The organism is Schaalia turicensis, assembly GCF_019380255.1.
Lineage (GTDB): Bacteria > Actinomycetota > Actinomycetes > Actinomycetales > Actinomycetaceae > Pauljensenia > Pauljensenia turicensis_A.
In genome coordinates, this window is record NZ_CP048928.1 from 461,373 (window position 1) to 576,715 (window position 115,343).

Here is a 115,343-nt window from a genome sequence, read left to right on the forward strand (position 1 = left end):
TTTTCTTCGAAAGATGCACCGTCTTCTACCGGTTCGGGCGCATCAAAGTCACTCATCTTGGCAATGATCCCGGCCTCGTACCCTGCGTATGCGGGGGCCAGAATTGCTTCCAACTCCGCGATTTTGTGGGCGTTGCCGGTGGCGAAAACCAGTTTGGGGGTCGTCATCAGAGGGTGACCGTCTCAAGTTCGCCAGCGGTCAAACAACGACGTTGCAGATCGGCCAGCTGCGCGTTGCCGATCGCTGCCAGGTCAAGCAGGTCGCCCAGTTCATCACGGTTGAAGGGCGCGTGCTCGGCAGTGCCCTGAACCTCGATGAAGTTGCCGTTGCCGGTCTGAACGATGTTCATGTCAGTTTCTGCACGGACGTCTTCAACGTAGGGGAGGTCGAGCATCGGGGTGCCGTCGATAATGCCAACGGAGATCGCCGACACGGAGTCGGTCAGCACGGACGTGCCAGCCTTGGGTGTGATGAGACCTTTTTCGGTGCCCCAGCGGACAGCTTCAGCCAGCGCAACGTAGGCGCCGGTCACGGACGCGGTGCGAGTGCCACCGTCTGCACGCAGAACGTCGCAGTCGAGGACAATTGTGTTTTCGCCCAGAGCTGTCACGTCAATGATTGCGCGCAGGCTTCGACCAATGAGGCGTGAGATTTCTTGCGTGCGTCCACCGACCTTACCCTTGATGGACTCGCGCTGTGAGCGTTCAGCGGTTGCGCGTGGCAGCATCGAGTATTCGGCGGTGACCCAACCTTCTCCGCTCCCTTTACGCCAGCGCGGAACCCCCTCTGTCAGCGAGGCGACGCAGAGGACGCGAGTATTTCCGAACTCGACAAGGACGGAGCCTTCACCGACGCCCGCCCAGCCGCGGGTCATGGAAATGGGACGGAGCTGGTCGAATGAGCGCCCATCGGCGCGAGATACATCATGAGTCATGCCTCCAGCCTAGTTCACTTCGCGAAGCGAACCCCAGGAGGGTTAGCGTTGAGGTATGACACTTCACCTTCCCCTTGTCCGGCTCACTCCTCGCGCCCTCGTTTCCGTGCGTGAGAATGTCAGCCCACGCGCGCTCCTTGAACGCGGCGTAAAGGCTTTGGGTGCAGGGGTGAGTGAAGAGGATCGCGCAGGGCTGTCGTCCGTCCGCGCAGTTGTAGTAAAGCCAAATGGTGCGATCGGCGTTATTCCAGTTCGCGATGCCTGTGCAGAGATTGAGTTGGCAACGATTTCCACCCCGGTCGCCCTCTCTCTGATCGACGAGGCCGCCCCCGCCTATTTCGTCGGTGCCACTGATGATGGGGCGGGGCAGATTGTGCTCTGCCTTGACAATGACGCTGAGCTTCCGGGGGTGCAGTGGGTTCACCTGCGATGGGGTGGGCATATGTTGGGTGCTTCGGATTCGGGGGTTGCGATGGTGGGTGTGTCTCTTGCTACTTGGCATGCCTCCTACCGTTTCTGCGCTCGTTGTGGGAAGTCTGTTCGCTCGATTCTGAGTGGCTGGGCGACGGAGTGTTCCGGGTGTGGGCACGTGGAATATCCGCGACAGGACCCGGCAGTCATCGTGCGCATCCACGATGATGAGGATCGTGTGTTGCTTGCGCACAATACGGCGTGGCGCACCACAATGTGTTCTCTGATCGCCGGCTTCGTCGAGGCTGGAGAATCGCCTGAACATGCAGTTATTCGCGAAGTTAAAGAAGAAGTTGGTCTGGATGTGGCCAGCGTTGAATATCAGGCGACGCAACCGTGGCCGTTCCCTCGTTCGCAGATGATTGGGTACACCGCGCGAGTAGCTGTTGGAACACCGGTTGTGCCGATTCCCGATGGGGAAGAGATCGAATGGGCGCGGTTCTTTAGCCGGAGTGAATTGCGCGATGCTCTTCACAGCGGTGAAGTGAGTGCACCGGGCCCAACATCCATTGCGTATGCCCTGCTTGTGGATTGGTACGGAAGCGACTTGCCTGAGAGCCCAAGCTCGCTTGACCCGCTTCGGCGCCCATGATGCACATTGGTTTCTCCATGGTCAGTGGGACAATCGTTCTATGAATTTGCCAGACCCGAATGCTCTTCTTGACGCGCTTGACCCGGATCAGCGCGCTGTTGCCCTGCAAGTGAAAGGGCCATTGGCTGTTCGTGCTGGCGCAGGGACGGGGAAAACACGTGCGATCACCTATCGCATTGCGTACGGTGTGGCAACGGGTGCGTTCACGCCACATTCGGTTCTTGCAGTGACGTTCACGCGTCGCGCTGCTTTTGAAATGGGGCAAAGACTTACCCAGCTTGGCGTTCCCGGAGTTCCTGCTCGAACCTTCCATTCGGCTGCACTCAGTCAGCTGAAATTCTTCTGGCCAACAGCAATTGGTGGTCAGATTCCAGAGCTCATCCCCAGTAAATCATCGCTTGTTTATCCCGTGATGTCCCGCCTTGGAATAGCGCAGGGAAATGTTGAATTCCGCGATGTTGTTGCCGAAATTGAATGGGCGAAAGTGTCGATGGTTAACGCAGAGCGCTATGGCGAAGTAGTGCGCGACGGACACCCTGTTCCAGATGGCTTAAGCGCTGATGAGATGGCAACGATACTTCGCCTGTATGAGGACGCTAAGCGCGAACGTGGTGCGATCGATTTTGAAGACGTCCTTATTTTGATGGCCGCCATCATGCAGGATCGTCCTGACGTTGCTAGGCAAGTGCGTAACCAGTACCAGAACTTCGTGGTTGATGAATTCCAGGATGTGTCACGCCTGCAACAGTCGTTGTTGGATCTATGGGTCGGTGATCGTCACGACGTGTGTGTCGTTGGCGATGTTGCCCAGACAATTTATTCATTTGCAGGTGCTCAATCATCATTTCTTGTTGATTTCCCAAAGAAATTCAAGGGCGCGCACGTCCTTGAACTGACCAGAGATTATCGGTCGACCCCTCAAATTGTTGATGTCGCTAACTCGGTCATGCTGGGGGCAGGAAAAACCAGTGGCACTGTCACGCTCAGCTCTCAACGACCTTCGGGTGCGCATGTTGAATTCGCAAGCTATTCGTCAGATAGGGAAGAAGCTGAAGCCATCGCGTCGAAGATTCAAGAACTCATACATCGTGGAACACCTGCCCACGATATCGCTGTCCTCCTTCGTATCAACGCTCAATCCGAACTCTACGAAGAAGTGTTTTCAGCGCGTCAGATCCCGATTGCTCTTCAAGATGAGACTCCATTCTTTGATAGAGAATCAGTTCGCCGTGCAGTCAGCCATCTGATCGCGGTGTCGAAGTCTGGCCAGGATTCCCCTGGCTCTCTGCGCGACCAAATAGAAGAACACTTGGAAGCCATCGGCTGGACGCCTCAAGCTCCCAATGGAGCAAATGCGCTTGAACGCTGGAATAACCTCAATACGCTGATCGCATTGGCTACTGATTCATCTGCTCCGGATCTTGCTGGGTTCATTGAAGAGCTCACGCACAAGCGCAAGGTAGCAGAAGAGCCGAATAAAGAGGGCGTGGAAGTCATGACTCTTCACTCGGCGAAGGGGCTGGAATGGTCAGCCGTTTTTATGCCGGGGCTCAGCGAAGGTCTGCTCCCTATTTCCTACGCTAAGACCCCCGAAGCAATCGAAGAAGAACGTCGCCTTCTCTACGTTGGTATCACTCGTGCGAGGGACATTCTTGAGCTCTCGTGGGCGCGAAGCCGGCGTGACGGGGATCGTTCGAAGCGTAAACGTAGTCGCCTGCTGAACAGCGTGTGGCCACAGAGCCCCTCGATAAAGACGAAGAAGCCCGCTCACGCTCACGCATCATCATCGAAGCAAGCGACACGTGAGTTCCAAGCAACAGCGTCGAAAGAGACCCTCGATCTTTTCGAAGCCCTCCGCTCGTGGCGAAGTGATGTTGCAAAGCTCGCTGGTAAGCCTCCCTATACGGTTTTTTCGGATGTCACGCTTCGTGAGCTTGCGACAAGGCGTCCGAAGAACCATCGTGAGCTTCTTGGGATTTCCGGCATCGGCGAGATCAAAGCAGATGCGTTCGGATCATCCGTTTTAGCGATCCTGGACGGCGAAACAGTTGAAGTGACTAAGGACGATCTTCTTTAATACGTTCTCTTCGTACTATCGATCGGAAGTACGCTCGCTTAGACTGTTCTCCTTACACCCGCAGTTCGCTTCAGGTACAGCTTGTCGTATCGAGAAGCCACCGTGAGCATCAATATGGTGAATGCTTGATGTCATCAGGTGATCATTCCCCATAAAAGTCTGGATAAACCTGGCAATCGACCAGGCTGCGCCATGGGTGGCAAGAGGGGTGGGAGCAACCAATGGTGTCCGCATCGCTGTCTTACGGTGATCAAGAAAATCAGGATCTCTAGCGTTTTCTTGGGAGAGTAAACACGCTCCACACGCACTGAGTCCTGGGATGACAAGAGGCCCGACGTCATAGCCGTCTTCCAGTTCAGTGACCAGAAGGTGGGGGATATCTTCTTTCACGAGCATCCAGGAGTCTTCGAACGCGGGAAACCGCTGAGAGGACACAATCGTTAAAGCCTCATTTTGACCATGAGTATGAGGTGCATAGCGGGGGAGTAAATCATAGCGATTTGATAGTGACCGTTTCAGTGGCAACCCTAGAAAGCCTTCACCAATCACCCTGGCAATCCGGTCATCAACCCGACGTGGTTGCAGGGGAATGACCTCAAGATAGAAGTCATTTTTCACCAGATCCAAAACTCGCGCGGATACGTCATCGAAGACGGTGAACGTCAACGCGAGGTGTTGGGGCAGAGTGACATCTTCTAAGAATCCAGCGTGTTGCAGGCGCATCCGAAGACGAATCGGCAAAGTGCTTGGCAAAGGATCATCTTGATCGGCATCCAAAGACACAGAATGATGACTGCACGCGATCAAGGCGTTGATCTGACGATCATGCAGGCCACGAAGGACCATGTGGTGACCGTGATCTGTTCCAACCTGGACCGAATGATCCCCAACCCTCAACACCGTGACACCGGGCTTCAACTTCATCGCACACCTCTTCGTGAGAACTCGATGGTGATGAGTATGCCAGCCTTCAACCCGGCTCAGCGTTTATCCACAGGCCGAGCGTGCTCGCGCGAAAAAGTTATCCACAAGCATCAGCACGGAGGTGACGAGGGGCTTCATCGTTAGGCCTGAGTATCCCCCGAAGAAGGATCAGAATCCTTGTCTTCAGAACCGTCAGCAGAATCATTGAACTGATCCTCGGCCTGATCGTCTGGAGCAAATCCTGCCCGCGCCAACGTTTCACTCTCGGGATCACTCTCCGGAGAAAGCCCTTCAGCCCACCCCATCGTGCCGTCCAACAGGGCATTGAGAGCAGCATCGATATCCGCGTCTTGTTCACGAGCCGCCTGGCGGATCGTCAAGAAGGTGTCGGGAGAATCAAGCTCTGCCTGCGTCGGCACCATGTCAGGATGTGACCAGAGGGTGTCGCGAGCTTCCCTCCCACCGTCGGCTGCGACAAGACCGAAGATCGATGCGGCGCCTCGTGCACGACGCGGACGCATCTGCAATCCGATCAACTGACCCAGCACCTGCTCGGCTGGGCCGCCGGTAGCGCGACGACGACGGATCATTTCGCGCAACTGATCGGCGTGAGGAAGATACGGGGCGGTCGCTTGAGCCGTCACAACTTCAACCCAGCCTTCGATCAGCGCAAGCATCGTTTCAAGACGCTCCAAACTACGCTTCTGCTCGGGCGAAATATTCATCGCAAACACGCCACCCGACAGGGCTTCCTCGATCGACTGCTGATCCGTCGGATCCAACGTGCGGGCAACGTCAGAAAGAGCTTCCATGTCGATCTCGATATGAGTCGCGTAGTTTTCGACGGCTCGCATCAGATCGCCCTCAAGCCACGGAACTGAAGCAAAAAGACGACGATGAGCGCACTCACGAACAGCAACGAACTGTAGAACCTCTTCGAAAGGAATATCCAGCCCGTCTGCGAAATCCTCAACGTTCGACACCACCAAACCAGTTGTCGGCTTCGTCAAGAGGGGAATACCCACGTCATTCGTGCCGAACGTTTCGCGCGCAAGCGCGGTCAGTGCCATTCCAAGCTGGGAAGAAAACATCATTGTCGCCAACTTCGGAGTCAGGCTCTTCATTTGGCTTGCCATAGAGGCAAAGCCCTCAGGAAGAAGCGAAGGATCACCTGAGATCCCGCCCATCTGGTTTTCAATCACAGACGTGAGCGCACGAGAAACATTCAGCGCAATTGGTTCGCAGATTCGTTTCCACTGCTCAAGGGTGACCTCGGTCCACTCAATGCGACTCCACGCCGCGCGCTCGACCTGTCCGGGGGCAAAATCGGTGACAGTATCAAGCCACAAGTCAGCAACGCTCAACGCTTGACGTGCGCGCCCCGCCTGGGCTGCACTCACAGCTGGATCGCCCGCAGAGTAGATCTGTTGCCGTGCAGAATCATTCACGATTCGCCAATCAACGGGACCCGTGGACGTATTCATAAAGAACTGCATCTGCTTCAATGCGGCGTTCAAAGCGGTTGGATTCTGAACCTCCGGAGGCAACATTGAAGGATCGAACCCTTGTGCGTTCAGCGCCCGCATTGCTTCTTCCGCTGCGTTGGCGCCGAGCATATTGCGCAGAAAGTCTTCGAATGGATTGTCCTGGGGGAACGTTTCGTCCTCGTTCATACTGCGAGCCTACCCGCGCCACCTGTAGAATCGCGCGATGAACCATGGGCGTGCGCTGAAAGAGGAATTGGAAAACACTGAAATAGGCATCCCAGCGTGCCCTCGGGGCAAACCATGGGCGACAATGATCCGGTGAGTATTGATGAACAGCAGGATCACAGCCTCCTAACCGGCGAGCTTGAAGACGCCACGGTGCGGTCAGAAAACACGGACGACACCCCCAGCCAGCGGGTAAAGAAATGGGTGCCGAGTCGTCCCACCATCGCCGCGATCGCCGGTGGCGTGATTCTAGGAGTCGCACTATTCGCTCTACCAATGCCGTATGTGCTGGAATCGCCGGGACCGACGTTCAACGTCGTTGGGTCATATCGAGGCACCGACCTGATCGCAATCTCCGGCACCGACCCTGATTCGGGACAGTCCGTCGCTGTTGAACCTTCGACGGAAAGTGAGGACGGTGTCGGACAGCTTCGGATGGTGACAGTGTCTCAACGAGGTGGGCCGAGCGCCCGTTTGAATCTTGCTGAGCTGATCATGGGCTACTTCGATTCGAAGTCCGTCCTTGTTCCCTACGACGAGGCATATCCCTCAGATGTCAGCCAAGAAGAGGTTGACCAAGCCCAATCAGCGATGATGTCGAATTCGCAGTCGACCGCGGAAGTTGCGGCTCTGGAATCGCTTGGCTGGGACGTGCCCGCATCAGTGCGTGTCGTCCAAGCGGTCAAAGGAACAAACGCAGAGGGTAGCGTTCAATCGGGCGACTTGCTTGTGTCACTCACTGATGCCCAAGGAGTCGTCCATCCGATTGATCGAGCCTCAACTGTTTTTGCGCTGGTCAAGACTATCCCCGCTGGCACAACACTGACATTGACCGTTGAACGCAACGGGGAACAGGTCGATATTCCGATCACGACGGTGGCCGCTCCCGAAGGACAGCAAGGCTCCCGCCTAGGCGTTTACCTGTCTGTTGAAGCCACGTTTCCGCTTGATATTCAGTTCAATCTGAAAGACGTGGGCGGTCCCAGCGCAGGCATGATGTTTGCGCTTGGAATTATCGACCGCATGACCCCTGGTGCCCTCGCAGGAACTGAGAGCATTGCCGGAACAGGGACTGTGTCCTACGACGGTGAAGTGGGTGCGATCGGTGGCATCGTGCAGAAGATGTGGGGAGCCAAGCGCGACGGGGCTTCGTGGTTCCTTGCCCCCTCTTCGAACTGCGATGAAGTTGTCGGAAACGTCCCCGAAGGCCTCAGTGTCGTCTCTGTCTCGACCCTGTCAGAAGCCAGAAGTGCCGTAGAAACAATCGCGGCCGGCCAGGGGGATACCCTGCCGACCTGCGAGTGATGTTCGGAAATGGCCGTCAGCCGACGTCCGGTTCGAGTGATGCGAGAAGAGCATCGACGAGGTTCGGAATAAGGTTTGTTCCCTGACCAACCTTGTCGTCGGAGTCGAATGCTTTCGTGCGCAGAGCACACCAGGATTCGCCGGTGCGAAGCGCGCCAACAGCAAGACGAACATCCGCGCGTGACGGGTGGTTCGAAATGAACTGGATGGCTTCTTCGGGATCTTCGGGAGCCTGATCTTCAACCTCCGGGGGTACGACAAGACGCTCAACCGTAATCGCAGCACCAGCAACCTGCTCTGGCCAGCCAAGATGTCCGAGCACCTCTTCGAGGTCGTCTTCCCGAAGATCTTCCTGAATCACGGCAGACAGGTGTTCTTCGCTCCCATCCCACCCCTTGCGGATCTGCTGAGCAATATCCTCGGGCAAGTCCGGCTGGGCAAGAAGCTGGGACGTGTGGACAAGCGCATAGAGCGAGGGGGCATGATCCCAACCGATTCGTGCAGCGCTACGTTCAATGTCGACAACAACATTCGCAAGTGCAATCTGACGCGCGCTCGGCATCTGAGGTTCTTCGATAGTCATGGAATGTATGTTCTCACGTCGAGCACGCAAAGGTGTCACCGAATTGTGAGTTCTGATGAATGCCAGTCAAGGCTAGCGTTCCAACAGGAGCCTCGTCGCGCACTCTCACGCGCACCGCGGGTAGGATGAGGGCACGATAATCAACGTAGAGGAGTGACGCTGTGAGCGCCTTTCCCATGCCCGAACCTCAGTCAATGAAGCCACAGAGGGGAGGGAACAATACTGACCGTCCGCGTTTCAACCCAATGACTCTGACGCTGCTGATTCTGGTTGGAATTGGCGCGATCATCTATGCGGCCTCAGTCGTATGGACCGAGATCCTCTGGTTCCGCCAGATGCATTCAGTGCGTATCGTGCTGACCCAATGGATTGCTCACGCCGGCCTCTTCGCCATTGGTTTCCTTGTCGTGACCGGCCTGATTCTCTGGTCGCTCAACTATGCGTATAAGCATCGCGAAGCCTCCACGCGAGGTCAAGCGTCCGCAACTCTTCGCGAATACCAGAAGGCACTGGACCCGGTTCGTCGTATCGCGTTCTGGGCGGTCGCGCTGTTCCTCGGTTTCACGAACGGTGCCAATCTCGCGAATGATTGGCAGACGGTTCTGCAATTCGTGAATCAGACGCCCTTCGGGAAGACGGATCCTCAGTTTGGTTTCGATATCGCCTTCTTCGTCTTCACAATGCCGATGCTGAACCTAGTCGTCGGATTCCTGCTGAAAATCTCGATCCTCTGCTTGATTGCAGCATTCGTTGTCTCCTACGTGTACGGCACCGTTCGCCTGCTTCCGCGTCCTCACGCGTCAAAGCCCGCTCGTCTACAGACGGGAGTCTTCGCTGCACTGGTTTCTTTCTTCATTGGAGCGAACTATTGGCTCGGCCGCTATGACCTGCTTACTCAAGACGGCGCCAATATTGATGGCGCCCTCTACTCCGACATTCACGCAACGCTTCCAGCTCATTCGATCCTGGCCGTTATCTCGTTCCTGATAGCTCTGCTTTTCCTTGTCGCAGCGTTCAGGGGCTCCTGGCGTCTGCCCACGATCGGTGTCGCCGTGACCGTGATTTCTGGCGTCATCATTGGTGGCGCGTACCCCGCGCTCATCCAGCAGTTCCGCGTCACCCCGAACGAACGAGCCCTGGAATCTGAATACATTCAGCACAACATTGATGCCACCCTCGCAGCATACGGCCTCGATGATCTGGAATACACCAACTACGACGCCGCAACCAGCGCTCAGCCCGGACAGTTGCGCGAAGACTCTGAATCAACGTCGCAGATTCGTCTGCTTGACCCGCAGGTGATCACGAAGACCGTCCAGCAACTGCAACAGTCGCGTCCCTACTACGGTTTCGATTCGGGAATGTCCGTGGACCGTTACACGGTCGGTGATGAGCGTCGAGACACGGTCATCGCAGTGCGCGAAATGAACCTCGCCGGTTTGTCTGCGGAACAACAGACCTGGGTGAATACGCACACCGTGTATACGCACGGCTACGGTGTTGTCGCCGCCTACGGTAATTCGCTGAACTCTGATGGCCTGCCCTCATACTGGGAGCAGTCGGTGCCCTCGGTCGGCGAAATGGGGGAGTATGAAGAACGCGTTTACTTCTCCCCGAACGCCCCCTATTACTCGATCGTCGGTGCTCCGGAGGGTAGCGATCCGCAAGAACTCGACTACCCGGATGACAACGTCCAAGGCGGTCAGGTTGCCACAACCTTCACTGGCGACGGTGGCCCAAGCGTCGGCAACGTTTGGAACAAGCTCCTCTACTCGATCAAGTTTGGTTCCACCGACATCTTCTTCTCGTCTCAGACCAACTCTGCTTCGCAGATCCTCTACAACCGTGATCCGTTGGACCGCGTCGCTAAGGTTGCCCCGTTCCTGACTTTGGAACAGGAAGCCTACCCGGCTGTCGTCGACATGGATGGGGATCCGTCAACCGAGAAGCGCCTGGTTTGGATCGTTGATGCCTACACGACAACAGACTCCTACCCCTACTCGCAACACCAGTCCCTGTCCAGCTCAACCGTTGACTCCCGATCCTCGCAGGTTGGCGAATATGTGCGCGCAGAGACGATTAACTACATGCGCAACTCAGTGAAGGCTGTCGTTGACGCATACGACGGGTCCGTTCACCTCTACCAGTGGGATCAGGAAGACCCGATCCTCTCGACGTGGATGAAGATCTACCCGGGTCGTGTTGAACCCCTGAGTGGAATCAGCGGTGACTTGATGAGTCACATGCGCTACCCGGAGGACATGTTTAAGGTCCAGCGTGAGCTTCTTACCAGCTACCACGTCACCAATGCATCCGACTTTTACGCCGGTGGTGACCGTTGGCGCCTCGCCGAAGAAACATCAACCGCAGTGTCCGCATCCTCGAACGCATCGCAGTCGGGCGGAGTTTCTTCCGGAGTGACGGCTCAGCCTGCCTATTACCTGACAATGCAGATGCCGACCCAGGAAACCGCGGAGTTCTCACTGACCTCCGTGTTTGTTCCCGGTGGTGAATCCAAACGTGAAGCAATGGCAGGCTTCCTCGCCGTCGACTCAGAGACAGGGAACGAGGCCGGAAAGATCCGCGATGGGTATGGAAAGCTCCGGTTGCTAGCCTTGCCGTCATCGACTACCGTGCCCGGCCCAGGCCAGGTGCAGAACGCATACGACTCGAATGAGACTATCGCGCGCCAGCTCAACTTGTTGAATCAAGCGGATTCGCAGGTTATTCGAGGCAATCTCTTGACTCTGCCCGTTGGTGGCGGTCTGCTTTACGTCCAGCCTGTCTACGTCCAGGGCACCGGCTCAGCGTCCTACCCGGTTCTGCGTTCAGTCCTGACTGCCTTCGGTAATCAGGTCGGTTTCGCGCCGACTCTAGAAGAATCCTTGGATCAGACCTTCGGCGGTGACTCGGCCGCGACAGTCGCGAACAACGCAGGTGGAGAAACCGCAGAAGGTGACGATACTTCAAACACCGTCACCCAAACTGCTCAACAGCGCTTGAATCAAGCACTGACCGACGCCTCAGCGGCCATGCAAGCCGGCCAAACAGCCTTGAGTAGCGGAGATTGGAGTGCGTACGGCGAATCCCAGAAGAAGCTCAATGACGCATTGGCGCGAGCCCTTGCCGCACAAGAAGAACTTGGACAGTCCACTGGCGTCACATCCGGCTCCACCGATACGCCACAATCCGGTTCGACCCTCGGCTCTCCGGGCGCTGACGCAACGCAGTCAAACGGCTGATCTTCCCCCGCGCACTCAGCCCTATCCTTGACGAAACCCGGGCGGTGAGCTTCTACGAGACGAAGCTCACCGCCCTCCGTTTGAAGCTCTGTCGCGAGCACGCTAGGGTAGTAACTACCGACGCGGGGTGGAGCAGTTCGGTAGCTCGCCGGGCTCATAACCCGGAGGTCGCAGGTTCAAATCCTGTCCCCGCTACCAAGTAAGGTCGGGACCTCAATCGAGGTTCCGACCTTTTTATATTCGGCCTTCAGTTTGTACATGGTTCCCTCTATCGTTAATCGTGGAATGGTCAGAGAGAAAACAACCGTGAACATCACCGCATACTTCACCCGCTCAACAGGCGGATGGAGCATTATTGTTCCATCGCCGACGGATACACAACCAAGGTCCAACGCCTCGCAGAAGCCGAACCCGCAGTCAGTGGCGCATGCGCTAACCACGGAATCGTCATCGATAATCTGACACTCATCTACGCTTACCCAAGCAACACAGCAAAGGACTGCGACGCCTTATGACTCAAACACTACAACCAGCGAAAGACCAACCAGCAGGACACTTCTCTCGCACACTCCTTGTCATCCTCACCGGGCTACTTGCCGGCTTCCTCGCCGGCCTCTTCGGCGTCGGCGGTGGACTCGTTATCGTTCCAGCACTCATGTCCGTCCTCGGGATGGATCAACGTCGTGCCTCAGCAACCTCATTGCTTGCCCTCATATTCACCGCGCTCACGGGCACAACCTCATACGCCCTCAGTAGCAACGTCTCCTGGAGCGCAGCAATCATCCTCATCGTCGGCGCACTTGTCGGTGCCCAAATCGGCGTCTGGCTCCTACGCAAACTACCAGACCGAATCCTCCCCTGGATCATCGTCGTCTTCGCACTCTTTGTGATTGTTTCTCAGCAAATCAACATCCCCGTACGCGATGCCGGACTCACCCTCGATATACCACGCGGAATAGGACTCATCTTCGTCGGCGTCCTCTCCGGAATCCTCGCCGGACTCGTCGGCATCGGTGGTGGATCAGTCCTTGTCCCTGGCATGGAACTTGTCGTCGGCCTCGGCGACCTCCTTGCCCGCGGAACCTCACTACTCGTCATGATCCCCACTGCCATCTCTGGAACCTGGACAAACGCAAAACACGGTATCGTCGACCTCAAAGCCGGTATCATCGTCGGCATCTCCGCAGCATTCAGTGCACCCGCAGGCACATTCGTCGCAGGCTGGATTTCACCCGAAACTGGCAACATTCTCTTCACGATCTTCCTGATCGTGGTCATGCTCAATACTCTGCGTAAAGCCGGAATCTTTAAACGACGCCAGAAATAGCTATCTTGTGCTCTCGGGAAGGCTCGGCTGTCCACAGCCTCGGCTCATTCTTTGTCGATTCTGATGCCCAACTGAACCATCTGAACCTCCCCGCGATTGCCTTTACGCATTGGTTGGGGGACGCGTTTGACTACTCGGTGACCAGCTCGATGCCCAGATTCTTGGACGCATCTTGAAAGCCACCAGCATTCATGACGTTCGTGAAGCCGGCTTCTTGCATCAGCTTCAGTGCCTGACCCGCACGGTTGCCGGAATGGCAGTGCAGAGTGTAGGTGCCGTTCTTATCAAGCTTCGTAATGTCATTGGCGAAAGCGTCGGAGTTGAAATCGATATTGGTCGCACCCTTGATGTGGCCGTCAGCGTATTCATCGGGAGTACGCACATCGATCACCATGCCGACCTCAGTTGCTTGAGAGGCGCTGGCCGAAGACTGCGAAGTCGTTGAAGCTCCATCTGATTCGCTGGTCAAAGCTGAAGAACAACCAGCGAGTAGTGCACCAGTAAGTCCGACGCTCAAAACGGAAGCGAAACGGCGAGTGAACAACATGGAGCCTCTTCGATCACAACTCATCTTATGGCTGCGATATCGCCTCCTTGTGAGAGGAGAAAGTCCTGTTCACCTCCGCGCAGAGAATGGCAAAGGGCCGGTGGGAATCAAATCCCACCGACCCCTTCGCTACCACGGTCGTGGCCTCGTCAATCAGAAACGAGAACTACACCCACTGGCTGAACGTCGCTGGTGTCGACGTCTGGCCGAGCAGGTCAGAGGCCGCCAATGCCAGGCTCACTCGCCGGCAGCGCTCGGGTGCGTCATGTCAACCGGAACAACCCAGGCATCGAACTCAGCGTCGGTGACAAAGCCGAGCTCCAAGGCAGACTCGCGTAGCGACAGGCCCTTGTGGTGAGCATTCTTCGCAATCTTCGACGCCTTGTCGTAGCCGATGTGGCGGTTGAGGGCGGTCACCTGCATGAGGTTGATGTCCAAGTTGTGCTGGATCTTCTCGTCATTCGGTTCGATGCCGTATGCGCAGTTCGTGTCGAAGGAAACGCACGCATCGCCGAGCAGGCGGATGGACTCCAGAACGTTCCATGCCATAACCGGCTTAAAAACGTTCAGCTGGAAGTTGCCCTGCGAGCCAGCGAAACCGACGGTTGCGTCATTGCCGAAGACCTGAACGGCGACCATGGTCATGGCCTCACACTGGGTCGGGTTGACCTTGCCGGGCATGATGGACGAACCGGGCTCGTTCTCGGGAATGATCAGTTCACCGATGCCGTTACGCGGGCCAGAAGCGTACCAGCGGACATCGTTGGCGATCTTCATCAGGGCATCAGCCAGGACGCGCAGGGCACCGGAGACCAGGACCAGTGCGTCGTGTGCGCCAAGGGCTGCGAACAGGTTGTCTGCCTGCTTGAACTCAATGCCGGTTTCCTCGGAAATCTTCGTGGCGCAGAGCTTGCCGAATGCCGGGTGGGCATTCAGGCCGGTGCCGACCGCAGTGCCACCGATGGCGAGCTCGCGTGCACGTGAATCTGCGTAGCGGATGCCGTCGAGGGCGAAATCAATCTGAGCAACCCAACCGGAAATGACCTGACCAAGGGTGATCGGGGTGGCGTCCTGCAGATGGGTGCGACCGACCATGACGATGTCTGTGAAGTCTTCAGCCTTCTTGGCCAGGGTATCGCGCAGCTGCATGACGCGCGGGTACATGGCCTGCAATTCGCAGACGACTGCGATGTGCATGGCGGTGGGGAAGGTGTCGTTCGAGGACTGACCACGGTTCACGTGGTCATTCGGGTGAACGGGGGTCTTGGTGCCCATCTCGCCACCGGCGAGTTCGATGGCGCGGTTGGAGATGACCTCGTTGGAGTTCATGTTCGACTGCGTACCAGAACCGGTCTGGAAAACAACCAGTGGGAAGTGATCGTCGAGCTTGCCTTCGATGACTTCGTCGCCGGCCTTGGCGATCAGGTCAGCGATCTCCTGGGGGAGTTCGCCGAGCTCAGCATTGGCCAGTGCAGCAGACTTCTTCAGGACACCCAGAGCATGGATCATGGGACGGCCCCACACGAAAGTGTTACGGCCGATGTCGAAGTTGTGCAGGGAACGCTCGGTCTGGGCGCCCCAGTAGCGGTCGGTGGCGACCTCGACGGTGCCCATTGAGTCAGATTCAGTGCGCGTTGTTGTCATGTGGGTTGTTCTCCTTTGAAGAAACGTACCGCTTCAGGTTAGGCGAACCTAATGGGTTTGTGCTACCCGAAGACGCGAGTGGAACCATGCAAAACTGACAGAAAGTGCGACGAGAGCCAGGGCTAGGACGAAAGGAACAATCGGGTGCCATCCGTAGAGTGCAGTTGCACTCACCGGAGCAAAAATCCAGGTGACGGCGCCGGTCGCGTTGATGATGCCAGCAACGCCCCCCTGTTCTTCGTCGCTGACTGCCAGCGAGGCACCCGCGCTAAAGCCTGGGCTTGCCAGACCGCTGGACGCGCCGAGCACGAAGGTGGCGACTGTGATGATCGGTCCGTGGGACGCAAACGTCAGTGTCGCTAGCGCGATAAAGCCCAAGGTCATGCCGGTGCGTAGCAGAATAACCGGCGGAAGAGACAGCCGTGGGACGACGAGGAGCTGCATGAGCATCGCGCCGGCAGCATTCGCCAGTAGCATCAATGCCGTCATGGAGACCGCGTGCGCTGGGTCAAGATGCAGGCGATCCTGAACAATGAAGCCCATCGTGATCTGAACGACGCCACTGGCAAAGAAAATACCGAAGATGCCGGTAATCCACGGCAGGATGCGCGAGTCATTCCACTTCACGCGAGGGGGAAGCACCACGGGTTCCGGGGTCTCCTCGTCCGGGTCCTTGGTGGCAGGCGCATCCTTTGGCACTGCAACAAGCGCGATGATCAGCGCGATCGCGATGAACCACGGCGTGGCGTGCACGGGCGCGTAAATCCACCACGTGCCAAGCGCCGACGAAATCAGGGAGCCGATCATGATCGATAGGTTGATTGCTCCAGAGAACGCTGACATACCACGCACACGCGACGCTTCGTCAGGAGTGTTCTCAGCAATGAGAGCTTGTCCGGTCGGCGGAATCGCTGCGACTGCGGAGCCGAAGAAGGGGCCTCGTGCCAGCAGAATGATCGAGGCAGTCAAAACCGTGCCGGCGATACCGGCTGCGCGCAGAGCGACGACGCCGGAGAACAACGTGCCCGCAATGAATGCGAGGAAGAGGGCGGTCAGCAGAACTCGCCTGCGTCCCCACGCGATCGAGCGACGACCCCAGAACTGGCTGAGCATCGCAACCGCAACTGCTGCCAGCGATACCGCGGCGCCGACGATCCATTCCGGAATACTCATCGCCCTCGCCAGAGGCGCGATCGACACGTTGATCATGTTCTGCGCCGTGTACGTAAACAGGGCGATCGCAAGTAGCGCGCGCAGTGTCGGGTGGGCAAGCACCGACGAGGCTCTGGGTTTTTTAGTTGACGAGGCTACCACCACGTTTTCAATCTCTTCTTCTGGTTCTAGCGTCGAACGTAGGTCGTAACCTTCCAGCGGGCGTCGCCAGACTTGTCGTTCCATTCAGAATCGGAGCGCTGAGGGTCAACGGCCCACACGGTCGGGTCAATTGCTGGCGCATGAACCAGCGGAGTATCAGGATTCGAGGCCTCAATATCAAGGTCAAGGTCGGTGACAACCAGTTCATCTACCAGATCCATCGTCTGGGCATACAGATGTGCTCCACCGGTGATCCAAATGTAGGGAGCCTCGTCTGCTTCAGCCTTGTCCTGCGCGTGCTTTAAGGCAGCCTCGATGGAATACACCAAGTCGATGCCGTCGGCCTCGTACAGGTGTGAACGCGTAATCACAATGTTGGTTCGTCCCGGCAGGGGAGCGCCCAATGCCTCGAAGGAACGACGTCCCATGATGATCGGGCATCCCAACGTGGAAGCCTTGAAATGTGCGAAGTCTGCGGGCACGTGCCACACCATTGACGTTCCAGTTCCAAGAACGCCATTCTTGTCCTGCGCCCAGATCGAAGCAACGGTTGTCACACTGCCACCGGAGCCTTAATCGTCGGATGGTGTTCGTAGCCTTCAACGATCACGTCATCGAAGGTGTAGTCGAACATTGACGGAGCCTTATTCAGCTTCAAAGTCGGGAACTCGTAAGGGGTGCGCGACAGCTGTTCAGTCACCTGTTCCACGTGGTTGGAGTAGATATGACAGTCGCCGCCGGTCCAGATGAATTCGCCCACCTCAAGGCCTGCCTGCTGAGCAAACATGTGAGTGAGAAGCGAATAGGACGCGATATTAAACGGAACACCGAGGAACATGTCGGCGCTGCGCTGGTAGAGCTGCAGGGACAGGCGACCGTCGGCAACGTAGAGCTGGAAGAATGCGTGGCAGGGTTCCAGCGCCATCTTCTCTAGTTCGCCCACGTTCCATGCGGACACGATCATGCGCCTGGAATCGGGGTTTGTCTTCAACGTTTCAAGAACCGAAGAAATCTGATCGATCGTCTGGCCCTGAGCGGTGCCCCATTTGCGCCACTGCACTCCGTAGACCGGGCCGAGATCGCCGTTCTCATCCGCCCATTCGTTCCAAATACGGATGCCGTTTTCCTGAAGCCAGTGCACGTTCGAATCGCCGGAAAGGAACCAGAGAAGCTCGCCGACAACCGACTTCAGATGAACGCGCTTCGTCGTGATCAGCGGGAATCCCCTGGACAGGTCGTAGCGAAGCTGGCCACCAAACAGGGAACGCGTGCCTGTACCGGTGCGATCCCCTTTGAGAGTTCCCTCTTCCATAATCCGCGCAAGCAGATCCTCATACTGACGATCAATAGTCACAGTCAGTTGTCTCCTTAAAGGTCATCACCATATCTTGTTGCTTCCTATTGTCTGTCTTTTAACGTGCAACGGAAAGTGCGCAGGCCAGCTGCTTGTCCTTATTATCGCGTGCGTACTGTCGCACAGGCGACGACGCTATGGGGAGATCAGCCAAAAATGATGGTGAAGTCAGTCGAGGACGCTTGCCTTATCATCCATCGGCAGTGCCAGGTGAGCGAAAGCATCAGACTTTTGTGCATCGCCATTCAATGAAACATCAATAATGCGAGTGTGCGAGAAATCAGCGGGAGGCGTTCCCAGCGCAATCTCCAGCCCCTCGATCGTCTTATTCGCCAATGCTGCGCCGGCCTTCCATCCGACGACCGCGCCGATTCCGAAGGGGACTAAACGTCCGACAGAAGACAGTGCAGCGTGTTTTGCAAGCTTACGCTTCGCCCACTTGACCATCATCTGATTGAACTGGGTCGCTGCCTGAGAACGAATGTCAACAAAGGAAGATGCGAACCACGATGCTGCCTGAATACCGACGGTTGCCGTGATTGCTTCAGCCCCTTCTTGCCCCGTAATTGCAGCCAATACCAGCGCGTTACGCTTCGCGGGATCCTTCACGTCAATCCCGTACAGGTGCGCGACGACCATGCAGTGGTGTGCGGCTTCAGTCAGGAACGTGCCGAATTGCAGACCGGAGGCACCAAGGCTGAGCGCAGTGCCAATTCCGGGCCACGCTGAGAAAGCCCCGGCAGCCCCAGACTCACGTTTCACGCGCGCTTTGAAACGCTGGTTGGCAATCTCAACCAGTTCGCTGGGGGTCGCTCCCGGGTGAGTATCGCGCAGTTTTTGCGCACTACGGGCAGTCGACGCATAGGGCACATCAAGCGCGCGCTGCCACACATCGACTGCCCGGTGACGCACAGACATGTCAGTCCTCTGAAAGGGATTCGTTCGTGAAGGTCTTTTCATAGGTGGCACCCTTGGTCACGGTGTGACCGATGGTGCAGTTACGCTCGATGGCGCCCGATGCGCGACGAATCATCTTCTCGCGCTCTTCCTCATCCACGCTTGAGAGGTCCTGGATCAGTTCCACATCAAAGTGGGTGAAGCGATCTTCGCCTTCGAGGTACTGCGCGGAGACAGCCACGACCTGCTCAAAGTCTTCGCCAAGGCGATCGGTCAGACGCTTGTCGGACGACATTGCGTTACAGCCTGCGACCGCAATTTTCAGAAGTTCACCGGGAGAGAAACGGCCGGGGCCCTCACCAACCAGAACTTGGGCGCCACGAGGATTAGTCGCCGAGTACTGGCGGATGCCTTCACGCTGCAAGTAGAGGGCGGGGGACAAAACAGGGGTCTCTTGTGTTTCACTCATGCCATTATTCTCACCGATTATTCGCATCCGTGCGCGTTGAGAAGGCGATGAAGATATCACGAGAAAAAGTGGAATAAATCCGTTTTCGTCGCGTTTTTACCTTCCCAGTTGACGGGGCAGGTCAGACTTCGCTACTTCCGCGCTGAAGCCAGGCGGAAGCGAGCTTCAGCTCTTCATCGAGAATCTCATCGACGTGCTTCAACACTTCACTTTCAATGCGAGCGCCAAAGAAGGGAATTGCCACTTTCACTTCACCTTCAACCTGGCGAAGCGTTTCGCTCGACCCAGAAAAATGCGAGGTCATAGTGACTGCGACGGGCGCGCCCTCAAATGAGAGCTGCGTCGAGGCAGTGAGCGCGGCCTCGTGAACAAACTCTTCACTCAACGCAAGGCGCAACTCTCCGCGAATCATCTGACGCACTTGAGCTGGCAGAACACCAGGATCAACACTGCCGTGAGCTCGAACGCCCGAGGCGAAGTGTTCAACCTGAAGATCCTGACAAAAATGCGCGAAACGCCCACGGACAAAATCGGGGTCAACGCTCATTGCTTGAAAGTCGGCAAGGGGCACCGGATACGTCAACGACTTTGAAAACTCCATGGGCACTCATCTCTTCACGTTTTCCAACGGCTACTATCAATCCTATGAGAAGCCTGACACAACTGGCAGAGGTAGCCTCGAGCGATGCCCTGACCGAGAAGGACATTGAGTGGCTCCACCTGCTCCTCGCAGACTGGCAAGTCCTTGCAGACTTGAGCGCAGCAGACCTTGTTCTCTGGCTTCCCACCGACGATGAACGTTTCATCGCAGTTGCCCACTCTCGACCGGCAACATCAACAACCGTTCACATCGATGACATCATCGGCCTCCACCTACCCGTAGCGCGCGAAATCGAATTCCGTCGCGCGATCGCAACCGGACAAGTCGTTAAATCCCCGGCTGCACGCTGGGCAGGCACCTACTCGATGATGGAAACCTGCATCCCCGTCCTTCACGATGGGCGCGTCATCGCAGTTGTCACCCGCGAATCCAACCTTTCTTCACCGCGATTCTCCCTAGGCTTTGACTCGTGGGCAGCCCAGGTCTCAGACAACCTCTGCCAGATGATCTCGCGCGGTGAATATCCCTATGACACGACCCCCGCGGTGACTGCTCGTGGCGTCCCGCGTGTCCTCGATGGTGTCATCCTGATCGACCCCGACGGCAAGGTCCTCGAAACAACGCCGAACGCCACCTCGTGTTTGCGACGCCTCGGTATCCGCAACGCAGTGCGAGGCAAGATCCTCGCCCAAGAGATCACCAACGTGATCGCCGACGAATCCATGATCGAAGAATCCATGGCGGTTGTCGTCATGGGACGTGCCTCGTGGCGAACCGAAATCTCAAGCCATGCTTCCACCATTACGATGCGCGCTCTCCCCCTCACGGAAGGCCGTACGCGTCTTGGAGCCGTCATTCTGACGCGCGACATTTCTGAAGTTCGACGTCGTGAACAGGAACTCATGACGAAAGATGCGACGATCCGCGAGATCCACCACCGCGTGAAGAACAATCTGCAGACCGTTTCGGCTCTGCTTCGACTGCAATCGCGTCGCTCGGAACGCCAAGATGTCAAGGATGCGCTCGCGGAGGCAGAACGTCGAGTTCAGGCAATCGCAACGGTCCACGCGGCCCTATCTCAGAACGTCGATGAAACTGTTGACTTTGACGAGGTCGCGCGCTCGGTTCTGCGTCTTGCGGGTGCGGTCGCTGTTACTGATCGAAGCGTGGAAGTTATTACCGACGGTTCCTTCGGGGTTATTGCCGCTGATCAAGCTCAAGCTCTAGCAACTGTTTTGAACGAACTGGTCACAAACTCTGTTGAACACGGTCTGGCAGAACGTGATGGAACGATTGTCGTGTCCGTTCAACGCGAGGGTGAAACGATGACGGTCAAGGTCGCTGATGACGGCGTCGGTTTTGAACCGGGAACCCCGATGAGTGGTCTGGGAACTCAAATTGTAAAGCAGATGGTGCGTGGTGACCTGAATGGTTCGATTGACTGGTCGTTGCGCCCCGAAGGTGGAACGGTTGTCACCTTGAAGATTCACTTGGATGAGGTCTGATTCCGAACGGATGTGTGCCTAGTAGGTAAGGGGCGTTAAAAGCGTGTGGGGGTCGGCTCTCAAGAGCGACCCCCACACGCTGAACGTTTAAAATCAGGATGCGCGTCGTGCACGTGCTGCACGACGCTTGAGCGAACGACGTTCCTCTTCGCTCAAGCCACCCCACACACCAGAATCCTGGTTGTTTTCGATTGCCCACTGCAGACAGGTCGCTTCGACTGAGCAGCTGTGGCACACGGCTTTGGCTTCCGCGGCCTGAGCAATTGCCGGACCTGTATTTCCGATCGGGAAAAACAGTTCGGGGTCAACACTCAAGCAGGCAGCCTTACTCCGCCAGTCCATTTCACAGCTCCTTGGATTCGTTCACGCATTTTCGACTGCGCACATTGGCGCGCCGAATTCCATTGATAAGTGTCGGTGAATAAATGTGCGGGGGCAAGAGGGGCAGGGCACAACCCATCAAAATTTGGTGTGCAAGTTGTCACGTCGGTGCCCGGAGCAACTCAATGCAACTCGATCGAAGTGTCCAGCGACACGAATAATGCCTGTGTTTTCCTTCCACCGTCGGGCTAAAAGTGAGGTTTGGAGCCGATTTGTCGAGTGTTTGAAAGATCGTATGAAATCTGGTGGCGGATCAATGATAAGAAGGTTCGTTTGCTCTTGGATAGCCAGGCGAGGCCATTGAGTGGGAGTCAGAGTCTCAATGTGTGGATTGTTAATGCCGAGTGAAGTGAGGTTGTGTCTCAAAATTGTCTGAATTACCTGCGACTCGTTATGCATAATTATCCAATCCGAAAGCCTCTTGTCCTGTTCAGGCTGGGTGTGCGCAGTGAATAGGTGTGTGTAGACGTAGACGTCGAAGTCCTCCCACCCGGGGCCAATCAATAGCTGAGCACTATCTGGGTGGGTGAAACCTCCGTAGCAATCTTTGGTCGGTGCAACAAGCGATGCCTCCGCTCCCCGGTTTTTCTTCGCGAGGTCTGTTGAAGGAAAAAGAGCCAGGGTTCGCTGATGATCCGCTTCAACCCACCACTGGCCAGGTTCGCACGGCTCCTCGGTCGCGGACGAGGCGCGATAGTGAGGTTCGGACGTATCGGGTCGTTCAATGAGGAGCGAAGCCAGTGAACGATCGAAGCGAGTAAGAGGGTGAGTATCGAGGCTTCCCATGATGAAGACAACGCCACGTTGGGTACATTCTTCGATTCCGTTCGTCCAGATCTCTTCGGCAACAACAAGTCCGTAGATTCGTTCAAGTTCGTGGCGAGAGGCCGCGATGTCAGTGATTGCAATGATTCGAGGAGTATGGTGTTTCGCTTGCTCGAACAGGGTGGCAATATCTTGACCTTCCCGGATCGTTAGTCCACGGGTAGTGGGCGAGGGGGGTGCCTGAGCATCAATCAGGTCGATCTCCCACGATGAGTGGGTTGAAATCCGAGTTGCTATCTGGCGAACAAGTGAGCCAGTTTCGGTTGTGTGATGTGCTGGGGCACGGACGATGATGTTCCCGCTTTTCCATCTCACGGGTGTATGTGCTCCAGAATCGACACCATCGCCCAGCCCAAGCGGTATTCCTGCAACGTGTGGAGCTTCTTTCGAAAGGAGGTCGAGCTCTTCCCAAGTGATGGACGGAGGAAGGAATGGAGCCCACGCCAATGGTTCCCACTGTTCGTTCTGAGTCGTCGTGCGCGGTATTGATGTGTCGCAACTCTTCGGCGCACAGTGTGGATCTGCGCGTTGCACAGCGGTCGTGCTGTTGGGGCTCCATGCGCATTGAAAAAGCCCGCGATCAGCCCACATTGCTCTTCCGGGAATCCGTTCGAGGTGAGAGGCCCTCGCATCGCCAATCACATCGATTGAATCTGAATCCGACAGGCAACGAAGTGCAATGCGGATATCGATGTTTGCTCGCATGGCAGAGCTGACGGCTCCGCCGGGACGTTGTGTAGCGATAATCAAATGCACGCCCAGTGAGCGTCCTTGGGCTGTAAGTCGGTTGATGATATCGCTTCCATCTTTGTGTGCGTCGACGAGGACTCTGAATTCGTCGATGACGATGATAATTCTGGGCGGTGGACAGGTGGCGGTACCGTCACGATGAGCGCGGGCCCAGGTTGCATAGTCGGGGAAACCAAGGTGCGAGAACTCTTGTTCGCGTCGCAGAAGTAGCGATGTTAATCCTCTGAGAGCCCTTCGCGTCTGGGCGGGATCGAGGTCAGTGAACACTCGGTCTACGTGTGGAGCTGACTCGAAGCGGTGAAAAGTTGCTCCTCCCTTGTAATCAATCAAGATCATGCGTATTTCTGCTGGCGTGTATGTGCTGATTAAGGCTTGAATCCAGGTGATGAGGGCTTCTGACTTCCCCGATCCCGTTGTGCCTGCCAGCAACGCGTGCGGTCCATCATTGACGAGGTCAATGGTGAGGGTGCCGGCATCATTGACTCCGATGGGGATGCTTAAATGTGTTCCATCGTGGCTGGAATTGCCGGTGGTGTGTGCAAGCAATGAACACAAATCGACGCTGGTGGGCAAGGATGAGCCGGTGGATACGGGTTCAAACTGCTCCCACCAGCGTGGAGCACATGATATTCGTTTTTCAACGTTGAGGGTGCACCAGGGCGGAACATCTTCTAATCCCATGCCAATGGCAACGTGCCAAGGATTGTCATCGCGTTCCCGATCGCTCAGAGAGGCGGGTGCAGTATCCAAGGAGGTCATGCAGTGGGGACACTGGTGGCCACGCATGATGTGGATTGTTGGTCCGCCGTTGCCAAACGCGTATTCCTCTGAGGAGTCTGTGATGACGTATCCGCCACGAGATACTGCGATGATGTTGCCAGTAATCCACGATGCGGTGGCGCGTGCGTCGTCTCCGATACACGCGATTGCACAGGGAGAATCGAGCTGGAGCGTGAGTCGACGGAGGGAGCCGGGGAAAGAAACGCGCACTCTTTGATTGATTGGAGATGTATCTTGAGGTGTCCTGTTCGTTCTGCGTTGCCAGCGATCAGGATGCGAGCGTTGCCTAGCGGTGTGTCCGCCACGTGCAGATTGTCCTTGCGCTTGAAGAAAAGCCAGCATGATGGCAAGCCCAGCTGGGTCGAGTCGAACGCGCTGTTTCTTTCGTCGCAGACGAATTCCCAGCATCACCAGGACGAGTCCGGCGGCCAAAGCTCCTAGTCCGTATGTAACGTAACGGAAAGATCCCAGCCGGATGCCTAAGAATAGTGCCATTGTGATGAAGGGGAAGAAAGCAAGGAAAGCGCGCATGGACACTTTTCGGCTTTCCTGCCATGTGTATTTTCGAGGCCTGCCACGCAGGACGAATGTATCGCGTCCTAAATGCAGGACCATCCGTCGCCGGAACTTTCGAGGCTTCCCTTGTACCCGACGACGCAGTAGTCCCAAGGTCAACAGGGTTCCATTTGTTGAGCCCGTATCGTAAAGGCGAAACCCTTTCTTTGCCCGAATGATGTTCGCGTGATCGCGCGATATCTGCTGGTCGACGATGAAATGATCGCGGCCTCGTCCCACGGAAGACGGAAGAGGGAAAACGAGACCAGCGTCCACTCCGCGCACACAGGCTAAATGCATGGGAGATGCCATGGCTTGTAGCGCGATGTCACTCATCATTCCTCCTTCAGTGTCAGTGTGGCGAGGGAAGAAGCGGGGAAACAAACGCAAAAGAGACGAATTGTGGATAACTTGAAAAGTATCCACAGGCATGCCTGCAAAGACATTCCTCCATGGCTAATGGAACAATGAATCCATGAGTGAAACAGAGTCTCTAAAGAAACGTCACGACGGCCTTGTCCAGGTCATCCAACGGGCGAATGCCGCCTACTACGACTTTGACTCACCCGAAATGTCAGATGCTGACTACGACATTATTTTCCGCGAGCTCGAGGAACTCGAACGCGACCACCCCGAACTTGTCACCCCGGATTCTCCCGCCGCGAGTGTTGGCGGCACCGCCGACCAGACAACAACCACGATCCGTCACCTGGCTCAGATGACGTCCATTAACGACGTCTTTTCTTTCGAAGAACTCGGCGAATGGGAAGCTCGGATGCGGGCAGATTCTGGGCTCGATGAAGTTCAGATGACAACCGAGGTCAAGATTGACGGTCTTGCCATCAACCTGACATACGTAGACGGCAAACTCGTCAGCGCGGCCACCAGGGGCGACGGGTTCGTCGGTGAAGACGTGCGCTCAAACGCTGACAAGATCGCGACTATTCCGCAGTCATTGCAGGGGAAAAATATTCCGCACCGCATTGAAATCCGCGGAGAGGTCTACATCCCGATCGCTGATTTTGAAAAACTGAATGCTGATATCGAAGCCGAAAATGCCTGGCGTATTGCCGAGAACGGTCGCCGTGAGGTCGCCAACGCAACCCTGGATGCGGATAACGCGCAGATCGCCCGAAAGAACAGAGAGATTCGCGCGCAGAACAAGGATGCCCTTGGCGGGTTTCAGACTCCGCTACTTGAAAAGAAGAAGCGTCAGCGTCCCTTGCCGATGCTTTCCACGTTCGTGAATCCGCGTAACGCGGCGGCTGGCACCCTTCGTTTGAAAGAAACATCCGCCGACGAGGTCACACAGGGCCCCGACTACGAGATTCAGCTACGCGCACGCGCGTTGCAAGACCAACGTGTTTCATCGTTGTCCATGCTTGCGCACGGTATCGGATTCGTTGAAGAGGGGGATAGTTTCTCGGCGCCTACCACTCAGTGGGAACGATACCTTCAGCTCAAAGAATGGGGTTTCACGGTTCCAGATCAGACGCGTCTGCTGACGGGGCTCGATCAGATTGTTGCCCGTATCGGCGAGTTAGGGAAGCAACGCTCTCAGATGGACTACGGCATCGACGGTGTCGTCATGAAAGTGAACGATGTTGCCCTTCAAGAAAGCATGGGGTTCACGTCGCGCGCACCCAGGTGGGCGGTCGCGTACAAGTTCCCGCCCGAAGAGGTCCACACTAGGCTCCTCGATATCCGTGTCCAGGTTGGGCGCACCGGCAGGGTGACTCCGTTTGGCGTCATGGAAACAGTACTGGTTGACGGTTCCAATGTTTCGCGAGCAACGCTCCACAACGCCGAGGAAGTTCAACGTAAGGGCGTTCTGATCGGCGATATCGTTGTCCTGCGTAAAGCGGGGGATATCATTCCGGAAATCTTAGGCCCGGTGTTGGCTGCGCGAACAGGGGAAGAACGCGCTTTCGTCATGCCGACCGCGTGCCCTTCGTGCGGTAGCCCGCTCTTAGCTGAGAAGGACGGGGATGTGGACCTTCGATGTCTGAATAAGGCACACTGTCCTGCTCAGCTGACCGAACGAGTTGCCCACTTGGGTGCTCGTTCCGCGTTGGATATTGAAGGTTTGGGTGGGGAAGTTGCGATGGCTCTGACCCAACCTGAAAACCTCAGAGAAGATGTTGCTTCCGCACTTGTAGCGGGCCACGATGTGTTCTTAGAAGATGGAACGCGACTGCGTCTTGATAATGCTGACGATCTTTCTCCGGCGGATCAACTGGCCAGCGCGGAAGCTCTTCTGCCAGCCCCGCAGACTCCGGTGCTCCACGGCGAAGCGCAAATCTTTGACCTCAAGGCCGAAGACCTTCGTGACGTGTTCGTATGGAGGGCTGTTAAAGACGATGACTCCGATGTGTCACACTACAAGCAGGTTCGCTTTTTCTGGACAAAAGCATTCATTGCCAAAAAGGACAAGGACGGGGACACAACGTATGTACCTCGTGAAACGGAAGCCTCGAAGGGAACTCTTGCCCTTCTTGACGAGCTAGAAAAAGCAAAGTCCGCTCCGCTGATGCGAGTTCTTGTTGCCCTGTCGATTCGCCACGTCGGTCCGACGGCTGCCCGTGCAATTGCAGATCATTTCGGTTCGATGGATGCCGTTCGCAACGCCTCACTTGATGAACTATCAGGAATCGAGGGCGTCGGACCGGTCATCGGCGGGGCCCTGATTGATTGGTTTAGTGTCGATTGGCATCAGGAACTGGTTGAGCAATGGAGTCACGCTGGTGTGAAGATGGCTGATCAGCCACCGCAGCAGGTGTCGCAGGTTCTTGCCGGGCTCACGATTGTTGTCTCGGGAACGATGCCCGGTTATGACCGTGAAGGCGCGAAGGAGGCAATCGTGGCGCGCGGTGGTAAGGCAGCCGGTTCTGTTTCGAAGAAGACATCGTTGGTCGTCGCAGGTCCGGGCGCAGGGTCAAAGGCTACAAAGGCCGAGGCTCTGGGGGTGCCCGTGATCGATGAGACACGCTTTAATGACCTGCTGAACGGTGGGCTTGAAGCCTTGAATCTCGGATGAAAACGTGTCTGAGCGTTGCCGGCCGGTAGCTCAGATGGGTTTTAGACCATGAATTCAAAGGGATGCAGAAGATACTCGGTGATACGAGTGAGCATATTCCGGCCTTCCCATTCGCCGATCGTGTATTGACGAGCGGTGGTGAGGTCGTTGTCGAAGATTTCTTCCATGTGCTGGGCAAGCTCGCGCGAATGGAATTGCATATTGACTTCGTGGTTGCCTCGCATGGAGAGGCGGTCGATGTTGGCAGTACCGATCGTTGACCACATGCCGTCGATGCTCATCGTCTTGGAGTGAACCATGGCGTGCTGGTAGAGCCAGATCTCGATGCCTTCGCGAAGCAGGGAGCCGTAGTAGGGGCGTGCTACCCAGTCAGCCATGATGTGGTTGGAGTATTCGGGGATCAGAACCTTGACCTTCACTCCGCGTTTTGCTGCTGCGATCAGGGCTTGAAGAATCTCTTTATCGGGGATGAAGTAGGCGGTGGTAATCAGAATGTGGCTGGTCGCGCGCTCGATCGCGTCGATGTACATTCCACGAATCGGGTAGAGGATTCGCTGGGGTGCATTGAATGCGGCGGTGACTTCTGCATGCCACTTCTTCGCTCCGGCGTCGGGCAACTGGGGCGCACGATGGGGTTTGAAGTGATTCCAGAAATCGACGAACCCGTTTTCTAGCTCCCACACGGCATCGCCAGTCACGCGAACGTGGGTATCGCGCCATTCGTTGGCGAAGGGGTTGCCAATGTTGTAGCCACCGACGAATCCAACGGTGGAATCAACAACGAGGATCTTGCGATGGTCCTGGCCCGTGTTCCGCAGATTCAAAGTCAAGAGACCAGAACGAATCGCGGGGAAGCGACGAACCCATAGGTGTGGAATATCGGGGAAGAAATAGAAGCGTGGATCTTGATTGAGAACTCCAAAACCGTCGTACACGCAGTAGACGTTGACTCCACGTCGGGCTGCTGCGATGAGCGCGTCTTTAAAACGCTGGCCCCATTCGTCTGCGCGCCAAATGAATGATTCAAAGTAAATATGGTCTGTCGCGTTCTGGATTGCGTGGAGCATATCCGCGTATAGGGAATGCCCCTCCGTATAGGTTCGCACCATGCCACGTGGGATTTGTATGTCAGCTGGTTCGAGGGTCGGGAATCCGTGTCGGCCACCGGGGACACGTTGCTTACGCATATGGTCGACGGCGTGGACGGTGACGATGGCGGTTGCCTGTGCGATGGTGATGCCGATCGCCGTCTTCTTCATCAGTCCTAAGGTTTCGGCGCTGATGAGTCTTTTACGCGGGAATCTCATGAAGCTGATTCTACGGCCTCGTGTGGATTACGGCGTGGGCGCGAATCCCGCTTATTAGTGCTAGGCGCTAAGATTGCAACTATGTCACGAATCAGTACTGACGAGGTCGCCCGCGTCGCGGAGCTGGCCCGAATCGCATTGACTCCAGGCGAAATTGAACGTATTGCTGGGGAGCTCGACGTTATCGCTACTTCAGTTGCTAAGGTGTCCGAGGTCGCGACCCCGGATGTTCCCGCAACCTCTCACCCGATTCCGCTGACGAATGTCTGGCGTGAAGATGTGGTCACAGAAACTCTTGACCGTGATGAAGTTCTTTCGCAGGCGCCTGCAAGCGAAGATGGGATGTTCCTTGTTCCGCAGATCCTGGGGGAGGAATGATGAACGAACTGCTGAAGAAGTCCGCGCTTGAGCTGGCTGACATGCTGGCCGCAGGTCAGATCACGTCGGTTGAACTGACAACTGCGTGCTTGGACCGTATTGAGGCACTGAATCCTAAGATCAATGCTTTCCTTTTCATCGACCGCGAGGGCGCTCTGAAGACCGCGGCCGAGGTTGATGCGAAGCGCCAGGCCGGCGAGGAACTGCACCGCCTTGCGGGTATTCCGATTGCTTTGAAGGACAACATGGTGACCCGTGGAATCCCGACGACGTGTGCGTCGAAGATTCTGGGCGATTGGCGTCCTCCGTATGACGCAACGATCGTGAAGAAGATCCACGAAGCTGGTCTGCCGGTCGTTGGTAAGACGAATATGGATGAGTTCGCAATGGGCTCGTCGACCGAGCACTCCGCGTTCGGTCCGACCCTGAACCCGTGGGATATCGAGCGTATTCCCGGTGGTTCTGGTGGCGGTTCCGCTGCTGCGGTTGCTGCTTACATGGTTCCGCTGGCGCTGGGCTCTGACACCGGTGGTTCGATCCGCCAGCCGGGTGCAGTGACGGGCACGGTTGGTGCGAAGCCGACCTATGGTGCTGTTTCGCGTTACGGCCTGATTGCCATGGCCTCGTCGCTTGATCAGATTGGTCCGGTTACCCGCACCGTCGCTGACGCTGCAGTTCTGACCGAGCTTGTGGGTGGCTATGATCCGCTCGATTCCACGTCTCTCAACGAGCCTGTTGGGAACCTCGTCGACGGCGTTGAAACTGTCGCAGGCACCAAGTCCATGGCTGGCCTGAAGGTAGGCGTGGTGAAGGAACTGTCGGGCGAAGGCTACGAAGCCGACGTTCTTAAAGCCTTCAACGCGACCGTGAAGAAGCTTGAAGAATCTGGCGCAGAGGTGAAAGAGGTGTCGTGCCCGAGCTTCGACTATGCGCTCGCGGCCTACTACCTGATCATGCCGGCTGAGGTTTCTTCGAACCTTGCTCGCTTCGATGGTATGCGTTACGGCATTCGCGTTGAGCCCTCCGAGGGGCCCGTGACTGCTGAGCGCGTGATGGCTGCAACCCGTGAAGCTGGCTTCGGCGACGAGGTCAAGCGTCGTATCATCCTCGGCACGCACGTCCTGTCGGCCGGCTACTACGACGCCTACTACGGCAGCGCTCAGAAGGTTCGTACCCTGATCCAGCGCGACTTTGCGCGTGTTTTCGAAGAGGTCGACGTTCTTGTTTCGCCGACCGCTCCGACGACGGCGTTCAAGTTCGGCGACAAGATTGACGACCCGATGGCGATGTACCTCAATGACATTGCGACGATCCCGGCGAACCTCGCCGGTGTCCCCGCGATGAGTGTTCCGAATGCGCTTTCGTCCGAAGGACTGCCGATCGGCTTCCAGATTATTGCGCCTGCGCACCACGATCTGAAGATGTACCAAGCTGCTGCTTTGGTTGAAGCGCTCAGTGATGATGTGGCGGGCGCTTGCCCGGCGAGCTCTTGGGAGGAAAACTGATGAGTGAACTCATGGATTACGCGGATGTGACCGCGAACTTTGATCCGGTTCTTGGCATCGAGGTTCACGTTGAGCTCGGTACGAAGACGAAGATGTTCGATGCTGCGCCGAATGCCTTTGGTGGAGACCCGAACACCTACGTTACGCCGGTTTCGCTGGGTCTTCCCGGTTGTCTTCCGGTTGTGAACCACACTGCAGTTGAATACGCGATCAAGATCGGTCTTGCGCTGAACTGTGAAATCGCAGAGTACTGCCGTTTTGCGCGTAAGAACTACTTCTACCCGGACTTGACGAAGGCATTCCAGACGTCGCAGTTTGATGAGCCGATTGCTCACGATGGTTACGTGGATGTCGAGCTTGAAGACGGTAGTCTGTTCCGCGTTCAGATTGAGCGCGCACACATGGAAGAAGACGCAGGTAAGAACACGCACGTCGGTGGCGCTGAGGGTCGTATTCACGGAGCCGATCACTCGCTGGTTGACTACAACCGTGCGGGCGTTCCGCTGGTGGAGATCGTGACCCGCCCGATCGAAGGTGCGGGGGAGCGTGCTCCTGAGGTGGCTGCTGCCTACGTTCAGACTCTGCGTGATATTTTCCGTGCACTCGGTGTGTCCGAGGCTCGTATGGAGCGCGGTAATGTTCGAGCAGATATCAACGTTTCTCTTCGCGATACTCCGGAATCTCCTCTGGGTGTTCGTACGGAAACGAAGAATGTGAACTCGTTCCGCGGTATCGCTAGCGCTGTTCGCTACGAGATGCAGCGTCAGGGTGCGATCCTTTCTGCCGGTGGGTCGGTGAACCAGGAAACCCGTCACTTCCACGAGGAAGACGGTTCCACCTCGCAGGGCCGCGATAAGTCGGATGCTGAAGACTACCGTTACTTCCCCGAGCCGGACCTGGTTCCTGTTGCTCCTTCGCGCCAGTGGGTTGAGGAACTGCGTGCCTCGCTTCCTGAGCTTCCTGTTGCGAAGCGTCGTCGCTTGCGCGAAGAGTGGGGCTATGCCGATATGGAGATGCGCGATGTCATCAACGCTGGTGCGTTGGAGATTATCGAGGCCACCGTTGAGGCTGGTGTCGATCCTGCGTCCGCTCGTAAGTGGTGGATGGGCGAACTCAGCCGTCGCGCGAAGGAACGCGAACTGTCGCTCGAAGATATGCCTGTCACGCCCGCTCAGATTGCTGAGTTGCAGGGCTTGATCGATTCTGGTCGCATCAATGACAAGCTTGCTCGTCAGGTGCTGGAAGGCGTTTTGGCTGGTGAAGGCTCACCGACCGAGGTTGTCGAGGCTCGCGGTCTTGAGGTTGTTTCTGACGACGGTGCGCTTTCGAAGGCTGTTCAGGATGCGCTGGATGCCAATCCTGATGTGGTCGAGAAGATCAAGGGTGGCAAGGTCGCAGCTGCTGGCGCACTTGTGGGGGCTGTCATGAAGGCGACACGTGGTCAGGCGGACGCAGCTCGCGTGCGTGAACTCATCATGGAGATGGTGGGAGCCTGAAGCGTCGCGCTTGATTGAAGTGTCGCTGGGCGGTGGATGATAATCCACCGCCCAGCTTTCTATTCCCTCAGGCCCGTGAGTGGCCTCGTTGATGGCGAAAACTGAGCGTATGGCGCACGAATGACATGGCTGTAATTTGGTGAAAACCCTGGATTTCTGCGGGAGATAGATATCGTGCAGTCATTGAGTTTATGTCGTGAATTCAATATAACGGTTTAGTTACAGTTCGTGTAGATAAGGCTTTTTCGCCCTCCGCACAGTGCACACTATGAGTCATGGAAATGCGCCAACGGTGGTGACTTTCCATCACACAACTATCTGTCAACAGTTCAGCGGAGAACCAATGACCAACACACGTCGTGAGCGCATCGTCCTGGAGATGCGCAACATCACGAAGGTCTTCCCGGGTGTCGTCGCACTTGATGACGTCAACCTCCAGGTACGCAACGCTGAGATCCACGCGATCTGTGGCGAGAATGGTGCTGGCAAGTCGACCCTGATGAAAGTGCTGTCGGGCGTGCACCCGCACGGCACTTACACGGGCGACATTTTCTACGAAGGCAACGAAGTTCGATTCTCGAACATTCGCGACTCTGAAAAAGCCGGCATCGTCATCATTCACCAGGAACTTGCTCTTATCCCGCAGCTCAGCGTCGCTGAGAACATGTTCATGGGCAACGAGGTCAAGAAACACGGCGTCATCGATTGGAACGAAACCAAGCAACGCGCCCTTACGTACATGGCCGAAGTTGGATTGGATGAAAACCCAGACACTCTGATTAAAGACATGGGTGTCGGTAAGCAGCAGCTTGTTGAAATTGCCAAGGCACTTGCAAAGGACGTCAAGCTCCTGATCCTCGACGAGCCCACTTCGGCACTCAACGAGGAAGAATCAGCCCACCTTCTCGACCTGATGCGCAAGCAGCGCGAACGCGGCGTCGCGATGATCATGATCTCGCACAAGCTCGACGAAGTTGCTGCCGTCTCTGATGCCATCACGGTTATTCGTGACGGCAAGACGGTCGGCTGGATGGACGCCGACAAGGAAAAGATCGACCAGGACGAGATCATTCGCCTGATGGTCGGTCGTTCCCTTGAAAACCGCTACCCGGACAAGAAGTCGCATCCGGGCGAAGTGAAGTTCGAGGTCAAGGACTGGTGGGTACGCCATCCGCTGAACTCCGAGCGTTTCGTCTGCAAGGGCTCGTCCATCAACGTCCGTGCCGGTGAAGTGGTCGGCCTTGCGGGTCTGATGGGTGCCGGTCGTACAGAGCTGGCTCGTTCCGTCTTCGGTCATTCCTACGGTATCCACGAGGGTGGCGAAGTCTTTATCGACGGCAAGAAGGTGAAAGCGAACTCCGTCCCTGAAGCTATCGACGCTGGCATTGCTTACCTTTCTGAAGACCGCAAGATGCTGGGTCTCAACCTTCTGGAACTGATCCACCAGTCGGTTGTTTCAGCCAAGCTTTCGAAGATCCGCCACCACGGCGCGTTGAACATCGAAGAAGGCAAGAAATTCGCTGAAGAATCCCGCCAGAACCTGCGTATTAAAGCGCCCTCAGTGATGACGGGCGTGGGAACGCTTTCCGGAGGTAACCAGCAGAAAGTCGTCCTTGCAAAGTGGATGTTCACTGACCCCGAGGTTCTCATCTTGGATGAGCCAACCCGCGGCATTGACGTCGGTGCGAAGTACGAGATCTACACGTTCATCCAGGAGCTTGCCGCTCAAGGAAAGGCTGTTCTGGTGATCTCGTCCGAACTCCCTGAGCTTCTGGGCATCACAGACCGCATCTACACCATTTTCGAAGGCGAAGTGACGGGGTGCGTGCCCACCGAGCAGGCAGATCAGGAAAGCCTGATGCACCTGATGACGTCCACCTCATCCACTCCCACTGGCAGCAACGAAAACTGAAAGCTAAAGGCACTTCAATGAAGAAGAATCTCACAGCACTATTCGGAGGAGACTTCCGACAAATCGGAATGATCGCTGCTCTGGCGGCGATTGCCCTGTTCTTCCAGTTCAAGACGGACGGCAAGGTCTTCCAAGCACAGAACTTGATGAACCTGGTCATGGGTAATACCTACGTCCTCGTTCTCGCCATCGGCATGGTTCTGGTCATCATTGCCGGCCACATTGACCTGTCAGTCGGTTCTGTCGCAGCAACCGTCGGCATCGTCGTTGCCGTTGCTATGCGTGATTGGGCCCTCAGCCCCGTCTTGGCCATCGTTTTGGGTATCGGCGTCGGTCTGCTCATCGGCATCTGGCAAGGCTTCTGGGTTGCAAAGTGGGGAATCCCCGCCTTCATCGTGACCCTGGGTGGCATGCTCCTCTTCCGCGGTACTAACCAGCTGATCGGCAAGTCTTTGACGGTCCCGGTTCCCGAACTGTTCCAGACCCTCGGCGCTGGCTACCTGCCCGATATCGCTCCGGATGTTATTCCCTTCAACCTGCCGACCATGATCCTGGCTGTCATCGCAGTCCTAGCGATCGTCTGGAAGGAAATCTCCGGCGTGAAGGCTCGTCAGCAGTTCGAAGCTGAGCCGGCCCCGATGTGGGTTCCGATTGTTCGCATGGTTGTCCTCGGTGGCGCAATCCTGATCGTCGCCTGGATCTTTGCAACGGGTCGCCCCGGCACCTCGTTCCCAATCCCCGGTGTTATCGTCGTCATCCTGGCTCTGATCTACTCGTTCATCGCTGACCGCACGGTCCTCGGTCGCTCGATTTACGCCATCGGTGGCAACAAGGCTGCTGCAGAACTGACCGGTGTGAAGGTCATCAAAACGAACTTCTTCGTCATCTGCAACTCCGCATTCCTCGCCGCAGTTGCGGGAATGCTGTTCATCGGCCGTTCGACGGCCTCGGGTCCTGCTGACGGTAATGCATGGGAACTCGACGCCATTGCCGCCGTGTTCATCGGCGGTGCCGCCGTTTCCGGTGGTGTTGGCACGATCATGGGCACCATGGTTGGCGCACTTGTCATGGCCTTCCTGAACAATGGCCTTCAGCTGATGGGCGTGGGCTCCGACTGGACGCAGATCATTAAGGGCCTCGTCCTCTTGATCGCAGTCGCCGTTGATGTCTACTCGAAGCGCCAGGGCAAGCGTTCCATCATTGGCACCTTCCAAAATGCCTTGAGTAATCAAAAGGCAGTTCGGAAAAGCGAAACAAAGACTCCCTCCAAGTGATGATCGGGCGGTAAGGAGAAACCGTATCGCCATGTCAACAACGGGCTCAACAAACGTTGAGTCATCCACAAAGCGTAGATATTCCCAAGCAAGCCAGCTGGGGAACATCGAATGAATCATCAAGAATCACCAAACAAACACACGAAAGAAGAGACAATGAAGACTCTGAAGAGTGCGGTTGCCATCAGCGCAGCGGCAGCGATGGCATTCTCTATGGCAGCTTGTGGTGCCCGTGATACGGGTAGCGCATCGGGCGATCAGTCCGGCGCAGCGGCCTCGGCTGACAAGATGTCGGTCGGCATCGCAATGCCACAGAAGACCTCGCAGAACTGGGTTGAGGCTGAAGACATGTTCAAGGCCAGCTGCGAAGAGCAGGGCATTGAATGCACCATTCAGTTCGCAAACGGTGGCGTTGCTGAGCAGCAGAACCAGGTTGCAGCCATGATCGAAAATGGCGTGCAGGTTCTGGTGATCGGCGCAATCGACGGTTCGCAGCTGGGTACCCAGCTGAAGGCAGCCAAGGATGCCGGCATCAAGGTCATCGCATACGATCGTCTGCTGACGAACACGACCGACCTTGACTACTACATCGCCTACGACAACTTCGGTGTTGGTCAGCTTCAGGGCAAGGCATTGCTTGAAGGTCTCGAAGCCAACGCTGGCGAGAGCCCGTGGGATATCGAGCTCTTCGGTGGCTCACCGGATGACTCGAACTCCTTGAAGTTCTTCGGTGGCGCAATGGACGTCCTCCAACCGAAGATTGATGATGGCACGCTGGTTGTGAAGTCCGGGCAGACCGAATTCACGCAGGTCGCCACCCAGGGCTGGTTGCCGAAGAATGCGCAGGACCGCATGGCAGCACTACTGACCTCGACCTACCAGGGCGACGCGGTTCCGGATGGCGTTCTTTCCCCGAACGACACCCTTGGCCGCGCAATCATCACCGCTGTTGAGCAGGCCGGCAAGCCGGTTCCGGTTGTGACCGGTCAGGACTCCGAAGACGAGTCGGTCACCTGGGTCACCCAGGGCAAGCAGTACTCCACCATCTTCAAGGACACCCGTCCGCTGGTGAAGGCAACTGTTGATCTTGCTATCCAGCTCGCCAAGGGCGAGGCAGCCCCGAAGGTCGACGGCGCAACCCTCGACGATTCCCAGTACGAGTCGATGGAAGGCAACCCGGTCAAGTCCTTCCTGCTGACCCCGAAGATTGTCACCAAGGACAACGCTGCAGACGTCTACAAGGATGACTCGCACCGCATGGAGCTCGTCAACGCTGCCAAGTGATTGACCCGCTAGGTATCGCCTAGTTTTCTCACCTTTGGTTTCGCCCTCGTCGGTTTTTCGGCGGGGGCGAAACTCGTGTATGCCAAGGCGCTCAAGCGTCGTTCGCGCAAACACGTTGCGCGCCGTGACAGAGGGGATAACGGCCAGTTGGTCGCCGAAAAGAAGTGACGAGGCCGGGCGCGTTTACAGCGCGATATGTGAAGCGCCAGTGATAGCGGCTATGAGTTCGTCGGTTGAGGTATCACGCGAGTTGAAGGAACCGTTGTTGTGTCCGTGACGGAGAACTTCGACCCTGTCGGCACTAGCTTGAACGTCGGTCAGATTATGGGAAATGTAGATGCCCCCCATTCCCATATTGCGCAGGTGCTCAATCAGGATGAGTACTTCCGCAGTTTGTGCCACGGACATAGAGGCCGTGGGCTCGTCGAGGATCACCAGACGCGGGTGAGTCACCAGGGTGCGCGCGATTGCAACGCATTGACGCTGTCCGGCGGTGAGCTGGAAAAGGGGGACTCGCACGTCGGGGATATGCGAACCCAACTGATCAAGATATTGGCGTGCTTTGAGTTCCATGCCCTCGTCATCAAGGGCGCGGTGCGAGAACACTTCACGCCCAAGGAAAATATTCGATACAACGTCCAAGTTGTCGCAGAGCGCAGTTTCTTGGAAGACGGTGGCAATACCGAGTTTCAATGCGTGCTGCGGGGAATCGATGCTGATTTCTTCCCCGTCGAGCGCGATCGTTCCCTCATCCGGAGGAAAAACTCCTGAGAGCATGCGGGCGAGCGTTGACTTCCCTGCCGCATTGTCGCCGACAAGGGCAACGACTTCGTGACGGTTCACGATGAAATCAACGTTAACGAGTGCTTCAACACCGCCGAACGTTTTTGTAAGTCCCCGTACTTCAAGAAGGGGAGCGCCTTGGATCGTCATTGGTCCTCCTGGCGGTGAGTTGAATAACTGGGAACAAAAGCGTCTTGTGCAAGGATCATCGCGCCGATGGCTTCGGCATCAGCGCCGAGCTTCGACGGGTAGGCCGTGATTCCTTCGTCGCGCAGGTAGGGGCGTTCGAAGAGAGCGTTTTGAATAGGGGACAAGAATGTGTCTCCCGCATTCATCAGCTCACCACCGACAGCGACGGCTTCGAGATCGAATACCGTGACAAGGTCAGAGATGACTCGTCCGATTGCGCTTCCTGCGTCAGAAAGAACCTGCTGGCATCCGGGGTCACCTTCATTCGCGTGTGACAGTAGGTCACGCAGTGTCATGGGACCTCGTGACAGGCGAAGAAGGTCAACAAGGTAGTCCGCTCCAACAACCGTGTTCAGACAGCCACGAGCACCGCACGTGCAGATAGGACCGTGAGGATCAACGATGACGTGCCCGATTTCCCCGGCAATACCGGTGGCACCGGAATAGGCTTTTTCGTTGACCAAGATTCCCGCGCCGGTTTGATACGAGGCTCGGATATAGGCGCACGATGAGAACCCGCGTAGCGAACCAAATCGGTTTTCAGCGGCAACAGCAGCGTTCGCGTCGTTCATCACGATCGTGTCGCGTCCAAGTCTGCGTTGGAAGACCTCAGCAATGTTGATGTCTTCCCAGCCTCGCATGATTCCCTTTCGGGTCAGAGCGCCCGTTTTCGGGTTAATAGGGGCAGGTAAAGCAACACCGATACCAGCAAGATCATCCAGCGATTGCCCTGCCTGTTCAAGAAGGTCAAGAACCAGAAGCGTTGCTCGGTCGAGCGTCGTATCAGCCTTATGGTCGACCGGTAGTGGCAGAACTTTCGTGAATTCGCTGGTGCGGGACTCGTCGGAGATGTAAATATCCAGTGCCCTGCGTCCGATTGAGATACCCGCGGTAAGAGTTGACGATTGTGTGAGCGAAACCAGTTGAGCGCGCCTGCCCGAACGAATCGTTGACGTGAGTTCAACGCTTCCTTGTGCCGAGAGCTGTTTAATGATGTTCGAAATGGTTGCGGGAGCAAGACCTGTTGCTGCCGATAGCTCGACCTGGGTGATACGCCCGTACTTTCGGATCGCGTCAAGAACGCGCGCGGAATTTGCCTCGCGGAGCGAGGATTGAGATCCGGATCGGGCGTTCAAACGTGGCACGTTTCTAGGATAGTCAGTGAAGTGGGCTGATGCGTGGATGCCCGCTGGGCGAATCGGTTCAAAAATGTGCGTTGAACTGTCAAGATGGTGCACTATAGGAAAACAACACGAGCCTTTGTGCGTTCATATTCCACTCAACGAGGAGAGCGAAGTGAGCCGACTACCCTTTGACGCTTCACGCTTAGGTCAAGCGGGAATCATGGGAATCCTCGTTCTTGCCTTGATGATCTTCTTCCAGTTCATCACGGGATCGCACATGCTGGCGTCTGCGAACTTGCAGAATATCGTCACCGGTAACGCTCATATCTTTGTCCTCGCTATCGGCATGGTCCTGGTGGTGACGATCGGTCAGCTGGATTTGTCAGTTGGCTCCGTCGCGGCGTTCTCATCAATGTCCATGGCGATCATCATTGCCAATCTTGGCTTGCCCTGGTGGGTTGGCCTTCTTCTTGGCATGCTGATCGGAACTTTTATTGGCTTGATTCAAGGCCTGTTTGTTGCGAAGGTCGGTTTGCCTGCTTTTATTGTCACCGTTGGTGGAATGATCATTCTGCGCGGTGGAGTCCAGTGGGAATCTCAGGCATTGTCGGTGCCACTTCCTCACAGATTTCAAACGCTAGGTTCGGGTTATCTGCCTTCTTGGGGGAGCATATTCGGCATCGATACGGCAACGGTGATCGTGGGTGTCATTACTGCCGTGGTAGCGGTTACCTCGATTGTTCGTACCTATTTTCGCCGGCGCGCTCGGCTAGGACTGCGGGGAGTTGATTATCGACCCTGGGTGAAGTCCGCGATTGTCGTCGTGCTGGTGGGGGTCTTCACCTGGCTGTTTGGTACGGGACGTGAAGGAACATCTTTCCCCGTTCCGGGTGTGGTGGTTCTTGTTCTGATTTTCATCTACCACTTCATGTTGACGAGGACCCAATTTGGTCGCCATCTTCAAGCTGTCGGCGGAAACATTCAGGCAGCATCCCTTTCCGGTGTGCGCGTGACGAAGATTCAATGCCTTGTCATGGTGAATATGGGGATGCTGTCGGCGCTTGCGGGCATGATGTTCGCAGGCCGGGCGACGGCTGTGGGGCCTCAAGATGGTCTCTTATGGGAGCTTGAAGCTATCGCTGCCGTGTTCATCGGCGGAGCGGCAGTTGCCGGTGGTCGCGGGTCGGTTTTCGGTGCTGTCCTTGGTGCCACGCTGATGGCGGTTCTTTCAAATGGGCTGTTGCTTGTTGGACTCGGCTCTGATCGTGCTCAGGTAGTGAAGGGCATCGTTCTTCTTGCTGCTGTGACCCTTGATGTCTACGGGAAGAAACAGTCTCCGCTCCACGAGCTTTCGCGAACGCAATTCAGCTTCTAGAGCCTGTTCGTTTACGCCTCCGTCACCTTCTCGCCTGCTATCTCTGCCAAGAGCAACGATGAACGGGCACGTGTCGGTGTCATTGATTCGTTGGTGTGCCCGGCCTCGTGAATCGAGAGCTGTGCGTGCGGAACAGTGGAAACTCCTTTGCGCCCAACTAAAACGGGATGATCGCGAAGGTAGGAAATCACGCTGGCGTTACGTAGCTAATTGTTGACAATTGTCCACCTGGTGATGCGCACTATCCGTTCTGTCGGCACGTACGTACTATGGGAACAACGATTGATCTACGGCCAGCGCCGATCGAAAAGAGAGAGCACCATGCGAACTTCTCCGTCATACACCGCCTCATACCGCGTTGAAATCGACGAAGCGAAACTATCTATTGGATCGCTTGTCGAAGCGGTATCAAAAACCGGTGCTCAGGTGAGAGGCCTCGACGTCGCCGATTCCAACCGAGGCCGAATGGTTCTCGACCTCACCTGCGACCTGCGCGATTCGGAGCACCGTCGCGAGGTTCGCAATCTGCTGAAGGGGCTGGAAGGCGTCACACTGTCGTCTACTGCAGACCAGACTTTCCTTGCTCACGTCGGTGGCAAGATCGAAATCAACTCGAAGGTTCCGCTCCGTAATCGCGACGACCTGTCTCGTGCGTACACGCCCGGCGTGGCCCGCGTCTGCACCGCAATCCATGACGTTCCTCAGAAGGCTCACCTTCTGACGATCAAGGCGAATACGGTTGCTGTCGTTTCTGATGGCACTGCGGTCCTCGGCTTAGGAGATATTGGCCCGGAAGCGGCTCTTCCTGTCATGGAAGGTAAGGCAGCTCTGTTTAAGGAATTCGGCGGTGTGGACGCATGGCCGGTCGTTCTTGACACGAAGGACACTGAAGAAATCATTTCGATCGTTAAGGCGATTGCCCCCGCATACGGTGGTATCAACCTTGAAGACATCTCCGCGCCTCGTTGCTTTGAAATCGAAGAACGCCTGCGCGCAGAACTCGACATCCCGGTCTTCCACGATGACCAGCATGGCACCGCTATCGTCGTGCTTTCCGCGCTGATCAACGCGCTGAAGATTGTCAATAAGAAGATTGAAGACGTTCGCATCGTGGTGTCCGGCGTGGGTGCTGCAGGCAATGCGATTATTCGTCTACTTCTGGCGCAGGGGGCTAAAGACATCGTCGGTTACGGTCGCACGGGTGCACTTGCCGCCGACGATACTGAGGGCATGCACCCCTCGCGCAAGGCTCTTGCCGAGGCAACGAATCCGCGCCTCGTTCACGGAAATCTGAAGGAAGGTCTGAAGGGTGCCGATGTCTTCATCGGTGTCTCGCACGGCGACATTTTGGATCCCGGCGATATTGCCACGATGGCTGACGGGGCAATCGTGTTCGCCCTAGCCAACCCGACGCCCGAAGTTGACCCGATTGGTGCGGGGGAGTACGCGGCGGTTGTTGCGACGGGCCGCTCCGATTACCCGAACCAGATCAACAACGTGCTGGCATTCCCAGGTTTATTCCGAGGCCTGCTGGATGCAAAGGTCAAGGAAATTACCACCGAGGTTTTGCGCGTCGCAGCAGTTGCTATCGCTGACGTCATCGAGGAAGAAGAGCTGTCACCCAGTTACATCATCCCCGGCGTTTTCGATGGACGTGTTGCTCCAGCGGTTTCGCGCGCGGTCCGCACCGCGGTTCGTGATCTGCCGACGCTGAATATTCCCGTCCAAGAGGACATAGATGCTTGAGGGCCTACACGCTGTCGGCTGAACGTGCCTACAGCAAGGCGCTACAACGTGGATGTGCGTGTCACGTAGTGCGCGGCGCGTTCGCTGAATAATTGACGAGGCCCGGGTGGGCGCAGACATAAAGACTGCGCCCACCCGGATTGTTTTCGTCTATAAACCTGCTCTGACGTGCGCAGATTACCGGATAATCTGGCGAGACCTGCGTCGCTTTTTGTCCGAATTCTTGTGTGTTGCGAAACAAACGCAGGTCACATTTTAGTGTTTTGATGCTGGTGCTGGCCTGTATTCGTTGAAATTTAGGGATTTTTCGCGGTGTGGTGTCGCTCGGATTGAAGCGACGGCTGATTTGACGGTGTGGTGGGGGGTGGGTATTGTTTCTGTTGTTGCGCCGAGTGGTTGCAAGCTTTTGGGCCTGTTTGTGGTTTTGGGTTTGTGATTGTGGCGTGGTTGCTTCCTCCCTGTTTTTGATGGTTGCGGTTTTTTGTGGCTGTTTTGGGGTGTGTGGGTGTTGTTTGTGAACTCGATAGTGTGTTTGTTTTTATGCCTGTTTTTTGTTTTTGAGTTTGTTTTTATTGTTGGGATTGGCTGGCCGCGTTTTGGTGGTTGGTTTTTTCTGGATATGTTTTTGTTCGGAGAGTTTGATCCTGGCTCAGGACGAACGCTGGCGGCGTGCTTAACACATGCAAGTCGAACGATGATGCTCCAGCTTTGTTGGGGTGGATTAGTGGCGAACGGGTGAGTAACACGTGAGTAACCTGCCCTCTTCTTTGGGATAACGGTCGGAAACGGCTGCTAATACTGGATATTCACTCATTGGCGCATGTTGGTGGGTGGAAAGGTTTTTTCTGGTGGGGGATGGGCTCGCGGCCTATCAGCTTGTTGGTGGGGTGATGGCCTACCAAGGCTTTGACGGGTAACCGGCCTGAGAGGGTGACCGGTCACATTGGGACTGAGATACGGCCCAGACTCCTACGGGAGGCAGCAGTGGGGAATTTTGCACAATGGGCGCAAGCCTGATGCAGCGACGCCGCGTGAGGGATGAAGGCCTTCGGGTTGTAAACCTTTTTCGCTCATGGTCAAGCCGCAGCTTTGGGTTGTGGTGAGGGTAGTGGGTAAAGAAGCGCCGGCTAACTACGTGCCAGCAGCCGCGGTAATACGTAGGGCGCGAGCGTTGTCCGGAATTATTGGGCGTAAAGGGCTTGTAGGCGGTTGGCCGCGTCTGCCGTGAAATCCTCTGGCTTAACTGGGGGCGTGCGGTGGGTACGGGTTGACTTGAGTGCGGTAGGGGAGACTGGAATTCCTGGTGTAGCGGTGGAATGCGCAGATATCAGGAGGAACACCGGTGGCGAAGGCGGGTCTCTGGGCCGTTACTGACGCTGAGGAGCGAAAGCGTGGGGAGCGAACAGGATTAGATACCCTGGTAGTCCACGCTGTAAACGTTGGGCACTAGGTGTGGGGGCCACCCGTGGTTTCTGCGCCGTAGCTAACGCTTTAAGTGCCCCGCCTGGGGAGTACGGTCGCAAGGCTAAAACTCAAAGGAATTGACGGGGGCCCGCACAAGCGGCGGAGCATGCGGATTAATTCGATGCAACGCGAAGAACCTTACCAAGGCTTGACATGCACCCTGACGCTGCAGAGATGTGGTGGCATTTGGTTGGGGGTGTGCAGGTGGTGCATGGTTGTCGTCAGCTCGTGTCGTGAGATGTTGGGTTAAGTCCCGCAACGAGCGCAACCCTTGCCCTATGTTGCCAGCACGTTATGGTGGGGACTCGTGGGGGACTGCCGGGGTTAACTCGGAGGAAGGTGGGGATGACGTCAAATCATCATGCCCCTTATGTCTTGGGCTTCACGCATGCTACAATGGTTGGTACAGAGTGTTGCGATATCGTAAGGTGGAGCGAATCACTTAAAGCCAGTCTCAGTTCGGATTGGGGTCTGCAACTCGACCCCATGAAGGTGGAGTCGCTAGTAATCGCAGATCAGCAACGCTGCGGTGAATACGTTCTCGGGCCTTGTACACACCGCCCGTCACGTCACGAAAGTTGGTAACACCCGAAGCTCATGGCCTAACCGGTTTTCCGGGGGGAGTGGTCGAAGGTGGGATTGGCGATTGGGACGAAGTCGTAACAAGGTAGCCGTACCGGAAGGTGCGGCTGGATCACCTCCTTTCTAGGGAGCCCGTTTTTGGGGATGCGCATCATGGCACGTGAGTGTGTGTGGTGTGTGTTTCTTGTGCTCGCATTTGTTCACCGAGGGTTTTTCTTGGTGGGTGTGGGTGCGTGGGTGTTTTTTAGTGGAAAACAGGGGTGCAAGCTCCATGGAAGCAGACACGCTGTCGGGTTCACGTTCAACACCGTTTGAGCGTTTTGGCTCGCATGTTGCCGCCTCTCTTTTTTGTTGCGCCCTGTGTTTGTGGGGTGTTTGGGGGGTGGTGGTGTGTGTGGTGGGTTGTTTGTGATTTGTATAGTGGTTGTGAGCATCTTTATTTTCTTGTTGTGTGGTTTTGTTTAGTTTTGTTGGGCATTCGGTGGATGCCTTGGCATCAAGAGCTGATGAAGGACGTTGCGGCCTGCGATATGCCTCGGGGAGTTGGCGAGCGAGCTTTGATCCGAGGGTGTCCGAATGGGGGAACCTAACCAGGGTTGTGCTTGGTTACCATCATCTGAACGTGTATAGGGTGGTGGGGGGAACGCGGGGAAGTGAAACATCTTAGTACCCGTAGGAAAAGATATTCCGTGAGTAGTGGCGAGCGAAAGCGGAGGAGGCTAAACCGTGTGCGTGTGATACTCGGCGGGGGTTGCGTGTGCGGTGTTGTGGGGCTTGTTCGTCTCTTCTCTGCCGGGGAGGGGCTTGCGTGTGTGATGGTAGTTGAACCGTGTGGGATAGCGGACCGGAGTGCGTGATAGTCGTGTAGATGGACTGTTGCATGCGTAGGTGGGATAGGTGCCCGAGTAGTGCGGGACTCGTGAAATCTCGTGTGAATCTGCCAGGACCACCTGGTAAGCCTAAATACTTCTTGATGACCGATAGTGCATAGTACCGTGAGGGAATGGTGAAAAGTACCCCGGGAGGGGAGTGAAATAGTACCTGAAACCGTGTGCCTTTAAGCCGTCAGAGCCTTGTGGGGTGATGGCGTGCCTTTTGAAGAATGAGCCTGCGAGTCAGTGATACGTGGCGTGCTTAACCCGTGTGGGGTATGCGTAGCGAAAGCGAGTCTGAAATATGGCGCCTGTCGCGTGTTCTGGACCCGAAGCGGGGTGATCTACCCATGGCCAGGTTGAAGCAGAGGTAAGACTGTGTGGAGGACCGAACCCACCAGGGTTGAAAACCTGGGGGATGAGCTGTGGGTAGGGGTGAAAGGCCAATCAAACTCCGTGATAGCTGGTTCTCCCCGAAATGCATTTAGGTGCAGCGTTGTGTGTTGCCTGGTGGAGGTAGAGCTACTGGATGGCCGATGGGCCCTATGGGTTACTGACGTCAGCCAAACTCCGAATGCCATTAGGTTGAGCATGGCAGTGAGACTGCGGGGGATAAGCTTCGTAGTCGAGAGGGAAACAGCCCAGATCATCAGCTAAGGCCCCTAAGTGTGCGCTAAGTGGGAAAGGATGTGAGATCGCGGTGACAACCAGGAGGTTGGCTTAGAAGCAGCCATCCTTGAAAGAGTGCGTAATAGCTCACTGGTCAAGTGGTTTCGCGCCGACAATGTAGCGGGGCTTAAGCGTACCGCCGAAGCTGTGGCACTCACACATGAAAGAGCCTGGGCAGGGGACCTGCCTAAGGTTGTGTGGGTGGGTAGGGGAGCGTCCTGCGTGCGGTGAAGCCTGCTGGGAACGGTTGGTGGAGCGTGTGGGAGTGAGAATGCAGGCATGAGTAACGAATGGCGGGTGAGAATCCCGTCCGCCGATTGACTAAGGGTTCCAGGGCTAGGTTTATCCGCCCTGGGTTAGTCGGGTCCTAAGGCGAGGCCGACAGGCGTAGTCGATGGACAACCAGTTGATATTCTGGTACCGCGTTGTGACCGCCAAATACTGAAGCTTTTATGCTAACCACCCGCATCTGGACTGTTCATTCCTTCGGGTTTGATCAGCTTGGGTGTTGTGGGATCCTGATTGTTGTAGGTAAGCGTGTTAACAGGGGTGACACAGGAAGGTAGCTGCCGCGCACCGATGGTTGTGTGTGTCTAAGGTTGTGGCCCGTCTGCTAGGTAAATCCGGTAGGCATGTAGGGTGAGGACTGATGGGGGTGCCCTTTTGGGGTGTCTGGTGGTGATCCTAAGCTGTCAAGAAAAGCCTCGACGTGAGGGCATGACGCGCCCGTACCCTAAACCGACTCAGGTGGTCAGGTAGAGTATACCGAGGCGTTCGAGTGAATCATGGTTAAGGAACTCGGCAAAATTCCTCCGTAACTTCGGGATAAGGAGGACCCTGTGACGTCCCCCCTTTTTCTGGGTGTGTGCGTTGTGGGGTCGCAGAGAATAGGGAGAAGCGACTGTTTATCAAAAACACAGGTGCGTGCGAAGTCGTAAGACGATGTATACGCACTGACGCCTGCCCGGTGCTGGAAGGTTAAGAGGAAGGCTCAACCACCCTCGGGTGGTGAAGGCTTGAATTTAAGCCCCAGTAAACGGCGGTGGTAACTATAACCATCCTAAGGTAGCGAAATTCCTTGTCGGGTAAGTTCCGACCTGCACGAATGGCGTAACGACTTCTCCGCTGTCTCGACCATGAACTCGGTGAAATTGCACTACGAGTAAAGATGCTCGTTACGCGCAGAAGGACGGAAAGACCCCGGGACCTTTACTATAGCTTGGTATTGGTGTTCGCTTGGACTTGTGTAGGATAGGTGGGAGACTGTGAAGCAGGGGCGCCAGCTCTTGTCGAGTCGTCGTTGAAATACCATTCTGGTTCACGCGGTCATCTAACCTCGGCCCGTAATCCGGGTTGGGGACAGTGCCTGGTGGGTAGTTTAACTGGGGCGGTTGCCTCCCAAAAAGTAACGGAGGCGCTCAAAGGTTCCCTCAGCCTGGTTGGTAATCAGGTGGCGAGTGCAAGTGTACAAGGGAGCTTGACTGTGAGACCGACGGGTCGAGCAGGTGCGAAAGCAGGAACTAGTGATCCGGCCATGGCACGTGGGTGCGTGGTCGCTCAACGGATAAAAGGTACCCCGGGGATAACAGGCTGATCTTGCCCAAGAGTCCATATCGACGGCATGGTTTGGCACCTCGATGTCGGCTCGTCGCATCCTGGGGCTGGAGTTGGTCCCAAGGGTTGGGCTGTTCGCCCATTAAAGCGGTACGCGAGCTGGGTTCAGAACGTCGTGAGACAGTTCGGTCCCTATCCTCTGTGCGCGTAGGAAACTTGCGGAGGCCCGTCCCTAGTACGAGAGGACCGGGATGGACGAACCTCTGGTGTGCCAGTTGTACCGCCAGGTGCACGGCTGGTTGGCTACGTTCGGAAGGGATAACCGCTGAAAGCATCTAAGCGGGAAGCCTGCTCCAAGATGAGGTTTCCAACACCAGTAATGGTGTGAAGGCCCCCGCCAGACTAGCGGGTTGATAGGCCAGAGGTGGAAGCACAGCAATGTGCTCGCGAGCCGACTGGTACTAATTGGCCGACACTACACGAAACCACAAAAAGGCAACAAAAAGTAAGACTGCTTACAACCACTATACGAATCACACTCAACCCACACCCCCAGCAAGGGGGAGTGGACAACACAAGCGAGTGACCATTTTTGCGGTGGTCATAGTAGTGGGGAAACGCCCGGAAACATTCCGAACCCGGAAGCTAAGCCCACAAACGCCAATGGTACTGCACCCGACAGAGTGTGGGAGAGTAGGACACCGCCGCAACAACACTTCAACACTGAGGCCGTGAAAACCCAAAAGGGCTTTCACGGCCTCACTTGTGTTTGCTGGCAATCTCAGACGGTGCCAGCCAATTGCCGGCACAACAGTCGGCAACGTGTCCGACGCTACAAGCCGTCTGTGACGATAGACCGCCTTCTTTGATTCATTAGGGTGGAATGCTTGTTCTATGAGTGAAACGACCAATCAAGTGTCATCGGGCTACATTATCGAAGGTGCCCCCGAGGGCATTCAGGCTTACCGTTCGGCCGCCCATGATCGTCTTGCCCACCAGTCACGCGTGGTGTTGCGACTCGGTCAGATGTTCCTGGCAAGCGGTGCCAGTGCATATCGCGTAAAAAACTCAATGACAACGCTTGCCAAAGCAGTAGGTATCGCAGAGCATCACGCGCAAGTCACCTACACGGAGATCATCGCCACCGCATATGCGAACGGCACCTTCCGTACTGGTCTTGCTGAACAACGCCAAATGGGCGTCAATGCCGACCGTATCGACAGGCTTAACAACTACGTCGCTTCTATTAAAGGCAAGGCAGTTCTGGTTGAAGACGCTGAAAAAGCGCTTGACGAAATCGAACGGGTGAAGCCACTGTATGACTGGTTTCCGAACGCTGCAGCATCTGGACTTGCCTGTGCTGCCTTCTCATTCCTGAACAGTGGCGGCTGGGTTGAATGCTCAGCTGTTGCAGTCGCAGCATTCTTTGGCCAGGCGCTTCGGCGTCAGATGCTCCACCGTCACATGAACCACTTCGGTGTGTGGATGAGTTGTGGTGCAGTCGCGGCGCTCATCTACATCCTTCTCGTTGCCCCTGCACAGCACTTCCTTGGCCTTGAGCCTACGCACCAAGCTGGTTTTATTTCAGCAATGCTGTTCCTAGTCCCTGGCTTCCCGCTAGTGACGGGCATTATTGACCTGGTCCGACACGATTTCCAAGGCGGTCTAGGTCGTCTGACGTACGTCTTCATGCTCTTGTTGTCTGCGGGCGTCGCCACCTGGGTAGTGTCAACAGTCTTCCACTGGTCTGTCACTCCCGAATACAGCTACATCCTCACCCCCTGGTTGCTCTATACTCTGCGGTTTATCACGAGCTTTGTCGCGGCGTTTGGCTTTGCTGTCCTGTTTAACTCGCCAACGCGAGTAGCGGGAACGGCGGCATTGATTGGTGCTTTTATCAACGTTGGGCGTCTTGCTCTGGTTGACGAGCTTGATGTTCAGACGCCCGCAGCTGTCGGTCTTGCAGCCCTTGCTGCAGGCCTCCTTGCAACGTTTGCAGCGGAGCGCACGCGGTTCTCTCGAGTGACGTTATCTGTCCCGGCGGTGGTCATCATGATCCCAGGTGTTCCGCTTTACCGTTCGCTCACCTACTTGAACAACGGCCAGATGCTCGAAGCCCTCCAGTCGCTATTCACCGTTATTTTCACGATCGTGGGTATCGGCATGGGTCTTGCTGTGGCGCGAATGCTGACGGATAAGAACTGGCTCACGGAATCGGCGCCCGTTGTGCCTCTCCTGGACGAGGTCCTCCCAGATTCGTTCAGCCCTACAGACAGCGCTGACACGGTGGCCAATGACCACACTTCTGCCCAAGTACATGAAACAGTTGGAGCTGCTGGCGGTGAAGAGGCTCTGAGTGAGCAGTCGCTTGCCGAAGCAAGAACACCAGATGATACATCCTCAAACCAAGAATTGAGCGAGTAACGTAGCGTCCGACTTTTCATAGGTGTGGGGGTCTCAGGCACTGCCTGAGACCCCCACACCTCTGTCAGGACACCGTCTTATTTCGCTGACATAAACAGCGATGGAGTTGTGTAGAAGGCTGAGACCTCAAATATGCCCTGCTGCGCAGTTGCGTTCTCTTCATCAATCATGAAATTGAAGTATCCGGTTGCTGTTTGGCCGTCGCCCGGCATATCAATGATAGAGAAATCGCTGTCAGTGTAGGAATATTCGGCAAAAGCGAAGGAATCGTCATTGGAGTATGTCAGATCAAGATCGAAGGAATTGAACGTGTCTTCACCGTGGTAGGTGATGGTGACGGGAACACGAATCCAGACTTCGCCTGCATCAGGTTCCGTATAAAGGCTCTCGATACCTTCCTCCGTCAGCTCAGCAAGGATTGCCGGCCCTGCATTCCAGTCAACTGCACCGAGTTCGACGTTGATTGAAGTGACGGGAAGACCCGAGGAATCCACCTCACTGTCGTACATAGTCAAATAATGGAGTTGCGGGTCAGCGGGGCTTTTTGCGCTGAAACCGAACTTTTCTGTAGTTGTGCCGGACGGAAGCGAATCGGCAAGTGATGACCCGTCCTTCATTTTGACTTCGTTTGGTGTCTCTGAGAAGGCCGAGGTGGGCCAGCCTGGATCAGATCCACGCCAGGCCGTCGGATCCTCTTCGTCGTCCGGGTTCAGGATTCCGATCACTGCCAGGGCGATGGTGATAAAGAAGATTCCAACGACGGAGCCGAGGACAATCCCGACGGTTCGGTTCGTTGATGACTTCCTCTGAGCGTTCGCCTGCGCATAGGAGGGCATGCTTCCCCGCGCGAACTGCGTATACGGGTTCCCAGCGTCCGTTGGCGAACCAGCAGCTGGTGGCGTCGCCCATGGTTGGTTGGCGGCAGCGGGTGTCCGTGTCTGGGGTAGAGGAGCATTCTGCCTAGCACTATGGGGTGGGCTCGCGGTGGTCGTGCGCCCACTTCCGCCTGGCGCGTAGGGGGACGAGGCTCCAGCTGAAGCCGAGGACACAGATGCGTCGGACGAGAAGGCGCTCGGTGACGAAGGATCATTCCCTGGAATACTCGAAGGTGAAGCAATACCGTCATCGACCCACAGTTGCCAGCCCGCCGGTGCAGAACTCCACGAAGGATCGGGGCTCCACCCCGGCCCGGGAGTAAAACCGTCAGGCGGTTTCGGCCAGTTAGGTGGTGGATTGAAACGCAAACTCATGGAACGCTCCTCGAGCAAACAATGATGGGGCGTCACCATTCTAAGAGAGGGGAGCATCCAAAGGGGTTTGAAAGCGTAAGGCAAGCATGCTGGCGTTCATCTCGTCGAATTAAAGATAAAGATAAAGAAGCGGGCGGGCACCACGCACGTGGTGCCCGCCCGGCCTCGTCATTGAGAGAGCAGCGGAAGGTGAAAGGATCAGCTAAGTCCGCCGAGGATCTGGGCTACGAAGATCTTGCCGACCATTGCGACCGGGTAGATCAGAGCGTAACCAAGGGCAACGCGTGGATCCGAGTTTGTGCGGCCGTTGGCGAATGCCAGAACAGCAGGCTGGGTCTGCAGACCGCCGAGGAAACCGGACAGCTGCGTGCCACCCATCTTGAAGATCCAACGCATGATGACGTAGGTGCCAACTGCGAGGATCGTTGTGATGACGAAGCCCAGGATGAAGATCTTGATCCAGTCACCCGAGGTGAAGGCGTTCGCAATCTGTCCACCAGCGTTGGCGCCAGCCTGTGCGAGGAAGACCAACAGGCCGAACTCAGAAAGAACCTGGCAAGCGGTGAAGGGCAGAGCAGTGACCAGCGGTCCGATACGACCCAGACGACCGAAGACCAAGCCAACGATCAGGGTGCCTGCTGCCGAACCGATCGAGAAGTATTCACCGGACGGGGTCAGGATCGGGAGTTCACCGATCGCGATACCGAGCGCCATACCGAGACCCAGCGCGATCGGGTTCAGATCCGAAAGGCCACGAGCCGAGTCGCCGAAGAACTTCGTGATGGCTTCCATCTTGGAGGTAGGAGCAACAACGCGAACACGGTCACCCTGCTGAAGGATTAAGCCCGGCTCGGCAACCATGTCAACGTCACCGCGACGCACACGGGAGATCGTTGCGGAGAAGTGCTTCGCCATCTCTAGGTCAGCAACCGCGCGACCGGCAACCTTCGGATCGGAAACCGTCATGCGACGGAAGTCAAGGTAAGTGCGGTCTTGCATAAGGGAGTGTGAAGAAGCGTGACCCAGCTCAGTTGCTGCGCGAGCAACCAATTCACGAGGACCTATGACGGTCACCAAGTCACCCGGGTCCAGAGTGTCAGACATCGACGGGCGGGTGATCGGGCCGGTCTCACCACGACGCAGACGCGAGAATGTGACCTTCGACCCGAGCTTCTCGTAAATGTCGCCAACGAACGGGTGATCGTCGCGCTCAACGCGGATTGTGCGGTTCGCCAGCGGGGAAGGAGTATCGCGGTCGTTCTTGCCGTAGGAGAGCGCTGCGGCAGAAGCTACGAGCATACCGATCACACCGAACAGGTAGGCAATCGAGTAGCCGACAGTTGCGCGGTCCAACTGACCTGAGGCTTCGCCGGCGGCTGCAAGAGCGGGGGTGTTCGTGACCGCGCCAGCGAACGTACCCGAGATCAGTGCGATATCCATGCCGAGGGCCTTACCAACGCCAAGGCCAACGCCGGCCGCGACGACGTAGAGCACAACGACGGTCAAGATCGGGCCGACAGCGGTCTTCAAGTTATGGAAGAAGGACGCGCCGGAGTTGATACCGATAGCGAAGGTAAAGAGGGTCAGGCCGAGCGTTCCCAGTTGCGGGGTCACGCGAAGCTCGATGCCGTATGCCTGTGCCCACGCCGCCAAAATAATGGCGAAGAACAGAACGGCCGCAGCACCGAGACCGATGCCCTTGACCTTGATATGGCCAAACGCCATACCGATGCCAATGAGCAGGAAGAGGAAGAGAACTGGCTGCTCAGCCAGCAGAGCGAATACTGTTTCCACAGTTACGACTCCAATGTTGTGTTGACGGAGTAATCACGCCCATTATTGCAGGTTTGTCCGCAAAGGTAATTAGTTCATCGTCCTATCTGTGACGGATAAAGCGCCGAAAACCTATCGTTTGTGTCACGTATGCAAATGAAACGACAAAGGCGATGAGATTCAGATTCCGCAGTGTGAGATAAAAGGCGGGGCGAGGCCCTAGTGGGCATACGGTTTACCCGTGTTCAACATTCTCTCGGTTGGTATTTCCGTCCTGGTCATCGTACCCGGGCGTGCGAATCCTGCCGCGTGAAAACGGATGGATCGCACGCCTAATCCCCATCGCTATGACGCGGCTGGGGATTTTTTGTTGAGATCCACCCACACATAGAGAGGACCCAGCGGTGAAAGACACTGCTCCCACGCAGATGATGACCGGGGCGCAAGCGATTATTGCTTCCCTTGAAGCTCTCGGCGTGACCGACGTGTTCGGCATGCCCGGTGGCGCAATTCTTCCTACTTATGATCCGTTGATGAGCTCAAAGCTCAATCACATTCTTGTTCGTCACGAACAGGGTGCAGGCCACGCCGCTGAAGGCTACGCTCTTGCTACCGGCAAGGTCGGTTGTGCGATTGTCACATCCGGCCCGGGTGCAACAAACACCCTGACAGCGCTGGCCGACGCAAACATGGACTCCGTCCCCATGGTCGTGATTTCAGGTCAGGTGGGTGCCTCCCTGATTGGCACCGATGCATTCCAAGAAGCCGATATTGTTGGCGCCTCGATGCCACTGACGAAGCATGCGTTCCTTGTCACCGACGCTACAGAGATTCCATCTCGACTGGCTGAAGCCTTCGAGATTGCGTCGACTGGTCGTCCCGGCCCGGTCCTCGTTGATGTCACGAAGTCCGCGCAGACTGCCCAGATGAACTTCTCTTGGCCACCCGCCATGGACCTGCCCGGTTACAAAGAAGCTGCCAAGCCTCACAAGCGCCAAGTGCGCCAGGCTGCAGAGGCAATCCTTCAAGCGCAAGCCCCGGTGCTGTACGTCGGCGGTGGCATGATCCGTTCGGGTGCAACCGATGATCTTGCTCGACTGGTTGAGGCAACCGACGCTCCGGTCGTCACTACTTTGACCGCACGTGGTGCATTCCCAGATTCTGATTCACACACCTTGGGTATGCCTGGTATGCACGGAACCGTGGCAGCCGTCGGTGCTCTGCAACGCTCCGACCTGATCGTCACACTCGGTGCTCGCTTCGATGACCGCGTGACCGGCAACCTCGATTCTTTCGCGCCTCGTGCGAAGATCGTGCACATCGACATTGATCCCGCTGAGATCTCGAAGAACCGATTCGCGGACATTCCGATCGTCGGTAACCTCGCCGACGCGCTTCCGATGCTCGTTGACGAAATCGTCGCGATGAAGAAGAAGGACCAGGGCGAGGACATCTCCGGATGGTGGCGTTACCTCAACCGTCTGAAGGACCGCTACCCGATGGGGTGGACGAAGACTGAAGACGGCATGATGGCCCCGCAGGAAGTCCTGTCGCGACTGTCCAAGATCGCAGGCCCCGATGCTATCTACGTGACCGGCGTTGGCCAGCACCAGATGTGGTCGGCTCAGTTCATCCAGTCCGACAAGCCGAGGCACTTCATATCCTCGTCTGGTCTGGGCACCATGGGCTTTAGCATCCCCGCCGCCATGGGCGCCCAGGTCGGCAAGCCGAACAACGTTGTGTGGGCAATCGACGGTGACGGTTCGTTCCAGATGACCAATCAGGAACTGGCCACCTGCACGGTGAACAACATTCCGATCAAGGTCTGCCTGATCAACAATTCCGTGCTCGGCATGGTGCGTCAGTGGCAGTCGCTGTTCTACGACAAGCGCTACTCCAACACAACGCTCAACCCCATTGACGGAGAGCAGATCCCGAACTTTGAAATGCTCGCCACCGCCTACGGTATGGCAGCGCGCACCGTCCGTTCTATCGACGAAGTCGACGAGGCTATCGAATGGGCCATGTCCATCAACGACCGCCCTGTCCTGATCGACTTTAGAGTCTCGAAGGACTCCATGGTGTGGCCGATGGTCGCAGCAGGTGTGTCGAACGATGAAATCCGCTATGCCAAGGGTATGGCACCCGACTGGGATGTGGAGGACTGAAAATCATGGCACAAACACATACTCTGAGCGTGCTTGTTGAAAACAAGCCCGGTGTCCTGACCCGCGTCTCGGCACTGTTCGCGCGTCGCGCATTTAACATCACCTCGCTTACCGTGGGTGAAACTGAGCATCCCGAAATCTCCCGCATGACGATCATCGTCAAAGCAGAAGACCAACCCTTCGAACAGGTCACCAAGCAGCTGAACAAGCTGGTGAACGTGCTCAAGGTTGTGGAGCTTGAACCGGAAGACTCCGTGGAACGTCGCCTCCTCCTGATCAAAGTGCGCGCCGACGAAAAGCGTCGCACCGGCGTCCTGCAGGTCGTCGACCTCTTCCGTGCTCACGTCGTCGACGTGCAGACGGAAACGGTCGTCATCGAATCTATTGGCTCACTATCTAAACTCGAAGCACTTGTCCGCTCCCTTGAGCAGTACGGTGTGACAGAAATCGTCCAGTCGGGCGCTGTGGCGATCGGCCGCGGATCACGCTCGATCACGGATCAATTGAAGGAGAAATGACAATGACTGAGATCATCTACGACGACGGTGCAGATCTGTCGATCATCCAGTCCAAGAAGGTTGCCATCATTGGCTACGGCTCGCAGGGTCACGCCCACGCGCTCAACCTCAAGGATTCCGGCGTCGACGTGGTTGTTGGTCTGCGTCCGGGCTCTTCCTCATGGGACAAGGCTGAATCCGCTGGCCTGACTGTCAAGGACGTTTCCGAAGCTGTGGCCGAAGGCGACGTTGTGATGATCCTGGTTCCGGACCAGGTCCAGCGTTTCGTCTACGCAGAGCAGATCGCCAAGAACCTCAAGGACGACGCCGCACTGTTCTTCTCGCACGGCTTCAATATCCGCTACGGCTACATTACCCCCGAAGCCGGCCACGACATCTGCATGGTCGCCCCGAAGGGCCCGGGACACACCGTTCGTCGCCAGTTCCTCGAAGGTAAGGGTGTTCCGGCCCTCGTCTGTGTCGAGCAGGACGCATCCGGCCAGGCGCTCGCACTCGCACTGTCCTACGCCAAGGCAATCGGTGGCACCCGCGCAGGCGTCATTGAGACCACCTTCACTGAAGAAACCGAAACCGACCTCTTCGGCGAGCAGGCAGTCCTCTGCGGTGGCGTTTCCAAGCTTATCCAGTATGGCTTCGAAACCCTGACCGAAGCTGGCTACAAGCCCGAAATGGCCTACTTCGAGGTCTGCCACGAACTGAAGCTCATCGTTGACCTGATCAACGAGGGTGGCCTGACCAAGCAGCGTTGGTCCTGCTCCGACACCGCAGAGTACGGCGACTACGTCTCCGGCCCGCGCGTCATCGGCCCGCAGGTCAAGGAAGCCATGAAGGAGGTCCTTGCCGACATCCAAGACGGCACCTTTGCTAAGCGCTTCATCGCCGACCAGGACAACGGTGGCCTCGAATTCAAGGCGCTGCGTGCAGAAAATGAAGCGCACCCGATCGAAAAGACCGGCCAGAAGCTCCGCAAGGCCTTCGGCTGGACCTCGGCAGACGCCGACTACACCGATGGTTCCGCAGCTCGCTGAATCCCAGTGACGCTACGTCGCTAGACGTACACGAGCACATACGGGTGTGGCCCCGACCAACTGGTCGGGGCCACACCCGTATTCAGCTGAGCAAAGAAAAACCGATCACTTATCGGCGTTCTTCTGCATAGCTTCATAGATCAACGTGGTGTTCTGAGCCGTACGAATCATAGCAACCGCACGCTCAAGTCCCAGACGGACTCCAATCAGAACCGCAAGGGCAACGATCCATCCGAACAGAAGTACGATGAAGCCAGCTGTTGCATCAGCGCTAAAAGCGGCAATCATGCTCACAAACCACGACAGGGCGATGAGGCCGAGGCTGATGATGTAAATGAACTTCATAAACCCCAGCGTCACGTAGTGGCTGAAGGAGAAATCAAAAAGAGCCCTGATAAAACCGATGCCAGCCTGGGCAGTAGCGGAAGTAGCTTGAGGCACAGGAGCAGGCTGGGCCATTGCATACGGATTTGCCTGTTGTGCCGGAACAGTCGGCATCTGACCGGTGGTGTACGTCGGCATCTGAGTCGTCGACTGGGCAGAAGGAGCTACCGGAGGGGCCGGCGGCGGGAGAGGCATATCGTTCGCAGCGTTCGGATCTTGGGGTGCGTACGGGTTGGACATGGGATGTTTCCTTACAGTGTCGATGAGGATACAGATAAGCGTTGACGCTTATCGAGTATGTATCTCGTAGTTTATGGCATCTCCGACCTTCAAGGGGAGGGGTAGCGATTAGCTGAGTGCTGTCGTCAAACAGGTGGTACCTAGAGCAGGCAGACCAGTTGGTGGACGCTCTGAATGCCCACACAGGGGAGTACCCACAATTGAGCTATGACGACTTTGAAGCTTGCAGTTATTCCCGGCGACGGTATCGGTAAAGAGGTTGTTCCCGAAGGCCTGAAGGTTCTGACCAAGGTCCTTGAAGGTTCCGACCTGGAACTTGAAACGACTCAGTTCGATCTGGGCGCTGACCGCTGGCACCGCACCGGTGACACCCTGACCGACGAAGATCTTGAAGCAATCAGGGGAAACGACGTCATCCTTCTGGGTGCTGTTGGTGACCCGTCGGTTCCCTCCGGTGTCCTTGAGCGCGGTCTGTTGCTGAAGCTCCGCTTCGCTCTCGATCACTACGTGAACCTTCGTCCCTCGAAGTACTACGAAGGCGTTGCCTCGCCGCTACGCATTCCCGACAACACAGACTTCGTTGTTGTCCGTGAAGGCACGGAGGGCCTCTACTGTGGCAACGGCGGTGCCGTCCGCGTCGGCACCCCGCACGAGATCGCAACCGAGGTTTCAGTCAACACTGCTTTCGGTGTTGAGCGCGTTGTACGCTACGCGTTTGAAAAGGCCAACGCTCGGCCTCGTAAAAAACTTACTTTGGTGCACAAACACAATGTCCTCGTGAACGCCGGACACCTCTGGCGTCGCACAGTCGAAGCCGTCGGAGCCGAATACCCTGACGTCGCCGTCGACTACTGCCACGTTGACGCGGCCACGATCTACATGGTCACCGACCCGCAACGCTTTGACGTGATCGTCACCGACAACCTGTTCGGCGACATCCTCACCGACGAAGCGGGCGCAGTCACCGGTGGCATCGGCCTGGCCGCATCGGGCAATATCAACCCCGACGGCGCATTCCCGTCGATGTTTGAGCCCGTCCACGGCTCTGCGCCCGACATTGCAGGCCAGGGCAAGGCTGATCCGACTGCAACGATCTCCTCGGTCGCACTGCTGCTTGACCATATTGGCAAGCCGGAACTGGCAGCCAAGGTGGAAGCCGCCATCGAAAAGGACATGGCCGACCGCGCTGCCGCCGATAAGGCAGGCGCTCCGCTGGTTCGCTCCACCTCCGAAATCGGAGACGCGATCTGCGTGGCACTTGCCTGAGCGTATTCTCACCGACTGATGCTCGCCTAGGTTCACATGACGGAACCTTGGCGAGTATCGTCGTATCCACACATATCCTGGACGTAACGCCTACGAAGAGGAGAAATAATGGCGATCCAAGAGCATGTGCCTACTCAGCTGGAATCCTTGGCTGCTCAGCCGATTGGATCCGGTGACGAGCTTGCAGGTCGTTTCCCTCTTACCGTCAACCCGAATCCTGCGTCGCAGGCAGAATACGACGCGGTGATGAATGATCTGACCTTCGGCTGTCAGTTCACCGATCACATGGCCCACATGCGCTGGATCAAGGGTGAAGGTTGGACGGATCGTGGTGTGATTCCTTACGGTCCGCTGGATCTCACGCCGGGTGCTGCGGTTCTGCACTACTCGCAGTCCGTGTTTGAAGGCATCAAGGCGTACCGTCACGATGACGGGTCGATCTGGACCTTCCGCCCGACTTTCAATGCGGCGCGCATCAACCACTCGGCTCGTCGTCTGGCTCTGCCCGAGATGGATCGCGAAGACTTTGTCGCTTCCCTGGTTGACTACGTTCGCGCGGATTCAAAGTGGGTTCCCGAAGGCGATGGCACCAGCCTCTACCTTCGCCCGTTCATGTTCGCCTCCGAGGCATTTGTGGGCGTCCACGCCGCCCAGGTTGTCGACTACTACGTGATCGGCTCGCCGTCCGGCCCGTACTTCAAGTCCGGCCTCACCGGTGTTCCGATCTGGGTCGTGAAGGGCTATCACCGCGCTGGCCCGGGTGGCACCGGTGCTGCGAAGGCGGGTGGCAACTACGCTGCGTCCCTGATGCCGCAGGAAGTCGCTGCTGAAAAGGGCTTCTCGCAGGTCTGCTTCCTGGACACCTACGAGGAAAAGTATCTCGAAGAGCTCGGTGGCATGAACATGTTCGTCGTCATGGCTGACGGCACGATCCGTACGCCCGAACTGTCCGGTGTCATCCTTGAGGGTGGTACGCGTTCTGCAATCTGCCGTATGTTGCGCGAGCAGGGAACCGAGGTTCGTGAAGAAAAGATCGCTCTGGACGAACTGGTTGCGGGCATCCGCTCCGGCGCTGTTTCGGAGATCTTCGCGTGTGGCACGGCCGCCGTCATCACGCCGATTACTCGCCTTGCGAATGATGACTTCGATGTGGAGCTCCCCGTTGGTGAAAAGACGAAGGCTATCCACGCTGAGCTGACCGGTATCCAGATGGGTCACCGTCCGGATCCGTACAACTGGCTCTACCGTCTCGCTTGACTTTCACGTTTTTAACGTAGAGGCCTCGTTGATTTTTATCGACGAGGCCGCCTCCATATACAAGACTGGGCTGTGGGACTGAGTCCCACAGCCCTAAAGCCTTGTGAGGGGCGGAGTTGGATCACTGATCAGCCAGGCGTGCACCTTCAGTCAGTGATTCGAGCTTTGCCCATGCGATCGACGGGTAGACGCGGCCACCCAGGCCGCAGTCGGTCGATGCGACAACGCGTTCCTTGCCGACGATGTCGGTGAACTGGTGGATACGCTGGGCAACCAATTCGGGGTGCTCGACAACGTTTGTGGAGTGAGATACAACGCCCGGGATCAGGTACTTTCCTTCAGGAAGCTCGATGTCCTTCCAGATTGTCCACTCGTGAGCGTGGCGCGCATTCGCTGCCTCGAAGGTCAGGCCATTGGCGTTCACTGCAAGAGCGAGGTCGACGATGTCCTTGAACGGGATGTCCGTGGTGTGCGGGCCGTGCCAGGAACCCCAGCAGACGTGGAAACGGATGAGCTCGGGATCGATACCTGCAAGTGCGTGGTTCAGAGCATCGATACGGACTTGCTGGAAAGCGCGGTACTCCTCGAGTGAAGGGGCAACAGCGAACTGGTCCCAGCCCTCGGCAATATCCGGAGCGTCGATCTGAACGGTCAGGCCTGAGTCGGTGATGCGCTTGTATTCCTCGCGAAGAACATCAGCGAGTGCCCACACGACGGCCTCGTCATCTTCATAGAAGGCGTTGGCGACGCGGGCAGCAGAGCCGGGGGAGATAGCGGCGATGAAGCCATCCTTCACGGACTTTCCAACAGCTTCGAGGGCTGCTTTCGTACCGGCAATATCGGCGTTGACAGCGTCGGTGCCAATGTAGGTGAGTTCCGATGTGATCGTCGGGAAGACAACGGGATTCTTATTCGCAATGTGGATACCGGAATCCGGATCGGAGTAGGCGTCTTGGAAACGTTGCCAGTCTCGGCGCTCTGCGAAGGAAGAGTATGAAATGCGACCTTCGCGGCCTGCCGGAGGACGCATATCGAAACGAGCGGTCTCTTCAGCGGTCAGACCACCGAAACGGGAGAAGGAGTAGGTCCACCATGCGCCGTAGTCGACTGTGTCGAGCATCGCATGACCGTACTCGCCATCGTTAACGACCGAAATGCCGAGCTCAACCTGCTTGGCAATAACCTTGTTTGCTTCTTCCTGAAGAATCAGAGCAAACTCAGCGTCGGAGAGCTCACCCTTTGCGCGCTTCCAGTTCGCGTCGACAAGTTTGGGTGTGCGGGGGAGTGAACCCACATGGGTTGTACGGATAGTCACGTCGGTAATCCTTTCTAGCGACCGCGTCTTGAGCGAAAGATTACGTTTTGGGTACGAGGCGTAGGCCGAGGCGTCCATTGGGTAGGCGAATGTGACAAACTGTCTGTTCACTCAATGACCTCGTCGGACGCGCGTCAACCAATCCTCTTAGGCTTAACGCATTACCTAATTACTGGGAGGACGCTCATGAGCAGGCAGCTTCGCTCCGCGACTTCAACGCAGGGCCGCAATATGGCTGGTGCCCGTGCGCTCTGGCGCGCGACGGGTATGAGAGATAGCGACTTCGGGAAGCCGATTATTGCCGTCGTTAACTCGTTCACCGAATTTGTGCCTGGACACGTCCACCTTCGTAACGTTGGCAAGCTTGTCGCTGACGCAATCGTTGAAGCTGGCGGCGTTGCCAAGGAAATGAACACGATTGCCGTCGATGATGGTATTGCGATGGGCCATGGTGGCATGCTCTACTCGCTCCCCAGCCGCGAGGTCATCTCCGACTCCGTTGAATACATGGTGAATGCCCACTGTGCGGACGCCATGGTCTGCATCTCCAACTGTGACAAGATCACGCCCGGCATGTTGATCGCTGCGATGCGCCTTAACATCCCCGTTGTTTTCGTCTCCGGCGGCCCGATGGAAGCTGGCAAGAACATCGATCCGTCCGTGATCATTGGCGACGCAAAGACCGGCCACGGCAACCTCATCACCGTTATGAATGCGACGGCGAACGACGAGGTTTCCGACGATGCGCTGCTCGCCATCGAGAAGCTTGCTTGCCCGACCTGTGGTTCCTGCTCTGGCATGTTCACCGCGAACTCGATGAACTGTCTGACCGAGGCCCTTGGCCTGTCGTTGCCCGGTAACGGCTCAACCCTCGCCACCCAGGTTGCTCGCCGCGACCTGTTCGTGCGCGCAGGCGAAATGGTCGTTGACCTCTGCCACCGCTACTACGACGAGGAAGATGATTCCGTCCTGCCTCGTAACATCGCGAACAAGGATGCCTTCCACAACGCGATGACACTGGATATGGCGATGGGAGGATCCTCGAACACCGTCCTGCACCTGCTGGCAGTTGCGCACGAAGGCGGAATTGACTTCGACCTCGAAGACATCGCAGAACTGGGACGCACCGTCCCGTGCCTGTCCAAGGTTGCACCGAACCACAACGACTACCACATGGAAGATGTCCACCGAGCAGGCGGTATTCCGCGCATTCTTGGTGAACTTGACCGTGGTGGGTTCCTCACCCACACCGTCCACACCATCCACTCGCCGTCGCTGGACGAGTGGCTGGGAGCATGGGATCCGAAGTCGCCTACCGTCACCGACGAAGCGATCGAACTTTGGAAGGCTGCGCCTGGAAACGTGCGCACCACCGAACCGTTCTCTACCTCGAATAAGTGGGCTGAACTCGACCTCGATCAGGAAAATGGTTGCGTCCGCGATATCGAGCACGCCTACACCGCAAACGGTGGCCTGACCGTTCTCTTCGGCAACCTTGCCCCCGAAGGCGCCATCATCAAGGCAGCCGGTATTGACCCGTCTCTCTTCCACTTCGAAGGCCGAGCGCGCGTCATGGAATCCCAGGACGAAGCCATCGAAAAGATCCTCGACAAGACCGTCGAAGCTGGCGACGTTGTTGTCATTCGCTACGAGGGGCCCGCAGGGGGGCCGGGCATGCAGGAAATGCTCTACCCGACCTCCTTTATCAAGGGACGAGGCCTTGGTAAAGCCTGCGCCCTCATCACCGACGGTCGTTTCTCCGGCGGCACGTCTGGCATCTCCGTTGGACACATTTCGCCTGAGGCTGCTGACGGTGGTCTTATCGGCCTGATCGAAGACGGCGATCCGATCATCATCGACGTGAACGAGGGTCTTCTGCAGCTCGATGTCCCCGAAGAGGAAATCGAACGCCGTCGCGCCGCTCAGGAAGCACGCGAACACCCGTGGACTCCGCTGAACCGTGACCGCGTTGTCTCACCCGCACTGCAGCTCTACGCCGCAACGGCAATGAGCGCATCGAAGGGCGCAGCGCGCGACGTCGCGCGCGTCCTCCGTTGAACGTTGAATCAGTGGTCGCGGCCTCGTCGATTGTGATGAGGCCACCCACCCATATCTGAACGGTTAGCCCAACACGACCTGACCAGACCAAAGCGCACACGCGCTGAACTCGAGGGAGCTGGCAATGAGCGAACACGTTGCCCTGTACGACACGACCTTGCGCGACGGAGCCCAACAGGAGGGCATTTCCCTGTCCGTCGCTGACAAGCTCGCAGCACTACCCATTGTGGACGAGCTGGGCGTCGACTACATCGAAGGCGGATGGCCGGGCGCGATTCCGAAAGATACGCAGTTCTTCCAGCGTGCTCGCGGTATCCAGTTGCGTCACGCGCGCCTTGCAGCCTTTGGTGCCACCACGAAAGCCGGCGTTCGGGCATCCGAGGATCGCCAGGTTGCTGGGCTTGCTGAATCAGGCGCATCGGTCGTCACGCTGGTTGCGAAGTCGGATCCTCGCCATGTGACGCGTGCGCTACGAACAACGCTCGAAGAAAACCTGCGCATGGTGCGTGACACCGTCGAATACCTGACGGGCGAAGGTATCGACGTCATGGTCGATCTGGAGCACTACTTCGACGGGCTCGCATTCGATCCTTCATATGGAATTGAAGTGATGCTCGAGGCCGCGCGCGCTGGAGCCGTCGCAGTTATTCCGTGCGACACGAACGGTGGAAACCTGCCGTCGACTATCGGTGCGCTGACGGCGCGTTCGCGTCAAGCTTTGGATGAGGCCGGGTGCGGTTTAACGGTGCTCGGCATTCACGCTCACAACGACACCGGGTGCGCGGTAGCGAACACCATTGCTGCCGTGGAAGCGGGGGCGCGTCAGGTCCAGGGTACAGTCAACGGCTACGGTGAACGCACCGGTAATGCGAACCTGCTAACGTGTGCGGCGAACCTGCAGATCAAGTGTGGTTTTGATGTGATCCCGGACGATGCGCTCTCGTCGCTGGACTCCGTGTCCCACCGCATTGCGGAGCTCGTGAACATCACGCCGTTCGCGCGCGACCCCTACGTTGGAACCTCGGCATTCGCACACAAGGCTGGCCTGCACGCATCCGCGATCCGCGTCGATCCCGATCTGTACCAGCACATCGATCCCTCCCTGGTAGGGAACGGCATGCGGATGCTGGTATCCGAAATGGCTGGAAAGTCCTCAATCGAGCTGAAGGCTGAGGAACTCGGCATCGACCTGACTGCTCTTCCGAATGCCGCGGGCGTGCTGGCGGCAAAGGTGAAGGAACGCGAAGCTGCCGGCTACACCTACGATGCTGCCGACGCTTCTTTCGAACTGCTGGCGCTGGGCGAACTTGGGCAGATGCCACGCTTCGTCCGCGTCGAGTCCTGGAAGGTGACGACTCAGGAAATCGCCGAAGTCAAGGGCGATCCCTTCGCCGAATCGGAAGCAACCGTCAAGATTCACACGGAACGCCGTCACATTCGAACGGCCGAAGGAAATGGGCCTGTGAATGCTCTCGACCGGGCACTCCGTCACGTATTGACTCGCGATTACCCGGTGTGCGCGAGCTTCAAGCTCTCCGACTTCAAGGTGCGTATTCTGGACGAGGATCGTGCGGGCACCGACTCCACGATTCGCGTTCTGATTGAAACCACTGACGGACACCGCTCCTGGTCGACCGTTGGTATCGGTACGGATATTATCGAGGCCTCGTGGGAAGCACTCTTCGACGCCTACATGTGGGGGCTGTTGCATTCGGGCGTGGCGCCACTGTTGCGTGAGTGAACTTCAGCTGAAAACGCTGGCACGATTCGCATTGCGGGGCGTGGCGGAGGACAATTAAGCCATGCATGGAGAGTACAAAGTTCCCGGTGGCAAGCTCGTCGTTGTTGACTGCGACGTGGAAAACGACTCGATAGTGAATGTGCGCCTCTCTGGCGACTTCTTCCTTGACCCCGATGATGCGCTACTGCGTATGACGGGCGCGCTTGAAGGTGCCCCCGCATCACTGTCGGGTGTTGAGATCGCATCGCGCGTTGAAGCTGGCCTGGATCCCGATGACGTTCTCATGGGTGTTACGCCCGCCGCTGTTGGCGTGGCCGTTCGTCGTGCTCTGGGACATGCGCTCTCTTGGGATGACATCGATTTCGAGGTCATTCACGGTCCCGTTGTCGACCCGATGATTAACGTTGCCATGGACGAGACCCTGGTCGAAGATGTTGCGGCTGGTCGCCGTAAGCCGTTCATGCGACTCTGGGAATGGAACGGCCCGCAGGTTGTCATCGGTTCCTTCCAGTCCTACCAGAACGAGATCCAGCAGGATGGCGTCGAACGCTACGGCATTACCGTGTCCCGTCGCGTCACCGGCGGCGGCGCTATGTTCATGGAGCCCGGCAACTGCGTCACGTACTCGCTGGTTATTCCGACCGCTCTGGTTGAAGGAATGAGTTTCGAACAGTCATACCCTTTCCTGGACCAGTGGGTCATGGAAGTCCTGGCAAAGCTAGGCGTGAAGGCGAAGTACATTCCGCTGAATGACATTGCGTCCGAAGCGGGCAAGATCGGCGGTGCAGCACAAAAGCGCTGGTCAAACGGCTACATGGTTCACCACGTGACAATGGCCTACGACATCGACGCAGTGAAGATGAACGAGGTTCTGCGCATCGGCATGGAAAAGATCCGCGACAAAGGAACCCGTAGCGCTGTCAAGCGTGTTGACCCGATGCGCTCCCAGATCGGTCTGCCACGCGAGCAGATCCTCGACACCTTCTACGACCATTTCAAGACGAAGTACAACGCTACTGACGGTGAAATCACTGAAGCCGACATCCAGCGTGCGAAGGAACGGTGCGAAACGAAGTTCGCGACCTACGAGTGGGTGCACCGCATTCCGTGATTGGTCAGAGCTGATCCCCGCGGCTTGTCTCAGTCGCGAGGATGTTGTCAAGAGCCAGTGATTATTGAGAGCTGAGAGACGTACTCAATTCCTCGTAGGAAACTCCGTTCTCCGCCGACTTCTCGAATCAGATCAAGGGTGAGATAGACACGCGTCATGCTCATGTCCCAGTTTTGCATCTAGCCCAGGTTACGCGCCCCGAAAACGGCGGTGCCGACGCGGACGATTGTTGCGCCTTCGGCGATCGCCCAGTGAAGATCATTCGACATTCCCATCGACAGTTCCAGCTTGCTCATCGCGTACGAGACCCTGATTCGATCTCGGATCTTGCGAAGCAGTGCGTACGCGGAGCGAACATCAGCCTCGACAGGGGAATTCAGCCCAACTGTCATGAAGCCACTGAGCTTCAAGTGTTCTGACCTCACGACTGCCTCAACGACAGAATCAACGCCTGCCGGCTGGCACCCGTGTTTCGTGTCTTCACCGGACACGTTGACCTCGATGAAAACCGGCAGGGAAGTGGAAAGACGCTGGTCGATCTTCGCGGCGAGCGCTACAGAATCGAGGGATTCAATCAGATCGACGCACGCCAACGCTTGATTGATCTTGTTCGATTGCAGTGGTCCGATCAAGTGCACGTGAGAGCCTTCGACGCTACGGATAGCATCGACGGTATCTCGGGCTTCCTGAACGCGATTGTGGCCAAGCAAGATCGGCTGCCCAAGGTCTTTCAACAGCCGTGCCGCTTGCGCGCATTCCTCGGCGGATCGCGTCTTCACGGCAAGCTCGAGCGCAACTTTTTGCGATGCCCCATACTGGGTGCGCGCAACCTCAATCCGTTCCAACGCGTGCTGAATTCCCGCCTGAATGTTCATAGGTGAATCGTACGGCAGTCCGGCCTCGTACCCCCTGAATAATCCCTGACTTGCTCTGAACAACTGGCTTTCGAAGAGCGCGCCCAACGCGCATGCGAGATAATTGATGCAGCTTCACCAACGACTTCAAGGAGACTTCGTGCGCACGCTGCTCAACATCATTTGGCTACTCTTCGGTGGCATCTGGCTTTGGCTGGGATACCTGCTGGCCGGCATCATCGCGTGCGTTTTCATTGTGACGATCCCGGCTGGCCTGGCGTGCTTCCGTATCGCACAGTACGTGCTCTGGCCGTTCGGGCGTAGTGTTGTGCCTCTGCCACATGCGGGCGCGGGGTCGACTCTGATGAACGTCGTCTGGTTCCTGATCGCTGGACTCTGGCTCGCAATGGGGCACGTAGCAACAGCTGTTGCGCAAGCCGTGACGATCGTCGGTATTCCGGTGGCGCTTGCGAATCTGAAGATGATTCCGGTGACGTGCTTCCCGTTCGGAAAGACTGTGGTTTCTGATCCGCGCGCAGTAATCATCTGAGCAGGTGCATCCAAGTGGGGAAAAAGAAAGCGAATTCGAGTTCGCCGTCGGGTCCGACTCGTGCGATTGAAGCATTGAATAAGGCCGGGATTTTCTTCACCTTGCACGAATACGAGCATTCGCCCGAAGCTCGCACGTATGGTGGTGAAACGGTTGAGAAGCTCGGTGTTAATCCGGCGACTGCATTTAAAACGCTGATGGTTAAACTGAATACCGGCGAGTTCGTTGTCGGGATTATCCCGGTTCTTCATCATCTGTCGATGAAGCTGATCGCGAAGGCTGCGGGTGCGAAGAACGCTGAGATGGCGGATCCTGCTGTCGCGCAGCGTCGTACGGGATACGTGGTGGGCGGGATTTCTCCGCTGGGACAGACGACTTCGCACCGTTTATTTGTTGATGAGTCCTGTTTGGACCATGACACGATGATCGTGTCAGGTGGTAGGCGCGGCTATTCGGTGGAGTTGAGCCCGCTGGACTTTATCGATGTGTCAGGCGCCGAATGTGTTCCGCTGACTGCGATCGACTAGGTGAATACAGGCCCGGCGTCTGCTGAGCCGTTAGAGATGAAAACCCTGAAGCAGGCTTGCGATAGGAAACTCTCTCTTTTCTGCTGCCCGAGCAAGCTTCAGATCATTCGTGCAGAAAGTGATCTGAGTAGTGGGACTTGTCAGGATCGAAGCTGTTGCAAGGTGAATCGCATCGAGGCTCTTGAGCTTGCCGGTGAACTTCTTAGTGCGGGCCTACGGACAGTAGGGTCAGCGCGACTCCGTCTTGGCGATCGGATTCAACAAGGTCGATCAGGGCGACGAGGTGCCAGTCGCCATCGCCATTCGGATCAAGCAGTGTCTGAGTCGCCAACCAATACGTGTGGTCACCGTCCGCCTCGGCGCCAGCAACCTCAAGATCTGCGGGGGAAGGGTGCTCATTCAATTCGCACAATGAGGCCGACCGGGCTTCCTGATCGATCCCGATCCAGTCATACTCTGCCCAGTAGCGCTCCAACACGTGATCCCAACGTTCTTCATCCCACCCGGAATCGGCGTCCTCGCGCGCCAGAGCCTCAACCGCGTCGCGGCTCATCAGTTCTACACGATGGAACATCGCCTTACGCACTGCCGTACGGAATGCATGCTTGTTCGTCGTAAACGCGATCGTTCCGTCCTCGTCAGCGCCGAACGCAACCTCGTTTCCAACCGTCTGTGTAGCAGAATTCGAGGCCTTGCCTTCAGCCAATGCCTCCCACTCGTCCAACAAGGAGGAGTCAACCGCACGAATCAGGCAAGCCAGCCAATCGATGATCGCCTCGACCTCGTCCGTCATCGCATCATCGGGAATAATCTGCTTCATGCCACGATATGCATCCGTCAAATAACGCAACAGCACGCCCTCGGAACGTCCCACGTCGTAACGGGAAACAAGCTCCGTGAATGTCATCGCGTTCTCAACCATCTCACGGACAACTGACTTTGGAGAAATCTCAAGATTCCCGATCCAAGGATTCGCCTTCACATAGGTTGCGAACGCCGACTCCAACAGATGAGCCAACGGCATCGGCCACGTTACCGATTCCAATGCTTCCATACGTTCGTCATACTCCATGCCCTCGGCCTTCATCGCGGCGACGGCCTCACCCTTGGCTACAGAACGCTGGGCAAAGAGCAGTGGACGAGGATCATCGAGAACCGATTCCACAACGGACAGAACATCAAGCGCATATGACGGCGAGTCAGGATCCAAGAGTTCAATCGCAGCAAGTGCAAACGGCGACAGGGGCTGATTCAATGCAAAATCATCGGGCAAATCAGTTGCCGCACGGAGCCTGGGACGATGTTCCTTCAACGCTTGAGCGGTAGAGACGTGCTCGACTACGCCCGCCTGCAACAACGAGGAGTAGATGTCGCCCAAGCGGCGAAGATGTGGGTTCGAGTCCTGGGAACGGTCATCGTTGCCCACGGCCAGCTCCACCAAATGGGCTCCAGGATCACGCCCTGCAACTTCCGCTCCGGCAAGAACATTCAAGACCATCGAGTGCGTCATTGAGAACTGTGAACGCAACTGTTCGGGCTGCTCTTGCGTCAAACGCGTGAACGTCGCCTTTGTCCACGAGATCGTTCCGTCGCCAGGACCCTTACTCTTCTTCGCATGCTTCTTCTGGGCGCGCTTCAACTCACGCACGTCGCGAGCCGCTTCCTGGGCCGCACTGAGCTTCGCGCGCTCGCGGGCAGCCTCAATCTCATGCTCAGGAGCAAGAACACGCACATAGCCGACGGTGTCGAAGCCAGCGCGACCTGCACGACCAGCAATTTGATGGAATTCACGTGCTGATAGGTGACGCATCTTGTTGCCATCGAACTTCACCAATGACGTCAACAACACCGTGCGAATGGGCACGTTGATACCAACACCAAGAGTGTCAGTTCCGCACACGATGGGGAGCAAGCCCTGCTGTGTGAGGCGTTCAACCAGTCGGCGATAGCGGGGGAGCATACCGGCATGGTGAACACCAATTCCCTGGGTGAGTAGAGACCGCAGAGTCTGACCGAATCCCTTCGCAAAGCTCACGGTTGCAAGCTCGGCGTTGATCTTCTTCTTTTGGTCATCGCTGATCAACGTGCGCTTATTAAATGATTGCGCAGTTGAAACGGCATCTTTCTGAGAAAAATGCACGATGTAGACCGGCCAGCGGCCCTCGTTGAACAGGCGCTCGACCGTGTCATCCAAACGATCGACAACATATTCAAATTCAAGAGGAACCGGGCGCTTCGCATTATCAATTAACGCGACCTCGCGTCCGGTGCGTTCCTGCCACGTACGACGGAAGAACGCGGTGTCACCAAGTGTCGCAGACATCGCGACAAACTGAGGTTTCGTGAGCTCCAGCAGGGGAATCTGCCATGCTGATCCTCGCTGCGGATCCCCGTAATAGTGGAACTCATCCATCACGATCATGTCCGCATCCAAGGATGGGCCTTCACGCAGAGACTGATTCGCCAAGATTTCAGCCGTGCAGCAGATAATCGGCGCCAGAGGATTGAGGGACACGTCGCCCGTCACCATGCCAACGTTCTGCGCACCAAAAAGTGCGACCAGATCGAAGAACTTCTCTGAAACAAGAGCCTTCAGAGGTGCTGTGTAATACGAGCGCCCACCATTCGCCATCGACACGAAGTGCGCGGCCAACGCGATCATCGACTTGCCCGACCCAGTTGGGGTTGCAGCAATAATGTGCTTCCCGTCGAGGAGCTCAAGGAACGACTCTTCCTGATGCGGATACAGTGGCCTGCCCGTTGAGGCCGCCCACGAAGTAAACGCTTCGTAGAGCGCATCAGGATCCTTCAACAGGCCATCGTCTTCCAACTGGTCCAGAAGTTCATTCAAGCTCGCTGTCATGGTCCCATTGTCCCAGAAAGACGACTGCCCCCAAACGCTCGTTATTAAATGTTTGGATAGAAGGGACAGGCGATGTGAGCCTGTGAATAACTGCCTGTTTAAGGAAACGCGTTCAACGATGAGCCTCGTACCCCGACCGCCAACTGGAAGTGCACCCAAGTGGTCACGTTGTGGATCGAAAAACGGGGAAAGCAGATCATGTGCCATGCTTAGCGCGTCCCGTTAGCCGTAACCCACCACAGTGGTGGACAAGAAAGGAGTGCGACGTGGAAGACCTTGCAAATCAGATTCTGGCGGTCGCAGACTGGCTCACGTTACACGTGACAGTCTGGGTTCTCGTTGGCACCGGCCTTTTCCTGACCATCGCTTCTCGTGGTGTGCAACTGAGGCATTTCCCGTCGATGATTCGCGCTGTCACCGGCTCGCGTCAAGGCGCGAAGGGCGGCATCTCGTCCTTCCAGGCGTTCACGATTTCGCTCGCCGCCCGCGTCGGCGTCGGCAACGTGTTCGGCGTGGCAGCAGCTTTGCTGATGGGTGGTCCGGGCGCAATTTTCTGGATGTGGATCGTCGCCCTCGTCGGGATGGCGACCGCATTCTTCGAGGCAACGCTCGCGCAGGTCTTCAAAGTCCGCGTTGCTGACGGCACATTCCGTGGCGGTCCCGCGTACTACATTTCGCTCGGTATGAAGAACAAGGTACTTGCCTCAGTCTTCGCTGTCATCACCGTTGTCACCTGCGCATTCGTCATCACCTCCGTCCAGTCGAACGCCATCGCAGGAACCCTGCTCTCTGCACTTGGTGACGCCGGCTCTGAGCCCGTCATCGCTTCACTCACCCGGGCACAGATCATCATCGGTGCCCTGCTGTTCGTCTTCTCCTCCATGGTCATCTTCGGCGGTATCCGCACCGTCGCCCGCGTGACCGAATGGATGGCCCCGATCATGGCCACGATCTACGTCATCATGGTCGCGATCATCGTCATCATGAACATCGGCCAGTTCGGAGCCGTCCTCGGCCAGATCTTCTCCTCCGCATTCGCGCCCCAGCCACTCGTTGGTGGCCTCGGTGGTGGCATTCTCGCCGCCCTGATCAACGGCACGAAGCGAGGCCTCTTCTCGAACGAAGCCGGCCAGGGCACTGCCCCGAACGCCGCTGCAACCGCGACTGTTGCGCACCCCGTGTCCCAGGGGCTCATTCAGTCCCTCGGCGTTTTCATCGATACGGTCATCGTGTGTACCGCCACCGCGTTCGTCATCCTGATCGCAGGCCCGGATGTCTGGGGAGCCGAGGGTATCAGTCCCGCAAACCTGACCTCCGTGGCCGTCGCGAACGAGCTCGGTCAATGGACCATCATGCCGATGGCCGTCCTCATCTTCGTCCTCGCGTACTCGTCGATCATCGCCGCATACGTCTACTCCGAAACGAACATGACGTTCGTGACCGGCAAGAAGTGGGCAACCTGGACTGTTCGCGTTATCTCCGTCGGGTCCGTTGTCCTCGGTGCGCTGGTCTCGCTAGACCTGGTCTGGAACGCCGTCGATATTGCGATGGCCATCATGACCGTCACCAACCTGATCGCCCTGCTCTGGCTCTCGAAGTGGGGCCTGGGTGCCCTGCGCGACTACGAAGCTCAGCGCAAGGCCGGCGTCGAGATCCCCGTTTTCGTCGGCACGGACAATCCGCTACTTCCCGGCGATCTGCCGACCGACACCTGGGCCGAGGAAAAAGTCTCCTGATGCCGCGCGATTGGACTTCCCGTCCGCCTTCGAAGTTGCTTGCTGAAACGGCTTCGTATTGACGAAGCCCATCAGAAAGCCATCCTGACTCAACGCCGGTGCTCCGGGCTCATGCCCGAGGCACCGGCGTTTTACCACACTGTTCACCTTCAGATCGACGAGATCGCCACCGCTTTGTAGGCAATCCCCTCACGTTCAGACAATTGCGTGTTGTGTGGATTCCACCGACTACGTCGGCGGGGCCAACGCGCCACGCAAAACTTGCCCTCGGGGACAACCTGCCTCCGCGGTGGCATATTCTGCTGGCCACACGGTGCCCTGAACATTGCCAGCGTGTGCGCCCTGTTCCGACAAAAAGGCGCTCGCGGTTTAGGCTTTGACTATGAAGATCGTGCGTTTTTCTGACGGTGACTCACCACGTTATGGAGCCCTTGAAGATGGCTCAACCCGAATCGTTGTCCTGAAGGGCGACCCGCTGTTCAATCCGGTTGAGCCCGATGGGCGAATCGTTGAGCTTGATGAAGTTCGCTTGCTTTCTCCGGTCATTCCGCGTTCCAAGGTCGTTGCGATCGGTAAGAACTACGCCGATCATGCGCGCGAAATGGGAGGCGAAGCCCCGGATATGCCGGTCGTCTTCTTGAAGCCGAACACCTCTGTCATCGGCCCCGATGATCCGATCATTCGCCCGTCCTGGTGCGATGAACTGCATCATGAAGGCGAGCTCGCAGTCATTATTAAGTCCCTGGCAAAGGATGTTCCGGTTGAGGACGTCGACAAGGTCATCCTTGGATACACCATTGCAAACGACGTGACCGCTCGTGATATTCAGCGAGCCGACTCGCAGTGGACTCGCGCAAAGGGCTTCGACACGTCCTGCCCGCTGGGGCCCTGGATCACCGTTGACCCGAACTTGGATATCAACAACCTGCGGATCACGACCACGGTCGATGGCGAAGTTCGCCAAGACGATACGACCGCCAACATGATCCACACTGTTGCGGAACTTCTCTCCTACGTGTCGTCGATCTTCACGCTATTGCCCGGCGATGTCATCATCACCGGAACCCCCAAGGGGGTCAGCGAAATGAAACCCGGTCAAACCGTTGAGGTCACCATCGAAGGCATCGGCACCCTTCGCAACATGGTTCGAGACCCCGAATAGTAGCGCCCCTTTTGCCTGTTAGACCTGTGGGGAGCAGTTCAATGAACTGCTCCCCACAGGTCTGTTTTTAGGTGCTTGGCCCTGTCAATCGCCAGAAAGCCAGCCGGTTAAAAATCAGCCCAGACGTGCACCCGCGACCAAGGCGAGAACGCGGTCGATCATCTCCGCAATTGTTTCGTGCGAGCATGCCAGGTTGATGCGCGCCCAATCGGCGTAGTCGGCGCCCAGAGTCTTACCGTCATTGACTGCGATTCCGGCTTGCTCGCGCAGAGCGATCGCAGGTGAAGGATTCAGGCCCAAGCCCGCGAATCCCCACCACGACAAGTACGTGCCCTGCGGGCGAACGAAATCAATGGGGGAGTGTGCGATCGCAGCCTCGAGTGCATCGACGTTCAAGCGAATATAGTCGCGGACTTCGTCGAGCCACTCGACACCATTCTCGTAGGCTTCGATCGTGCCAACAGTGCCGATCGTCGAAGCGTGGACATGCAGTTTTTGACCCTGCTCATCCCAGCGCTCACGAAGCGCCTCGTCGGGAAGAATCACTTGAGCGGACGGAAGCCCCGCGATATTCCACCCCTTCGACGCAGCGGTCGCCGTCACCGTGTGCGCGGCAAAACGCGGATCAAGACGAGCGTAGGAGAGGAAAGGAACCTCGTCGAGGACCAGGGGAGAATGGATCTCGTCGCTGAACACGAGAGCGTCATACTGGCTGACCAGCTCGCCGAGCGCGCGAAGTTCAGCTTCGTCAAAAACACGGCCGGTCGGATTCCACGGGTTGCAGAGAATCACGAGGCCCGCTCCAGCCTCAAGACCTGTTTTGATGCCCTCCAGATCGAGCGCCCACCCCTTGTCACCGGCAGTATCGCCGTGAAGGGAGGGAACCTCGATAACGGGGTGGCCAGCCTCGGTGGGCATTGAAAGGAAAGGCATATAAGCCGGCGTCGGAACGATCACCGGCGTACCCGGGCGCATCAACTTGGTCATCGTCAGTTCCAATGCGGGGAGAACGGACGTCACTAGACGAACCTGGTCCGGGCGCAGATCCCAGCCGAAACGACGCTTTTGGAAAGAGGCGGTTGCTTCAGCAAGCTTCGGTGCCAACCACGACGGCTGGTAGCCCAATAGTCCATCATTGATGCAATCCGTCATCGCCTTCGCGACGCTGGGAGCAGTACCGAAATCCATCTCGGCAACCCACGCGCCGATCGTGGGGGAGCCATCCTTACGGGTTATCCCCGTCCATTTCAACGAGCCCACGCGATGAAGCTCAGCATCAGTAAAAGTACGAATTGGCACGATTGCTCCTTTATCGGGTCGCCGAAGCAGTCATCGATACCCTCTGATGCCTGCCGAGAAAATGACGTATTGGGAACAAGCCTAGCCCCGATGAAAAATACTGCCCGCCGGGGCGAGTAAGATAAAAGCATCATGAGTGAAACGACTGCTTCCGGCGCCGACGTGCGCGTTCGATTCTGCCCCTCACCGACCGGTACACCCCACGTAGGAATGGTCCGAACCTGCCTGTTCAACTGGGCATACGCGCGCCACACCGGCGGTACCTTCGTCTTCCGTATCGAAGACACCGACGCTGCTCGCGATTCCCAGGAATCGTTCGACCAGATCCTCGACTCCCTGGCATGGCTTGGCCTTGACTGGGACGAAGGCGTCAACAAGGGTGGCCCTCACGGCCCGTACCGCCAGTCCGAGCGCATGGACATCTACGCTGATGTCGCAGCAAAGCTCCTCGAAAATGGTTTCGCCTACGAGTCCTACTCCACCCCCGAAGAAATCGAAGAACGCCACCGCGCAAAGGGTGAAGACCCGAAGCTTGGCTACGACGGCTTCGACCGTGACCTCACCGAAGAACAGGTCGCTGCATTCAAGGCTGAAGGCCGCAAGCCGGTTCTGCGCATGCGCATGCCCGACGAAGACATCACGTTCAACGACCTTATCCGCGGTGAAATCACCTTCAAAGCAGGCTCGGTTCCGGACTACGTCATCGTTCGTGCCAATGGCCACCCGCTCTACACGCTGGTGAACCCGGTCGACGATGCACTGATGGAGATCACGCACGTTCTGCGTGGCGAAGACCTGCTGTCCTCCACCCCGCGCCAGATCGTTCTCTATCGCGCACTCGAAGAACTCGGCATCGCCAAGTTCATGCCTCGCTTCGGTCACCTGCCCTACGTCATGGGTGAGGGCAACAAGAAGCTCTCCAAGCGCGACCCCGAATCGAACCTGCTACTCCACAAGGAAGCCGGCATGATTCCCGAGGGCCTGAACAACTACCTCGCCCTCCTCGGCTGGTCGATCGCACCCGACCGTGACATCTTCACGATGGACGAAATGGTTGAAGCGTTCGATATTGCTCAGGTGAATCCGAACCCGGCGCGCTTCGATCAGAAGAAGGCCGTCGCCACGAACGCCGAGCACATTCGTCGCCTCGACACCTGTGATTTCACCCGTCGCCTAGTGCCGTTCCTGGCACGCGAAGGCTACATGAGCGCCGCAATCTACTCCGAGCTCACCGATACCGAGAAGGCAACCCTCGACAATGCTGCTCCGCTGGCGCAGACCCGCATTCAGACGCTCGGCGAGGCTGGCCCACTGATGCGCTTCCTGTTCGTCGGCGCAAGCGCCCTCGAGTACAACGAAAAGGCTGTTTCCAAGCTCAAGGATTCCGCTCCGGGCGTGCTCGCCGCCGCACGTGAGGTCCTTGCCGGACTCGATGACTTCAGTGCTCAGGCAATCAAGCCCGCGCTCGATGCCAAGCTGGTCGAAGAGATGGGTGTGAAGCCACGCTTCGCATTCGGCCCGCTCTTCGTGGCGATGACCGGCTCGAACGTGTCGCTGCCCGTCGTTGACTCGATGGCAATCCTGGGCAAGGAAGAAACCCTTGTTCGCCTTGATCGCTTCATCGCGACGCTCGCCTGATTTCCTCAACGCTTTCGTGCCAATCGGTTGCTACCGGCTGGCACGAAAGCGTTTGGGGGAGGCCAAGTGTGGCTTTCGGCATCTTCCGCTCTGATTCTCCGCTTTGTTTTCATCGTGAATGTGCGAGGTGCATCGCGGATCGCTGAACGTGAAAGACGTTGTTTCGATGCGCCATCTCCCTGATGAACGGGGAGGGGCAGGAGAATGTGAGTCGAAACATGCCCGCTCGATTTGGCATTAGTGCCACACTCGACTAATCTTTCTTTTCGTCGCAAGAAACCTCAGCGGTGACTGCGATTGCCAATGGGGTATGGTGTAATTGGCAACACAGCTGATTCTGGTTCAGCCATTCTAGGTTCGAGTCCTGGTACCCCAGCCATCGGAACGCATGTTTTCCGATAGGCCCCCATCGTCTAGCGGCCTAGGACGACGCCCTCTCACGGCGTTAACGCCGGTTCAAATCCGGCTGGGGGTACCAAACCGATTTTCTCGGTTTAACTTGAAGTTTTCACCATGAGAATTTCAGCGCCCCCATCGTCTAGCGGCCTAGGACGACGCCCTCTCACGGCGTTAACGCCGGTTCAAATCCGGCTGGGGGTACCATTTGCACTCATGCTTTGTGGCGTGGGTGTTTTTGTTTATCTGCCACCGGGCGCTGACAGGATCGCGACTAGATGGTGATCCCGGCCTCGTACCTGGGCGAGCGTGGAGCGCACTGAGGTAAATGTGAGCGGAAAATACTAACTTTCGACGCTCATAATTCGAGTGTGCGCCTATCTTTACGTAGACTGGTTCGGTGCGCACGCACAATCGGACGACGGTCCGAAATGAACGTCAGGAGTATCTGTGTCCCTCATTGACAAGATTCTGCGAGCCGGCGAAGGCCGTACACTCAAGAAGTTTGATCAGCTTGCCACCCAGGTTGATGCGTTGCAAGAAGACTTCGAGGCGCTCACGGACGAAGAACTCCAGGCAAAAACCGCCGAATTCAAGGCTCGTCTTGAAGAGGGCGAAACCCTCGACGACCTCCTAGTTGAAGCTTTCGCAACAGTCCGCGAAGCGTCCTGGCGCATCCTGCGTATGCGTCCCTTCCACGTCCAGGTCATGGGGGGCATCGCACTGCACAAGGGCAACATTGCCGAAATGAAGACCGGTGAAGGCAAGACCCTCGTCGCCACGATGCCCGCATACTTGCGTGCACTCACCGGCAAGGGCGTCCACGTCGTTACGGTCAACGACTACCTGGCAAAATACCAGTCGGACATCATGGCTCGAGTCTACAACTTCCTCGGCCTGACCACCGGCTGTGTGCTGGTCGGACAAAAGCCTGCAGAACGCCGTAAGCAGTACGAAGCTGACATCACCTACGGAACCAACAACGAGTTTGGCTTCGATTACCTGCGCGACAACATGGCATCCACCCTCGATGACATGGTTCAACGTGGCCACAACTACGTCATCGTCGACGAAGTTGACTCGATCCTCATTGATGAGGCCCGTACGCCACTCATCATTTCGGGCCCGGCCTCGGGCGACGTCAACCACTGGTACGTGGAATTCGCTCGCATTGCACGCATGCTTGAGCGCGACGTCGACTACGAAGTTGATGAAAAGAAGAAGACCATCGGTGTTCTCGAAGCAGGTATTGACCACGTCGAAGACCAGCTCGGCGTCGAAAACCTGTACGAGGCAGCAAATACTCCACTGATCGGCTTCCTGAACAACTCGATCCGCGCCAAGGAACTCTTCCACAAAGACAAGGACTACATTGTCACCGACGGTGAAGTTCTGATCGTCGACGAGCACACCGGCCGTGTCCTTCCGGGGCGTCGCTACAACGACGGTATGCACCAGGCGATCGAGGCCAAGGAAGGCGTCGAAATCCAGGCTGAAAACCAGACCCTGGCAACGATCACCTTGCAGAACTACTTCCGCCTCTACCCGGAGGGCTCCCGCGCTGGTATGACCGGTACGGCAGAAACCGAAGCAGCGGAATTCGCCTCCACCTATAAGATCGGCGTTATCCCGATCCCGACAAACAAGCCGATGATCCGCAAGGATCAGCCGGACTTCGTTTTCCCATCTGAAGCCGGCAAGCTCAAGGCAATCATTGAAGATATCGCTGAGCGCCACGAAAAGGGGCAGCCGGTTTTGGTGGGTACCGCTTCGGTTGAAAAGTCCGAACTGCTGTCCCAGTTGCTCAAGCAACGACACATTCCGCACCAGGTCCTGAACGCAAAGCAGCACGCGCGCGAAGCTGCCGTTGTCGCAATGGCCGGTCGCAAGGGTGCGGTCACGGTGGCAACCAACATGGCTGGTCGAGGCACCGACATTATGCTCGGTGGTAACTCCGAGTTCATCGCTCAGGCAAACCTCGCGGCCAAGGGACTTGACCCGAAGGAAAATGCTGACGAATACCGTGCGGCGTGGCCGATCGCCCTTGAAGAAGCAGATGCGGCCGTCCAGGCAGAACGCGAAGAGGTCCGTGAGCTTGGTGGCCTGTACGTTTTGGGTTCAGAACGCCACGAATCGCGTCGCATCGACAATCAGCTGCGCGGTCGTTCCGGACGTCAGGGTGACCCCGGCGAATCGCGCTTCTACCTGTCCATGGAAGACGACCTGATGCGCCTGTTCAACTCGGGTATGGCGCAACGCATCATGGCCTCGGGCGCATACCCCGAAGACCTACCACTGGAAAACAAGCTTGTTTCACGTTCGATCGCATCGGCGCAGCACCAGGTTGAAGCGCGCAACTTCGAAATTCGAAAGAACGTTCTGAAGTACGACGACGTGATGACCAATCAGCGTGAACTGATCTACGATGAGCGCCGTCGTGTCCTCGAAGGCGAAGACCTCGAGCCCCAGATGAAGAACTTCATGCGTTCACTGGTCACTGGAATTATCGATGAAAAGACCGGTGGTATCAGCCCCGCCGAATGGGACCTTGACGTTCTCTGGGATACGTTGCGTGGCTACTACCCACCGTCAGTGACCTATCAGGAAGTCGAAGAAGAACACGGTGGGGCAGGTTCACTGGTTCGTGAAGACTTGGTCGAAGAAATCTATGGTGACATTACCGCTGTCTACGAGGATGCGGAAGAAGCTCTGAAGGCCAATCCGCTTGCTCGCGGTCAGCTCGGTGAAGAACCGATGCGTGACCTTGAACGTCGTGTTGTTGTCGCGACCGTTGACCGTCTCTGGCGTGAGCACCTCTACGAAATGGACTACCTCAAGGAAGGTATTGGCCTGCGTGCCATGGGTCAGCGCGACCCGCTCGTCGAATACAAAGACGAGGGCGCTCAGATGTTCCAATCCATGATGGAGCGCATCAAGGAAGAATCGGTCCAGCAGGTCTTCTCTGTTTCCCACCAGTTCGAGCGTGCTTTTGAACAGGCAAAGGAACAAGGCCTCTTTAAAGATGATGAATCTGCGAAGGAATCGGCAGAAGAACCGGCCGCCCAGGCCGAGTCTGCTGATGCGCCTGCTCCGGCCAGCCCCGTTGCCGCTGCTAAGGCGCAGGTTGTCATCGGCGAAGCTCAGCGCCTCAACCTGGCGAAGCTCAGCTACTCATCGTCCGATGGGACGGCAACGCAGGGCAGGGCAACCTCGTCTGGCGCGTCGTCGAATCGTGCTCAGCGTCGCGCGTCGGCAAAGAAAGCGCGTCATCGAAAATAAGCGCTGGCTCTCGCCTTGGTGATTATCTAAGAAGGCGACGATAAAAAACGAAAACTTCTCCCCAGAAGAACATCGTCATTGATGTTTTCTGGGGAGAAGTTCGTTTACTTCAATCGCTGTGAACTTCTAAGCGATTTCAAGAGCGGTCGTCATCCAGCGACCTTTGAACTCTTGTAGGCGCAGTGCCACCGCATAGCATCGTGCAGCACCGCGAATAACGACGGACGCTTCAACTTTTCCGGGGCTGGGCTCGCTTGCTCGCCACGTGACGGGGATACACCCTGTTCGGGTTTCTTCGTCGCCTTCTTCCCGGAAACTCAGGTGTTTGAAAGCGTTGAAAAGTTGCGGAAGCATCCAGCGCTCCAGCTGACGTTTGTCCCTGAGATCAAGGACTGCCTCGATGGCTGCGCGGGCAAAACCTGCAGCCCACGGTCCCACGTCAGGAAGTGTGTCTGGATAGTGTCCGTAGGGAGTAGCCCGCGATTCGAGCCATGTCCGAGTGTCAGCTTGTTGCTTCGGAGGAACGTCGATTGTGAGGTCCCAGCGAAACATGCGACGTTCGGGCATGTACGGGAAGGAGGCTGGCATCGTTGCCATTGGTATAGCTCCTCTTATCTTGAGATTCTCGGTGTGTTTGACTGTGTTCATCGTCCGTCATGTAGACATGAAGGGCTGATTGTGTACCGCTGTATTTGCTACTCCCTTCCTTGCGCTGGGGATGTGGTGCGCGCGTTAAAAAGTGGCATCGAATGAGGTGCGATATTGCGACGCGCCGATATAGGTTTTTGTGTAAAGGTTGTTTATGAGTTATGAGTGTGCGGTCTGTGGGTGGATGCTGTCAATAGATTTCAAGTCCTGTGGATAACTTTTTACCCCTGAATGCTTTTCAACTGTTCTTCGTAACGACAAAAGCCCTAGAAGAGTTAAAAAATGGCGTTTTTTCAAAGAAAAATGATGAGTTTGAAGCGGCGCATCATCGCCTCATCAGCGTTATAGTGCTCGCATGTGTTGCGAAGAGAGGAAGCTATTTGCTTCAACGCGCTCAATGACAAGCAAGACACAAGGGTAAGTGTGGAACACTGAAGCTATGCGCGTATATTTCCCCGCTCTATCGTCTGATCTTGGCGAAGAACAGATTTCTTTGCGACAGGCCTTCGTAGCCGTTCCTTCCCCAGACATGGGGCGTGAGGACGTTGAAGTGCTTGAAGATGATGCGCAGGTCGAGGCTGCGTTGGCTTCGCTGATTCTTCTGCGCGATGCCCCAACGCATGCATATGCGCGTATTGTGCTTGCAACTGACATTCAAACGGACGCAGTGCCTTCTGGAACCGGAGTGCTTGAAGTCAACAATGTTCGGTGTGATTGGAACGATGTCGTTGCGATTCTTGCCGATGATGGTGAAACATCGGAGCAGGTTCGGCGCGTGATAGAAGCCGATGATCAAGACCAGGCAGACCACGCGATTAGTGATCTCTGGGAGTTTCCTCTGCAGTGGTTTGATGTGTCGGAACGAGATGCGCTGCGCGAGATTCTGAAGTAGGAATCTGTATTTACTGATGCCTGATGCATCGTGGGGGAGGGAGCGTGATCAACGCTAGCTCCCCACTCGATGAAGCAAGGCCTTTCCTTTCCTCTCTGACAAACCGTCTATTGAAACGGAAGGGGATAATGTATCGCCTGGAATCAGAAGTCGATCGACAAGCTTGAACCACCGTTTGCTTTGGGGCGAACATGGATCTGATCGCTGATCTGCTTTGACATCTCTTCGACGTGGCTGATGACACCAACGGTTCGACCACTCTGGCGCAACGCATGCAGGTGGTGCATGACGACATCACGCGTATCGGAGTCCAATGAGCCGAATCCTTCATCGATGAACATCGATTTGATTTCCGTGCCCCCCGATTCAGCAGTGACAATGTCAACCAACCCCAACGCCAGTGCGAGAGAGGTATAGAACGTTTCGCCACCGGACAACGTTTGGGTCTTGCGAATGTGGTCTGTTTCCAGATCGTGAATTGCCAACCCCAACCCAGACTTCTTTGAACGAGTGCCATCTTCTGGCCTGCAGATCAGTTGGTAGCGACCACCGGAGAATGCGTTGAGACGAGGATTCGTCGCATCCAAAACCTCATTGAGACGCGACACTAGCACCCATGATGATAGGGGAGTCGAACTGAGATTGAGAGATCCACCGTTGACGATATTCACAAGACGCTGGTACGGAGCAACTTCTGCTCGGACATGGTCGAGCTCTGCCACGGCGGTCTTAAAGTGCGTGTGAGCATCGTCAATCTGTCCCACAAGAGCACTGAGCTGACCACAGCGGTGTTGCATGGCATCGCGCGCAGCCGTCGCATTGGTATCCGCTTCTTCCAAGGCCGCCGTAGACTGCACACTTCGATCAGCAACATTGGCAAGACGTTTGTCCAGGAGTTGGTTTCGCGTTATCTGAAGATCACTCTGATGGGAGTCAATCTGGTCCTTTAATGCACGGAGCTCTTCGCCAGCGATGAAATGTGAATCAACGAAAGCGAGGGCTTCCTCGATGGAAGCGCACGGCGAATCAGTGAGAGCCTGCGTCAGCGCATTCGTTGTAGTTTCAAGGCGCGCATAGCTTTGATTCCACTCTTGGAGGTGCTTGTGATGCGTGCGAGCTTCAGTCAAAGAATCGCTGACATTCGCCAGATGCGCTTCGATTGATTCAAAGGTTCCACGGCCTTCTTCACACCGAGCCTGCTTCGTATCGATTGATTGGGCAAGCGAAGAGTGTTGTGTCTGCGCCTTGCCAATTTCCACCTTGGTTTCAGCGAGCTCGTCTTTCACACGGCTAATGTTCTGCTCAAGTTCGGCCAGAGCCTGATCAAGTTCCTTGATCGTTTGAGACAACGCTGAATGCTTGTCGATTCTTTCTTGAGCATTCTTGATTTCGAGTTCCAACGAAGCTTTATCCGCACGTGCAATTGTGTTTCCGCTCGCTATGGCTTGGTTGGTCTGAGCGTGAAGCATATGTGCTTCGTTCAATTCCTGCTCTGCTTTCGAACGCGCCTGATCGACAGCATCAAGGTCTTCGAGGGTGACAGCGTCCGTCTGGTCGATACGTGCCGGAGCTGGATGCTCCACCGAACCACAAACAGGGCAGGGCTTGCCGTCTTCAAGCTGGGTGGCAAGACTGCCACTGGCATGATCCATCCACCGCATATGTGCTTGGAGGGAAGCGATGTTAGCTTCTTGCGCCCGGCGACGAGCACTTTGAATGTTCTTAGCCCTGATCTTGAGGATTTCGATATGCTCAGCGACTTCACACGCAGCCTGGTAACGCGGTTGTAAGAGCGCCATGTCGCGTTCGCCTGTTGCGAAGAGCTCCAAGTCTTTCAACATGTTTTCGCGTCCCTGAAGGGCGCTTTCACGCATTTTGGGAAGCTGGGAAAGCTGGTCTTCAAGCTGGGTGCGTTTCTGGGTGAGTACAGCAAGTGAGGCTGTTAATGCCTCTTGTTCTTCGCGTTCATTACTGAGTTCGTGCTCGAGTGACGTGAGGTTCTCAAGAGTTGCTTTCTTGGCACTGAGAGCTTCCACAATGGTGCTGAGTTCTTCTAAAAGCTCGTCAACCATGTGAGAGGAAAGAGAATCTTCCTCAATATGCGAAAGGGTCGTGAACCGTGAGCGAAGCTGACGATGCGCAGTGAGAAGCTCGGTATTTTTGACTGACATATAGTCGCGAGCGTCGGTGAATTGACGAACCGGCCCAGAGAGCGAGGAAGCAATAAGAGCATCGGAATGACGCTTCTTGTACTGATCAATGATCAAAGCGTGCTCCATCAGCATCTCCAAGTGAGATTGGAGTTCCATGCGTTCTTCAACCAAGGAGTTCAAGGCGCGGGTAGCTTCGAGCTTGCGGTGACATTCTTCGGCTATATCGATCAACCCAGGGAGCTTGGCTTCTTCTTCATCGCATACGCGATGAGCACTCTGGGCGAGAGTGATCGCCAGCGTCGATGCCTGCTGTGAATCGGGGTCAAGAGGATCGACATCCGCAAATGATGAGGGGGAATCCTGTGAAGCTAAGAAAGCAGAATCGTGGGAAGAATCAGCATCTGCGGGGCGAATGAAGTCCTGAAGGTGTCCGTACAGGCTCTCTAGATCGCTGAAACGACGGGTGACCTCGCGTTCTGCCTCTACTACGTCATCTGAATGTTGTTTTGATACTTCAGCAAGCTTCTTTTGGAAGGTCGTAAAAAGATGAGTGTTGAAAATATCTTTCAGAAGCGCTTCACGTTGCTCTGACTTTGCCATCAAGAAATCAGCGAACTTTCCTTGAGGAAGAACGACGGTTTGAACGAACTGGTCTTTTGTCAGACCAACCGCTTGCGTGATCCACTGATTCATCTCGGCGGCGTTACGGCCGACGGGATCCCCATCAACGTAGGTAAAATGGCCATCGGCTGATTCGACGGGGTGTACCTGAATCAACGTCAGCTGCCCGTTACGCGCAGTCTTATTGCCCTCGGGGATATATGTGGGTTCTCGGTAGACCTTGAAGAAACCTTCGGAGACTTCAAAGACTAGTTCGACATAGGACTTCGCTTTGGCCGGAACATGGTCAGAACGCAAGCGATCCTTCGTTGAGTCGCTTCCGCGCGCAACAATTCCGTACAATGCAAATGTAATCGCATCAAGAATTGTTGATTTTCCAGCCCCGGTGGGTCCTTCAAGCAGGAACAAACCGGAGTCGTCGAATCGGGTGAAATCGATCGTTTCCTTTCCAGAGAAAGGGCCGATTCCTGCGAACTCGATACGAATCAGCTTCATATCAGGCCTGCTTCCTTACTTGTTCCCACGTGTCTTGAATGATGCCTCTCTCGGTGTCGGTGAGTTTTGCTCCGCCTAAGAGCTCAAAAAACTCGAGAGAGATTTCAGTATCGCTACGAGACGAAACCGCAGATACTCCCGTGTGAGACGGCGGAGTAAGCGATGACTCGTGCTGGATGATCAACGCGTACGGATAGATCGTTTTCAACCGTGGGATCATACGATCGGGTCGAAGATCATCGGTCACCGTGATGGAGCAATAGGATGCTTGATCATTCGGGTCAGGGTCGGTGATCAGCTGATCCATCGTTCCGCGTAGAACAGCAATCGAACGATGAACAGGAATAGCAATCGGTTGCGGGTGAAGGTATCCCGCTTCGTCCACTGCATCGGTGTCCAGCAAGTACACGCGCTTGGTTACCCGATATTCCGAGAAAGAATATGCGACTGGTGAACCCGAATAGAACACGGGAACAACGGTTCCTGAAATCTGTTGAGGACGGTGCAGGTGCCCAGCTGCGACGTATGCAAGGTGTGCCACCGGTGCGTTTTTCCCGCCAAGCGTGTCAAAGATTCCCGCCGGCACATGGGCAACGCCACCGACTTCGATATTGCGCTCTGAATCCGATGCGCTACCGCCGGTGATAAACGCATGAGGCATCGCAATCGCCGGACGCACATCACCCTGAGCGCGGCGTTTACGCAGGTCGTTATGGATTCGACGCAGTGCTGCCCCCATTACGGCTTCGTGTGAGCGCGCCAGGGGAACAGGCAGTGAGGTTTCTTCATCGATCTCTTGATCGGACAGGATCTGACGAACAAGGTCAGGTTCAAGATAAGGCACGGGATAGATCAACGCACCGTCGTCGAAAGTGCCGCACTCAATCGCAGTGCCGATTCGTTCCGGTTCAGTCTCTATGACAAGTGAATCACTGAGAAGATCAGAGAACATTCCCAAACGAATGGGGCCATCGTGATTTCCGGACGTCAGAATAATGCGTGTATGACCAGCCAAATCGGTCAAGTAGCGGGACAACTGGCGTACTGCATGAACCGGTGGGACGCTACGGTCAAAAACATCGCCACTAATCAGAACAACATCGACTTTGCGCTGGATAACCAGTTCCTTTAACCAGGTAAAGAAGGCATCAATGGAGTCAGATAGGGACTCGCCGTGAAGCGTGCGTCCAACGTGCCAATCCGATGTGTGAAGAATCTGCATGCTTCTAGTGTGAGGCATACCGTGTACAAACCGAATTGCACTCTCGACGGATTAGTCCTTTGGCCAGTGGAAATGATCAAGAATCTGGTCGTGAAGCAAGCCGTTTGATGCGAGTGCATTCGCTCCCCAGGGGCCTGCTACTCCGGACAAAGACGTAAAGCGCCCACCTGCTTCAGTCACAATTGGCACCAGCGCGGCCATGTCATAAAGCTCAAGCTCAGGTTCACAAGCGACGTCAACAGCGCCGGTGGCGACCAGCATGTAGCTGAAGAAATCACCGTAGGCGCGCGTGCGCCAAACGCGAGCGTGCAAATCAACGAACTCGTCGATCCGCCCAACTTGCTGCCAACCCGTCAGCGACGAATACGATAGCGACGCCTCCGACAGGGCATTGATTGTGGAAACGTGCAGAGTATGAGGGGCATTCGAGCCAAACTGTTCCCATGCTCCGCCACCTTGGGATGCCCACCAGCGTCGTCCCAACGCAGGCGCCGACACAACACCGACAACAACATCGGAACCATCAACCAGTGCAATCAATGTCGCCCACACGGGGACATTGCGCACAAAGTTCTTCGTGCCATCGATCGGGTCAATGATCCAACGTCGCGTCCCCGCCCCAGACGAACCGCGTTCTTCTCCGTAGATCGCATCATCTGGGCGGCGAGTCGCTAACGCAGTGCGGATCATGTCTTCGACACCACGATCCGCGTCTGACACGGGCGTGAGATCAGGCTTTGACTCAACAACAAGATCAGATGCTTGAAAGCGCGCCATTGTGATTTCATCAGCGTGATCAGCAAGATCCAATGCTATTTTCAGATCATCAGCGTAACGAGACTCAGGCATGTCTTCACTCTAGCGCGCATCGCGTGACGCTTGCTTTGCCGCGTTAACGGCATCAAGCAGGCGACGCGCTGACAGTGCCATAGCGTTGCGACGCGCAGAGTCTTCATGACAGACAGCCTCAAACGGGGCCTCGCCACGCACCCAAGCGTCGATTGCGCAACTCGGTTCGCCCTCCGCGTGGGAACAGAGGGGGAGGCACCACGAGGTTGCTTCTGCAACTTCCGGGAATACTCCCAGAACGTCTTCTTCGTCTACGTGCCCCAGGCCGAAAGAACGGACGCCGGGCGTGTCCATAATCCATCCGCCCTCGGGCAGTTCGAATGCTTCGGAGGAAGTGGACGTATGGCGTCCCCGTCCCGTCACTTCATTGACGTGCCCGACACTGCGGTGAGCATCAGGAACCAGCGCATTGATCAGCGTTGACTTTCCGACACCCGAATGCCCGACAAGCACGGAGAAATGACCCGCAAGCGCGCCCTTTAATGCCCCGAGCCCCTCAGTGGGAGTGGCCTTACCACCCTCAAGCGCCTGCGTAACAATAATGCGGAAGCCAAATGGAGTATAGGTCGCAAGAAGCTCGCTTGGGACGCCAAGATCGGACTTCGTGAGGCAGAGGATGGGGGTCATTCCGGCTTCATATGCGGCCACCAAACATCGGTCAATCATGCCGGTTCGAGGTGGCGGATCGGCCAGCGCGACGACGATACACATGGTGTCCGCGTTCGCGACAATCGCCTTTTCTCCGCGTTGGTCGGGTGCGTCTTCCAATGACCGACGAAGGATGGAAGTGCGTTCTTCGACGGCGACAATTCGAGCCAGCGTATCGACGCGTCCCGAAACGTCCCCGGTTACGCGCACGCGGTCACCCATGATCACCGATCCGCGCTTCAGCTCTTTGGCGCGAACAGCATTCAGAGTTGTCGCGTCCTCCATCCTGACGCGGTATCGCCCACGATCAATAGCAATGACGTGCCCGAGCGGTGAAGTAGACCAATCTGGGCGAATTTTTGTTCGTGGACGCTTTGACTTTCCTGCGCGAACTTTGACGCGCGGATCGTCGGTTCCAGTGTCACGCCTCAATGGAAGCCTCCTTGCTTGAAGCGACAAGCGATGCCCACATGAAAGGGAAATCGGGCAATGTCTTTGATGTGCACGCAATATCGTCCAGCGTTGTGCCCGGAATTCCCAATCCTAGGATTGCCGCGAAGGTGGCCATTCGGTGGTCGGCATAGGCGTGGTGGAGCGCGGGCGTTGGAGTGGTGGGGGGAGTGATCGCCAGATAATCTGTCCCCTCATCGACCTGGCAACCACATGCCCGCAGTTCTGTTGCCAAAGCGGCTAGACGGTCAGTTTCGTGACCTCGCAGATGACCGATACCTCGTAGAAACGAAGGTGAATCAGCGAAAACGGTGAGCGCAGCAATCGTCGGCGTGAGTTCCCCGACGTCTGCCAGATCCACGTCGATTCCGCGAATATGGCCGGCCTTCGCGCTCACAGTCAGTGCGCCATCGTGCAGAGTAACGTCGGCTCCCAGCCGTGGAAGAATGTCGCGCCATGCGTCACCGGCCTGCGTCGTTTCAGCGGGCCAATGCGGGATCGTCACCTTTCCGCCACACACCAGTGCGGCTGCGAGGAAAGGGCCAGCATTCGACAGGTCGGGTTCGATCGAATTGACGAGGCCGCGCGACCGTTCGTTGATGACATGCCAGGAATGGAACGCGGGGGCGCCTTCGTCTATTTCCTCGACATCGCATCCGCGCGCTCGCATGGTCTGACACGTCATTTCAATGTGGGGGAGCGAAACGACTTTACCGAGTGCACTGATCGTTACAGGATGGCTGAGCATAGGCGCAACCAACAGCAGAGATGACACGAATTGTGATGATGCGCAAGCGTCGACCGTGATTGTTGCTCCCGCCGGAAGGTGGAGTGGTCCTTGAATAGTGAAAGGCAGGAATCCTTCTTCGCCGTGGTAGGTGATCGTGGCACCACACTGCGCAAGAGCGTCCAGGAGTGGCTTGAGGGGGCGTAGACGAGCGCCCTCATCACCATCGAAATGAGTGATCCGACTGTTGAGCGCAGCCAAGGGCGGAATAAAACGCATCACCGTGCCAGAAAGCCCACAATCGATGGAGATCTCATCGGTGTGCTCTGGCGCTTGAGGATCAAGAGGGACAACGTGCGCCGAGGTGCCGGAAAACTCAATGTCAGCGCCCAACAGTCGAAGGGCGTCTATAAACAATCGAGTATCCCGCGAATCAAGAACCCCGGTCAGTGAAGAAGGAGAATCAGCGGTCGCTGCAAGATAAAGCTCACGAGCCGACAGCGACTTCGACCCGGGGATCTCAATAGTTGCATCTAACGTGCCCGATGCTACGGGCGCCTGCCATAGGCGGGAAGTCAAGCGGAAACCTTTGTCGCCAGAGCTTTCTCACGTTCTAGGGCACGGCGTGCCTGCCACTGATTGACTCGCCATGACACTGACGGGGCACCCACGCGATCCGTGCTGGCCAGCGCATATGCTCCAGCAAGTGCGAAACGGGATGCCATTCCAGAGGTCATTTCACGGCGCTCAGCGCGACTACGAGCAGTCCACAGCGGATGATTCACAAGAGCCATCGGAATCGAAATAGTCGCAAGAACCGTAGCGCTTGTCCGAGGAGCCTTACCAAGAGCAAAACATGTGGCTGCACCCAGCATCACGCCACCTAAAACCCGCGTCGCAACAGTCAGCTGCTCATCGGTGGGAGCGGCCTCGCCCGCCACCGTATCCATCAGCGGACGGACAACGTGAGCGCGCTCGACGTGCACTTCAGGCTCACGCAGAGCTGAAATGCCATCGAGGAGGGCGGGAAGCGCCAAAGCTGGCCTTGCACATGCACGAAGAAGATTCATGCTTCTATTGTCCGATGAAAAGCGGTTTTCGTGAGCCACAACGCGCTTGATTATGGAATACAAACCTCGTCCGCACGCGTTCACAGACGTATGAACCACACGATTTGGGTCTCCAACGCTTACCCTTAAGAGCGATGACTACTTTCGACAACGCTTCTCGTCCCTTTGTAGAAGTGGAACTAGATCAGACATTCGTCCGCGATGCCATCCCGTACGAAAAAATGCTCTTCCGCGCAGCACTGCGACTGACAGGTAACAGAACAGACGCTGAAGACCTCGTACAAGAGACCTATCTTCGCGCATATGCGAAGTTCCATCAATACGCCCAAGGCACCAATCTGAAAGCCTGGCTCTACCGGATACTGACGAACACCTTCATCTCCGAATATCGCAAAGCGCAACGCCGACCCAAACACTCGCCTAACGAAGACGTCGAAGACTGGCAGCTCATGCAAGCAGCTTCTCACGACTCAGTTGCTTTGGAATCGGCGGAAACCGAAGCTCTCGCTCGGATTCCGTCAACACAAATTCAAGAAGCATTACACAGCCTGAGCGACGAACAGCGAGCAGTTGTTGTACTCGCCGATGTTGAATCGCTCAGCTACAAAGAGATTGCCGACATACTCGACATTCCGATTGGAACCGTCATGTCGCGTCTCTCTAGAGGCCGAGCAAGCCTGCGCCGAACACTCGCAGACCTTGCCAAAGAATATGGAATTACAGGAGATAACAATGAGTGAAGCCATCGGATGCGACGCGTTCCGAGAAGCGCTCTTCGCCCTGGTGGATTGTGAAGAATGCGAAGAACGTCGCTCGCTCATTGATACTGGAACAGTCGAAGGCCCCTGCGAACGCGAACGCCTTGCCTTGATCGCGCATGCTTCTGGATGCGAGCACTGCGCCGAAGAATTAGACCGTGAACGCCATGTGCGAACCGCGTTGCGACACTTCTTCGATGACGAGCCTCTTCCCGAAGGATTCGAAGCCCGTCTGCTTGCTCGCCTCTCATCGGTTCAGGTTGAAACAACATCTGTGTATGTCGAAACGTCAGGGCAGTGACGTGTGTCGCTAGGACGGTCACCCTGTTGGCTTAACCGCTGTTTTTATGGGAAACTGTCAGGGTTGAATTCAAAACTTGAGGAGATCAACATGTCGAAGAGGGGCCGCAAGCGTCGCGATCGTAAGAAGCACGGTGCGAACCACGGCAAGCGTCCAAACGCATGAGCCGTCTTTAACGCAATGCCCGGAGGCTAAAGCCTCCGGGCATTTTGTTTTATCAGTTTCCTTCGCATTACTCGCGAGGCGTCGCACCCGTCCATTCGTACCACCCTGAATGCAGTACGAGCCACGCCATCAAGGCGTATCCGGACTGGCCGGGAAGCGTCAGCCCTGAATCCGTTCGCGCCCTCGAGGCTGCCATGTCTTCAAACCACTGATCGTGCGCAACAAGGGGAGTGTACGTATCAACGTAAGGAAGGCCACGGCGCTGGCATACTTCACTCATCGAACGGGAAAGCTGAGCAACCGACGAAGAATCACTCCCGGCAAGAGGTGGAGGTCCCACCACGAAGCAAGGAATCCCCAGCGAGGCAGCACGATCGGTGATATTCGCCAGATTCAAGCGCGAACGAGCCGAGCTTAAACCCGCTGAAATATCAGCGGTACCAACACCGACAATCAAACCGCGAGGTCCTTCGGCACTCAAGCGGAGCCCGACTTCCGATTCCCAACGCGCTGCCAGGCTATTCGTGGATTCCCCGGGAACGCCCAATGTCATCACCGTTGGAGCCGTTGCAAACTCTGATCGAGCAAGCACGCGACCAATCCAGCCGAGCGCTCGCGGGTCACCAGTTCCAGTGACCAGTTCGTCTCCGATAACGCAAAGTCTCATTGGGCTCCCTCGAGTCAGCGAGCAAATGCTGCTGCCATGAGTTCGGCGTTCTGCCGCTTGTGATCCGATCCTCGACCGGCTGCGGTTGTTGCCGATTCGGGGCGAGAGACAAGGCGAACAGGACGTTCAAACTCCATGAACATATTGAGTGCCAGGAACGGCCAGGGACCTTGGTTCTTCGGCTCATCCTGAACCCACATAATTTCTGCGTGCGGGTAGCGGGCAAGCTCTAAAGCAAGCTCCTGGGCGGGAAGCGGGTAGAACTGTTCAAGACGAATGATCGCCGTTGAACGATCGCCACGCGCTTTGCGTTCCTTAACAAGGTCATAGTAAATGCGTCCGGAACAGATCAAGACCCTGGTGACCTGCGTTGCATCAATCGACGGATCAACTTCACCGATGATTGGTCTAAAGGTCCCAGATGTGAAGTCTTCAATCTTAGAAGTTGCGGCGGCAAGACGGAGCAGTTGCTTGGGCGTGAAGGCAATCAGAGGCTTACGCGGGCGTCGATAGGCTTGCTGACGCAACATATGGAAGTGGTTAGCCGGAGTAGACGGCTGAACGATCCACATATTGTCCTGGGCAGCCAACTGCAGGTAACGCTCGATACGCGCCGACGAGTGGTCGGGACCCTGACCTTCGAAACCGTGGGGAAGCATCATCACCAAGGAAGAACGCTGGCCCCACTTCTGCTCGGCGGAGCATACGAACTCATCGATGACGGGCTGCGCGCCGTTTGCGAAGTCACCGAACTGTGCTTCCCAGACGGTCAGAGCATCGGGACGTTCCACCGAATAACCGTAGTCGTATGCGAGCACCGCATACTCCGACAGGGGAGAGTCGAAGATATCGAACTTCGCCTGCGTTGGGGTCAGGAACTGAAGCGGTGTGAATTCACGGCCGTTCGTGTTGTCGTGAAGAACAGCGTGGCGCTGGACGAAGGTCGCGCGACGTGCGTCTTCACCCGAGAAACGAACGGGCGTTCCCTCCATCAGCAGTGTGCCAAGAGCCAAGAGTTCGCCGAATCCCCAGTCAATGGGACGCTTCCCGTAGGCCATTTCTTGGCGTCGCTCGCAGAGCTGAGCCATCTTCGGATGCGGGGTAAAGCCGGGCGGGAAGGAAACGTGAGCGTCACCGATGCGGCGGATTTCTTCCGTCGTTGTTGCTGAGTGCCAGCCAATCATCATGCCGGAACCGGGCAACTGAGAGTCGGGCATCAACCAGCCGGCGCTTTCCTTCTCAGCATCATCTTGCGGTGCCCACCCGTTTTCGCGAGTTTCGGACAGGATGCGCGAGAGCTCGTTCTCGTACGCGGTCGCCGAAGCGAGGGCCTCGTCTTCTGTCAGTTGGTGACGACCAACGAGGTTCCGCGTGTAAACGGTGCGTGTCGACGGGATCTTATTAATCAATCCGTACATGACGGGCTGGGTCATCGACGGGTCATCACCTTCGTTGTGACCGCGACGGCGGTAGCAGACCATGTCGATGATGACGTCCTTATGGAACGTATTGCGGTACTCGAAGGCGAGTGCTGCCATGCGGACAACAGCTTCCGGATCGTCGCCGTTCACATGGAGGATCGGTACCTGGAGGCCCTTGGCAAGGTCGGTGGGGTAGCGGGTCGAACGGCCAGACGTTGGTCCGGTTGTGAAGCCAATCTGGTTGTTCACGATCACGTGGATCGTGCCACCGGTCTTGTAACCGGTCAGCTGGCTCATATTGAAGGTTTCCTGGACAACACCTTGGCCAATGAACGCGGCGTCGCCGTGAACCAGAACAGGGATAATTGGCAGGCTTTCATCGCCAAGCGCTTCCTGCTTGGCGCGGACAATGCCTTCTAGGACGGCGTCGGCGGCCTCGAGGTGCGATGGGTTAGCGCCCATGTACACCTTCGTTGCCACACCGTCTTCCAAGGTGTAGACGCCCCAGGTTCCTAGGTGATACTTCACGTCACCGGAGCCCTGAACCGACGAAGTATCTTGGTTTCCTTCAAACTCGGAGAAGATCTGCGCGTAGGACTTGCCAGCAATATTCGCCAGAACATTCAGTCGACCACGGTGCGCCATTCCGATCGCAACTTCGTGGATACCTTCTCGTGCCGATCGTGCAAGGACCTCATCAAGAAGCGGGATCAGTGACTCGCCACCTTCAAGGGAGAAACGCTTCTGTCCCATGAACTTGGTCTGAAGGAACTCTTCGAATGCTTCGGCGCGGATCAGCGTCGATAGAATTCGACGCTGTTCAACTGGAGTGGGAACTTCGTAGGGGAGTTCGATGCGGTGCTGGACCCACTGTCGTTGCTCGGGATCCTGAATATGCATGTATTCAATGCCGACGCTACGCGTGTACGTGTCGGACAGGCGAGTCAGGATATCGCGTAGCAACATTTGCTGTTGGCCACCGAATCCGCCGGTCGGGAAGGGACGATCGAGGTCCCATACGGACAGGCCGTACTGGGTGATATCCAGGTCGGGGTGGCGGCGCACGCGGTATGCCAACGGGTCCGTGTCTGCGGCAAGGTGACCGCGTGAGCGGAATGCGTGGATCAGCTCTACGATGCGCGCGGGCTTCCCCTTCTCACGCTCGACGTCGTACTCGTGGTCCGCTTCCCAGGCGTAGGGGTACTGGGGGATGTGAAGTGAAGAGAAAACGCGTTCGTAGAATCCATCCAGACCCGACAGCTTTTTATCGATGAGCGCGAGGAACTGGCCGGAGGCCGCACCTTGAATAATGCGGTGGTCGTAGGTCGACGACATAAACATGGTTTTGCCGATGCCCATTGCTGCCAGCTTGCGCGGGGAAACTCCGCGGTATTCGGCGGGGTAGTCGGTTGCGCCAACACCGATAATGAGGCCCTGCCCCTTCATTAGGCGAGGAACAGATGTTGTTGTACCGATTGTTCCAGGGTTTGTCAGAGTAACGGTTGCCCCTTGGAAGTCAGCGGTACCAAGATCGCCTGTGCGCGCACGCTTGACCAGATCCTGATATGCGTCAACGAATTCCATGAAGGTCATGGTGTCTGCCTTGTGGACGACCGGGACCATCAGAGAACGCCCGCCGGAGGCGTTGGTGACGTCAATTGCTAAGCCGAATCCGACGTGGGCTAGACGGTGGATCGCGGCCTTGGTGCCTTCCATCTGATAGCGGACGTTCATATCCGGCATTTCGCACAGAGCCTCGACCAAGGCGTAGCCAATCAGGTGGGTGAAGGAAACCTTGCCACCAACGGTGCGCGCCAAGTGAGCGTTGATCAGAGCGCGGTTTTCAATCAGGAGCTTCGCAGGTATCTGACGCTGTGACGTTGCAGTAGGAACAGAGAGGGATTCATCCATGTTCTTCGCGGTTGCGCGTGCTACGCCCTTGAGGATGTGGAGCTCGTCTTCCTCGGCAAGATCAGTGTTGAGTGATGCGGCGGTGTGGCCGTGCATCTGACGAGTATAGGGAGACGTTGCTTCCATGATGCGCGCCGGAGGAGCCGGGGGCAGGTCAGAACGCGTCACGGACTCCACGTTCGTTTCCGGTGCGTCCGCTTCGGGTTCCTCGAACACAGATTCAGCTAAGATACGTGCTTTCGGCTGTGCGAAGTGTGTCGTGGGGTGATCGTGGATCGACGAGGCCGCCGGCGGGAAAACCGCGGTCTGAACGGGGGCGGGGTGCGATGCGGCCGGAGCGGCCTCGGCAGTTGGCTGAGGAACACGCAACTGAGGAGGAGCGGACTCGGTCGCAAAAAATGCGCGCCACGAGGGATCAACCGAAGTTGGATCCGCCTGATACGCGCGACGCATGGTGTCGACGTACCAATTATTTGCCTGCGGCTGTGCTCCGTTGTCAGTTGCCACGAGAATCTCCGTTCTGTTCAGCCGTGAACCCTACGGCAAAGCATACGGACAGTCTGGGTCTTTAGGCCCGATTTTATAGAGATTGGATATAGCTTGAACGCGTCTTTGGGGAAAAGAAGAAGAATTTTTGGTGAAACTGGCAACAGAGTGGATTCTTGTGCTACACAGAGCACGAATCGGTAAACTGAACGGGTTATGGATTCTGATTTACCATCCAACAGTAAGGTCACGCAGTGATCGCAACTATTGCGATGCTCGTGCTTGGCATCGTTCTGACAATCGGCACATTTATTTTCGTGTCCGCGGAGTTTTCGCTGGTCGCGCTCGATCAAGCGGTCGTTGAAAAGCGATTCCAAGCCGGCGACAAATCCGCCGGAGAAGTCCTGAAGGCAACGAAAACACTGTCGACCCAGCTCTCTGGAGCCCAAGTTGGTATTACGCTGACCACGATTCTTCTCGGCTACACCACGCAGGTAACAATCGCTGACCTTCTTGAAACGGCACTCGGAAGTGCTGGTTTAGCGGCTGGGCTTGCCACGGGTATCGCCGCGATTGTGGCGGCAGTTTTCATTAACGCCGTATCAATGCTCTTTGGCGAGCTGGTTCCAAAGAACCTTGCGCTCGCTCACCCCTTAAAAACCGCGGGTCTTGTCGTTCCCTTTCATATGTTCTTCACTGCGCTGATGAAGCCGATTATTTTCGTTTTGAACGGGTCGGCGAACGCGGTGCTCAAACTGGTGAACATCGAGCCTCAGGAAGAGATCTCATCTGCTCGGTCAGCGTCTGAACTCGAAGCAATGGTTCGATACTCAGCCGAAGAAGGCACGATAGACACGTCGACCGCCTCGTTGTTGACGAACTCAATCCGCCTGTCCGAGTTCACCGCTGCCGACGTCATGACAGACCGCGGGCTGCTTCACTTCCTGCCGGACACCGCCGTCGCATCTGACGTTGTCGCCCTCTCACGAGAAACCGGGCACTCACGTTTTCCGATCGTCGGTGAGGATTTAGATGACATCATCGGCTTGGTTTCGTTGCGCCGTGCCATCGGAGTTCCTTTCGAGCGTCGCGACGAGGTCCCCGTTGTGTCTGCATCCCTGATGGCAGAGGTTCCATCGGTTCCCGAAACAGTCCCCATTGGTCCTCTGATGGTGCAATTGCGTGACGAAGGCCTGCAAATGGCAATCGTCGTCGATGAATACGGTGGGGTGGCAGGTGTTGTCACTTTGGAGGACGTCATCGAAGAAATCGTTGGTGAAGTGTCCGACGAGCATGATGGGCGTCGCCTCGGAATCCGTACCCGTGCCGACGGCGCTCTGCTGATCCCCGGAACCCTGCGTCCCGATGAGCTCTTCGAACGAACTCGGATCGCCCTTCCTGAAGACAACGCCTACGACACGATAGGTGGCCTCGTGATGGCCCAACTTGGGCGCATCCCAATGGTTGGCGACCGCGTTGACGTGCACTCAGTGATCCTCGAAGTTGAACACATGCAGGGTCGACGCATTATGCAGATAGCGCTCTATGTGCATGATCAGGAAGATGAAGAACCGGAGGTTCAGCTATGAGCGCCGGTTGGGGTCTTGGAATCACCGTTGTGTTGCTGGCAATGAATGCTTTCTTCGTCGCCGGAGAATTTGCGACGACATCGTCGCGCCGTTCGCAGATCGAGCCTCTCTGCGAAGAAAAGCGTCGCGGAAGCGCTCAGGCGATGTTCGCACTTGAACACGTATCATTGATGCTCGCTATCTGTCAGCTGGGTGTCACGGTCGCATCAACAACCCTCGGCGTCGTCGCAGAACCGGCGATCGCGCACCTCGTGGAGCATCCGCTGGTTTCACTGGGCTTACCTGCCTCGTCGGCGCACGTCGTTGGTTTTATTGTCGCACTGATTATCGTGTTGTTCCTGCACGTAGTATTCGGTGAAATGGTGCCGAAGAACGTGTCGATCGCAAACCCGGCACGACTCCTGCTGCTTCTTGCGCCGCCTCTGGTGGCAATTGGACACGTTGTCAGCCCGATTATCCACGCAATGGATTCATTAGCGAACTGGTTCCTGTCACTTCGTGGAATTGAACCTAAATCTGAAATTGCGGCAACGTTTACAGCCGAAGAAGTGGCCTCCATCGTCGAATACTCGACCGCTGAAGGAGCTTTGAGTGACGACTTTGGTCTGCTCTCGGGAACCTTGGAATTCTCGACCGAAACCGCTGGGTCAGCGATGGTTCCTTTGGGTGACCTGGTTACTTTGGAGCCCGATGTCACCCCCGACGAGGTTGAAAAAGAAGTTGCTCGAACAGGTTTCTCGCGCTTCCCGATCGTTGCTCAATCCGGTGAAATCGCTGGGTACATTCACCTGAAGGACGTACTCTATGCCGATGCTACGAATCGCACTCAACCGATTCCCGCCTGGCGTATCCGCAAGATGGAAACCGTTGCATCAACCGATGAAGTCGAAGACGCGCTCCGCGCAATGCAACGTTCGGGAACGCACTGTGCACTGGTGAAAAACCAAGCAGGAGAACGAATCGGCGTGCTCTTCCTTGAAGATGTTCTAGAAGAATTGGTCGGCGAGGTTCGTGACTCATTGCAACGCGATGTGATCACTCGCGACCGCGATGAGTTATGACTCCCACTTTCAACCAAACCTCTTTAACCGCCAGGCAATACGATGTAGGTTAGTAACCGTTGAACTCGGGCACTCACTTCGAGGGCAACTCCCTGAAATCAGCAGATGAAAAGGAACGTTCAGCGTGTCTGAAGCCAAGATTGAATGTCCGTTGCCGTCACGTCGGCAGATTCATGGACATAGCGATCTGGACGCGTCTACGCCTCGCAAAAGACAATCCCACGTTACTCGTCGTGTAGCTCGTGTCGGTGTTCTTGCTGTGCTAACGGCAACGACTGTCGCGATCCCGCTGTCGGGGTTTGTTGGCGCTCAGTCTTCTGTTGAACTTCCTGCGCGTGCACTTGGTGTCAGTGCCGGTGACGAGTCCTGGACAACGACAACGGTCGTCGCACAATCGCAGGCCCTTGAAGGGTCCATCACCGCAGCATCTCGCACACGAGTTCGCGCACCTTTGACTCTCAATGGGTGCTTGCCCTCTGCCCAGACAGCCGCGGGCAATCGAGATGTCCAGGTTCGATCCTCGGAGATCTACTGGCCAATGCCAGCAGGAACGTTCGAGATTACGTCGCCGTTCTCGATGCGCGTTTCCCCGATTTCTGGTCAGCTACAGATGCACGAAGGCGTCGACATGGCTGGCCCACTGGGGACTCCGCTACACGCCGTGTATGGCGGCGAGGTTGTCGAGGTCTCTGAGAACAGCCATTCCGGCGCGTTGGTGAAGATCAAGCACGTCCGTGAAGACGGAAGCATTTTCTATAGCGCGTACCTGCACCAGTACATGGATCAGATCAAGGTCCGTGTGGGCGACACCGTAGAAGCGGGACAGGTAATCGGTGCCGTTGGAAACAACGGTTGGTCAACTGGCCCGCACCTTCACTTTGAAATCCATAACTCCAACGACGAGCCCATCGATCCTGAAGCATGGCTTAAAGAAGTTGGCGCAGTTTATCTCGGAGAGCAGGCTTGTTCATGATCCCGGTTTCTTCTCGCGTCGGGCCGATCATTCTTGCCCACAGGGGAGGCAACGAGGTCGCGCCTGAAAACTCGCTTGAGGCATTCGCTGATGCACGTCAGCTCGGTATCCGCCACATTGAAACCGATGTTCATCTGACCGCTGATGGCAAGGTTGTTGTCCACCATGATCCGATGATCGATCGCGTATACAACGGTTCTGGTCTGATTGCTCAGATGACGTGGGATGAGTTGAAGACGTACACGAACGATCACGGTGATCGTATTCCGTTGCTGTCCGAAGCTCTTGAGACCTTCCCGGATCTCTACTTCAACATCGATGCGAAGGTTCCCGGTGTTGAGGGGCCTCTGTTGGATGTTGTCCGTCAGGCTCATGCTGAGGATCGCGTTGTCCTGGCATCGTTTAACGAGCGTCGGCTGAAGTGGCTCAGAGAGCAATCTCAGGGCCAGATTGCAACGTCGTTGGGTAGTCAATCAGTGGTGCGTTTGGTTGCGGCTGCAAAGAGCGCAACGAAGACGCGCACATGGCGGATTCCAGGTTCTCATCAGGGCGTTGTTGCCGCTCAGGTTCCGCTGTCCTTCGGCCCCGTGACCGTTGTGGATCGTCGTTTTGTTGCGGCGGCCCATTCGCATGGTTTAGCTGTCCACGTCTGGACGGTCGATGAGATTGACGATCTTAATCAGCTGATCGCTCTTGGAGTCGACGGCTTTGTGACCAATAAGCCGAAGTGTCTGCGCGACTATCTGATCGATCGCGGACTTTGGGAAGAGCTTCCTCCTCCGGGCGCGATGCGAGGTCAGCACCCGCGCGACTAAGCGTCGTGAGCAGAATGCGCCCCATGCGTTTATGTGCATGCAGGTGCGTTTTCTTTTGCGTTACGCGCGAGCTGGCAGGTTTGGGCGTGTGAGGCGACGTTGTGGGGTTTGCGTGTGGAGTGGATCCGGTTTTTTGCCTCGAATGACCTTCAGAGAGTGCCAGCGAGGTTCTGTATGTTTGATCCGCTGTTGACGTCGATGCTGACCCCATACTTACACACGCATTCGGGGTGTGCGCCGCGCGGCGCACACCCCGAATTGTCTTTCAAGCTGAAAGGTTATCGGTCAGCCACAACGTGGTGGTGAGTGATTACGGGTTCACGCTTTCCAGCTTCCACGTCGTTGGCGAGCTTTACTCGCCACACCATCTGAGCGACGAGGAGCGCTGCCAGTACCCAACCTGCGAGATGAGCGATCATGGATTCGGCAACGAAGATTAAAGCCATGGCAACCAATGTCGGAAGCAAGTCTTGGAACGCTTTCACAACGTATCCGCCGAAGGACGGCATATCGACGCCATCGGCGTCAGCAACTGACTTGACCATGAAGTTCGGACCATTGCCGATGTACGTCAATGCCCCGCAGAAGACTGCACCCAACGAAATCGGGACCAAGTAGTACTCGGGGACACCCGCGATCAGGGTTCCATCGCCACCCAGCGACTTCGCCATTTCGAAGAAAGTCATGTAGGTCGGGGCGTTATCCAAGATCGAGGACAGGCCGCCCGTGAAGATAAAGAAGGTAACGCGGTTCAGGGGGAGGTGCGGTGCAACCTGCTCCAAGAAGCGCAATGCCGGAGCCATCGTCGAGAAGATGCCGATGAACAGGGCTGCAACCTCAAGGATTGGGGCCCACGTAAAGGCATTGTCCTCGTAGCGGATCTTCTTAGAGCCCGCAAAGTAAGAGATTGCTGCGGCGCTGAGCATGACGATCTCGCGCCACGGCACCAGGTCTGCTCCATGCGCGTGGCCTTCAATGATCTCGTGAGCGTTCCACGAGGGGATCTTGGCAACGGCGACGATGACAATGGCGAAAAGAACCAGGTTGAAAGCACCGCGCAGGCGCAGTGGGGTGATCTGGGTATCGTCCCTGACGATTTGCGCTTGAGGCTCCGACGAGTAAAGCAGACGGTCGAGCGAGTAGTACATACCGAGCATCAGCACAAGTACGAACAACCATTCCTTCCACAGCTGGAATGTCCAGGTGAAGGGGACACCGTTCAAGAAGCCTAGGAACAGTGGCGGGTCGCCGAGAGGTGTCAGTATGCCACCGCAGTTAGCAACGATGAAGATTGTAAACAGCACGGTATGTACGCGGTGGGTACGTTCTTTATTCGTCGCAAGAAGAGGGCGAATCAGGAGCATTGCGGCGCCTGTCGTTCCGATGAAAGAGGCAAGCGTGCCACCGATAGCCAAGAAAACTGTGTTGTTCTTCGGGGTTGCGCGAATGTCACCTTCAAGGTGGATACCGCCGGAGATGATGAAGAGCGAAAGAAGCAGAGCAATGAACTGAACGTATTCAACACCGACGTCAATCAGCGCTTCATTTCCGATCATGTACACCATGAATGCCAGCGTGGGTAGGCCTAGAACGAGGGCAACCAGAAGCTGGCTGGAGTTACGTTCCCACCACTTGTGTGTGGCGGGGATGATCGGGAAGAGTGCAATGGATGCAAGCATTGCTACGAACGGCAGAAGAGACCACCATTGGAAGGTCATCGGGATCCTTGTCGTCGATTACTAGGGACAGGCACATATTCGTGCGTACCGTTTCAGCCTAACGTGAAACCGCAATATCTTGCCGAAGATGTCCGTTTTTGATGATTGTGAACACTTTGCCCTGAATGTTCGTCCAGATGTGATTGGGTAACAAAAAGTGCCCCGAACAGGATTCGAACCTGCGACCTTTCGCTCCGGAGGCGAACGCTCTATCCACTGAGCTATCGGGGCTTAACGCATTGAGTCTAGCAAAGGTTGATGGTGGGTGAAGAATGGCGCTTGACTGCTTCACTTTTGTGCATAGGCCGAACGCCCTGATGACGCTTGGGGTGAGGAGTGTCATACTAGGGGAGTTGATTCGCTGATACCCAAGGAAGGGACACAATGCGCGTTCATATTGGAACAGACCACGCTGGCTACGAGCTGAAGGAAAAGGTCGTCGAGCACCTCAAGGAAAAAGGTTACGACGTTGTTGACCACGGTGCCCATGAGTACGACTCACTGGACGACTACCCGCCGTTCTGCATTGAAGCAGCAGAAGCAGTGGTTGCAGATTCCGGTTCTCTGGGTGTCGTTATCGGCGGCTCCGGAAATGGTGAGCAGATGGCCGCGAACCGTGTGAAGGGTGTGCGCGCTGCGCTGGTGTGGAATGATTCGACCGCACGTCTTGCCCGCGAGCACAACAATGCGAACGTCGTCTCTGTTGGTGCGCGTCAGCACACCGTCGAAGAGTGCCTGGCATTCATCGATGCCTTCCTCGAAACCCCGTTTTCTGAAGATGAACGTCACCAGCGTCGTATTTCCGAAATGGATGATTACGACGAAGCGCATCGAAAGTGAGTGGTGTCGTTAGACGCTGAAACTCAATAGAATGGGGTCCCTCGGTTTTCCGAGGGACCCCATTCGCGTTGTCGCAGGGCAAGTAGCTCAGTTGGGCCTGCCCCTAGATGTCGAATCCGAAGTAGGGAGCTAAGGTCAGCGCCACAAGGAAAATGTTGAGTGCCACGATTGCGACGGCAATCAGAGTTCCACAAACCTGCGTGATCGTCGCATTCGAGTGCTCGCCCATAATCGAAGGCTGGCGCGTGTAGCGGATCAAAGGAAGAATCGCGAAGGGAATGCCGAAGGACAGGATGACTTGGGAGACGACCAATGCCCACGTCGGTTCTGCCCCTATGCCGAGGATGATGAGGGCGGGGATTAGCGTGATCAGTCGTCGCACAATCAGCGGGATCCGAATGTGAAGCAATCCGGCCATGATTTCTGAACCGGCGTATGCGCCAACGGATGTCGATGCTAGGCCTGACGCGAGGAGACCAACGGCGAAGATCATGGCAACGACCGGTCCAAGTGCACTGGCGATTGCAGTGTGAGCACCTTCAATGGTGTCTGTTCCGCTGACCCCTGATAGTGCGGATGCTGCGAGAAGAAGCAGACCGATGTTGACGATTCCCGCCAATCCGAGTGCCCACACGATATCAATCCGGGTTGCTCGCAAGTAATGTTTCAGGTCCGCGCGAGGAGCTTTTTCGTCGTGGTCGTTCACCAGCGAGGAATGCAGGTAAATCGCGTGTGGCATCACGGTTGCGCCAAGCATGGACGCTGCGACGAGAACCGAGTCCGTGCCAGCAAATCGGGGGACGAGGCCGGCCACAACTGACGGGCCGTCTGGCGGAGCAATGGCCAGTCCTGCAAGGAATCCGATTGTGATGATGACCAAAAGGCCGATGATGACGCGTTCAAAGATCTTTTGTGTCCCGCTACCTTGCAGGGTTAACAACAATGTTGAAACGACACCGACAATGATTCCGCCAGTAAGAAGCGGGAGCCCGAAAAGGAGGTGAAGTGCTAGAGCTCCGCCGATGACTTCCGCTAAGTCAGTTGCGGCTGCAACGACTTCTGCTTGAAGCCAGTAGCCAATGCGTGCGCGTTTTTTCAAACGTGTGCCGAGAAGAGCGGGCAGTGAAAGTCGCGTGACTAGGCCCAGCTTTGCGCTCAAGTATTGAATGAGCATTGCTGCAAGGTTGGATGCTAGAAGAACCCATACCAGCAGGTAGCTGTAGCGTGCGCCGGCGGTAATGTTTGCTGCAACATTCCCAGGGTCCACGTAGGCGATTGCCGCAACGAATGCAGGACCCAGCAGTGTCGCAAGCGACGGGTGATGGGTCTTTGACGTGCCTGGAGCATGCGACTGCATCTCCGTAGAATCAAGTTTCGGCATACCGGAACCCTAACGCGTTTTTATTGCGCTGTCACTCAAGAATGAAAAGCATGAACACGCCAAAGCAACGCTAGACCAGCGTGACCAGGGATCAAGATTCGCTCGAAGCCTCGTCAACCTGATCGGTGGAGAGCACGGGGTAGGTAGCGAGCACGCAGACGTACTGGGCGAAGGCAATCCCGAAGACGACGAACCAGAAAAGCAAACGGATAGCCCACGGCAGTGAAATTGATGCCAGCACAAGCGGTCCAGCCACAACGAGCAACGCCAACAGAGTCCGATGAAGCTTCGCCGCGGATGCCAAAAGCGCAGCGCTGGCCAAACGCGGAAGATCTTTGACGCTTACGCGTCCCCTGTATGCCAAACGGTGAGCAAACATCGGCCAGACCCACACGTGCGTAAACGCTGCAATCAGCACCACAAACACAATCAGCGCACGAACGATCAATGCCATTGAGTGGGAAGCAAGATGCGTCGTCACAGACCACTCCCACAACAGTAGGGAGAAAAGAAGACCTTCAATAAGTGCAAGGAGAATCGCGGGCAACGCTGCCTTGCGGATAACCTGAGCGACGGCCGGGGCAATCGCCGTGGACTCGGAAGCAATCAAACGCAACGAAACCAGGGTCATCACACCAAGACCCACACCGAAAGTGACGACGGGTAGCGAAATGAGCAAACCGACAACGTTCGCCATCACAAGCGCCGCAATCCACGACAGCACCTGAGCGATTGGCGAATCAGGCCCAAAACGTGAGCTCACTTGGCTTCTCCGCTCTGAACCAGGGGAGCGGTCGTGCCACCAGCATGAATCGTGGCGGGAACAAAGACGTGGCGGACCGGTGCGGAATCATTGATCTGCTCGAATAAGACATCGCAGGTCAAGCGAGCGATCTCAAGGGGAGGCTGAACGACAGTCGTCAGTTCAGGTTCGACAAACTGGCCGATCGTAATACCGTCGAAACCAATGATGGACATGTCATCAGGAATCGACAAACCCGCTTCGCGAATTGCGCGCATTGCACCAATCGCGAGAACATCCGCGATGGCAAAAATCGCGGTCACATCGGGACGCTCTTGAAGCAGGCGCTTCGCCAAGTGATATCCGTGTTCGTAGGTGTAGGGGTTCATCTGCTCGCGTGTTTCGAAGCGAATCAGATCGTCATCAAGCGGAATACCGGCATTTGAAAGAGCCTGTCGATAGCCGGTGATGCGCTGGGCGCCAACAGAAGCATCCCCTTCGGGAACGCCAAGGGCGGCAATCGTTGTATGCCCCAAGTCAATCAGGTGTTGGACAGCGCGGGTAGCTTCTTCTTGGTCATCAACGGCTACAGACGAATACGCCGAATCATCAACCTTGGGCAGACGTGACACCGTGGAAAGCACGAAAGGCACGTTGAACTTCTTGAAGACGGATGCTTCGTGGCGGAAAGAGCCGCCAAGGAAAATAGCTCCCGCCATCAGTTCTTCATCAACGATCTTCGTGGCCTCTTCGACTTCGTCAGCCCAGTGGGGGACCTTCACGACGGTCAGAAGATAGTTCTTTTCGCGGACGATAGCTTCCAATGGATCGAGAACCTGTTGGAAGAACGGATTATCGATACCCTTGATGATCAGGGCAATTGCAGGATTGTGAGAGAGCTTGAGGAAGCGAGCATGACGGTTGGGGCGATATCCCATCTGATCGGCGAGCGCCACAATGCGTTCGCGAGTGGAGTCGGAGATATCGGGCTTGTTATTGAGTGCACGAGACACTGTCACCACACCAACACCGGCGACTTTGGCGATGTCTTTAATCGTGGGGCGGGAATTCGAGGCTCGCATGATCGCCTTCGTTTCGCTCTCTAGAAAACGGGGGTTAAACGGTGCTCGCCCCTTATCGTGGGCCGTGTCATACCAAGTGCGGTGCGACGCATCTTCAGATAAGGGGCGAGTCCGTCATGAGTATGTTCAGCCCTTGACTGCGCCGGCGACGACGCCTTCAATGATGTGCTTCTGGCTGGACAGGTAGAAGATGATGATCGGAATGATCGCAAGAACGAGCATTGCCATCAACGCGCCCATGTCGTTTGAACCGCGCGAGCCGACCAGCTGCTGAACAACAACAGGGATCGTCTTGTACGGGGTCGACAGGCCAATAACCAAGTAGGGCAGAAGGTAGTCGTTCCAGACCCACATCGCGTTGAGGATCGCGACGGTGATCATTACGGGCTTCAGCATCGGCATAACGATGCGGAAGTAGTTCTGAACCGGACCGCACCCATCAATCATGGAGGCTTCTTCAATCTCCAGCGGAATTGACTTCACGAAGCCGGAGATGATGAAGACCGACAGGGGAGCACCAAAGCCCAGGTACAGCAGGATCATGCCGATTGGGTTGTCGAGGTGCAATATGTCAGCGATCTTGACGGTCGGGAACATGACCATCTGGAAAGGAACGATCATCGAGAAGACGAAGAAGAGGTAAAGCAGGTTCGTCCACCACGTCTTCACACGCGTAATGTAGTACGCGGTCATCGCGCAGAAGAAGACGATCAGAATCAAAGAACCAATCGTGATGAAGAATGACCAGCCTGCGGCGGCCAAGAACCCGGTCTGCTCGAGGCCTGTCACGTAGTTCTGAATACCGGCGAAGTAATCGCCCAGTGGCAGAGCAAACGGGTTATCAGAGATGAACAGACGGCCCTTGAACGAGTTCATCAAGATGAAGAACAGGGGGCCAAGGAACACCAGAGTCAGTGCGATCAAAACGATGTAGAGAATCGCCTTGCCGACGGGGTTAGAGCGTTCTTCCGTGGCAACGATGGGGGCAGCCGTTGTGCTCACGCTTCGACCTCCTTGCTACGGGTTGCGCGCAACTGAATGAATGCGATCACGGAAACGATGAGGAAGAAGATCACGGCCTTGGCTTGACCAACGCCCTCGAAACCGACGCGCGAGTAGAATGTGTTAACGATGTTCAGAGCAACCATCTCGGTCATGTCAAGCGGCTGGCCGTTCGTCAATGCGAGGTTCTGGTCGTAGAGCTTGAACGAGTTGGAAAGCGTCAGGAACAAGCAGATGGTGATCGACGGCATGACCATCGGGATGGTCACGTTACGAAGAATCGTCCATTTTCCTGCGCCATCGATTTCAGCTGCTTCAATGAGTTCCTTCGGAACACCCTGAAGACCGGCGATGTAGATGATCATCATGTAGCCGACCATCTGCCAGTTGATCAGGATGATCAAACCGACGAAGCCGTAGGTGGCATTGGTGACCAGCGTGGTTTGCCAGTGCAGCAAGAGTGCGTTCAGAATTGTCTGCCAGGTGTAGCCCAAGACGATGCCGCCGATCAGGTTCGGCATGAAGAAGACGGTACGGAAGAAGTTCGTACCCTTGAGCTTGCGGGTCAGTGCGTAGGCGATTGCGAATGCAAACACGTTGACCGTAATGATGGAAACAATTGTGATGGCGGCGGTGAAGATCAGAGCGGTAACGAAGCCCTGCTTGTCGCTGAATGCATCAATGTAGTTCTGAACGCCGACAAACGTCGCGTTGGTGACGGTCGTGAACTTCGCGAAGGACAGGTACAGACCGATTGCGAACGGGGCAAGGAACGCCAGCGTGTACGCAAGGAATGTGGGTCCGACGAAGAGCAACCCAAATTTCTTAAGAGCTTTAATCATGAAAAGTTCTTCCTTGAACTATGCGAAGGCGGGTGTGCGGGACCCGGTTGGTTCCCGCACACCCGTATTCGGCAGATTAGTGCGGAGCGTTAAGCTCAGGCGCCCTTTTCAGCTGCCCATCCGGTGGTGAAGGTTTCGACGACCTTGTCCCAATCCATCTGGCCTGCTGCGTACTGCGACAGGGCGGCACCGAAGTCATCCTTGAAGGTCTGGCTCGGGAAGGTGGTGAAGACCCACGGAATCGTGGCCAGCTCGGTGTTGGACAGGTAGGAAACAACTTCCTTTGCTAACGGGTCGGCCGGCTGCTCAGCATCGGTGAAGGTGTTGAACGGCGGGATGAAGCCGAGGTCTTCGACCATGTACTTCTTGCCCTTTTCGGAGTTGATCAACCAGTTGACGAAGTCGATCGAAGCCTTCTGCTTGGCCTCGGAAACCTGAGAGTTGATCGAGAAGAAGTTCTCAGTGCCGATGTTCAAGCCCTGGGTTTCTTCGCCCTTGTGTCCGGTGTAGATCGGGAGCATCTTGACATCTTCAGGCTTGACAGTGTTGCCTTCGATGTCAGAAATCTGGCCGTATGCCCAGTTGCCATTCTGAACCATAGCGGCCTTGCCGAGGGCGAACTCAGCCATGGAGTCGTTGACTGCCTTGGAGGAAGCGAGCTTCGGATCAATGGTGGAATTCTGCAGGTAGAGATCGAAGATGTTCTTGAACTCATTGCCGTGCGAGAAGGTCATTTCTGCCTTGTCGTCCACGCCGTCGTCCTGGTACTCGAAGTAGACGGGAAGGTCGGCGAGGTGCGTCTGCCAGCGCCAGTCTTCACCGGGCTTGAGTGAGGTTGAAGCAAAGACGCCGTCGATGCCGAGCTCGTCCTTGCGGGCCTGCATGTCCTCAACAACAGTCTTCAGCGTGGCGAAGTTGTTGATTTCTTCCATCGAGGTGGCCTTCGCGCCGGAGAGGGCGAAGTACTTGTCCATGATGGACTGGTTGTAGATGATGCCATAGCCTTCGACGACGTAAGGAACGCCGTAGACCTTGCCATCTTCACCCTTGACTGCCATTGATGGGTCAAGGAGAGCCTTGTTGAAGTCGGTGTCGGTCAGGTCGGCGGTATAGTCCTGCCAGTTCTTCAGGCCGATGGGGCCGTTGATCTGGAACAGGGTCGGAGCGTCTGACTTGGCGATTTCAGACTTAAGGGTCTGCTCGTAGGTGCCGGAGGCTGCCGTGACGACCTTGACCTCGACGCCGGTTTCCTCGGTGTACGCCTTGGCGATTTCCTGCCAGGTGGCATCGGATTCAGGCTTGAAGTTCAGGTAGTAGACGGAGCCGGTGGTGTCATCGGCTGAATCTGAACCTGACGAGCAAGCTGCCAGAGTAGAAAGGGTGGCGGCTGCTGCAACGGATGCTGCGGCGACCTTCATAAACTTCGACATCGCAGGTGTCCTCCTTTGGACGCTTCGAGTTCGTGACGCTACCTGAAGTGCGTCAAGTTGATGCGATAGCGGGGGCTACGTCTGAAGAATTGTTATCTCCGTCGGTAACGTTTCCGGTGATAGTGAGCATAGGACGATGAAGGTGTTTGCGTCCACATTTTTAAAAGATTGTCAGGTCACAATTTGGTGACGAAAAAATGGCTTGGTTGAGTCATTTAATGGCTGTTGGGTTGTTTTTAAATCATTTACGGATACGTTACCGGTAACGATTCCGTTCCTGACCTGCAGATTTGCTTTCAATTCGTCCTATTTCACCTCGGTGCGCGTAGCTAATCGGGGACGAAAACAACTACCCTAGAAGGCGTGACTCCAGAAGAACTTGCACTTGTTATTCGTCAGGCCATCATCGCTGCTATCGATAATGGTTCGCTTACCCTGAATGCTGAAGACGTTCCCGACCCTGTGAAGGTTGAGCGTCCGCGCAACCGCGACCACGGCGATTGGGCAACCAATATCGCGATGCAACTGGGTAAGAAGGCCGGCATGGCGCCTCGTGACTTCGCGCAGCTTCTCACTTCCGCTCTTGTTTCAGTTGAGGGAATCGACGAGGCCGAGATCGCAGGACCGGGCTTTATTAACATTCGGCTCGGTGCTGCATCTGCTGGTGAACTTGCTCGAACGATCATCGAAGCTGGCGATGCCTATGGCGCCGGAGACAAGCTTGCTGGCAAGCACGTGAACCTCGAATACGTGTCCGCAAACCCGACCGGTCCGGTTCACCTTGGCGGTGCTCGCTGGGCAGCTGTCGGTGACTCGCTTGCTCGTCTGATGGTTGCAGCGGGTGCGCAGGTAACCCGCGAGTACTACTTCAACGATCACGGTTCGCAGATTGATCGCTTCGCGCGTTCCCTCTATGCCCGTGCAATGGGTCAAGAAGCACCTGAAGACGGCTACGGTGGCCAGTACATCGCCGATATTGCTGCCCAGGTGCGTGCCGATGCGGCTACGGCCGCTCAGCCTGATCCTGTCACCCTCGAAACTGAAGAGGCTGTTGAAGTCTTCCGCGCTCGTGGCGTAGAGCTGATGTTCGGCGAGATCAAACAGCGCTTATCTGACTTCCGTTCTGAGTTCGATGTCTTCTTCCACGAAGACTCTCTCCACGAATCAGAGGCAGTCGCTCGTGCGATTGAAACCCTGCGCGAACGCGGAGAGGTCTTCGACCAAGATGGCGCCGTGTGGTTGCGCACTACCAAGTACGGTGACGACAAGGATCGTGTCCTCATTAAATCGGATGGTCAGGCCGCCTACTTCGCTGGAGACGTTGCCTACTACTTGGATAAGCGTCAGCGTGGCGCAGACGTCGCAATCTACCTGCTCGGTGCTGACCACCACGGTTACATCGGTCGCATGATGGCAATGTGTGAAGCCTTCGGTGATAAGCCGGGTGAGAACATGCAGATCCTCATCGGTCAGATGGTGAACTTGGTGAAGGATGGCAAGCCGGTTCGTATGTCGAAGCGTGCGGGCACGATCGTGACTCTTGATGACCTTGTTGACGCTGTGGGTGTCGACGCGGCCCGCTACTCGCTGGTCCGCGTTTCGATGGACTCCAACCTCGACATCGACCTTGACCTGCTGTCATCGCACACGAATGAAAACCCCGTCTACTACGTCCAGTACGCACATGCTCGTACTCGTAACGTTGCGCGCAATGCCGCCGAACACGGCGTGACGCGCGAAGCTGGATTCGAGCCCTCAGCTCTCGATACGCAGGCGGATTCGGATCTTCTGGGTGTGCTTGCCCAGTTCCCTGCCCAGGTCGCCCAGGCTGCTGAGCTACGTGAACCGCACCGTGTCGCCCGCTACCTCGAGGCTCTCGCTGCTGCATACCACACGTGGTACGGCCAGTGCCGCGTCACTCCTCGTGGAGATGATCCAGTCGATGCGGGTCACGTTGCCCGCCTCTGGCTGAATGATGCCGTGACGCAGGTTCTGCGTACCGGCCTTGGCCTGTTGGGCGTCGCTGCTCCAGAACGGATGTGACGTGGGGGAAGCGCCAGCATCGTTTGACGCCCGCCCCATCGGGGACCTGATTTGCCCAGAGCCCGATCAACGGCCCGACATGTGGCCTTGGTCGGCCAAGCGCCTTGACAATGGTGTTCTAGAAATCGGTGGAGTTTCTTTGACGGACCTTGCCGATGGCTTTGCCACGCCCGCGTTTGTCCTCGATCGCGCTGATCTTGCTGGACGCGCGAATGTCTGGGCGACCGCGATGGCCGAAGAATTCTGGGACGGCTACGGAATGAATGGCGGTGACGCCTTCTACGCCGGCAAGGCATTCCTTTCATCCGACGTAGTCCGTGTCGTCACGGACGCAGGGATGGGAGTCGATACGGCTTCCCTCGGCGAGCTGACAATGGTGTTGCGCTCCGGCGCAAACCCCGCCAAAGTGGGGTTGCACGGGAACAACAAGCTTGATAGCGAAATCGAACGTGCGCTGTTGGCAGGCAACAAAGAAGGTATCGAGCGAATCTTCATCGATTCCCTCTACGAAGTCGGCCAGATCGAACGCATCGCTCAGAAGCTGGGCGTCGTCGCACGTGTCATGGTGCGCGTGAAGACGGGTGTGCATGCGGGTGGAAACGAATACATTTCCACCGGGCACGAGGATCAGAAGTTCGGCGTTGGTGCCTTCGATGGTCAGCTTGACGAGGTCGTTGACTCGATTGCCTCCTCGGATCATCTTGAGTTGCGAGGCCTGCACTCGCATATCGGCTCGCAGATCATCGGCATTGACGCATTCGTTGAAGCGGCTACGATTATCTGCCGGCTGGCGAAGCAGATCCAGGAGCGTACCGGCCTGACAATTCCCGATATTGATCTTGGCGGTGGGGCTGGCGTTGCCTATACGGGTGATGACGAAACACCGACTTCGCCTATTGAGATAGCGCGCGCAATTGCGGGTGCAGTGCGTGACGTGTGCGCTGAGCTGGACTTCCCCGTTCCACACGTTTCAGTTGAGCCTGGGCGTTCGGTTGTTGGACCCGCGATGGTGAGCCTCTATCGCGTTGGGGCCGTAAAAGACGCGACCCTAGGAGATGGCCTGAAGCGTCGCTACATCGCGGTCGATGGGGGGATGGCTGACAATATTCGACCGGCTTTATACGGGGCACGCTACACGGCGACGCTCGCGAATCGTGTGTCCGATGTCGAACCAGTGCGCTCGCGAATCGTGGGCAAGCACTGCGAGAGTGGCGACGTTATCGTCTGGGATGTTGATCTTCCGAGTGATGTGCACGCCGGGGACCTTCTCGTTATCCCGGTGACCGGCGCCTACGGTTATTCGATGGCATCGAACTACAATATGCTGACCAAACCGGGTGTTATTGCTGTTGAAAGCGGTCAAGCGCGTTGGATCATGCGTCCTCAAACCATTGATGACCTGCTGGAACTCGATACTGGACTTGCCAGCCTTGCCACCGCCAACGACACGTAGGGGCGAATTCTTCAGCGTATGTCGTTCATGTTTTTCCTTAAAGAAGATCAGTTCACTGTTGAGTCACGCACGTGAAAAGGAAAGGATGCGCAGTGCGTTCATGATCGGCCTATTCAACGTCTGCTACGACGGTTTTCAATCCCGATTTCACCATGTGGTGGTGCGAGTCATGCCTGCGCCTCGTTGAGCACCTTGAGTGGGAATTATCGACGAGGTTTCGCGCGCGATGTCGGCTTCGCGCTCATCGGGTCTTCAGGCCACGGATGCTTGGGATAACGACCCCGTAGCTGGGATCGCACCTGCTGGTAAGGCCCTGCCCAAAAACTTGCGAGGTCTGATGTGACGGCAGTGGGTCTGCCCGCGGGGTCCGTCAAGTGAATAAGAAGGGGAAGACGCCCGTTGGCGAAGGTGGGCGTTACAGTCCAACCGAAGGCTTCCTGTACCCGCAGTGTCACCGTTGGAGTGCCAGTTGACCAGTCGATTTTCCTTCGCTCTCCGGTGGGAATCTTAATGTCGGCGGGAGCCCACTCGTCGAAAGAACCCGCATGCCGCCAAGGGATCAAGCTCCTGATGAGCGACGCAGTGTCAATCCTGGCGATCGATTCACCCTCTGCCAACGCGGAAATGAAGGGAGCGCACCACGAGTCAGCGTCGGCAATCAGCGCAACATCGCTCACGTCGGGCCACATATCGGGCGCTACCGCGTGCAACGCTGAGAGACGAGCGCGCATATGTGTCGCAGACTCAGTCCACTTCAGCATTGAAAGACCGTGGGTGGTGAACTCATTGGTGAGTAGACGCATGACATCCTCAGGGCTGGGCTTCACATTGCGTGGTTGCCCAAGTGCAATGACGCCAAGCATTGTGGTTGCGGTTGCGCGGATTCTTCGACCGCTGAGCGTGCAGTCCGTGCGCTCCGTGATGAGTGAGTGTCCTAGGGATAGTGCGTCTTCGGCGCTAATCGGAACAGCCGCTCGAATGAGACCATCGGCTCGGCCGACACTGCGCGTCACATCCGTGATTGCCAGCCAATCGCTTCCCGCCAGCGGAGACGAAGGTGGGAGGGAAGCTCCCTGCCCGTCAGCAAAAAGATAGGTTCCGCTTTGTCCACCTCGCGCGCGAGCAATCCACGTTGGGTGAGCAAGCCCAGCAACGAGGCCAATCGCCTCTTCGTCAGAGAGCCTGCCGGGGTCGGAATGGGGATCCGCCCAGCGTTCGAGGCGCTTTGAAGACTGACGTACCCGACGGGCAATATCGGCGTGCCCCGCCTTCAATCGTCGAGCAAAATGTGCCAGGTCACCGTTGCCAACTCGAGGATTCTCACCGAGAAGAGCGACAAAGTATGCGGCGCGTTTACTCCCGATCAGTGGTGAAGCGGCAATCAAAGCCTTCCCGAGGAAAGGGGAAACAGGCATTCGAGCAACGCGACGACCAAGTGTCGTCGGAGAATAATCGTCGTCCACAAGGTCTGCGGCGTGGAGGCGCTCGTGGGCACGCTTTAACGCTCCAGGCGGGGCTGGGTCAATAAGCGCCAACGCATCCAAACCGCCACTGGTCCAGCAACGCGCTTGAAGCTCAGCGTCTGCAAGATCCGTCGACAGGATTTCCGGGGTGATCTGGTCGGGTCTGCGCGCGAAACTCACCTGATCAAAGCACCGATAAACCGTGCCCGGCCCGAGTCTGGCAGAGCGCCCAGCACGCTGATCACAACTCGCGCGAGGCGCTGGAACTGTTATCAATGAACCTGCATCGCGTTGAACGTCATACGACGGAACGCGTGCAAGACCAGAATCCACAACACATCCAATGCTCGGCACGGTCAAAGACGACTCTGCGATCGACGTTGTAATAATGATCCGTCGGACTTTCTGACTATCGTCGACGCTCAGAATCGCGTCTTGCTGTCCGGGAGCGAGGTGCCCGTGCAGGCCCCGCACATCCATCATGACCCCGCCCACTTCGTGGAGGCCGAACCCTCCTAAAGCCTGGGCGGCCTCGTCGATTTCTTTGGTGCCGGGCACGAAAACGAGGATGTCGGAATTGGTCTGGCTGACCGCTTGTCGCGTGACTGACGCGATGTGCGAGATGAACTCACGCGCGACCACCACATTCCCGCTACTTGTCGTTGCAAGAGGTTGGGTAGACGGCGCCATCCAATGCGTCGTGATCGGATGCAGTGCTCCGGGAACATCAACAACGTTGACCTCATTGAGGACGCCGCCAAGGAACGAAGCTAAACGATCAGCATTCAAAGTTGCTGATGTGAGAGTCAGGTGAAGATCTGGGCGTAGGACGCTCATCGTGTCCACGATGAACGCAAGCGACAGATCCGTTTCAAGATGGCGCTCGTGGAACTCATCGATGACCACGGCGCCAACGCCTTCAAGCTCCGGATCGCCCTGTAGGCGACGAAGCATAATACCGGGCGTGACAAATTCGACCCGAGTACGGTCGGAGACCTTGACGTCGCCTCGTACTCGATATCCGGACGTGTCACCCACCTTTTCGCCGAGGAGCCAAGCAAGACGGCGAGCAGCACTACGCACCGCGATCTGGCGTGGTGCACACACGATCACACGAGTATCGAGGATCGCTTCAAGAAGAGGAGGAAGCAAAGTCGTCTTACCGGAGCCAGGCGGAGAAGAAAGAACTAGGGCATGACCTGGCTTGATTGAAGGTGCAATGCGATCCAAAGCGTCGGCGATAGGCAG

General features: G+C 56.5%; 86 protein-coding genes, 5 tRNA genes and 3 rRNA genes (2 of these 94 cut by a window edge). 51 read left to right on the forward strand and 43 right to left on the reverse strand.

Annotated features, from left to right (window positions below; translation table 11 throughout):
• Together rdgB and rph are read right to left on the reverse strand one after the other, a co-directional pair.
• Nucleotides 1-167, reverse strand: partial view of an RdgB/HAM1 family non-canonical purine NTP pyrophosphatase gene (gene rdgB / locus G5S47_RS01980; protein ID WP_219585702.1) — the 5' end (the start) only. It extends 457 nt beyond the left edge of the window; 167 of the gene's 624 nt are visible here — the first part of the coding sequence; the start codon lies at nt 165-167; the stop codon falls past the left edge of the window.
• Nucleotides 167-934 carry a ribonuclease PH gene (gene rph / locus G5S47_RS01985; protein ID WP_219585703.1) on the reverse strand — a complete coding sequence of 256 codons (768 nt, stop codon included), beginning with the start codon at nt 932-934 and terminating at the stop codon, nt 167-169. Before rph ends, rdgB begins: the two co-directional genes overlap by 1 nt.
• 55 nt (nt 935-989) lie before the next feature.
• On the opposite strand from rph, the gene nudC reads away from it, so the two are divergent.
• Both nudC and G5S47_RS01995 read left to right on the forward strand, forming a co-directional pair.
• Entirely contained in the window at nt 990-1,997 is a 1,008-nt protein-coding gene (gene nudC, locus G5S47_RS01990) for an NAD(+) diphosphatase (protein WP_219585704.1), read from the forward strand.
• Nucleotides 1,998-2,037: 40 nt separating this feature from the next.
• Nucleotides 2,038-4,074 carry an ATP-dependent DNA helicase UvrD2 gene (locus G5S47_RS01995; RefSeq protein WP_219585705.1) on the forward strand — a complete coding sequence of 679 codons (2,037 nt, stop codon included), beginning with the start codon at nt 2,038-2,040 and terminating at the stop codon, nt 4,072-4,074.
• A 15-nt stretch (nt 4,075-4,089) separates the two neighbouring features.
• Here the strand turns inward: G5S47_RS01995 and G5S47_RS02000 are convergent, their stop codons facing one another.
• Nucleotides 4,090-4,851: a hypothetical protein gene (locus tag G5S47_RS02000; RefSeq protein ID WP_179370265.1), complete on the reverse strand. Its 762-nt coding sequence runs from the start codon at nt 4,849-4,851 to the stop codon at nt 4,090-4,092.
• Nucleotides 4,852-4,860: 9 nt separating this feature from the next.
• Between G5S47_RS02000 and G5S47_RS02005 the strand changes: the two genes are divergently transcribed.
• Nucleotides 4,861-5,142, forward strand: coding sequence for a hypothetical protein (locus G5S47_RS02005; protein WP_219585706.1), 282 nt, complete (start codon nt 4,861-4,863; stop codon nt 5,140-5,142).
• Here G5S47_RS02005 and G5S47_RS02010 read toward each other — a convergent pair.
• Nucleotides 5,139-6,671, reverse strand: a complete 1,533-nt coding sequence (locus G5S47_RS02010; RefSeq protein WP_219585707.1) for a zinc-dependent metalloprotease — start codon at nt 6,669-6,671, stop codon at nt 5,139-5,141. The genes G5S47_RS02005 and G5S47_RS02010 overlap by 4 nt on opposite strands.
• A gap of 132 nt (nt 6,672-6,803) precedes the next feature.
• Here G5S47_RS02010 and G5S47_RS02015 point away from each other — a divergent pair, with 132 nt between their 5' ends.
• Nucleotides 6,804-8,015: a YlbL family protein gene (locus tag G5S47_RS02015; protein ID WP_257878484.1), complete on the forward strand. Its 1,212-nt coding sequence runs from the start codon at nt 6,804-6,806 to the stop codon at nt 8,013-8,015.
• A gap of 16 nt (nt 8,016-8,031) precedes the next feature.
• Here G5S47_RS02015 and G5S47_RS02020 read toward each other — a convergent pair whose 3' ends face one another.
• The gene (locus tag G5S47_RS02020) at nt 8,032-8,598 is read right to left on the reverse strand and encodes a PPA1309 family protein (protein WP_219585709.1); all 567 of its coding nucleotides are present in this window, start codon (nt 8,596-8,598) and stop codon (nt 8,032-8,034) included.
• Nucleotides 8,599-8,792: 194 nt separating this feature from the next.
• On the opposite strand from G5S47_RS02020, the gene G5S47_RS02025 reads away from it, so the two are divergent.
• The 4 genes from G5S47_RS02025 (at nt 8,793) to G5S47_RS02040 (ending at nt 13,167) form a co-directional block, all read left to right on the forward strand.
• A complete protein-coding gene (locus G5S47_RS02025) occupies nt 8,793-11,840 on the forward strand; it encodes a UPF0182 family membrane protein (RefSeq protein WP_219585856.1) in 3,048 nt (1,015 codons plus the stop codon).
• Nucleotides 11,841-11,961: 121 nt separating this feature from the next.
• Nucleotides 11,962-12,038, forward strand: a tRNA-Met gene (locus tag G5S47_RS02030).
• Nucleotides 12,039-12,184: 146 nt separating this feature from the next.
• On the forward strand, nt 12,185-12,355 hold the full coding sequence (locus G5S47_RS02035) for a hypothetical protein (RefSeq protein ID WP_219585710.1): 171 nt from the start codon (nt 12,185-12,187) through the stop codon (nt 12,353-12,355).
• Nucleotides 12,352-13,167: a sulfite exporter TauE/SafE family protein gene (locus tag G5S47_RS02040; protein WP_006681826.1), complete on the forward strand. Its 816-nt coding sequence runs from the start codon at nt 12,352-12,354 to the stop codon at nt 13,165-13,167. The genes G5S47_RS02035 and G5S47_RS02040 overlap by 4 nt, the downstream gene beginning before the upstream one ends.
• A 130-nt stretch (nt 13,168-13,297) precedes the next feature.
• On the opposite strand, the gene G5S47_RS02045 is transcribed toward G5S47_RS02040, so the two are convergent.
• The 8 genes from G5S47_RS02045 to G5S47_RS02080 all read right to left on the reverse strand — a co-directional run bounded on the left by G5S47_RS02045 (nt 13,298) and on the right by G5S47_RS02080 (nt 19,993).
• The gene (locus G5S47_RS02045) at nt 13,298-13,714 is read right to left on the reverse strand and encodes a rhodanese-like domain-containing protein (protein ID WP_050998834.1); all 417 of its coding nucleotides are present in this window, start codon (nt 13,712-13,714) and stop codon (nt 13,298-13,300) included.
• A gap of 237 nt (nt 13,715-13,951) precedes the next feature.
• Entirely contained in the window at nt 13,952-15,358 is a 1,407-nt protein-coding gene (gene fumC / locus G5S47_RS02050) for a class II fumarate hydratase (RefSeq protein ID WP_006681824.1), read from the reverse strand.
• A gap of 48 nt (nt 15,359-15,406) precedes the next feature.
• A complete protein-coding gene (locus G5S47_RS02055; RefSeq protein WP_257878506.1) occupies nt 15,407-16,633 on the reverse strand; it encodes an MFS transporter in 1,227 nt (408 codons plus the stop codon).
• 65 nt (nt 16,634-16,698) lie between these two features.
• On the reverse strand, nt 16,699-17,229 hold the full coding sequence (locus G5S47_RS02060) for a dihydrofolate reductase (RefSeq protein ID WP_006681821.1): 531 nt from the start codon (nt 17,227-17,229) through the stop codon (nt 16,699-16,701).
• Nucleotides 17,226-17,984 (reverse strand): thymidylate synthase, encoded by a 759-nt coding sequence (locus tag G5S47_RS02065; protein ID WP_218840569.1) that lies wholly within the window; start codon nt 17,982-17,984, stop codon nt 17,226-17,228. The genes G5S47_RS02060 and G5S47_RS02065 overlap by 4 nt, the downstream gene beginning before the upstream one ends.
• A 210-nt stretch (nt 17,985-18,194) precedes the next feature.
• Nucleotides 18,195-18,944: a VPDSG-CTERM exosortase interaction domain protein gene (locus G5S47_RS02070; RefSeq protein ID WP_219585712.1), complete on the reverse strand. Its 750-nt coding sequence runs from the start codon at nt 18,942-18,944 to the stop codon at nt 18,195-18,197.
• 1 nt (nt 18,945) lies between these two features.
• On the reverse strand, nt 18,946-19,392 hold the full coding sequence (locus G5S47_RS02075; RefSeq protein ID WP_103632423.1) for an OsmC family protein: 447 nt from the start codon (nt 19,390-19,392) through the stop codon (nt 18,946-18,948).
• A gap of 121 nt (nt 19,393-19,513) precedes the next feature.
• The gene (locus G5S47_RS02080; RefSeq protein ID WP_219585713.1) at nt 19,514-19,993 is read right to left on the reverse strand and encodes a DUF2505 domain-containing protein; all 480 of its coding nucleotides are present in this window, start codon (nt 19,991-19,993) and stop codon (nt 19,514-19,516) included.
• 44 nt (nt 19,994-20,037) lie between these two features.
• Here G5S47_RS02080 and G5S47_RS02085 point away from each other — a divergent pair, with 44 nt between their 5' ends.
• Nucleotides 20,038-21,498: a sensor histidine kinase gene (locus G5S47_RS02085; RefSeq protein ID WP_006681816.1), complete on the forward strand. Its 1,461-nt coding sequence runs from the start codon at nt 20,038-20,040 to the stop codon at nt 21,496-21,498.
• Nucleotides 21,499-21,591: 93 nt separating this feature from the next.
• Here G5S47_RS02085 and G5S47_RS02090 read toward each other — a convergent pair whose 3' ends face one another.
• Nucleotides 21,592-21,840, reverse strand: a complete 249-nt coding sequence (locus tag G5S47_RS02090; RefSeq protein ID WP_006681815.1) for a WhiB family transcriptional regulator — start codon at nt 21,838-21,840, stop codon at nt 21,592-21,594.
• 117 nt (nt 21,841-21,957) lie between these two features.
• Entirely contained in the window at nt 21,958-25,125 is a 3,168-nt protein-coding gene (locus tag G5S47_RS02095) for a type VII secretion EssC family protein (RefSeq protein WP_219585714.1), read from the reverse strand.
• A gap of 139 nt (nt 25,126-25,264) precedes the next feature.
• Here G5S47_RS02095 and G5S47_RS02100 point away from each other — a divergent pair, with 139 nt between their 5' ends.
• Nucleotides 25,265-27,826, forward strand: a complete 2,562-nt coding sequence (locus G5S47_RS02100) for an NAD-dependent DNA ligase LigA (protein WP_219585715.1) — start codon at nt 25,265-25,267, stop codon at nt 27,824-27,826.
• 41 nt (nt 27,827-27,867) lie between these two features.
• Here the strand turns inward: G5S47_RS02100 and G5S47_RS02105 are convergent, their stop codons facing one another.
• The gene (locus G5S47_RS02105; protein ID WP_373273792.1) at nt 27,868-29,085 is read right to left on the reverse strand and encodes a phospholipase D-like domain-containing protein; all 1,218 of its coding nucleotides are present in this window, start codon (nt 29,083-29,085) and stop codon (nt 27,868-27,870) included.
• Between the two features lie 129 nt (nt 29,086-29,214).
• On the opposite strand from G5S47_RS02105, the gene gatC reads away from it, so the two are divergent.
• The 6 genes from gatC to G5S47_RS02135 all read left to right on the forward strand — a co-directional run bounded on the left by gatC (nt 29,215) and on the right by G5S47_RS02135 (nt 36,982).
• A complete protein-coding gene (gene gatC / locus G5S47_RS02110) occupies nt 29,215-29,511 on the forward strand; it encodes an Asp-tRNA(Asn)/Glu-tRNA(Gln) amidotransferase subunit GatC (protein ID WP_040318742.1) in 297 nt (98 codons plus the stop codon).
• Nucleotides 29,511-31,016, forward strand: coding sequence for an Asp-tRNA(Asn)/Glu-tRNA(Gln) amidotransferase subunit GatA (gene gatA, locus G5S47_RS02115; RefSeq protein ID WP_103632416.1), 1,506 nt, complete (start codon nt 29,511-29,513; stop codon nt 31,014-31,016). Before gatC ends, gatA begins: the two co-directional genes overlap by 1 nt.
• Nucleotides 31,016-32,512 carry an Asp-tRNA(Asn)/Glu-tRNA(Gln) amidotransferase subunit GatB gene (gatB, locus tag G5S47_RS02120; RefSeq protein ID WP_179370545.1) on the forward strand — a complete coding sequence of 499 codons (1,497 nt, stop codon included), beginning with the start codon at nt 31,016-31,018 and terminating at the stop codon, nt 32,510-32,512. Before gatA ends, gatB begins: the two co-directional genes overlap by 1 nt.
• A 343-nt stretch (nt 32,513-32,855) precedes the next feature.
• Nucleotides 32,856-34,424 carry an ATP-binding cassette domain-containing protein gene (locus G5S47_RS02125; protein ID WP_103632418.1) on the forward strand — a complete coding sequence of 523 codons (1,569 nt, stop codon included), beginning with the start codon at nt 32,856-32,858 and terminating at the stop codon, nt 34,422-34,424.
• A 17-nt stretch (nt 34,425-34,441) separates the two neighbouring features.
• On the forward strand, nt 34,442-35,698 hold the full coding sequence (locus tag G5S47_RS02130) for an ABC transporter permease subunit (RefSeq protein WP_219585717.1): 1,257 nt from the start codon (nt 34,442-34,444) through the stop codon (nt 35,696-35,698).
• Nucleotides 35,699-35,854: 156 nt separating this feature from the next.
• Complete coding sequence (locus G5S47_RS02135) at nt 35,855-36,982, forward strand: substrate-binding domain-containing protein (protein ID WP_219585718.1); 1,128 nt, start codon at nt 35,855-35,857, stop codon at nt 36,980-36,982.
• Between the two features lie 183 nt (nt 36,983-37,165).
• On the opposite strand, the gene G5S47_RS02140 is transcribed toward G5S47_RS02135, so the two are convergent.
• Nucleotides 37,166-37,915: an ATP-binding cassette domain-containing protein gene (locus G5S47_RS02140; RefSeq protein ID WP_219585719.1), complete on the reverse strand. Its 750-nt coding sequence runs from the start codon at nt 37,913-37,915 to the stop codon at nt 37,166-37,168.
• The gene (locus G5S47_RS02145; protein ID WP_257878486.1) at nt 37,912-39,099 is read right to left on the reverse strand and encodes an ROK family transcriptional regulator; all 1,188 of its coding nucleotides are present in this window, start codon (nt 39,097-39,099) and stop codon (nt 37,912-37,914) included. The genes G5S47_RS02140 and G5S47_RS02145 overlap by 4 nt, the downstream gene beginning before the upstream one ends.
• A gap of 151 nt (nt 39,100-39,250) precedes the next feature.
• Between G5S47_RS02145 and G5S47_RS02150 the strand changes: the two genes are divergently transcribed.
• The 6 genes from G5S47_RS02150 (at nt 39,251) to G5S47_RS02175 (ending at nt 49,764) form a co-directional block, all read left to right on the forward strand.
• Nucleotides 39,251-40,453 (forward strand): sugar ABC transporter permease, encoded by a 1,203-nt coding sequence (locus G5S47_RS02150; RefSeq protein ID WP_006681803.1) that lies wholly within the window; start codon nt 39,251-39,253, stop codon nt 40,451-40,453.
• Nucleotides 40,454-40,774: 321 nt separating this feature from the next.
• Nucleotides 40,775-42,199: an NAD(P)-dependent malic enzyme gene (locus G5S47_RS02155; RefSeq protein ID WP_219585721.1), complete on the forward strand. Its 1,425-nt coding sequence runs from the start codon at nt 40,775-40,777 to the stop codon at nt 42,197-42,199.
• 626 nt (nt 42,200-42,825) lie between these two features.
• Nucleotides 42,826-44,368 (forward strand): 16S ribosomal RNA (locus tag G5S47_RS02160).
• Between the two features lie 335 nt (nt 44,369-44,703).
• A 23S ribosomal RNA gene (locus tag G5S47_RS02165) occupies nt 44,704-47,824 on the forward strand.
• A gap of 109 nt (nt 47,825-47,933) precedes the next feature.
• Nucleotides 47,934-48,050, forward strand: a 5S ribosomal RNA gene (rrf, locus tag G5S47_RS02170).
• Together the 16S, 23S and 5S rRNA genes form the textbook arrangement of a ribosomal RNA operon.
• Before the next feature lie 184 nt (nt 48,051-48,234).
• On the forward strand, nt 48,235-49,764 hold the full coding sequence (locus G5S47_RS02175) for a threonine/serine exporter family protein (RefSeq protein WP_006681801.1): 1,530 nt from the start codon (nt 48,235-48,237) through the stop codon (nt 49,762-49,764).
• 77 nt (nt 49,765-49,841) lie between these two features.
• Here the strand turns inward: G5S47_RS02175 and G5S47_RS02180 are convergent, their stop codons facing one another.
• Both G5S47_RS02180 and G5S47_RS02185 read right to left on the reverse strand, forming a co-directional pair.
• The gene (locus G5S47_RS02180; protein WP_040318693.1) at nt 49,842-50,600 is read right to left on the reverse strand and encodes a hypothetical protein; all 759 of its coding nucleotides are present in this window, start codon (nt 50,598-50,600) and stop codon (nt 49,842-49,844) included.
• Nucleotides 50,601-51,212: 612 nt separating this feature from the next.
• Nucleotides 51,213-52,808, reverse strand: a complete 1,596-nt coding sequence (locus tag G5S47_RS02185; protein ID WP_219585722.1) for an aspartate:alanine exchanger family transporter — start codon at nt 52,806-52,808, stop codon at nt 51,213-51,215.
• A gap of 407 nt (nt 52,809-53,215) precedes the next feature.
• On the opposite strand from G5S47_RS02185, the gene G5S47_RS02190 reads away from it, so the two are divergent.
• Genes G5S47_RS02190 through ilvC form a run of 3 tightly spaced genes read left to right on the forward strand, consistent with a single transcriptional unit; the run spans nt 53,216 to nt 56,501 of the window.
• On the forward strand, nt 53,216-54,955 hold the full coding sequence (locus tag G5S47_RS02190; RefSeq protein ID WP_373273796.1) for an acetolactate synthase large subunit: 1,740 nt from the start codon (nt 53,216-53,218) through the stop codon (nt 54,953-54,955).
• Between the two features lie 5 nt (nt 54,956-54,960).
• Complete coding sequence (ilvN, locus tag G5S47_RS02195) at nt 54,961-55,473, forward strand: acetolactate synthase small subunit (protein WP_006681797.1); 513 nt, start codon at nt 54,961-54,963, stop codon at nt 55,471-55,473.
• A gap of 2 nt (nt 55,474-55,475) precedes the next feature.
• On the forward strand, nt 55,476-56,501 hold the full coding sequence (gene ilvC / locus G5S47_RS02200) for a ketol-acid reductoisomerase (RefSeq protein ID WP_179370540.1): 1,026 nt from the start codon (nt 55,476-55,478) through the stop codon (nt 56,499-56,501).
• 105 nt (nt 56,502-56,606) lie between these two features.
• Here ilvC and G5S47_RS02205 read toward each other — a convergent pair whose 3' ends face one another.
• Entirely contained in the window at nt 56,607-57,125 is a 519-nt protein-coding gene (locus tag G5S47_RS02205) for a DUF4282 domain-containing protein (protein WP_219585724.1), read from the reverse strand.
• Nucleotides 57,126-57,332: 207 nt separating this feature from the next.
• Between G5S47_RS02205 and G5S47_RS02210 the strand changes: the two genes are divergently transcribed.
• Both G5S47_RS02210 and G5S47_RS02215 read left to right on the forward strand, forming a co-directional pair.
• Complete coding sequence (locus G5S47_RS02210) at nt 57,333-58,391, forward strand: 3-isopropylmalate dehydrogenase (RefSeq protein ID WP_179370538.1); 1,059 nt, start codon at nt 57,333-57,335, stop codon at nt 58,389-58,391.
• 108 nt (nt 58,392-58,499) lie between these two features.
• The gene (locus tag G5S47_RS02215; RefSeq protein WP_103633505.1) at nt 58,500-59,648 is read left to right on the forward strand and encodes a branched-chain amino acid aminotransferase; all 1,149 of its coding nucleotides are present in this window, start codon (nt 58,500-58,502) and stop codon (nt 59,646-59,648) included.
• A 121-nt stretch (nt 59,649-59,769) separates the two neighbouring features.
• Here G5S47_RS02215 and G5S47_RS02220 read toward each other — a convergent pair whose 3' ends face one another.
• Nucleotides 59,770-60,963 carry a cobalamin-independent methionine synthase II family protein gene (locus G5S47_RS02220; protein WP_219585725.1) on the reverse strand — a complete coding sequence of 398 codons (1,194 nt, stop codon included), beginning with the start codon at nt 60,961-60,963 and terminating at the stop codon, nt 59,770-59,772.
• Nucleotides 60,964-61,149: 186 nt separating this feature from the next.
• On the opposite strand from G5S47_RS02220, the gene ilvD reads away from it, so the two are divergent.
• The 3 genes from ilvD to lplAB all read left to right on the forward strand — a co-directional run bounded on the left by ilvD (nt 61,150) and on the right by lplAB (nt 65,873).
• Nucleotides 61,150-63,021 carry a dihydroxy-acid dehydratase gene (gene ilvD / locus G5S47_RS02225; RefSeq protein WP_179370537.1) on the forward strand — a complete coding sequence of 624 codons (1,872 nt, stop codon included), beginning with the start codon at nt 61,150-61,152 and terminating at the stop codon, nt 63,019-63,021.
• 124 nt (nt 63,022-63,145) lie between these two features.
• Entirely contained in the window at nt 63,146-64,762 is a 1,617-nt protein-coding gene (gene cimA / locus G5S47_RS02230) for a citramalate synthase (RefSeq protein WP_179370536.1), read from the forward strand.
• Nucleotides 64,763-64,823: 61 nt separating this feature from the next.
• Nucleotides 64,824-65,873 (forward strand): lipoate-protein ligase LplAB, encoded by a 1,050-nt coding sequence (gene lplAB, locus G5S47_RS02235; RefSeq protein ID WP_103633508.1) that lies wholly within the window; start codon nt 64,824-64,826, stop codon nt 65,871-65,873.
• 179 nt (nt 65,874-66,052) lie between these two features.
• Here lplAB and G5S47_RS02240 read toward each other — a convergent pair whose 3' ends face one another.
• The gene (locus tag G5S47_RS02240; RefSeq protein ID WP_219585726.1) at nt 66,053-66,748 is read right to left on the reverse strand and encodes a YggS family pyridoxal phosphate-dependent enzyme; all 696 of its coding nucleotides are present in this window, start codon (nt 66,746-66,748) and stop codon (nt 66,053-66,055) included.
• Between the two features lie 139 nt (nt 66,749-66,887).
• Here G5S47_RS02240 and G5S47_RS02245 point away from each other — a divergent pair, with 139 nt between their 5' ends.
• A complete protein-coding gene (locus G5S47_RS02245; protein ID WP_006681787.1) occupies nt 66,888-67,277 on the forward strand; it encodes a YccF domain-containing protein in 390 nt (129 codons plus the stop codon).
• A 14-nt stretch (nt 67,278-67,291) separates the two neighbouring features.
• A complete protein-coding gene (gene ybaK / locus G5S47_RS02250; protein WP_219585727.1) occupies nt 67,292-67,804 on the forward strand; it encodes a Cys-tRNA(Pro) deacylase in 513 nt (170 codons plus the stop codon).
• Between the two features lie 202 nt (nt 67,805-68,006).
• On the opposite strand, the gene G5S47_RS02255 is transcribed toward ybaK, so the two are convergent.
• A complete protein-coding gene (locus G5S47_RS02255) occupies nt 68,007-70,667 on the reverse strand; it encodes a DEAD/DEAH box helicase (protein WP_219585728.1) in 2,661 nt (886 codons plus the stop codon).
• 266 nt (nt 70,668-70,933) lie between these two features.
• Here G5S47_RS02255 and G5S47_RS02260 point away from each other — a divergent pair, with 266 nt between their 5' ends.
• Together G5S47_RS02260 and G5S47_RS02265 are read left to right on the forward strand one after the other, a co-directional pair.
• Nucleotides 70,934-72,403, forward strand: coding sequence for an alanine/glycine:cation symporter family protein (locus tag G5S47_RS02260; protein ID WP_219585729.1), 1,470 nt, complete (start codon nt 70,934-70,936; stop codon nt 72,401-72,403).
• A 382-nt stretch (nt 72,404-72,785) separates the two neighbouring features.
• Nucleotides 72,786-73,565, forward strand: a complete 780-nt coding sequence (locus G5S47_RS02265; RefSeq protein WP_219585730.1) for a fumarylacetoacetate hydrolase family protein — start codon at nt 72,786-72,788, stop codon at nt 73,563-73,565.
• Between the two features lie 114 nt (nt 73,566-73,679).
• Here the strand turns inward: G5S47_RS02265 and G5S47_RS02270 are convergent, their stop codons facing one another.
• Nucleotides 73,680-74,864: a MalY/PatB family protein gene (locus G5S47_RS02270; protein ID WP_219585731.1), complete on the reverse strand. Its 1,185-nt coding sequence runs from the start codon at nt 74,862-74,864 to the stop codon at nt 73,680-73,682.
• 132 nt (nt 74,865-74,996) lie between these two features.
• On the opposite strand from G5S47_RS02270, the gene gltX reads away from it, so the two are divergent.
• The 5 genes from gltX (at nt 74,997) to secA (ending at nt 80,177) form a co-directional block, all read left to right on the forward strand.
• Entirely contained in the window at nt 74,997-76,502 is a 1,506-nt protein-coding gene (gene gltX / locus G5S47_RS02275) for a glutamate--tRNA ligase (protein ID WP_219585732.1), read from the forward strand.
• A gap of 304 nt (nt 76,503-76,806) precedes the next feature.
• A tRNA-Gln gene (locus G5S47_RS02280) sits at nt 76,807-76,881 on the forward strand.
• Nucleotides 76,882-76,904: 23 nt separating this feature from the next.
• Nucleotides 76,905-76,980, forward strand: a tRNA-Glu gene (locus G5S47_RS02285).
• Nucleotides 76,981-77,029: 49 nt separating this feature from the next.
• Nucleotides 77,030-77,105 (forward strand) — tRNA-Glu (locus G5S47_RS02290).
• A gap of 243 nt (nt 77,106-77,348) precedes the next feature.
• Nucleotides 77,349-80,177, forward strand: a complete 2,829-nt coding sequence (secA, locus tag G5S47_RS02295; RefSeq protein ID WP_006681780.1) for a preprotein translocase subunit SecA — start codon at nt 77,349-77,351, stop codon at nt 80,175-80,177.
• A 126-nt stretch (nt 80,178-80,303) separates the two neighbouring features.
• Here secA and G5S47_RS02300 read toward each other — a convergent pair whose 3' ends face one another.
• Nucleotides 80,304-80,774: an Rv3235 family protein gene (locus G5S47_RS02300; RefSeq protein WP_006681779.1), complete on the reverse strand. Its 471-nt coding sequence runs from the start codon at nt 80,772-80,774 to the stop codon at nt 80,304-80,306.
• A gap of 260 nt (nt 80,775-81,034) precedes the next feature.
• Here G5S47_RS02300 and G5S47_RS02305 point away from each other — a divergent pair, with 260 nt between their 5' ends.
• Together G5S47_RS02305 and G5S47_RS02310 are read left to right on the forward strand one after the other, a co-directional pair.
• On the forward strand, nt 81,035-81,226 hold the full coding sequence (locus G5S47_RS02305) for a hypothetical protein (RefSeq protein WP_131367666.1): 192 nt from the start codon (nt 81,035-81,037) through the stop codon (nt 81,224-81,226).
• A 38-nt stretch (nt 81,227-81,264) separates the two neighbouring features.
• On the forward strand, nt 81,265-81,717 hold the full coding sequence (locus G5S47_RS02310) for a DUF6912 family protein (RefSeq protein WP_219585733.1): 453 nt from the start codon (nt 81,265-81,267) through the stop codon (nt 81,715-81,717).
• Nucleotides 81,718-81,860: 143 nt separating this feature from the next.
• Here G5S47_RS02310 and G5S47_RS02315 read toward each other — a convergent pair whose 3' ends face one another.
• The 6 genes from G5S47_RS02315 to G5S47_RS02340 are packed head-to-tail and all read right to left on the reverse strand — an operon-like array spanning nt 81,861 to nt 89,952.
• A complete protein-coding gene (locus G5S47_RS02315; RefSeq protein ID WP_219585734.1) occupies nt 81,861-84,986 on the reverse strand; it encodes an AAA family ATPase in 3,126 nt (1,041 codons plus the stop codon).
• Nucleotide 84,987: 1 nt separating this feature from the next.
• Nucleotides 84,988-86,208, reverse strand: a complete 1,221-nt coding sequence (locus G5S47_RS02320; RefSeq protein WP_006681776.1) for a metallophosphoesterase family protein — start codon at nt 86,206-86,208, stop codon at nt 84,988-84,990.
• Between the two features lie 51 nt (nt 86,209-86,259).
• The gene (hisN, locus tag G5S47_RS02325) at nt 86,260-87,057 is read right to left on the reverse strand and encodes a histidinol-phosphatase (RefSeq protein WP_219585735.1); all 798 of its coding nucleotides are present in this window, start codon (nt 87,055-87,057) and stop codon (nt 86,260-86,262) included.
• Nucleotides 87,058-87,066: 9 nt separating this feature from the next.
• On the reverse strand, nt 87,067-88,137 hold the full coding sequence (gene rsgA / locus G5S47_RS02330; protein ID WP_219585736.1) for a ribosome small subunit-dependent GTPase A: 1,071 nt from the start codon (nt 88,135-88,137) through the stop codon (nt 87,067-87,069).
• Nucleotides 88,127-89,461 (reverse strand): 3-phosphoshikimate 1-carboxyvinyltransferase, encoded by a 1,335-nt coding sequence (gene aroA / locus G5S47_RS02335; RefSeq protein ID WP_219585737.1) that lies wholly within the window; start codon nt 89,459-89,461, stop codon nt 88,127-88,129. Before aroA ends, rsgA begins: the two co-directional genes overlap by 11 nt.
• Nucleotides 89,458-89,952, reverse strand: a complete 495-nt coding sequence (locus G5S47_RS02340; protein ID WP_006681772.1) for a hypothetical protein — start codon at nt 89,950-89,952, stop codon at nt 89,458-89,460. The genes aroA and G5S47_RS02340 overlap by 4 nt, the downstream gene beginning before the upstream one ends.
• 134 nt (nt 89,953-90,086) lie before the next feature.
• On the opposite strand from G5S47_RS02340, the gene G5S47_RS02345 reads away from it, so the two are divergent.
• The 3 genes from G5S47_RS02345 (at nt 90,087) to G5S47_RS08685 (ending at nt 91,176) form a co-directional block, all read left to right on the forward strand.
• Nucleotides 90,087-90,692, forward strand: a complete 606-nt coding sequence (locus G5S47_RS02345; protein WP_179370524.1) for a sigma-70 family RNA polymerase sigma factor — start codon at nt 90,087-90,089, stop codon at nt 90,690-90,692.
• A complete protein-coding gene (locus tag G5S47_RS02350) occupies nt 90,685-91,011 on the forward strand; it encodes an anti-sigma factor family protein (RefSeq protein ID WP_219585738.1) in 327 nt (108 codons plus the stop codon). The genes G5S47_RS02345 and G5S47_RS02350 overlap by 8 nt, the downstream gene beginning before the upstream one ends.
• 90 nt (nt 91,012-91,101) lie before the next feature.
• Nucleotides 91,102-91,176 (forward strand): 50S ribosomal protein bL37, encoded by a 75-nt coding sequence (locus G5S47_RS08685; RefSeq protein ID WP_373273797.1) that lies wholly within the window; start codon nt 91,102-91,104, stop codon nt 91,174-91,176.
• 67 nt (nt 91,177-91,243) lie between these two features.
• Here G5S47_RS08685 and G5S47_RS02355 read toward each other — a convergent pair whose 3' ends face one another.
• Together G5S47_RS02355 and G5S47_RS02360 are read right to left on the reverse strand one after the other, a co-directional pair.
• On the reverse strand, nt 91,244-91,843 hold the full coding sequence (locus tag G5S47_RS02355) for a GDSL-type esterase/lipase family protein (protein ID WP_219585739.1): 600 nt from the start codon (nt 91,841-91,843) through the stop codon (nt 91,244-91,246).
• A gap of 14 nt (nt 91,844-91,857) precedes the next feature.
• Nucleotides 91,858-95,682: a multifunctional oxoglutarate decarboxylase/oxoglutarate dehydrogenase thiamine pyrophosphate-binding subunit/dihydrolipoyllysine-residue succinyltransferase subunit gene (locus tag G5S47_RS02360; protein ID WP_219585740.1), complete on the reverse strand. Its 3,825-nt coding sequence runs from the start codon at nt 95,680-95,682 to the stop codon at nt 91,858-91,860.
• A 236-nt stretch (nt 95,683-95,918) separates the two neighbouring features.
• Between G5S47_RS02360 and G5S47_RS02365 the strand changes: the two genes are divergently transcribed.
• The 4 genes from G5S47_RS02365 to G5S47_RS02380 all read left to right on the forward strand — a co-directional run bounded on the left by G5S47_RS02365 (nt 95,919) and on the right by G5S47_RS02380 (nt 100,099).
• Nucleotides 95,919-97,250: a hemolysin family protein gene (locus tag G5S47_RS02365; RefSeq protein WP_219585857.1), complete on the forward strand. Its 1,332-nt coding sequence runs from the start codon at nt 95,919-95,921 to the stop codon at nt 97,248-97,250.
• Nucleotides 97,247-98,311, forward strand: a complete 1,065-nt coding sequence (locus G5S47_RS02370; protein WP_006681766.1) for a hemolysin family protein — start codon at nt 97,247-97,249, stop codon at nt 98,309-98,311. Before G5S47_RS02365 ends, G5S47_RS02370 begins: the two co-directional genes overlap by 4 nt.
• Nucleotides 98,312-98,435: 124 nt before the next feature.
• Nucleotides 98,436-99,284: a M23 family metallopeptidase gene (locus G5S47_RS02375; protein WP_219585741.1), complete on the forward strand. Its 849-nt coding sequence runs from the start codon at nt 98,436-98,438 to the stop codon at nt 99,282-99,284.
• Nucleotides 99,281-100,099: a glycerophosphodiester phosphodiesterase family protein gene (locus G5S47_RS02380; protein ID WP_103633527.1), complete on the forward strand. Its 819-nt coding sequence runs from the start codon at nt 99,281-99,283 to the stop codon at nt 100,097-100,099. The genes G5S47_RS02375 and G5S47_RS02380 overlap by 4 nt, the downstream gene beginning before the upstream one ends.
• A 278-nt stretch (nt 100,100-100,377) precedes the next feature.
• Here G5S47_RS02380 and G5S47_RS02385 read toward each other — a convergent pair whose 3' ends face one another.
• Complete coding sequence (locus G5S47_RS02385; RefSeq protein WP_103633528.1) at nt 100,378-101,817, reverse strand: sodium:proton antiporter; 1,440 nt, start codon at nt 101,815-101,817, stop codon at nt 100,378-100,380.
• Between the two features lie 158 nt (nt 101,818-101,975).
• Nucleotides 101,976-102,048 (reverse strand) — tRNA-Arg (locus G5S47_RS02390).
• A gap of 153 nt (nt 102,049-102,201) precedes the next feature.
• Between G5S47_RS02390 and G5S47_RS02395 the strand changes: the two genes are divergently transcribed.
• Nucleotides 102,202-102,657, forward strand: coding sequence for a ribose-5-phosphate isomerase (locus tag G5S47_RS02395; RefSeq protein WP_219585742.1), 456 nt, complete (start codon nt 102,202-102,204; stop codon nt 102,655-102,657).
• A 103-nt stretch (nt 102,658-102,760) separates the two neighbouring features.
• Here the strand turns inward: G5S47_RS02395 and G5S47_RS02400 are convergent, their stop codons facing one another.
• The 6 genes from G5S47_RS02400 to G5S47_RS02425 all read right to left on the reverse strand — a co-directional run bounded on the left by G5S47_RS02400 (nt 102,761) and on the right by G5S47_RS02425 (nt 109,136).
• Nucleotides 102,761-104,014, reverse strand: coding sequence for an Nramp family divalent metal transporter (locus G5S47_RS02400; protein ID WP_219585858.1), 1,254 nt, complete (start codon nt 104,012-104,014; stop codon nt 102,761-102,763).
• 115 nt (nt 104,015-104,129) lie between these two features.
• Nucleotides 104,130-104,801 (reverse strand): hypothetical protein, encoded by a 672-nt coding sequence (locus G5S47_RS02405; RefSeq protein WP_219585743.1) that lies wholly within the window; start codon nt 104,799-104,801, stop codon nt 104,130-104,132.
• Nucleotides 104,798-105,862: a LacI family DNA-binding transcriptional regulator gene (locus G5S47_RS02410; protein ID WP_006681759.1), complete on the reverse strand. Its 1,065-nt coding sequence runs from the start codon at nt 105,860-105,862 to the stop codon at nt 104,798-104,800. The genes G5S47_RS02405 and G5S47_RS02410 overlap by 4 nt, the downstream gene beginning before the upstream one ends.
• Nucleotides 105,863-105,988: 126 nt before the next feature.
• Nucleotides 105,989-106,864, reverse strand: coding sequence for a carbohydrate ABC transporter permease (locus G5S47_RS02415; RefSeq protein WP_219585744.1), 876 nt, complete (start codon nt 106,862-106,864; stop codon nt 105,989-105,991).
• The gene (locus G5S47_RS02420; protein WP_006681757.1) at nt 106,861-107,706 is read right to left on the reverse strand and encodes a carbohydrate ABC transporter permease; all 846 of its coding nucleotides are present in this window, start codon (nt 107,704-107,706) and stop codon (nt 106,861-106,863) included. Before G5S47_RS02420 ends, G5S47_RS02415 begins: the two co-directional genes overlap by 4 nt.
• A 95-nt stretch (nt 107,707-107,801) precedes the next feature.
• The gene (locus tag G5S47_RS02425; protein ID WP_219585745.1) at nt 107,802-109,136 is read right to left on the reverse strand and encodes an ABC transporter substrate-binding protein; all 1,335 of its coding nucleotides are present in this window, start codon (nt 109,134-109,136) and stop codon (nt 107,802-107,804) included.
• A 363-nt stretch (nt 109,137-109,499) separates the two neighbouring features.
• Between G5S47_RS02425 and argS the strand changes: the two genes are divergently transcribed.
• Together argS and lysA are read left to right on the forward strand one after the other, a co-directional pair.
• Nucleotides 109,500-111,179, forward strand: coding sequence for an arginine--tRNA ligase (gene argS / locus G5S47_RS02430; RefSeq protein ID WP_219585746.1), 1,680 nt, complete (start codon nt 109,500-109,502; stop codon nt 111,177-111,179).
• A 79-nt stretch (nt 111,180-111,258) separates the two neighbouring features.
• Entirely contained in the window at nt 111,259-112,632 is a 1,374-nt protein-coding gene (gene lysA, locus G5S47_RS02435) for a diaminopimelate decarboxylase (RefSeq protein WP_373273798.1), read from the forward strand.
• A 203-nt stretch (nt 112,633-112,835) separates the two neighbouring features.
• Here lysA and hrpB read toward each other — a convergent pair whose 3' ends face one another.
• On the reverse strand, nt 112,836-115,343 hold the 3' portion of the coding sequence (gene hrpB / locus G5S47_RS02440; RefSeq protein ID WP_219585748.1) for an ATP-dependent helicase HrpB. 39 nt of this gene lie beyond the right edge of the window; the window shows 2,508 of its 2,547 coding nt (coding positions 40-2,547); the start codon falls outside the window, past its right edge — the gene reads right to left on this strand; its stop codon occupies nt 112,836-112,838.

Bases quoted from the DNA above. Each gene is read 5' to 3' on its own strand.
- G5S47_RS02255 (WP_219585728.1), bottom strand. From the start codon at position 70,667: ATGACAGCGAGCTTGAATGAACTTCTGGACCAGTTGGAAGACGATGGC.
- G5S47_RS02035 (WP_219585710.1), top strand. From the start codon at position 12,185: ATGGAGCATTATTGTTCCATCGCCGACGGATACACAACCAAGGTCCAA.
- G5S47_RS02095 (WP_219585714.1), bottom strand. From the start codon at position 25,125: ATGAGTGACATCGCGCTACAAGCCATGGCATCTCCCATGCATTTAGCC.
- G5S47_RS02395 (WP_219585742.1), top strand. From the start codon at position 102,202: ATGCGCGTTCATATTGGAACAGACCACGCTGGCTACGAGCTGAAGGAA.
- G5S47_RS02205 (WP_219585724.1), bottom strand. From the start codon at position 57,125: ATGTCCAACCCGTACGCACCCCAAGATCCGAACGCTGCGAACGATATG.
- G5S47_RS02190 (WP_373273796.1), top strand. From the start codon at position 53,216: ATGATGACCGGGGCGCAAGCGATTATTGCTTCCCTTGAAGCTCTCGGC.
- G5S47_RS02020 (WP_219585709.1), bottom strand. From the start codon at position 8,598: ATGACTATCGAAGAACCTCAGATGCCGAGCGCGCGTCAGATTGCACTT.
- fumC (WP_006681824.1), bottom strand. From the start codon at position 15,358: ATGACAACAACGCGCACTGAATCTGACTCAATGGGCACCGTCGAGGTC.
- G5S47_RS02380 (WP_103633527.1), top strand. From the start codon at position 99,281: ATGATCCCGGTTTCTTCTCGCGTCGGGCCGATCATTCTTGCCCACAGG.
- G5S47_RS02300 (WP_006681779.1), bottom strand. From the start codon at position 80,774: ATGGCAACGATGCCAGCCTCCTTCCCGTACATGCCCGAACGTCGCATG.
- gatA (WP_103632416.1), top strand. From the start codon at position 29,511: ATGAACGAACTGCTGAAGAAGTCCGCGCTTGAGCTGGCTGACATGCTG.
- G5S47_RS02100 (WP_219585715.1), top strand. From the start codon at position 25,265: ATGAGTGAAACAGAGTCTCTAAAGAAACGTCACGACGGCCTTGTCCAG.
- lplAB (WP_103633508.1), top strand. From the start codon at position 64,824: ATGCATGGAGAGTACAAAGTTCCCGGTGGCAAGCTCGTCGTTGTTGAC.
- G5S47_RS02065 (WP_218840569.1), bottom strand. From the start codon at position 17,984: ATGGAAGAGGGAACTCTCAAAGGGGATCGCACCGGTACAGGCACGCGT.
- G5S47_RS02400 (WP_219585858.1), bottom strand. From the start codon at position 104,014: ATGCAGTCGCATGCTCCAGGCACGTCAAAGACCCATCACCCGTCGCTT.
- G5S47_RS02350 (WP_219585738.1), top strand. From the start codon at position 90,685: ATGAGTGAAGCCATCGGATGCGACGCGTTCCGAGAAGCGCTCTTCGCC.
- G5S47_RS02210 (WP_179370538.1), top strand. From the start codon at position 57,333: ATGACGACTTTGAAGCTTGCAGTTATTCCCGGCGACGGTATCGGTAAA.
- G5S47_RS02045 (WP_050998834.1), bottom strand. From the start codon at position 13,714: ATGTTGTTCACTCGCCGTTTCGCTTCCGTTTTGAGCGTCGGACTTACT.
- G5S47_RS02215 (WP_103633505.1), top strand. From the start codon at position 58,500: ATGGCGATCCAAGAGCATGTGCCTACTCAGCTGGAATCCTTGGCTGCT.
- G5S47_RS02005 (WP_219585706.1), top strand. From the start codon at position 4,861: ATGATGACTGCACGCGATCAAGGCGTTGATCTGACGATCATGCAGGCC.
- G5S47_RS02140 (WP_219585719.1), bottom strand. From the start codon at position 37,915: ATGACGATCCAAGGCGCTCCCCTTCTTGAAGTACGGGGACTTACAAAA.
- G5S47_RS02320 (WP_006681776.1), bottom strand. From the start codon at position 86,208: ATGCAGATTCTTCACACATCGGATTGGCACGTTGGACGCACGCTTCAC.
- G5S47_RS02345 (WP_179370524.1), top strand. From the start codon at position 90,087: ATGACTACTTTCGACAACGCTTCTCGTCCCTTTGTAGAAGTGGAACTA.
- hisN (WP_219585735.1), bottom strand. From the start codon at position 87,057: ATGCCTGAGTCTCGTTACGCTGATGATCTGAAAATAGCATTGGATCTT.
- G5S47_RS02105 (WP_373273792.1), bottom strand. From the start codon at position 29,085: ATGAAGAAGACGGCGATCGGCATCACCATCGCACAGGCAACCGCCATC.
- G5S47_RS02425 (WP_219585745.1), bottom strand. From the start codon at position 109,136: ATGTCGAAGTTTATGAAGGTCGCCGCAGCATCCGTTGCAGCAGCCGCC.
- G5S47_RS02355 (WP_219585739.1), bottom strand. From the start codon at position 91,843: ATGAGACTTTGCGTTATCGGAGACGAACTGGTCACTGGAACTGGTGAC.
- G5S47_RS02420 (WP_006681757.1), bottom strand. From the start codon at position 107,706: ATGATTAAAGCTCTTAAGAAATTTGGGTTGCTCTTCGTCGGACCCACA.
- gltX (WP_219585732.1), top strand. From the start codon at position 74,997: ATGAGTGAAACGACTGCTTCCGGCGCCGACGTGCGCGTTCGATTCTGC.
- G5S47_RS02085 (WP_006681816.1), top strand. From the start codon at position 20,038: ATGAGAAGCCTGACACAACTGGCAGAGGTAGCCTCGAGCGATGCCCTG.
- gatB (WP_179370545.1), top strand. From the start codon at position 31,016: ATGAGTGAACTCATGGATTACGCGGATGTGACCGCGAACTTTGATCCG.
- G5S47_RS02180 (WP_040318693.1), bottom strand. From the start codon at position 50,600: ATGCCCTCCTATGCGCAGGCGAACGCTCAGAGGAAGTCATCAACGAAC.
- G5S47_RS02130 (WP_219585717.1), top strand. From the start codon at position 34,442: ATGAAGAAGAATCTCACAGCACTATTCGGAGGAGACTTCCGACAAATC.
- cimA (WP_179370536.1), top strand. From the start codon at position 63,146: ATGAGCGAACACGTTGCCCTGTACGACACGACCTTGCGCGACGGAGCC.
- G5S47_RS02175 (WP_006681801.1), top strand. From the start codon at position 48,235: ATGAGTGAAACGACCAATCAAGTGTCATCGGGCTACATTATCGAAGGT.
- G5S47_RS02125 (WP_103632418.1), top strand. From the start codon at position 32,856: ATGACCAACACACGTCGTGAGCGCATCGTCCTGGAGATGCGCAACATC.
- G5S47_RS02080 (WP_219585713.1), bottom strand. From the start codon at position 19,993: ATGGAGTTTTCAAAGTCGTTGACGTATCCGGTGCCCCTTGCCGACTTT.
- G5S47_RS02075 (WP_103632423.1), bottom strand. From the start codon at position 19,392: ATGAGTGAAACACAAGAGACCCCTGTTTTGTCCCCCGCCCTCTACTTG.
- nudC (WP_219585704.1), top strand. From the start codon at position 990: ATGACACTTCACCTTCCCCTTGTCCGGCTCACTCCTCGCGCCCTCGTT.
- G5S47_RS02310 (WP_219585733.1), top strand. From the start codon at position 81,265: ATGCGCGTATATTTCCCCGCTCTATCGTCTGATCTTGGCGAAGAACAG.
- G5S47_RS02315 (WP_219585734.1), bottom strand. From the start codon at position 84,986: ATGAAGCTGATTCGTATCGAGTTCGCAGGAATCGGCCCTTTCTCTGGA.
- ilvC (WP_179370540.1), top strand. From the start codon at position 55,476: ATGACTGAGATCATCTACGACGACGGTGCAGATCTGTCGATCATCCAG.
- G5S47_RS02155 (WP_219585721.1), top strand. From the start codon at position 40,775: ATGCGAACTTCTCCGTCATACACCGCCTCATACCGCGTTGAAATCGAC.
- ilvN (WP_006681797.1), top strand. From the start codon at position 54,961: ATGGCACAAACACATACTCTGAGCGTGCTTGTTGAAAACAAGCCCGGT.
- G5S47_RS02070 (WP_219585712.1), bottom strand. From the start codon at position 18,944: ATGTCTGTGCGTCACCGGGCAGTCGATGTGTGGCAGCGCGCGCTTGAT.
- ilvD (WP_179370537.1), top strand. From the start codon at position 61,150: ATGAGCAGGCAGCTTCGCTCCGCGACTTCAACGCAGGGCCGCAATATG.
- G5S47_RS02265 (WP_219585730.1), top strand. From the start codon at position 72,786: ATGAAGATCGTGCGTTTTTCTGACGGTGACTCACCACGTTATGGAGCC.
- G5S47_RS02010 (WP_219585707.1), bottom strand. From the start codon at position 6,671: ATGAACGAGGACGAAACGTTCCCCCAGGACAATCCATTCGAAGACTTT.
- G5S47_RS02040 (WP_006681826.1), top strand. From the start codon at position 12,352: ATGACTCAAACACTACAACCAGCGAAAGACCAACCAGCAGGACACTTC.
- G5S47_RS02240 (WP_219585726.1), bottom strand. From the start codon at position 66,748: ATGAACATTCAGGCGGGAATTCAGCACGCGTTGGAACGGATTGAGGTT.
- G5S47_RS01995 (WP_219585705.1), top strand. From the start codon at position 2,038: ATGAATTTGCCAGACCCGAATGCTCTTCTTGACGCGCTTGACCCGGAT.
- G5S47_RS02385 (WP_103633528.1), bottom strand. From the start codon at position 101,817: ATGACCTTCCAATGGTGGTCTCTTCTGCCGTTCGTAGCAATGCTTGCA.
- rph (WP_219585703.1), bottom strand. From the start codon at position 934: ATGACTCATGATGTATCTCGCGCCGATGGGCGCTCATTCGACCAGCTC.
- G5S47_RS02340 (WP_006681772.1), bottom strand. From the start codon at position 89,952: ATGAATCTTCTTCGTGCATGTGCAAGGCCAGCTTTGGCGCTTCCCGCC.
- G5S47_RS02370 (WP_006681766.1), top strand. From the start codon at position 97,247: ATGAGCGCCGGTTGGGGTCTTGGAATCACCGTTGTGTTGCTGGCAATG.
- G5S47_RS02025 (WP_219585856.1), top strand. From the start codon at position 8,793: ATGAAGCCACAGAGGGGAGGGAACAATACTGACCGTCCGCGTTTCAAC.
- G5S47_RS02135 (WP_219585718.1), top strand. From the start codon at position 35,855: ATGAAGACTCTGAAGAGTGCGGTTGCCATCAGCGCAGCGGCAGCGATG.
- lysA (WP_373273798.1), top strand. From the start codon at position 111,259: ATGTGGCCTTGGTCGGCCAAGCGCCTTGACAATGGTGTTCTAGAAATC.
- G5S47_RS02410 (WP_006681759.1), bottom strand. From the start codon at position 105,862: ATGCGAGCCTCGAATTCCCGCCCCACGATTAAAGACATCGCCAAAGTC.
- gatC (WP_040318742.1), top strand. From the start codon at position 29,215: ATGTCACGAATCAGTACTGACGAGGTCGCCCGCGTCGCGGAGCTGGCC.
- G5S47_RS02090 (WP_006681815.1), bottom strand. From the start codon at position 21,840: ATGGACTGGCGGAGTAAGGCTGCCTGCTTGAGTGTTGACCCCGAACTG.